79 protein-coding genes, 2 tRNA genes, 2 rRNA genes, 2 pseudogenes and 1 riboswitch are annotated in these 83,798 nt (G+C 35.5%); of the genes and pseudogenes, 22 read left to right on the top strand and 63 right to left on the bottom strand.

What is annotated here, in order from left to right:
* Nucleotides 1-223 precede the first annotated feature (223 nt).
* The 4 genes from RRB46_RS05130 to RRB46_RS05115 all read left to right on the top strand — a co-directional run bounded on the left by RRB46_RS05130 (nucleotide 224) and on the right by RRB46_RS05115 (nucleotide 8,972).
* Nucleotides 224-577 (top strand): SdpI family protein, encoded by a 354-nt coding sequence (locus tag RRB46_RS05130; protein WP_296127431.1) that lies wholly within the window; start codon nucleotides 224-226, stop codon nucleotides 575-577.
* A gap of 188 nt (nucleotides 578-765) precedes the next feature.
* A complete protein-coding gene (locus RRB46_RS05125; protein ID WP_311537739.1) occupies nucleotides 766-3,438 on the top strand; it encodes a cation-translocating P-type ATPase in 2,673 nt (890 codons plus the stop codon).
* 145 nt (nucleotides 3,439-3,583) lie between these two features.
* On the top strand, nucleotides 3,584-5,698 hold the full coding sequence (locus RRB46_RS05120; RefSeq protein ID WP_311537738.1) for a GH92 family glycosyl hydrolase: 2,115 nt from the start codon (nucleotides 3,584-3,586) through the stop codon (nucleotides 5,696-5,698).
* On the top strand, nucleotides 5,688-8,972 hold the full coding sequence (locus RRB46_RS05115) for a glycoside hydrolase family 2 TIM barrel-domain containing protein (RefSeq protein ID WP_311537737.1): 3,285 nt from the start codon (nucleotides 5,688-5,690) through the stop codon (nucleotides 8,970-8,972). The genes RRB46_RS05120 and RRB46_RS05115 overlap by 11 nt, the downstream gene beginning before the upstream one ends.
* Before the next feature lie 49 nt (nucleotides 8,973-9,021).
* Here the strand turns inward: RRB46_RS05115 and RRB46_RS05110 are convergent, their stop codons facing one another.
* Complete coding sequence (locus RRB46_RS05110; RefSeq protein WP_106461102.1) at nucleotides 9,022-9,582, bottom strand: chromate transporter; 561 nt, start codon at nucleotides 9,580-9,582, stop codon at nucleotides 9,022-9,024.
* Nucleotides 9,575-10,111 (bottom strand): chromate transporter, encoded by a 537-nt coding sequence (locus tag RRB46_RS05105; protein ID WP_311537736.1) that lies wholly within the window; start codon nucleotides 10,109-10,111, stop codon nucleotides 9,575-9,577. Before RRB46_RS05105 ends, RRB46_RS05110 begins: the two co-directional genes overlap by 8 nt.
* A 235-nt stretch (nucleotides 10,112-10,346) precedes the next feature.
* On the opposite strand from RRB46_RS05105, the gene RRB46_RS05100 reads away from it, so the two are divergent.
* From RRB46_RS05100 to RRB46_RS05090, 3 genes are all read left to right on the top strand, one after another.
* Nucleotides 10,347-11,183: a hypothetical protein gene (locus RRB46_RS05100; protein ID WP_296127419.1), complete on the top strand. Its 837-nt coding sequence runs from the start codon at nucleotides 10,347-10,349 to the stop codon at nucleotides 11,181-11,183.
* A 93-nt stretch (nucleotides 11,184-11,276) separates the two neighbouring features.
* Nucleotides 11,277-12,278 (top strand): thermonuclease family protein, encoded by a 1,002-nt coding sequence (locus RRB46_RS05095; protein WP_296127418.1) that lies wholly within the window; start codon nucleotides 11,277-11,279, stop codon nucleotides 12,276-12,278.
* An 8-nt stretch (nucleotides 12,279-12,286) separates the two neighbouring features.
* Nucleotides 12,287-12,946 carry an HAD family phosphatase gene (locus RRB46_RS05090; RefSeq protein WP_296127415.1) on the top strand — a complete coding sequence of 220 codons (660 nt, stop codon included), beginning with the start codon at nucleotides 12,287-12,289 and terminating at the stop codon, nucleotides 12,944-12,946.
* 47 nt (nucleotides 12,947-12,993) lie between these two features.
* Here the strand turns inward: RRB46_RS05090 and larA are convergent, their stop codons facing one another.
* Both larA and RRB46_RS05080 read right to left on the bottom strand, forming a co-directional pair.
* Nucleotides 12,994-14,271, bottom strand: coding sequence for a nickel-dependent lactate racemase (gene larA, locus RRB46_RS05085; RefSeq protein ID WP_296127413.1), 1,278 nt, complete (start codon nucleotides 14,269-14,271; stop codon nucleotides 12,994-12,996).
* A gap of 136 nt (nucleotides 14,272-14,407) precedes the next feature.
* Nucleotides 14,408-15,751, bottom strand: a complete 1,344-nt coding sequence (locus RRB46_RS05080) for an MATE family efflux transporter (RefSeq protein WP_296127412.1) — start codon at nucleotides 15,749-15,751, stop codon at nucleotides 14,408-14,410.
* A gap of 92 nt (nucleotides 15,752-15,843) precedes the next feature.
* Here RRB46_RS05080 and RRB46_RS05075 point away from each other — a divergent pair, with 92 nt between their 5' ends.
* The 7 genes from RRB46_RS05075 (at nucleotide 15,844) to RRB46_RS05045 (ending at nucleotide 23,739) form a co-directional block, all read left to right on the top strand.
* Nucleotides 15,844-16,440 carry a sugar O-acetyltransferase gene (locus RRB46_RS05075; protein ID WP_296127410.1) on the top strand — a complete coding sequence of 199 codons (597 nt, stop codon included), beginning with the start codon at nucleotides 15,844-15,846 and terminating at the stop codon, nucleotides 16,438-16,440.
* A gap of 300 nt (nucleotides 16,441-16,740) precedes the next feature.
* Nucleotides 16,741-18,291, top strand: a complete 1,551-nt coding sequence (locus RRB46_RS05070; protein WP_296127408.1) for an MFS transporter — start codon at nucleotides 16,741-16,743, stop codon at nucleotides 18,289-18,291.
* 214 nt (nucleotides 18,292-18,505) lie between these two features.
* A complete protein-coding gene (locus tag RRB46_RS05065; protein ID WP_296127407.1) occupies nucleotides 18,506-20,419 on the top strand; it encodes a transcription antiterminator in 1,914 nt (637 codons plus the stop codon).
* 3 nt (nucleotides 20,420-20,422) lie between these two features.
* The gene (locus RRB46_RS05060) at nucleotides 20,423-20,755 is read left to right on the top strand and encodes a PTS lactose/cellobiose transporter subunit IIA (protein ID WP_296127405.1); all 333 of its coding nucleotides are present in this window, start codon (nucleotides 20,423-20,425) and stop codon (nucleotides 20,753-20,755) included.
* Nucleotides 20,752-21,069: a PTS cellobiose transporter subunit IIB gene (locus RRB46_RS05055; protein WP_296127403.1), complete on the top strand. Its 318-nt coding sequence runs from the start codon at nucleotides 20,752-20,754 to the stop codon at nucleotides 21,067-21,069. Before RRB46_RS05060 ends, RRB46_RS05055 begins: the two co-directional genes overlap by 4 nt.
* 8 nt (nucleotides 21,070-21,077) lie before the next feature.
* Entirely contained in the window at nucleotides 21,078-22,433 is a 1,356-nt protein-coding gene (locus RRB46_RS05050; protein ID WP_296127400.1) for a glycoside hydrolase family 1 protein, read from the top strand.
* A complete protein-coding gene (locus tag RRB46_RS05045; RefSeq protein ID WP_296127398.1) occupies nucleotides 22,426-23,739 on the top strand; it encodes a PTS sugar transporter subunit IIC in 1,314 nt (437 codons plus the stop codon). Before RRB46_RS05050 ends, RRB46_RS05045 begins: the two co-directional genes overlap by 8 nt.
* A 119-nt stretch (nucleotides 23,740-23,858) precedes the next feature.
* Here the strand turns inward: RRB46_RS05045 and RRB46_RS05040 are convergent, their stop codons facing one another.
* Together RRB46_RS05040 and RRB46_RS05035 are read right to left on the bottom strand one after the other, a co-directional pair.
* Nucleotides 23,859-24,236 (bottom strand): glucose PTS transporter subunit EIIB, encoded by a 378-nt coding sequence (locus RRB46_RS05040; protein WP_296127396.1) that lies wholly within the window; start codon nucleotides 24,234-24,236, stop codon nucleotides 23,859-23,861.
* A 102-nt stretch (nucleotides 24,237-24,338) separates the two neighbouring features.
* A complete protein-coding gene (locus RRB46_RS05035) occupies nucleotides 24,339-24,899 on the bottom strand; it encodes a PTS transporter subunit EIIC (RefSeq protein WP_311537735.1) in 561 nt (186 codons plus the stop codon).
* A gap of 268 nt (nucleotides 24,900-25,167) precedes the next feature.
* Between RRB46_RS05035 and RRB46_RS10635 the strand changes: the two are divergent.
* A pseudogene (locus RRB46_RS10635) lies at nucleotides 25,168-25,327 on the top strand (family 1 glycosylhydrolase); the annotation flags it as partial.
* A gap of 60 nt (nucleotides 25,328-25,387) precedes the next feature.
* On the opposite strand, the gene RRB46_RS10630 reads toward RRB46_RS10635, so the two are convergent.
* From RRB46_RS10630 to RRB46_RS04985, 10 genes are all read right to left on the bottom strand, one after another.
* Complete coding sequence (locus RRB46_RS10630; RefSeq protein WP_366938110.1) at nucleotides 25,388-25,528, bottom strand: IS3 family transposase; 141 nt, start codon at nucleotides 25,526-25,528, stop codon at nucleotides 25,388-25,390.
* Complete coding sequence (locus RRB46_RS05025) at nucleotides 25,515-25,829, bottom strand: IS3 family transposase (protein ID WP_297689069.1); 315 nt, start codon at nucleotides 25,827-25,829, stop codon at nucleotides 25,515-25,517. Before RRB46_RS05025 ends, RRB46_RS10630 begins: the two co-directional genes overlap by 14 nt.
* A 128-nt stretch (nucleotides 25,830-25,957) precedes the next feature.
* The gene (locus tag RRB46_RS05020) at nucleotides 25,958-26,410 is read right to left on the bottom strand and encodes a helix-turn-helix domain-containing protein (protein ID WP_311537734.1); all 453 of its coding nucleotides are present in this window, start codon (nucleotides 26,408-26,410) and stop codon (nucleotides 25,958-25,960) included.
* A 254-nt stretch (nucleotides 26,411-26,664) separates the two neighbouring features.
* Entirely contained in the window at nucleotides 26,665-27,198 is a 534-nt protein-coding gene (locus RRB46_RS05015) for an SIS domain-containing protein (RefSeq protein ID WP_311537733.1), read from the bottom strand.
* A complete protein-coding gene (locus tag RRB46_RS05010) occupies nucleotides 27,191-27,853 on the bottom strand; it encodes a ribulose-phosphate 3-epimerase (RefSeq protein WP_311537732.1) in 663 nt (220 codons plus the stop codon). The genes RRB46_RS05015 and RRB46_RS05010 overlap by 8 nt, the downstream gene beginning before the upstream one ends.
* Nucleotides 27,846-28,367, bottom strand: a complete 522-nt coding sequence (locus RRB46_RS05005) for a YjbQ family protein (protein ID WP_311537731.1) — start codon at nucleotides 28,365-28,367, stop codon at nucleotides 27,846-27,848. The genes RRB46_RS05010 and RRB46_RS05005 overlap by 8 nt, the downstream gene beginning before the upstream one ends.
* Nucleotides 28,367-28,651 carry a PTS sugar transporter subunit IIB gene (locus tag RRB46_RS05000; protein ID WP_311537730.1) on the bottom strand — a complete coding sequence of 95 codons (285 nt, stop codon included), beginning with the start codon at nucleotides 28,649-28,651 and terminating at the stop codon, nucleotides 28,367-28,369. Before RRB46_RS05000 ends, RRB46_RS05005 begins: the two co-directional genes overlap by 1 nt.
* A gap of 25 nt (nucleotides 28,652-28,676) precedes the next feature.
* Nucleotides 28,677-30,017, bottom strand: a complete 1,341-nt coding sequence (locus RRB46_RS04995) for a PTS transporter subunit IIC (protein WP_311537729.1) — start codon at nucleotides 30,015-30,017, stop codon at nucleotides 28,677-28,679.
* Between the two features lie 25 nt (nucleotides 30,018-30,042).
* Entirely contained in the window at nucleotides 30,043-30,498 is a 456-nt protein-coding gene (locus RRB46_RS04990; RefSeq protein WP_311537728.1) for a PTS sugar transporter subunit IIA, read from the bottom strand.
* 7 nt (nucleotides 30,499-30,505) lie between these two features.
* The gene (locus tag RRB46_RS04985) at nucleotides 30,506-32,431 is read right to left on the bottom strand and encodes a PTS sugar transporter subunit IIA (protein WP_311537741.1); all 1,926 of its coding nucleotides are present in this window, start codon (nucleotides 32,429-32,431) and stop codon (nucleotides 30,506-30,508) included.
* A gap of 262 nt (nucleotides 32,432-32,693) precedes the next feature.
* Between RRB46_RS04985 and RRB46_RS04980 the strand changes: the two genes are divergently transcribed.
* The 5 genes from RRB46_RS04980 to RRB46_RS04960 all read left to right on the top strand — a co-directional run bounded on the left by RRB46_RS04980 (nucleotide 32,694) and on the right by RRB46_RS04960 (nucleotide 37,624).
* Nucleotides 32,694-33,857 carry an MFS transporter gene (locus RRB46_RS04980; protein WP_311537727.1) on the top strand — a complete coding sequence of 388 codons (1,164 nt, stop codon included), beginning with the start codon at nucleotides 32,694-32,696 and terminating at the stop codon, nucleotides 33,855-33,857.
* Complete coding sequence (locus tag RRB46_RS04975; RefSeq protein WP_311537726.1) at nucleotides 33,858-34,760, top strand: alpha/beta hydrolase; 903 nt, start codon at nucleotides 33,858-33,860, stop codon at nucleotides 34,758-34,760. It begins immediately after the preceding gene.
* Between the two features lie 8 nt (nucleotides 34,761-34,768).
* Nucleotides 34,769-35,365: a histidine phosphatase family protein gene (locus tag RRB46_RS04970; protein ID WP_311537725.1), complete on the top strand. Its 597-nt coding sequence runs from the start codon at nucleotides 34,769-34,771 to the stop codon at nucleotides 35,363-35,365.
* Between the two features lie 108 nt (nucleotides 35,366-35,473).
* Nucleotides 35,474-36,943, top strand: a complete 1,470-nt coding sequence (locus RRB46_RS04965) for a hypothetical protein (protein ID WP_311537724.1) — start codon at nucleotides 35,474-35,476, stop codon at nucleotides 36,941-36,943.
* 9 nt (nucleotides 36,944-36,952) lie between these two features.
* Entirely contained in the window at nucleotides 36,953-37,624 is a 672-nt protein-coding gene (locus RRB46_RS04960; RefSeq protein WP_311537723.1) for a DUF5710 domain-containing protein, read from the top strand.
* 30 nt (nucleotides 37,625-37,654) lie between these two features.
* Here RRB46_RS04960 and sdaAA read toward each other — a convergent pair whose 3' ends face one another.
* From sdaAA to RRB46_RS04895, 13 genes are all read right to left on the bottom strand, one after another.
* Nucleotides 37,655-38,566: an L-serine ammonia-lyase, iron-sulfur-dependent, subunit alpha gene (gene sdaAA / locus RRB46_RS04955; protein WP_297688960.1), complete on the bottom strand. Its 912-nt coding sequence runs from the start codon at nucleotides 38,564-38,566 to the stop codon at nucleotides 37,655-37,657.
* Nucleotides 38,567-38,575: 9 nt separating this feature from the next.
* Complete coding sequence (gene sdaAB / locus RRB46_RS04950; RefSeq protein WP_106461174.1) at nucleotides 38,576-39,235, bottom strand: L-serine ammonia-lyase, iron-sulfur-dependent subunit beta; 660 nt, start codon at nucleotides 39,233-39,235, stop codon at nucleotides 38,576-38,578.
* A 91-nt stretch (nucleotides 39,236-39,326) separates the two neighbouring features.
* Nucleotides 39,327-40,538, bottom strand: a complete 1,212-nt coding sequence (locus RRB46_RS04945) for a dicarboxylate/amino acid:cation symporter (protein ID WP_296127382.1) — start codon at nucleotides 40,536-40,538, stop codon at nucleotides 39,327-39,329.
* A 430-nt stretch (nucleotides 40,539-40,968) separates the two neighbouring features.
* Nucleotides 40,969-41,445, bottom strand: a complete 477-nt coding sequence (locus RRB46_RS04940) for a staygreen family protein (protein ID WP_296127380.1) — start codon at nucleotides 41,443-41,445, stop codon at nucleotides 40,969-40,971.
* Complete coding sequence (locus RRB46_RS04935) at nucleotides 41,442-41,969, bottom strand: hypothetical protein (protein WP_311537722.1); 528 nt, start codon at nucleotides 41,967-41,969, stop codon at nucleotides 41,442-41,444. Before RRB46_RS04935 ends, RRB46_RS04940 begins: the two co-directional genes overlap by 4 nt.
* 1 nt (nucleotide 41,970) lies before the next feature.
* Nucleotides 41,971-42,771 carry a radical SAM/SPASM domain-containing protein gene (locus tag RRB46_RS04930; protein WP_311537721.1) on the bottom strand — a complete coding sequence of 267 codons (801 nt, stop codon included), beginning with the start codon at nucleotides 42,769-42,771 and terminating at the stop codon, nucleotides 41,971-41,973.
* The gene (locus tag RRB46_RS04925; RefSeq protein ID WP_311537720.1) at nucleotides 42,761-42,955 is read right to left on the bottom strand and encodes a radical SAM protein; all 195 of its coding nucleotides are present in this window, start codon (nucleotides 42,953-42,955) and stop codon (nucleotides 42,761-42,763) included. The genes RRB46_RS04930 and RRB46_RS04925 overlap by 11 nt, the downstream gene beginning before the upstream one ends.
* Nucleotides 42,956-43,091: 136 nt before the next feature.
* Entirely contained in the window at nucleotides 43,092-43,535 is a 444-nt protein-coding gene (locus RRB46_RS04920) for a MaoC/PaaZ C-terminal domain-containing protein (RefSeq protein WP_311537719.1), read from the bottom strand.
* Nucleotides 43,525-44,679 carry a haloacid dehalogenase-like hydrolase gene (locus RRB46_RS04915; protein ID WP_311537718.1) on the bottom strand — a complete coding sequence of 385 codons (1,155 nt, stop codon included), beginning with the start codon at nucleotides 44,677-44,679 and terminating at the stop codon, nucleotides 43,525-43,527. The genes RRB46_RS04920 and RRB46_RS04915 overlap by 11 nt, the downstream gene beginning before the upstream one ends.
* Nucleotides 44,680-44,687: 8 nt before the next feature.
* On the bottom strand, nucleotides 44,688-45,923 hold the full coding sequence (locus tag RRB46_RS04910) for a class II fumarate hydratase (protein ID WP_311537740.1): 1,236 nt from the start codon (nucleotides 45,921-45,923) through the stop codon (nucleotides 44,688-44,690).
* Nucleotides 45,924-46,052, bottom strand: a complete 129-nt coding sequence (locus RRB46_RS04905) for a hypothetical protein (RefSeq protein WP_311537717.1) — start codon at nucleotides 46,050-46,052, stop codon at nucleotides 45,924-45,926.
* The gene (locus RRB46_RS04900) at nucleotides 46,052-47,470 is read right to left on the bottom strand and encodes an aspartate ammonia-lyase (RefSeq protein ID WP_311537716.1); all 1,419 of its coding nucleotides are present in this window, start codon (nucleotides 47,468-47,470) and stop codon (nucleotides 46,052-46,054) included. Before RRB46_RS04900 ends, RRB46_RS04905 begins: the two co-directional genes overlap by 1 nt.
* A 370-nt stretch (nucleotides 47,471-47,840) precedes the next feature.
* Complete coding sequence (locus RRB46_RS04895) at nucleotides 47,841-48,353, bottom strand: hypothetical protein (RefSeq protein ID WP_296127363.1); 513 nt, start codon at nucleotides 48,351-48,353, stop codon at nucleotides 47,841-47,843.
* A 311-nt stretch (nucleotides 48,354-48,664) separates the two neighbouring features.
* Nucleotides 48,665-48,751: riboswitch (SAM riboswitch) on the top strand.
* 68 nt (nucleotides 48,752-48,819) lie between these two features.
* Here RRB46_RS04895 and RRB46_RS04890 point away from each other — a divergent pair.
* A complete protein-coding gene (locus RRB46_RS04890) occupies nucleotides 48,820-49,122 on the top strand; it encodes a hypothetical protein (protein WP_296127361.1) in 303 nt (100 codons plus the stop codon).
* Between the two features lie 367 nt (nucleotides 49,123-49,489).
* On the opposite strand, the gene RRB46_RS04885 is transcribed toward RRB46_RS04890, so the two are convergent.
* The 12 genes from RRB46_RS04885 to RRB46_RS04830 all read right to left on the bottom strand — a co-directional run bounded on the left by RRB46_RS04885 (nucleotide 49,490) and on the right by RRB46_RS04830 (nucleotide 60,542).
* Nucleotides 49,490-50,632, bottom strand: coding sequence for a sortase (locus RRB46_RS04885; RefSeq protein ID WP_311537715.1), 1,143 nt, complete (start codon nucleotides 50,630-50,632; stop codon nucleotides 49,490-49,492).
* A 164-nt stretch (nucleotides 50,633-50,796) separates the two neighbouring features.
* Nucleotides 50,797-51,927: an N-acetylglucosamine-6-phosphate deacetylase gene (gene nagA, locus RRB46_RS04880; RefSeq protein ID WP_311537714.1), complete on the bottom strand. Its 1,131-nt coding sequence runs from the start codon at nucleotides 51,925-51,927 to the stop codon at nucleotides 50,797-50,799.
* 131 nt (nucleotides 51,928-52,058) lie between these two features.
* Complete coding sequence (locus tag RRB46_RS04875; RefSeq protein ID WP_297688943.1) at nucleotides 52,059-52,346, bottom strand: cupin domain-containing protein; 288 nt, start codon at nucleotides 52,344-52,346, stop codon at nucleotides 52,059-52,061.
* A 69-nt stretch (nucleotides 52,347-52,415) separates the two neighbouring features.
* A complete protein-coding gene (locus RRB46_RS04870; protein WP_297688942.1) occupies nucleotides 52,416-52,979 on the bottom strand; it encodes a uracil-DNA glycosylase family protein in 564 nt (187 codons plus the stop codon).
* A 195-nt stretch (nucleotides 52,980-53,174) separates the two neighbouring features.
* Nucleotides 53,175-53,990: a Cof-type HAD-IIB family hydrolase gene (locus tag RRB46_RS04865; RefSeq protein WP_297688940.1), complete on the bottom strand. Its 816-nt coding sequence runs from the start codon at nucleotides 53,988-53,990 to the stop codon at nucleotides 53,175-53,177.
* Nucleotides 53,991-54,004: 14 nt separating this feature from the next.
* Nucleotides 54,005-54,622 (bottom strand): dihydroxyacetone kinase subunit L, encoded by a 618-nt coding sequence (locus RRB46_RS04860; RefSeq protein WP_297688938.1) that lies wholly within the window; start codon nucleotides 54,620-54,622, stop codon nucleotides 54,005-54,007.
* A gap of 6 nt (nucleotides 54,623-54,628) precedes the next feature.
* Nucleotides 54,629-55,642, bottom strand: coding sequence for a dihydroxyacetone kinase subunit DhaK (locus RRB46_RS04855; protein ID WP_297688936.1), 1,014 nt, complete (start codon nucleotides 55,640-55,642; stop codon nucleotides 54,629-54,631).
* 5 nt (nucleotides 55,643-55,647) lie between these two features.
* On the bottom strand, nucleotides 55,648-56,310 hold the full coding sequence (locus RRB46_RS04850) for a class II aldolase/adducin family protein (protein ID WP_297688934.1): 663 nt from the start codon (nucleotides 56,308-56,310) through the stop codon (nucleotides 55,648-55,650).
* Nucleotides 56,311-56,319: 9 nt separating this feature from the next.
* A complete protein-coding gene (locus RRB46_RS04845) occupies nucleotides 56,320-57,672 on the bottom strand; it encodes a PTS galactitol transporter subunit IIC (RefSeq protein WP_297688932.1) in 1,353 nt (450 codons plus the stop codon).
* An 8-nt stretch (nucleotides 57,673-57,680) separates the two neighbouring features.
* The gene (locus RRB46_RS04840; RefSeq protein ID WP_297688931.1) at nucleotides 57,681-57,962 is read right to left on the bottom strand and encodes a PTS sugar transporter subunit IIB; all 282 of its coding nucleotides are present in this window, start codon (nucleotides 57,960-57,962) and stop codon (nucleotides 57,681-57,683) included.
* 3 nt (nucleotides 57,963-57,965) lie between these two features.
* Nucleotides 57,966-58,433 carry a PTS sugar transporter subunit IIA gene (locus tag RRB46_RS04835; RefSeq protein WP_106461192.1) on the bottom strand — a complete coding sequence of 156 codons (468 nt, stop codon included), beginning with the start codon at nucleotides 58,431-58,433 and terminating at the stop codon, nucleotides 57,966-57,968.
* A gap of 54 nt (nucleotides 58,434-58,487) precedes the next feature.
* A complete protein-coding gene (locus RRB46_RS04830) occupies nucleotides 58,488-60,542 on the bottom strand; it encodes a transcription antiterminator (protein ID WP_297688928.1) in 2,055 nt (684 codons plus the stop codon).
* Between the two features lie 329 nt (nucleotides 60,543-60,871).
* Between RRB46_RS04830 and RRB46_RS04825 the strand changes: the two are divergent.
* A pseudogene (locus tag RRB46_RS04825) lies at nucleotides 60,872-61,926 on the top strand (IS256 family transposase).
* 65 nt (nucleotides 61,927-61,991) lie between these two features.
* Here RRB46_RS04825 and RRB46_RS04820 read toward each other — a convergent pair.
* From RRB46_RS04820 to RRB46_RS04715, 22 genes are all read right to left on the bottom strand, one after another.
* Nucleotides 61,992-62,531 carry a uracil-DNA glycosylase family protein gene (locus RRB46_RS04820; protein ID WP_297688927.1) on the bottom strand — a complete coding sequence of 180 codons (540 nt, stop codon included), beginning with the start codon at nucleotides 62,529-62,531 and terminating at the stop codon, nucleotides 61,992-61,994.
* A gap of 27 nt (nucleotides 62,532-62,558) precedes the next feature.
* A complete protein-coding gene (locus RRB46_RS04815) occupies nucleotides 62,559-62,681 on the bottom strand; it encodes a hypothetical protein (protein ID WP_297688925.1) in 123 nt (40 codons plus the stop codon).
* Nucleotides 62,674-62,814 (bottom strand): hypothetical protein, encoded by a 141-nt coding sequence (locus RRB46_RS04810; RefSeq protein WP_297688924.1) that lies wholly within the window; start codon nucleotides 62,812-62,814, stop codon nucleotides 62,674-62,676. The genes RRB46_RS04815 and RRB46_RS04810 overlap by 8 nt, the downstream gene beginning before the upstream one ends.
* Before the next feature lie 84 nt (nucleotides 62,815-62,898).
* Nucleotides 62,899-63,882, bottom strand: a complete 984-nt coding sequence (locus tag RRB46_RS04805; protein ID WP_297688922.1) for a tagatose 1,6-diphosphate aldolase — start codon at nucleotides 63,880-63,882, stop codon at nucleotides 62,899-62,901.
* Nucleotides 63,883-63,885: 3 nt separating this feature from the next.
* The gene (locus RRB46_RS04800; RefSeq protein ID WP_311537713.1) at nucleotides 63,886-64,812 is read right to left on the bottom strand and encodes a hexose kinase; all 927 of its coding nucleotides are present in this window, start codon (nucleotides 64,810-64,812) and stop codon (nucleotides 63,886-63,888) included.
* A gap of 18 nt (nucleotides 64,813-64,830) precedes the next feature.
* Complete coding sequence (locus RRB46_RS04795) at nucleotides 64,831-65,580, bottom strand: DeoR/GlpR family DNA-binding transcription regulator (RefSeq protein WP_311537712.1); 750 nt, start codon at nucleotides 65,578-65,580, stop codon at nucleotides 64,831-64,833.
* A 34-nt stretch (nucleotides 65,581-65,614) separates the two neighbouring features.
* Entirely contained in the window at nucleotides 65,615-67,018 is a 1,404-nt protein-coding gene (gene lacG / locus RRB46_RS04790) for a 6-phospho-beta-galactosidase (protein ID WP_311537711.1), read from the bottom strand.
* Nucleotides 67,018-68,739: a lactose-specific PTS transporter subunit EIIC gene (locus tag RRB46_RS04785; protein WP_311537710.1), complete on the bottom strand. Its 1,722-nt coding sequence runs from the start codon at nucleotides 68,737-68,739 to the stop codon at nucleotides 67,018-67,020. The genes lacG and RRB46_RS04785 overlap by 1 nt, the downstream gene beginning before the upstream one ends.
* Before the next feature lie 12 nt (nucleotides 68,740-68,751).
* Nucleotides 68,752-69,078: a PTS lactose/cellobiose transporter subunit IIA gene (locus RRB46_RS04780; protein ID WP_311537709.1), complete on the bottom strand. Its 327-nt coding sequence runs from the start codon at nucleotides 69,076-69,078 to the stop codon at nucleotides 68,752-68,754.
* A 15-nt stretch (nucleotides 69,079-69,093) separates the two neighbouring features.
* Complete coding sequence (gene lacB, locus RRB46_RS04775) at nucleotides 69,094-69,624, bottom strand: galactose-6-phosphate isomerase subunit LacB (RefSeq protein WP_311537708.1); 531 nt, start codon at nucleotides 69,622-69,624, stop codon at nucleotides 69,094-69,096.
* 11 nt (nucleotides 69,625-69,635) lie between these two features.
* Nucleotides 69,636-70,088: an RpiB/LacA/LacB family sugar-phosphate isomerase gene (locus tag RRB46_RS04770; RefSeq protein ID WP_265238633.1), complete on the bottom strand. Its 453-nt coding sequence runs from the start codon at nucleotides 70,086-70,088 to the stop codon at nucleotides 69,636-69,638.
* A 480-nt stretch (nucleotides 70,089-70,568) separates the two neighbouring features.
* Nucleotides 70,569-71,483: a BadF/BadG/BcrA/BcrD ATPase family protein gene (locus RRB46_RS04765; protein ID WP_311537707.1), complete on the bottom strand. Its 915-nt coding sequence runs from the start codon at nucleotides 71,481-71,483 to the stop codon at nucleotides 70,569-70,571.
* 536 nt (nucleotides 71,484-72,019) lie between these two features.
* Nucleotides 72,020-72,095 (bottom strand) — tRNA-Gln (locus RRB46_RS04760).
* 80 nt (nucleotides 72,096-72,175) lie between these two features.
* Complete coding sequence (locus tag RRB46_RS04755) at nucleotides 72,176-72,892, bottom strand: hypothetical protein (protein ID WP_311537706.1); 717 nt, start codon at nucleotides 72,890-72,892, stop codon at nucleotides 72,176-72,178.
* A gap of 102 nt (nucleotides 72,893-72,994) precedes the next feature.
* Nucleotides 72,995-75,400 carry a DUF5633 domain-containing protein gene (locus RRB46_RS04750; protein WP_311537705.1) on the bottom strand — a complete coding sequence of 802 codons (2,406 nt, stop codon included), beginning with the start codon at nucleotides 75,398-75,400 and terminating at the stop codon, nucleotides 72,995-72,997.
* Between the two features lie 10 nt (nucleotides 75,401-75,410).
* Entirely contained in the window at nucleotides 75,411-76,205 is a 795-nt protein-coding gene (locus RRB46_RS04745) for a metal ABC transporter permease (protein ID WP_297688906.1), read from the bottom strand.
* A 6-nt stretch (nucleotides 76,206-76,211) separates the two neighbouring features.
* On the bottom strand, nucleotides 76,212-76,874 hold the full coding sequence (locus RRB46_RS04740) for a metal ABC transporter ATP-binding protein (RefSeq protein WP_297688904.1): 663 nt from the start codon (nucleotides 76,872-76,874) through the stop codon (nucleotides 76,212-76,214).
* Entirely contained in the window at nucleotides 76,867-77,808 is a 942-nt protein-coding gene (locus tag RRB46_RS04735) for a metal ABC transporter substrate-binding protein (RefSeq protein WP_297688903.1), read from the bottom strand. The genes RRB46_RS04740 and RRB46_RS04735 overlap by 8 nt, the downstream gene beginning before the upstream one ends.
* 172 nt (nucleotides 77,809-77,980) lie before the next feature.
* Nucleotides 77,981-78,514: a hypothetical protein gene (locus tag RRB46_RS04730; RefSeq protein WP_311537704.1), complete on the bottom strand. Its 534-nt coding sequence runs from the start codon at nucleotides 78,512-78,514 to the stop codon at nucleotides 77,981-77,983.
* Nucleotides 78,515-80,096: 1,582 nt separating this feature from the next.
* Nucleotides 80,097-80,213: ribosomal RNA gene (gene rrf, locus RRB46_RS04725) — 5S ribosomal RNA — on the bottom strand.
* Between the two features lie 113 nt (nucleotides 80,214-80,326).
* Nucleotides 80,327-83,434 (bottom strand): 23S ribosomal RNA (locus RRB46_RS04720).
* Between the two features lie 64 nt (nucleotides 83,435-83,498).
* Nucleotides 83,499-83,574: transfer RNA gene (locus RRB46_RS04715), tRNA-Ala, on the bottom strand.
* Nucleotides 83,575-83,798 lie beyond the last annotated feature (224 nt).

The following is an 83,798-nucleotide window of genomic DNA, read 5'->3' as shown; positions in this document are numbered from 1 at the left end:
ATGAGGGACCATGCGGAAGGTCCCTTGGGGCTCCCCCTTGAGACGAAGATTCAATTGTAAATGAATATAATTAAATAATTTATAAAGTTACGAAGAGAACAACTCCATAATAATATTATCTTGGATAATAAAACCCAAATAAGTAGTATACTAATAAAAGAAGTTCTTAGGGAGATGCTCCCTAAGCTAATTTAATTTATCAAGAATAAAAAGGAGTGATTTTTTGGGTCCAGTTATTGTTGGCGATTTGATGTTGCTTATTTTTTCAATATATATTGGCATATTTTTCATATTTTTTCATAGCAAGTTTCCTGATATGACTGTGGGTTTTCATGTGTGGGAGGCTTGTTATTCTAAGGATACATGGCGATTTGGAAATAAGTTTGCCGGGATTTTAGCTATTTGTCTAGGCGGGATTTTTTATGGAATTCTTATTCCTATTTTAATTTATTTAGAAATTGATAGAAATATTCTTTCTATAATTCTAATAATCTCCCTTATCTTTTACTTTTTGCTTTTATTTGCCCTTAGCAAATTTATTTTAAGAAAAAAGTTTAATCTTAAGGATAATGATTGATTTTTACTTGCATTTAATATATAATGTTAGTAGCAAAAGGGAGTAGCCCAATTATTTAATCGTCAAGACACGGATTATCCCGGTTAAATAAACCCTTGTGGTGGCAAGACGGAGCTGGTATATTTGATTTTCAAATTGCCACAGGCTCCGCTTTTTTTATACCTTTGCAATAATATTTAGGAGGAATTATGGACTACAAAGGCAGTATTAATGAAGTAGTTAAAAAACACGGTACTGATCCCAAACGTGGCTTAACTTCATCTGAAGCTTCTGCTAGACTTGAAAAATACGGCCCAAATATGATTGAGTCGTCTAATAAGAAGTCTATTTGGAAGAAAATTTTTGAACAAATCGCTGATCCTATGGTTTTATTACTTATAGCAGCAGCTATTGTTTCAGCTTTCACAGGTGATGCCATCGAGTGCGCGATTATCATTGCAATCGTTGTAATCAACGCAATTATGTCAATTATCCAAGAGGGTAAGGCTGAGGATTCTGTGGCAGCCCTACAAAAGATGAGTTCGCCTGAGGCAACTGTTATTCGTGATGGCAAAAGAGGCCATGTTAAGGCTGAGGACCTTGTCCCTGGCGATATAGTTGTCCTTGAAACAGGTGATATTATCCCTGCTGATATGAGACTTATTGAGACATCTAACCTTAAGATAGATGAATCTTCTCTAACAGGCGAATCAGTAGCAGTTGAAAAGGATGCAGATTTTACAACTAATGAAGATGTAGGCATTGGCGATAGGGAAAACTACGCCCATTCATCATCAATTGTTACCTATGGACACGGTATCGGTCTAGTTACAGGTACAGGATCAAATACAGAAATCGGTAAGATTGCAACAAGTTTGGATGAGGTTGAAGATAAGGATACACCTCTTCAAAACCAACTTAAAAAACTTTCAAAGGTCCTTGCTATCCTTGTTATCGTGGTATGTATAGCTGTATTTGCAGTTGGCTACCTAAGAGGTGGAGCAGACCTACTTGAAAACTTCATGATAGCAGTATCTCTTGCAGTTGCAGCTATTCCAGAAGGTCTAACAGCAGTTGTTACAATAGTTTTATCAATCGGTATGAATAGGATGGCAGAAAGAAAGGCCATTGTTAAAAACCTACTTTCTGTAGAGACTCTGGGCTCAACCACAGTTATCTGTTCTGATAAAACTGGTACCCTTACCCAAAACGAAATGACCATCACCAAAATCTATACCAATGACACAGAGTATGAGGTAGAAGGTTCTGGTTATAAGCCAGAAGGTGAAATCAGAGATGAAAACAAACAAGTCGTAGAAAGCGATGATCAAATAAAGCTTCTAATGACCATAGCATCTCTATGTAACGATGCTAACCTAATTCGTGATGGCGAGGAATACAAGATTACAGGCGATCCAACAGAAGGCGCCATGCTTAGCTTTGCTGAAAAATGGAACATCAACCAAGAAGACCTAAACGAAAAACACCCTAGAATCCAAGAGATACCTTTTGATTCTACTAGAAAAATGATGACAACCTTCCACGAACTTGACGGCAAATACTATGCCATGACCAAGGGTGCTCCAGATATCATCATGAAAAATTCATCAAATATCCTAATTGATGGCAATCTAATCGAATTTTCTGATGCAAAAAGAAAAGAACTTGCTGATGAAAATAACAACCTAGCCAGCCAAGCCCTAAGGGTAATGGCCTATGCCTTCAAGCCTCTAGAAAGTCTTGATACAGACCTTACAACAGAAAATATCGAACACGATATGGTATTTGTAGGTCTAACAGGTATGATTGACCCACCAAGACCAGAAGCAAGAGCAGCAGTCGCAGAATGTCACGCATCAGGAATTGATGTAATCATGATTACAGGCGATTACTTTGAAACAGCCCTTGCCATAGCCAAAGACCTAGGTATAGCAGATTCCCGTGACCAAGCTATGCAAGGATCAGAATTAAACGATAAGACCCACGAAGAAATTAGAGAAATTGTTAAAATAAAGAGAATTTTTGCCAGAGTTTCCCCAGAAAATAAGGTCCAACTCGTCAAGGCCCTAGAAGCCAATGACAATGTTGTAGCCATGACAGGGGACGGAGTAAACGATGCTCCAGCCATAAAGAATGCCGATATCGGTATATCAATGGGTATAACAGGAACAGACGTAGCCAAGGATGCTTCAGATATGATCCTAGTAGATGATAACTTCGCAACAATTGTAAATGCAGTAGAAGAAGGAAGAGTAATCTTCTCAAACATCAAAAAGTTTGTATCCTTCCTCTTATCATGTAACATTGCCGAAGTCCTAATAGTATTTATATCAATACTTCTAGGCCTTCCTAGCCCACTTACCCCTATCCAACTTCTATGGCTAAACCTAGTCACAGATGCCTTCCCAGCCCTAGCCCTAGGTGTTGAACCAGCAGAGCCAGGCCTTATGGAAGAGCCACCAAGAGATCCAAAAGAGTCAATCATCTCAGGCGAAGTAAAAACTAACCTTATAATGCAATCAATCTATATAACAATAGCAGTTCTAGCTGCTTATATAGTAGGACTAAAATGGATCTTCCCAGATTCTATAGAAGGTGCCCATACAATGGTATTTGCAACCCTAATCACATCAGAGTTATTAAGGGCCTTCTCAGTAAGAAGTACCAAATACACCCTCAAAGAATTAGGTTTTGCAACAAACCCTAACCTAATTAAGGCAGTACTCTTATCATTCTCATTACTTCTAGTAGTAATGTATGTACCAGTCCTAACAGAGCTCTTTGAAGTAGTATCCCTAACATGGGAATGGATCCCAGTTCTAATCCTATCCCTAATCCCACTAGTCTTAGGTGAAATAGGAAAAATCATAAGAAAAAAATAAGATAAATTTTTATACCAGTTTGGTTTTAAGCCAGGCTGGTATTTTTTTGCCCAAATAAAGATTTTTCCTTTACAAGGAAACCTTTTCTTGTTAGAATTATTATAAATAAGTAAGACTTTGACAGAAATATTTGAAAGGTAGCTTTATGAAAATAATTGATGAAATTTTAAAAGACATAAGATATACAGACACCAGGATAGGAAGTGCATCAACAAGGGAATTTTCAAGCGGCAACACCCTTCCCCTTTGTGGCATGCCTCATGGCAATAATTATTTGACCCTAATGACCAGAAATGACTCTAGCTTTTTCTTTCATCCTGATGATGAAAATCTTATCGCCCTTCGCCTAACCCACCAACCAAGTCCATGGATGGGAGATTTTTCGCATTTTCAAATAGCTCCTGTTTTCGATAAGGAAGAAACTCTTTATGACAAGAACAAGTCCATCTTCAGGCCAAATTTTCTAGAAATCTCTTACAAAAATAGCTCAAAGCTACGAGCATCTATAGATAATTCTTCTGGGATAATTAATTTTGAAAAAGTTTCTTCCTTTAAGATTTTTGCAGATGGCCTTGTCCTTGACAAATCTTCAGATTCTATAGAAGGCTATGTTATAAACTATGCTGGATGTGAGGATAAAAATCTTAAAATGTATATAAAAATCGGCCTTGATGTGGATTTTGATTTTAAAAAAGATGAAAACATCTACTATGTAAAGACAAGTAGTGAGGATTTTTCCTTAATTTTTGCAACTTCCTTTATTTCAGAAGGCCAAGCTCAATTAAATTATAAGCGATCTCCAAAAGACCTTGAAGGATTCCTAAAAAAATCAAAAATAGCTTGGGATAAGTATTTTGACAAATTTAGCCTAGTCCACAAAGATTATGAGGACAAGTTCTCAAAATTTACCCCTTATAAGAAAATAGACCAGGTGAAGTTTTTCTTCCACGCCGTCTACAGAGTCTTTCTCTTTCCTATGAAATTTTACGAGAAAGACATTGATTTAAATCCAATATATTATGATACCAAGTCCAAATCCGTGAAATCTGGCAAATTTTACACAAATATCGGCTTTTGGGATGGACAAAAGACCCTCTTTCCTCTCCTAAGCCTGGTTGCCGTGGATGATTTGGAAGAAATTCTCGAGGGGATTTTAAATTTCTACAGGGACACCGGATTTTTGCCTAAGTGGCTATCGCCAGATGAAAGGGGCCTCATGCCAGGGACTCTGGTTGATAATGTCATCGCTGATTGCCTAACAAAGGGCATAGGAAGCCATATGAAGGAAGACTTCCTAAAGGCTATGGTTGATGCAGCAGAAAAAGAATCAGCTGATGATAAGTACGGCCGTTTTAAAGCCAAGACCTATAGGAAGTACGGTTATGTCCCATCATCTTTTCATGAATCCGTCAACCAGAGCCTTGATAATTCTCTTGCAGATTATTCTATAGGAAGAGTGGCTGAGCTTTGTGGAAAAAACGACCTAGCAGAAAAATATTACAAATATTCTAGAAATTGGGAAAAGCTCTTTGATCCTGAGACCAAATTTTTAAGGGCCAAGGATGAAAATGGAAATTTCATAAAAGACTTTGACCCCCTTGCCTGGGGTTCTCCTTATACAGAAGGCTCTGCCTACCAAAACTCCTACAACACCTACCACGATTTTCCAAGACTAATAGAGCTTTTTGGCTCAAAAAAGGCCTTTGAAGAAAGACTCGATGAAATAGCCAATGCCGATTCGACCTACCATGTAGGCTCTTATGGCTACGACATCCACGAGATGGTTGAAATGCATGATGCCCACCTTGGCCAAATCGCTATTTCTAACCAACCATCCTTCCACTTGCCTTATCTTTATAATCTTATCGGCAAGTTCCACAAGACCGAGCTCATAGTCAAGACCCTGATTAGGGATTATTTTTCCTATAGCTTTGATGGCTTTCCTGGAGATGAGGACAATGGGTCAATGGCAGCCTGGTATATCCTCTCAGCCATGGGAATCTACCCACTTTGCCCTGGAACTGGGACTTACCAAATAGGTCTAGGGTTTTTTGATAAGATGAAGGTCAAACTTTCTAATGGAAATAGCTTAGAAATTGAAAGTAAGGAAAATTATCCCCACAAAAATTTCCTAGAAAGGCTTGAAATTGACGGAAAGCTAATTAAATCCAAAGAAATAAGCCACCAAGACTTGATTAAAGCAAAGAAAATAAGCTTTAAACTAAGTCTTTTGCCAAGCGAGGATGCTTATGCAGGCTAAGCACTATTCAGAAATAATCGATACCAATAGAAGGCTATATAAATTAAATAAAAATTGGCGCCATGCCTTAGGAGAATCTCCTGGCTTTTACAAGCCCTACTTTGATGATTCAAGTTGGGATTTGGTAGATATCCCCCACGACTATTCAATTGACAAAAAATATTCAAGGGCAGGCGAGGCCCAATCTGCCTACAAGCTTGGAGGAGTCGGCCTTTATAGGAAGTCTTTCTATATAAAAGATAAAAAACGAGTCCTAATCGCCGTTGATGGTATCTATTGCGACTGTGACATTTACCTAAATGGGAAATTTCTTGCCAGCCACCATCACGGCTATGCACCCTTTATGGTTGACCTTACCGATTTTCTCTATTACGATAGGGAAAATATCTTGGCCATAAGGGTTGATAATCCAATCCCTACCAGTCGCTGGTATTCAGGTTCTGGCATCTTTAGGGATGTGGACCTAATCCTTGCAGATGACATTTACTTTAAAGAAATAAAAATAAATGACATTGGTCTTGAGGAAAATAAGGCTGATGTCACTTTAAAAATCAAGGCCAGTCTAGAAAATAAAGGTAAAAACCAAGAAAAAATAAGGATAAGCCACAAACTTATTTACGATAATAAGGTCATCAAAACTTATGAGTCAGAGTATTTTACAATAAAGCCTGCAGAAGATTTAAATCTAGAAAATAGTTTCCAAATAAAATACCCAAGACTTTGGAGTCCGGACTCAGCAAATCTTTATAAAATTCAATCGACAATAGAAAAAAACGGAGAAGTCCTTGATATAGTCACAAATGACTATGGCTTTAGGTATTTATCTACATCTAGCCAAAACGGCCTAAAATTAAATGGCAAGCCTATTAAGCTTAAGGCAGTTTGCCTCCACCACGACCAAGGAGCCCTGGGTGCAGCCGACCACCATAGGGCAATTTTAAGACAGGTCCTCATAATGAAGGACATGGGAGCAAATGCCATAAGAGTCACCCACAATCCCGCCTCATCAAAGCTAATCGATATAGCCAACAGGTACGGCATCCTCCTAATAGAAGAAATCTTTGACGGCTGGATAATGGATAAAAACAACGACTACAATGATTATTCGAGATTTTTTGATAAAAAAATCGGCCCAAGTTATCTTTTAAATTCTAAAGAAGAAATGACCTGGGCTGAATATGACCTAAAGGAAACTCTAAGGAGGAATTACAACTCTCCTGCCATCATCGCCTATTCTCTGGGCAATGAGCTCATGTGTGGGACTAACCAAAGCAAGAGAAAAGAATATCTAAAAATTGCCAAAAATCTAATCACCTGGGCAAGAGAAATTGATCAGAAAAGATTTTTAACAATCGGAGACAACTCTCTAAGAGATGGCTATGACCCAATCCTTCTTGAAATCGAAGAAGAAATCACAAAAAGCAAGGGGCTTGTGGGACTAAATTATTGTTATGACGAAAAATATGAACAAATCCACAAGGATTACCCTAATTGGATTCTTTGGCAATCGGAATCAGCCTCATCCATCAACTCTAGGGCCTGCTACGACAGGCTGGGAGGAGATTTGAGGGAAGATTTTATGCTAACATCCTTTGATGATTCAAAGGTCGCCTGGGGCAATCTCGCAGCAGAAGCTTGGTATGATGTTATAAATCGTGATTTCCTAATGGGAGAGGCCATTTGGACAGGCTTTGACTACCTAGGAGAACCCACTCCCTACAATGCTATAGCAAGAGGCTTTCCTTATGGGGAAAATGCCCCAAGGTCATCATTTTTTGGCCTAGTCGATACGGCTGGCTTTGCCAAAGATTCCTATTATTTTTATAGGGCCCAGTGGAATGATAAGGATACAACCACCCACATCCTGCCTGCTCGGAATGAAAAAGAGCTTGGAGCTCTTGCAAAAAACGTCCCTCTTACAGTCTATACCAATGCCTGGGCTGTAGAGCTAATCTTTACAGACTCCAAAGGCAAGAGAAAATCTCTCGGCAAAAAATATATGGAGGAAGTAAAAACTCCAGCAGGTTTTGCCTACAAGAAACTAGAAGGAGAAAATGGCCACAAGGCCCTCTACATGACTTGGCACATGCCCTATGAAAAGGGAAAAATCGAGGCAATTTCCTATGATAAGGACGAGAAAATAATAGAAAACACAGTTGGCAGGTCAAAAATATGGACACCAGGAGATGAAACTTTCATAAAGCTACATGCCTTTTATCCTTATTTTTCATATTATAATGAAAAAATAAATTACATTACAATTGACCTTGTCGATAAAAATGGCCAAATAAAAACAGATGCAAGAGATGAAATATTTGTAGAAGTCTCTAAAAACGCAAGGCTTCTCGCCCTAGACTCAGGTCTACAAACAGACCATGAGCCCTTTAAAACCAATCACAAAAAGGCCTACGGAGGAAGGCTCCTTGCCATAATAGAAGCAATAGATGCAGGCCCTATTACAGTCAAAGCTTACGGGGTAAATTTACAAGAAGCTCAAATAGAAATAGAATCAAGAGGAGAATTTAAAAAATACCAAAACGTAGAATATGACAAGTATCTCCTGATATTTGATAAAAAATCTTATCCAGAAAAATTCACCAAGGATTCTAAAACTTGGAAACTAATAGAAATCAATAAAGACGATGATTTTGCAAGCTATGAGAGCTTTGATGAAAATATTCCTATAAATCTCTATATTAAGAATCTAAAAAAAGGTGCAAAGCTTATGACCTATGAGATGGGAATTTTTGAAGGCGAAGACCCAATCCTTCCCAAATCTATTCCCCTAATAGATGATGAGGGGGAAATTTACTACCACGGCAAGAAGCTAACATATGATAATTTTGATGAAGCTGATTTTATAAAAAACGGTTCCTGGCAAGTTAAAGTAAGCCTTAGCCTTTGTGGAAATACCTACAATGGAGAAGTTAAAATAAAAAAACTTCTAGAAAAATACAGACTAGATGCCTATATAGAAGACTTTGCCCTAAGGCAAGAGAGAAATGAAAACCAAGCCTTCTTTGCCTTTGACACCCAGCAGGTCTTTGGCCAAATAGAAATAATTTCAGCTAGTACTATAGAAGATATAAGCTTCCTGATTGGAGAAAGCGAGGATGAAGATAGTTTTAAAGTCATCATTCCAGAAAAAATCATAAAAGAAGCAGGTACTACCACCTATGATTTTGGCATCTTTGCCGCAACCTTCATAAAAATAAAGGGAAGTATAGAAAATATAGACAAAATCCGCCTAAGATCCCTAAGGATTAAGTTATAAAAAATCTCCATGTCAGGGATTTTTTGGTCATGGAAATTTTAAAAATTATTTAAAGGGCAAAGATTACCCCGCATAAGGCTCCGGCTCCTATTATCCATAGGGGGTGGAGTTTTTTGAATTTAAACATGATTCCTAAAAATATAGCAAAAAGGGCTATAGGTAGGGGCCTAATAAGGTCTGTTATATTTCCACTTTGCCTAAATAAGTCAAGGTCAAATAATGTTATGACAAGGACTGATGCCATAGCACCGAGGATTAAGCCAGCTGTGGCTGGTCTTAGGGTGGAAAAGGCATCTGCTACTAGTTTTGAATTTTTAAATTTACTCATCATCCTTGCAATTATTAAAATTATAATGATAGGTCCTGCGATTAAGGAAAGAGTTGCTAAAATTCCACCAAGAGGGCCGTAGGCCTTATTGCCAGCATAGGTTGCCATATTTATTCCGATGGCCCCTGGAGTTGATTCTGAAACTGCAATCATATCTAAAAGCTCTTCGCTTGTAAAATATCCGTACTTCTCTCCCATATCTTGGAGAAAAGGAATTGTCGCCATTCCCCCACCTACTGCAAAAAGTCCGGTCTTAAAAAATTCCCACATTAGTCTAAGCATTTTTCACCCTCCCAAGTCCTATACCAAGACCTGCCACGATTATTACAATAAGAATTGGCGATAGGTCAAAGACCCCAATTGCCAAAAAAGTAAGGATAAAGATCAAAAATTTCATGCTCGTATTGGCGTTTTTCTTCACCATATTTATTACAGAATACAAAACAAGGGCAGATACAGCTATGCGGATGCCGGAAAAAGCATGCTGGATCCAGGCAATATGGGAAAAATTCTTAAGAAAACCTGCTATAAGTGTAATTATAATGACAGATGGGCTGATAAAACCAAGACTTGCCATAAGGCCTCCCATGTCCCCTGCCATCTTATAACCACAAAAAGTCGATGTATTTATGGCAATAATCCCAGGTGTCGATTGACCGATGGCATAATAATCAAGGATTTCCTCGCTAGTGGCCCAAGATTTATTATCAACCAATTCCTTTTCAAGCAAGGGAAGCATAGCATAGCCCCCACCAAAGGTAAAAAGGCCGATTTTAAAAAAAGTTATGTATAAGTCTAAAAGTATGTTCATGACCATCTTCCTTTCAATTATTCTATGTATTTATCTTAATTTTATTATATAACAAGCCTGTAGTTTCTCAAGAATCTAATCTTATATTCGAATTTATTTTGTAATATTTGCCCCCTAATTCTAGGGCTTATCCGAGATTTTGTAATCTTTTTGTAAATATTTTGTAATTGTTTTGTTGACTTTTCCATAAAGATGGTATAGAATATAAACTATCGTATAGAGATTAGGAGAAAAAATGAAGAATTTTAAATATATATTAGCAGGAGCAATATTTTTTGCAAGCCTGACAAAACCTGCCTTTGCTGCAGAAGATGTAGAAGAATCTAAGCAAGATACAGTAGTTTATTACGACCAAGTTAGTCTTGATATTGATCAAATCAAGGAAGATGCTAGCAAGGGAGAAAAAAAATTAGAAAAAACTGAAATAAAACCTACCCTTTATAAGGGAGCAAACGATATGGAAGTTAAGGAAGAAGCAAAAAGCGATGACCATCCAGATAGGATTGAAATCACCGGTACAAGCAAGAATGCTACAGGTACTAAGGATGAGCCAGGTAAGGTTGCTTGGAGAGGTTACAAGCAGGGAGTTATTTCAAACTTTGATATCCGTACCAAAAACCCTGACCACATAAATGGAGACTACATAAATCGCTTCCTAGAAAAAAGAGGCCACTACACAGCTCTTAAGGGCTATGGAGATACAATCATGAAATATTCTCAAAAATATGGGATAAACGTGGGAATCTTCATGGGCCAAATCGCTAAGGAAACAACTTTTGGAATGGCAGCTGCAGGTGGTAAATACAATTTCGGATCAATCCGCTACACAAAGGGTGGTTATGGTTCAGAATATGGTTATGCTTACGCAGGTAAATCTAAATGGATTAACCCACCAACAGTTGATGCTGGAGTTGAAGTACTTTTCAAACTAATGCGTGAAGCTTATGCAGATAAGGGCTACACAACTTATAAGTCCTTTATAAATAAATATTCACCAGCCTTTGAAAATAACCACAGATCATTTGAACAATTAGCAGTCGGCACAATGAACGCCCTAGCTATACCATATTAAATTTTACAGTCTAAACGAAAGTTTAGGCTGTTTTTCATTGCCTTTATCTTAGAAATCATATAAAATATATATAAGAATAAAAAAGGAGATATTATGAAAAAATTATTATTAACCCTGGCCCTAAGCCTAAGTTTTGCTGCAAGTGCCTTTACCAGCCACGCCAGTCAAGTAGTCTATTATGATAATTATGATATGGATGTAGCTTGTGGCTTAAAATCAATAGATAAAGAATCTTCAAATCCAAAGCTCATCTCTGAAAATGAAGTAAAGAACGGCAAAAAAGCAAATACAAGCAAGAACAATACCGCAAATTTCGTCAAGGCACAAATAGTGCACGTATCTGATGGTGATACAGTTACAGCTCGCATAGGTAACAATAAGTACAAAATAAGGATGATAGGAGTGGATACACCAGATACAGTTCACCCATCAAAACCAGTAGGTTTTTACGGAAAAGAAGCCTCAAACTTCACAAAATCACAATTATCTGGCCGTGAAGTCTACCTAGAAAAGGACGTGTCAGATACAGATAGGTATTATAGGTCACTTAGGTACATCTGGCTAGAACTCCCAAAAAACCTTGCAAATCCAACATTTGAAGAGGCAAGAGATAAGATGTATAACGGCATCCTCCTAAGAGATGGTTACGGTGCCCTCGCAACCTTCCCACCAAATGTAAAATACCTAGATTATTTCAGAGAGATTGCTAAAACCGCAGCAAGAGAAGAAAGAGGCCTCTACAATAAGGCAGAAAGAGCTAAGTTTGAAGCATATGGCCCTAGTGAGAGTGAAGAAACAAGTAAGCCAAGCCAAGGCCAATCAAATTCTCAAGGATCAAGCTCTTCACAAAGCAAGGGCAAATACGTAGGCAATGGCGATATACCAATCGTTGACCAAAAGGTTGCCTATGTAACAAAAGGAAAATCCACCTACTTGGCAGATGTAACATATGGCCCAATAAAGGCTAACATGAATTCAGGCGTCTACCACAGACCTGGCCAAAGAGACTACAACAAAATTAAAGTTGAAAATGTAACCTGGTTTTCAAGCGCAGAAGCTGCAGAAAAAGCCGGCTATGATCCTGCCCAAAGATAGGAAAAATAATGAAAAAATTAATATTTGATGTAGACGGTACAATTTTAGACTCCATGCACATATGGATAGAGCCGCAAAATGAGCTTTTTTCAAAATATGGCTTTAGGCTAGAAGACCTCACAAAAGAAGAAAAGGGCAAAATAGAAGCCCTTTCCTTTGAGGCTATGTGCGTCTATATAGCCGATGAAATAGCCAAGGACATGACCGCTCAAGAAGTCATGGACCACTTTGACCACATAATTACAGATGGCTATAAAAATACCCTCATGCCAAAAAAAGGAGCTATTGAAATCCTAAAAAAACTCAAAGATGCTGGATTTTCCATGGCAGTAGCATCTTCTACTTCCTATCCTTACCTAAAAATGGCCCTTACAAGGCTAGGAATCTTTGATTATTTCGACTTTTTTGCCACACCTGACCTCTTGGATATGAAAAAATCAGACCCAGACTATTGGCACTATATAATCAAAAAACACGGAGCAAAACCATCCGAATGTATACTCTTTGACGATGCCCTCTATGCCATCAAGGCAGCAGGAAAGGAAGGAATAAGGACAGTAGGCCTTAAGGACTTCCCATGGAATGAAAATGAATGGGCAGATATAAAAAAAGAAGCCGACCAAGTAATGGATACCATAGCAGAAATAGATATAGAAAATCTCAAATAAAGAACAAAGACCGACTATTTTTTAGCCGGTCTTTTGCTTCTTATATTTTATTTTTGTTTATTAACAATTACAGATACCCCATCTGGTACGTAGGCTATGCGGGCATCTTCTCCCTTGATTTCTTTAGCTCTTGCTAGGGCTTGGTCAAGGTTTTCTGCATATTCCATATGCATATCTTCAATTAAAGATTTGTTTGATGGGTCAGTTACAAATATTACCTTGTGGCGAACTAGGATTCTTGCAAGGATTTGGATTTCCCATTGGTCTGCTATAGTTTCTTCCATTGGGATTTGGAGAACCCTGTCCTCTACTTCTTTTGGACTTTTAGCATCTCTAAAGGTCTCATAGAAGCTTTGACCACCGTGGCCGTCATTACATCTGGATATTTCAATAATTACTCCATCATCAGCTGCAGCCGCTTCTGCTGCTGTCATTGATTTGACTGATTGGTAGACATTTTGATCAAGTGGATAGCCGCCATTTGTTGTAATGGCAATATCTGCATTTACCCCTTCTACGGTTGAAAGTTTCCTTACAAATTCACAACCTGTAGCGTGGGCTGTGACCTTATCTCCTGCAAAGGCATTTATTATCTTCTTATCGGCATCTATAACGACATTTAAAATAAAGGCAAGGCCTGCCTTATTGGCTGCGTATTCCATGTCTTTGTGGATTGGGTTTTCCTTTAGGATTCCTGTTCTTGAGTAATCACTTGCTATAAATTTAGAGCAGTGGTTGGCAAATACAGTCTTTTGGCTAGCTACGCCAGGAAGTATTGACTTTCTTCCTCCAGAAAATCCTGCAAAGAAATGTGGCTCGATAAAGCCTTCTGATATAAGCAAATCACAATCAACAGCGACTTTATTAATAAGTAATTTTCCGCCAGATGGAAGGGTACCAAGGTCTACCATGTCCTCATCTTTTGAAGAGATATGGTTTACGATTTTTTCATTTTCGACAATCTCCTTGCCAAATTTAGAAATCATCTCTTCCTTAGTAGTTGGCCTATGGAAGCCTGTCGCTATAAGGATTGTAATATCAGCATCTGGGTTTCCCTTTCTGATTTCTTCCAAAAGAATTGGAAGGGTAATGGCTGATGGTACTGGCCTTGTATGGTCAGATGTAATAAGGGTAATCCTCTTCTTGCCCTTAGCTAAATCTCTTAATTTTTCTGAATCAATTGGGTTTTCTAGGGCATCCCTAACCAAGTCCTCCTGGCTTTTGGCAGCCTTATATGTATGAGCGGCACTCTCAAGTACAAAAACCTTGTCATCTACTTCTTTTTCTATAAATTCTTTGCCATAAGGCAATCTAATAGTTCTCACTTAGTCCTCCTTATAATTATGTATACTATTATAATATTACAAAAAACAAATTCTGTAAACCTTTTCTTTGTAGTAGATAATTTCTTTAAAAAATAAACCCCTCCATCCATATCTAGGATTTAGGGGTCATATTAATTTACTTATACAAGTATTTCTTAAGTTTTCTATAAATAAGGCTAGTCGCCAAAAGGCCCTTTACAATTGATGTAGCACTCATGGCAATCCACACTCCATAAACTCCTACTATAGGCATAAGGACAATGGCTATAGGGACCCTAAATATATTTGACAAGACCCCAAGGGCCGCCGGAGTCTTAGTATCACTCATTCCATTAAAACATCCTGCAAGGCCAATTTCTACAGACATGAAGACTTGAGAAAGACCTAGAATAAATAAATAAGCCGCACCAAGCTTAATTGCTTCCTTATCTCCAGGAGTAAAGATGCTAAAAAGTTTAAACCTAAAAATAATTAGGACAAGGCTTGCCACAAGGCCGATAAAGGCCACAAGTTTGAAGGATTCCTTTATAGAATCTCTCACCCTTTCCTTATTTTCTGCTCCATAGTTTTGTGCCACAAGGGCCTGGATTCCAACCTGGATACCCTCGGTTGTATTCCATGAAATAGACTCAAGTTGGGCCCCAATTGAAGCAACAGCAACAGGTTTTGGTCCAAAAGATGACATAAACCTATTAAGAACCATAGAAATAGTCGCATGGAAGGCTGAAAGAGTAGCAGCAGGAAGTCCCAGCTTAAAAATCTCTAGCTGCCAATTCTCCCTATAATCAATCTCCTTAAGGGCTGACTTAATTATGCCATCCTTAGAAAAAACCACAACTAAGTAAATAAAAACTACAATAAACTGGCTGAAAATCGTAGCAATTGCAGCTCCCTTAGCTCCAAGGCCAGGAATTGGCCCAAAGCCAAAGATAAGGACTGGGTCAAGGATAATATTAATCACAAGACCAACAGCATTGATCACAAAAGGAGTAAAGGAATCCCCCAAGGATGTGAAAGCCTGGGTAAGCATAGGTCCGATAAAAAATAAAATCATACCAAGGGCCACCACAAAGAAATAATCCTTGGCCGCAGCCTCAGCTAGGTCCCCAAGCTTATAAAATTCAATAAAAACATTCTTTACAAGCAAACAAAAAGTCGTAAAGACAAGCCCCATAATAAGAGCCTGTATAAAGCCATTATTAAGAATCCTAATCGTCTCATCTTCCCTCTCAGATCCATAGGCCTGGGAAGCATAAACCCCCATCCCTACCTTAGGAATAAGGACAATAGAATTGCCAATCCAAAAAATAAAGCCAGCAATCCCAACCCCTGCCACAGCATCAGTACCAAGTCTAGCAATCCAAATCGTATCTACAAAACCATAGGCAATCTGGATAAAGGCAGTAAGGGCAAGAGGCAAGGACAGGCGGAGAAGGGTAGGCCTGATATCCCCTGTCAATAAATTTACTTTCCTATTCATAAGTCAACCTTTCTATATATCTCATCTAATTTTATTATCATACTAATAAAAAAGCCAATTGTCATATTTTTTCTAAGATGTATATTGTAGATATGACAAACAGAAAAAAAATGCAGGCAGGAGACCTTTATAAGGTAGATAAAGACCTCCAAGAATCCCTATCAGCCTGCTGGGAAAAATTATTAAAATTCAATAAGTCAACATCCTACCAAGAAATGCAGGCTAATCTTAAAGATATCCTAGGCAAAATCGGTGAAGGCTCGCAAATCCTCCCACCCTTTAGGTGTAATTATGGAAAGCATATCGAAATAGGACAAAAGTCCTTCATAAACTTCGGCGTATCCATGATAGATGTAGGAAAAATAATAATAGGAGATCATGTTCTAATAGGACCAAACACCGGCATCTACACAGCTATCCACCCCATAGATCCAGAAATAAGGTCCAAAGGCGTCCAAAAGGCAAGACCAATAATAATAGAAGATAAGGCCTGGATAGGAGGATCTGTAACAATCCTTCCTGGAGTTAGAATCGGCTATGGAGCAATAGTAGGAGCAGGGGCAGTAGTCACAAAAGATGTCCCAGCCATGACCATAGTCGCTGGCAATCCTGCCAAAGCAATCAGGGAAATAAACGAAGAAGACAAGAAATATTGGAAGGACCAATACGAAAAATATTTAGAAGACTAGAATTTTGTAAAATATAATAACTTTATCTCTAGGGCAAGTAGGCATACTTGCTCTTTTTTTGCTTATCTTTTGTAAACTTTGATAGTATCTAAACTCTTATAGATTAAAAACGATAATATTCTCACCATTTTATGAAATCTTTATATAAAAAATAACTTTTTAAAAAAATTCCAGGAAAAGGCTTGACAGAGGTTTCAAAAGATAATATACTATAGGAGTAGTAAGCGGTTACATCATTCTAATTTTAGGATTTTAGCTATCATACATATACCAACCGCAAATATTTATTAAGGAGAAAAAATGGACGAGAAAAAATTATACGTCGACGGTCACGAAACCGAGACCTACCACACAGCCAAGATGTGGGAAATCGCACTATTTTCACTAAACAACAGTGCATCAAACTTTTACCTGTTCGCCTTTGGTTTCTTAGGCTTCTACGCAACAGGTGTTGCAGGCATGACAACAGTACTTATAGCAAGCGTACTTGGACTTGCCAGATTATTTGATGGACTTATTGACCCAGCTATAGGTACAGCAATCGATAATATCAACACAAGATGGGGACGTTACAGACCTATCATGCTATTATCAAACATCGGCCTTATCCTATCATTTGTATTCTTATTTAACATACATAGGATGCCAATTCCAACAGTAGTAGCCCTATTTATAGGCTTAATCTTCCACAAGATTGTCTATTCTTTCCAACAAACAGTAACAAAGGCTGCTCAAGCATCCCTAACAAACGACCCAGCTCAAAGACCACTATTTTCAGTCTTTGACTCAATTTTCAACCTAGTAGTATTTACAGGTGGACAATTATTTGTAACCAGATACCTATTTGCCCAAATAGGCGAATACAACATGGAATTCTACGGCAGATTCCTACCACTTTTATGTGCTGTATCCTTTGGTTTTACAGTGCTAGCCATGTTTGGTATCAGAAGAAAAGATAACGTTAAGTACTTCGGTCTTGGTGAAGAATCTGTAGAAAAACAATCATTCAAAGAATACTTCTCTGTACTTAAAGGCAACAAGCCATTAGCAGTCCTTGCCTTCTGTGGAGCCATGATCAAATTTGCAGCAACAATGGTAGGAGATCAAAACTTCCTAGCAATATTCTTTGGTATCCTTCTAGGTAACTACATGCTAGCAGGCGATGTATCAGCTTGGATAGTAGTGCCACAACTACTATTTGTATTTGGCCTAACAAGACTAGCTCAAAAGAAGGACCTCAAAACCTCCTACAAAACTGCAGTATCAATTGCTACAATTGGTCTTGCAGCAGTAATCGGACTTTTATTTGTAACACCAGATACAAGAGTCCTATCAAGCCTCCAAGGCATGTCACTAATCTTCATCGGCCTTTGGATAATAGCAACAATAGCCCTAAAATATCCAACATCAATAGTACTAACCATGTCAGCAGACATCACAGACTATGTAACAGCTAAGACAGGCAAATTTGCCCCAGGTCTAATAGGAACAATCTTCTCCCTAACAGACTCAATAGCCTCATCCCTAGCTCCAGTAGTAATAGGATGGGTAGTAGCAGGCATAGGCTACACAGACGGCTATCCACAACCAGGAGATGCCCTAACACCAGCAATCTATAAGGGCGGCCTAATAATCATGGGCATAATACTTGCGACCTTAGTAGTAACCATGATAGCCATCAGATTCTATCCATTAGATAGAAAAGAAATGGAACTTATAGCAGAAGACATAGCCGTAAGAAAAGAAATCAAAAAAGAAGGTCTAAGCGAAGAAGAACGTAACCAAATAAAAATCGAAGTAGAAGAAGGCGGCGTAAAAACCGAATTTAAAGAAGACGATTTAATAAAATAAGAGTTTATAAAGGGAAAGTCATAGGACTTTCCTTTTTTTGATGCCTATTTACCAAGATTTAATTTTAAAGATAATAAGCGATACCTTACTCATTCATAATCCAGACTAATTAATCTCTTAGTATTTTCCGTAAATTAATAAATATTTAATTACTAAAAAATCGAAACAAGAAACTTCCATAAGTATAAGGAAAATGTTTGAGTGGAGGTTTGTAATGATATTTTATATAATTATCATAAAGGGTGATGAAATGATTGAAACAAGAACTAAAGAAGTCTTCGATTTTCTAACTAGTGACTATAACTTTCACAGTTCGGAAGAGATAGGAGCCGCACTTGAATTAAGCTCTAAAACTGTTCAAAAAGAAATAGGAATTCTTAATTCATACATTAAAGAAAGGGGAGCGATAGTAGATTCAGAACCTGGAAAAGGATACCAATTCAGAATTTTAGATGAAGAAAAATTTAAAAACTTTTTAAAACACGATTGGTACAAATACGCCTACTTCCATCAAGAAAACCCAAACAAAGAATTTCGTATAGAAAGCATATTGAAGCTACTACTGTTTTCAAATTCTTTTATAAAACAACAGGAACTTGCTGATATTTTCTATGTGTCAGCATCACAGATTAATAAAGATATAAAAAAAGTTAGAAAATTACTAACTGCTTATAATATTAATCTAATCAGCAAACCATATTATGGTATGAAAATTAAAGGAAATGAAAAAGATATAAGGCGTGCAATAAGAAACGAAATAGGTGAAGATCCAAATATCTTTGGTAAAGATGCCGATAAAGAGCTTTTTATAAGAATACAAGCAATAATCGACGGTATAGATTTTCCTGAATCTTTTTATATGCCCTATGTAAATTTCAAAAATCTAGTAATCCACATATATATTTCTATACTTAGGATCAAAGATGGTAAATATATAGAAATATCTAATGAATTATCCAAACGAGTTGTATCATACGAAGAATTCAATATTGCAAATATTGTAGTAAAAGAGCTTTCAGAAAAATTAGAGATCAAATTTCCAAAAGATGAAATTTTATACTTAACTATGCATCTAATCAGCAAAAATACTGTTACAAATTATGAGAAAGTGTCCCCAGAAATTTCTGAACTATCGCAACAAATGATTGATACAATTTTTAAAGTAACTAAATACGACTTTAGATCAAATATCGATTTATTTTTTGCACTAGCCCTCCATCTTGGTCCACTCATAGAAAGATTAAGATATGGACTAACCATGAAAAATCCAATTCTTTCTGATATTAAAGAAAATCAAATAGCATTTATGCTAGCAAGTATTGCAATTGATCCAATAAATCAAAAATATAATACTAGCGTGTCAGATGATGAAATTGGCTATATCGCACTTCATATTGCTAGTGCTATGGAGAATAATAGCTTCCAACAAAGAAATATCCTAATAGTTTGTGGTTCAGGAAATGCCTCGGCGCAAATTATGAGAACGCAAATAGAGAGAAAATACAAAAATCAGATTTCAAACTTAAGTATAACCGACCTAAGTAAGCTGAATCTATATAATCTTGATAATTTTGATTTTATTGTATCGTCAGTTCCAATCAAAAAAAAGACTAATACACCAATTGTATATGTGGATATTATCTTTAAGGAACAAGACTTTATAAAAATAGATGATGCAATTAATATAAATGACTACAATGAACTGGATAACATATTTAATAACTCTATATTCTTAAAAGATATTGAACTTAAAGATATGAATCACGCTTTAGACATCCTGTCTAATCTTGTAGCTCAAAAAACTAAAATAGATGTTTCTTTTATTAAAGAACAATATCTAAGAAGAGAACAGCTAGCCTTTACTTCTTATGGTAATGTCGCCCTACCACATATTTTACAACAAGTAGAGGGAAAAAGTTTCTCTATAATATTAATTCCTAAAAGAAAAATCAAATGGAACGATGATAGAGTTAAGGTAATTTACTCTCTAATAATAGGAAATGATAGGAACGACCTAAGTTTATACTATGATAAGCTAGGAAATTATCTAAATAATAATAATTTAATAGAAAAATCATCAAAAGTTACTAACATAGATGAGTTTAAAAAAATATTTTTGGAGGGATAAATAATGGATAATGAAAAAATGTATGAAGTAGCATTTCAAATAATTGTCCACGCTGGAGAATCTAGATCACTTTCTAGTGAAGCTATGGATGCAGCAGAAAATTATGATTTTGAAAAAGCTGAAAACTTATTAAAAGAAGCTAAAAAGCAATTTCTTGAATGCCATAAAATTCAAACAGATATGTTAACTAGCGAAGCAAATGGTGAAAAAAACGAGATAAATGTAATATTTATCCATTCACAAGACCACTTAACCATGGCTACAATGGCTATGGAGAACACAAATAGAATGATAAAGCTTTATAAAAGACTACAAAAAATGGAGGAAGATAAATGAAAAAAGTTATGTTACTATGTAATGCTGGAATGAGCTCTTCAATGATGGCTAAAAAAGCTAGTGAATATCTAGAAAAAAACGGTTTTGATATTCATGTTGATTCTACCACCACAGCTGATGCAGAAGATGTATTCGAAAATCCTGAATATGATATGATTCTTGTAAGCCCACAAGTAAGGATGTTGTTTAATGAATATAGCAAAAAAGCTGAAGAAAAAGGGAAAGAAATAGCTCAAGTAGGATTTGATGCTTACTCCCCTACTTCTATGGGTGTTTCAAAGATGGCTAAGTTAATAACAGATAAGATTGGATAGGAAGTATAATGAATAAATTTTTATGGGGTAACTCTACATCTTCAATGCAGACAGAAGGAGCTTATAATGAGGGTGGCAAAGGGCCATCAGTATATGATATTAGAGAAGCTACAGAAAATACAAGTGACTGGAAGGTAGCTATAGACGAATATCATAGATATGAAGAAGATATAAAACTTATGGCAGAAATGGGAATGAATTGTTATAGGTTTCAGATTTCTTGGTCAAGGGTATTTCCAGAAGGAGAAGGAAAGGTAAACGAAGAAGGCCTAGCATTCTACGAAAAATTAATAGATAAGTTAATAGAATACAATATAGATCCAATGATATGCCTCTACCACTTTGATATGCCTCTAGCTTTATATGAGAAATATGATGGATTCTCTTCAAGACATGTTAAGGATGAATTTGTAAAATATGGTAAACTTCTTGTAGATAGATTTCATCAAAAAGTTAAATACTGGATAACTTTTAATGAACACAATCTATATACAATGGATATGGGCTTTAAAATTGCAGGAAGCAAAAAAGAACACACATTAGAAAATATTTATAATATTCAACACTATACATTGCTTGGACACGCTGAAATCGCTAACTACATTCACGACAATTATAAAGATTTACAAATTGGTGGTATGCTTGCTCATTCACCTTATTATCCTGCTAGCAGTAGACCAGAAGATGTTCTTATAGCCAATCAATATGATAGATTTTTAAGTAAGTTATATCTAGATGTTTTCAGTGGAAGAAATTATCCTAAATTTTTCATAAATTATCTAGAAAAAAACAAAATCAAAATCGATTACACAGAAGAAGATTCACTTGTATTTGACAAATTAAAATCTGACTTTATATCTTTCAGTTATTATCAATCAACAACTGTAAAAGCAAACTGTAAAGATTTCAACACTCTAAAAATGGATCAAGTAATTGATAATGAATTTGTAGATAGAAGCGAATGGAATTGGGAAATTGACCCTGTAGGTCTAAGAATATCTATGGAGAATATTTTTGCTGATTCAAACTTACCTGTTTTTATTATTGAAAACGGCTTGGGCCTAAGAGAAGAATTACCTGAAAATGAATTTATCGAAGATGATGAAAGAATTTCTTATCACGATAACCATATTAAAGAAATGAAAAAAGCTATGAAAGAAGGGGTTGAATGCATAGGATACCTTGGTTGGGGTCTCATAGATATACCTTCTTCATCAGGCGATATGGATAAGAGGTATGGAGCTGTCTATGTTAATAGAGATAACCACGACCTTAAAGATTTAAGAAGAATAAAAAAGAAAAGTTTTGAGTATTTTAAAACCATATTTAATCAAAATATATTAAAGGAGACAAAAAATGACTGAAAATAATAAAAGAAGCTTCATGGATAAATTTACAGAAGCCGCCATGAAATTTGGTGCACAAGTCCACCTTAGATCTCTTAGAGATGCTTTCGCTATAATGATGCCTTTGTTTATATTAGCAGGTCTTGCAGTATTAATAAACTCTGTAATATTTCCAAAAATTTTAAGTGAAAGTTCTTTACAAACCGCTGGGTATTGGGCAGTGTCTATAGCAAATGCTACATTAAATGTTTCCGGTCTAATTCTTTGCGGAATAATAGGATATACACTCTCAAGAAATAAAGGCTATAAGAGCCCTTATACATGTGTAATGATTGCAATAGCAGCTCTAATAGTAATGATGCCTCAAACATTAAAAATAGCTGCAGCTGACGGTACAGAAATTGAAGCTGGTGGAATTTTAACATACGGAAACCTAGGCACATCATCAATGTTTGCCGGAATAATAGTGGGACTATTGTCTACAGAGATTTACCTAAGACTCTCTAAAATAGACAAATTAAGAGTAAACATAGGCGGAGATGTTCCACCTCAAGTAAACGCATCTTTCAATAATATGATTCCAGCTATGTTAACAATTATAATTTTCTCTTTAGTTAGCTTTGGACTATACGCAGCATTTAAAACAGATCTTATAACATTGATAACAACAATGATACAAGAGCCTCTAAGAAAGATTAATACATCATTAATAGGTACTGTTCTTATATACAGTTTTGGTAACTTCTTATTCACATTTGGTATACACCAAACAGTAGTAAATGGTACAATACTTGAACCTCTATTACTCGTTAATATGAACGAAAATATGGCCGCTGCTGCTGCAGGAAAAGAAATACCTCATATAATAAACTCAACATTTGTACCAACTTTCGGTATGATGGGTGGAACAGGATCAACAATATGCTTATTAATCGCTGCTTTCATCTTTTTCAGAAAAAATCAACAATATAATGAATTAAGCAAATTGGCAGTTGCTCCTGGTATTTTTAATATCAATGAACCAGTAATATTTGGTTTCCCAATAGTATTCAACCTTCCAATGATGATTCCGTTTGTATTAACTCCTGCTATAGGAATCATAGTAGCCTACTTTGCGACAGCAATTGGATTTATGAATAAATGTACAGTTCTTGTTCCATGGACAACTCCTCCACTATTAAATGGTTTCTTAGCAACCGGTGGAGATTTCAGAGCTATTATAGTTCAATTAGTGATAATAGTCATAGGTGTGCTCTTATATCTACCATTCATGAAGATAAGTGAAAAAGTAAGTAGAGAACAAGCAGAAGCTATGAATAACTAAAAACTTCGAACAAGTAAATAGATTTTTTCAAAGTTAAAATTTAAAAATCAAAACCAGGCCAGTGTGATTAAAATTTACCAAATCACACAAGGCCTGGTTTTTTATGTTAGATTATTTAACTAATCATCTACGCCTAGGATATCATTTATCTCATTTTTATATAAGATGGCTTTGGCACCGTAGATTGCCTGTACACCTCCTGGCACGTCTAGGACTCCTGTTGCTCCTAATCTTTTTAGGGTTTCTCTGTCAACCTTGTCTACGTCGTTTAAGTTGATCCTTAGTCTTGTGATGCAGGCATCGACATCTTGGATGTTTTCTTTTCCGCCTAGGGCTTCTAATATTACTACCGCATCATCTCTAATTGATGATTTTGTTTCTACTTTTGTTTCTTCTGCTTCTTCATCGCCCCTACCTGGTGTTTTGATATCAAATTTAGTGATTAAAAACCTAAATGAGAAATAGTATAGGGCTGCTGCTGGCAAACCAAATATCATAGTTAAAAATCTTCCTGCAAAGAATCTTGTTCCTTCGGTATATAGACCGACATGGTTAGGGTCTGCAAGTTGGGCAAAAAATATCTTTTGCGCCCCTACAATTTATTCTCCAGCGCTTATAAGGGCTTGTTGGACTGGTGGCCAAACTATAAAGAAAAATACACCGACAAAGATAGCCACAAAGGATGTAATTATAGGAACAAACCTTGATCCACCAAAAAATCCTAAAAATTGTGGCAATTGGACCTTGTAGTATTTATTGTGAAGATAAACCGCAATAATTCCTACAACTAGGGCTCCAACTACACCAGTGTCGATAGCCTTGCCTTCTGGATCAAATATTGAAAGAAGGGTAGCTATTGTAGCATTCATAACCAAGAATCCTACAGCACCTGCTAGGGCGGCAACGCCCTTTTCCCTGTCAGCCAAGCCAACCATAATTCCTATACACAACAAGAGTGCTAAGTTGGCAAAGACAATATTTCCCGCACCTGCCATTACCTTGAAAATTGCTTGTAAAAAGTTATTGGCAAGGAATGGGTAAGCTTCAATTGTAGCTTGAGATGATAAGGCACCACCTATACCAAGCAACAAACCAGCTGCTGGCAATAAGGCTATAGGTAGCATAAAAGCCTTACCGACTTTTTGTAAATACTTAAACATAAGACCTCCTAATAATTTTAAATTCCATCAATAGTTTTTCTCTTGATGGAGGGCTCATCAGGCAAAGATTAAAAAGATATAAAATCTTATAAAAAAACGTTTTTAAACTCCTTTCCAATAGTAATTAATATGTGATTAATCTTGATAAAAAAATTATAAATCTAGCATATATTTCTACCCTAATAAGCCTATCTTAATAGTATTTATACCCATAAATATTATTTAAATTACTACTTTATCCAATTATCATTAAGAAAGTACTTGCAAAATCGACCTAGTATTAGCATGCACAGGTGAGATAAAAAAAGATACGGCTTCATCTACGTAGACCTTGATAACGAAGGAAAAGGCAGCCTTAAGAGATTTAAGAAAAAATCTTTTAATTGGTACAAAAAGTAATAGCTTCTAATGGTGAAGATTTAGAATAAAAATTACACCTCCACTAATTTTGACCTGAACCCGTAAACACGGAATAATTTAATAATATTTTAAGCGGAATGTAATCTGTACATAACAGGTGACATTCCGTTTAATTTTGTTTTAATCCTATCTTCACTGTACCATTTTATATATTTTTTAATCTCATTTCTCAAATGATCATAACTTTTAAAATCCTCACCATAAAACATTTCTTATTTTAGTATTCCAAAGAAGTTCTCCTATATCTGTTAGCCATAATTGATTTGGTTTATTTGCTTTAAATTCTCTATTTACGACATTGTCTGCTACTTTACCTATTTGTCCCTTGTATGATGAGTATTTTCTTGATCTACTTTTAAATTTAGAGCATAGCAAGGACTCTTCCCTCATTATCCTTAAAACTCTTTTATGGTTAACATTAAATCCTTTATTTTTCAATACCTGGGTCACCCTTCTATAGCCATATCTACCTTTTGATGCTTCTACTATGGTTGTTATTTCTTTTCTGATTTCTTTGTCCTTATCTATTGGTTGTTCTAATTTTATCTTCCATTCATAGTATGATGATTTTGGTAATTTAGCTATTTTTAGCCATTCGTTTACTTTGCTTTGAGGATTTTCTTTTAGAAGTTTGAGGATTATCTTTGTCTTTTCCTTGCTTCTGCTTCCTCTTCCAGGAGCAAGGCTTGTAGCTTTTTTTCGTAGATTATCTTCATTTTGAGAAGTCTATTTTCTTCTCTTAATCTTATTAATTCTTCTCTTTCACTTTCATTTATTGGAGTATTAAGTTTAAACTTTTTATTTGATTTAGTCATGTCGTTTTTAGGCCTTCCTCTGTTATCTTCTAGTCCAGATAAACCACGCTGTCTATATGCTCTCTCCCAATTACATATTATTGATCCATTGCTTATGTTAAAGTGCTCTGCGGTTTGTCTGAATGAGATATTATTGATTTGCCTATATTGTATTACAGATAGCTTAAATTCACTAGTGAATTTATCTGGATTTTGCTTTTTTGATAAGTTATCAAAGCCTCCTGATAAATATTCCGTTACTAGTTTAACTTTAAATTCTTTTGTGTATTTTGGCATACAGAAACCCCTCCATCCGTATTCCGGATTTTGGGGTTCAGGTCATTTATCGGTGGGGTGTTTTATTTGCACTTTTTAAATCAAAAGAGATACTTAATTAATACTAGTTTTAAAGAACTAAAAATAATAATCAGGTATCTCTTATTTATTTCACCATAGATAAAGTTATGTTAAATCGAATAATTTGTTTGATAAATTACTATAATTTATTAATCTTAAACAACGATATATTCTAGCACAAGATAAAATTTGTATCACTCCAAATTAGAATGTCTTTTCCTCATTGATTCAGATGTTTCTAAGTTTAGATTCATTAGAAACAAAATGAAAGCATCAGTCACAAGCAAAGCTGCTTGTTCAAATAAACTACCCATAGGCTGATTTGATTTATCAACATCCTTTAATACCAATGAATCTTCGCTAATTTGAAAAATTTTAGAATCTTTATTGGATGTTATACTTAATATTTTAGCTCCATCTTTTTTTGCCCTTTCTCCTATGGTATACAGTGAATTCGTATTTCCTGAATTAGATATAAGTAATACAACATCATCTTTTCTAGCTAAAGGAGTGCTAATCTCTCCTATTAAATGTGCAGAGTATCCTAAATGAACAAGTCTATTTACGAATCCTCTTGCTGCCATACTTGATCTTCCGACACCACCAACGAATATCCTTCTATCTTTCTTAAAATATTTAGATAATTCTTCAAAATTTAAGAGAGTATTTGATTTGCAAAATTCAATAATTTCGCTCTGTATTAATTCTAAGTAAGGCTGATTATCCATAGCTTTTTCCTATCTTTTTTAATATTTCAATGTTGTATAATATTTTTTCATTTTTAAAAATATATCCACCAGACACAACAGCCTCAGCACCGCTTTCTAGTATTGGTCCAAGTGTTTTATCATCAACTTTTCCATCTACCATAATCCTATATGAGTATTCTTTTATAATTTTTATATCATGTAATTCCTTAATTTTACCATACATTTCAGTAATTATATGAGAATTTGGGGTACCAGGCTTTATCGTTAAAACTAAAACTTGGTCTACAAAGGGTAAAATCGCTTCTATGCTGGATATTGATGTGTGAGGGCTAATAGCTATACCAACTTTTTTATTTTGTTCTTTTACTTTTTGAATAATATTCATAACATTAAAAGTGCTCTCAAAATTAAAAGTTATACTATCAGCTCCTGCTTCTATAAATTTTTCAATTTTTCTTTCAGGATCCATTACCATAAGATGTAAGTCTAATTTCAGATTTGTATGTTCTCTTATAGTTTTTACAAACTTTGGCCCAAACGCCATATCTTCGACAAAATTTCCATCCATTATATCTATATGGATCTCTTTTATCTCGCTTTTATTTAGAGTATTTAATGTTTCTTTAATATTCCAAAAATCACTATTTAAAATTGAAGGTAGTATATCAACCATTTTTTTCACCTAATAATAAGATGCTTATATTTCTATTTCTTTCTCGCAACTGGTCCCAATCAATAAAAAATACTTTGCCTAGTTTCCCTAGCAAAATTTTTTTATCTTTTATTATAAGAGTCATCGAATTGCTGCCAAATAGTGAAGATTTTAGATGAGCATCCGTATTAAGCATAGTCCATTTTTCTGGTGGAAATTCCGAATCACCTAGATTTAATCCAAACTCTATATGTTTTTCTCCAGGGCTATGGTAATCGCCCTCTGACCTCATTGGTGGGGCGATTTTCTCCATCATTTCAGCTATATCAACATGTAAAAAGTCATCACCAAAATAATTCCTATCATGCATATCCTCATCAAAAAACAACGAACAAGTAGTATGAGAGCTTGATATAACAATTATTCCGTCTGTTATAGAATTTTGATCTACTATATCTTTAATATTATCTGTTATATCATGGAAGGATGGCCTTCCTGCAACTGTTTCTAGTTTAATAGAATCATGTATTATCATTATTTTTCCAATTCTTTACGTATTTGTTCAAACACCTTATCCCTACCTACACCAGTTAATAAAGCAACACCATTAATTACTTTTTCTTTTACTGAATCTGGAACAACTGTTGTACTTACAACGACATCATAATCATCAAATTTATTTAATTCATCAGCTATTTTTGATTGATAAATTTTTGCATCAGAAGCCAAATTGTTATCTTCTAACCACTTCTCTATTTTAGAAACAGCTATTGTTGATGTTGCATGACCGGCTCCACAAATTACTAATATTTTTTTCATTTTTATCTCCTTTAAATTTTATATTCTATTGAAAATAAGAAATTTTCTTAACCCTGTTGATGTAATACATTATTAGTATTACTAATATTCCTATTATTACGACTCCAAATATTCCTAAATATTTTAAAGCTAATACATATAAAACAACTGGCCATAAAGCTGCGAGTAGCATTGTAACCAATCCTGCTGTTCCAACGTCGAAACTAGCTAAATTAAATACATCTGTCATTACTGGAGCTAACCATGTTGATAAATATAGACAAGCTACAACATATATAGCACTTCCTAGTACAGTTCTAATAACGTTTCCTTTAAAGAAAGGAACCATCATCGCTATAGCAAATGCGAAAAATGCTAAATCTCCAAAAGGTAAAACTTGATTACCCGGTAATACTAATGCAAGAGCCAAAGAAATTGGAACTAGTAATATTGATGTAGACATAACTGCAGAGTGTCCTACTACTAGTGCAGCATCCATTCCTATATTAACTTGTCTACCACCTAATTTATTATTAGCAAAATCTGAAGCAGCTTCTGCTATTGGTCCAAGGCCTTCCATAAACATCGCAACCATTTTAGGCATTATTTTCATTACCGCCGCTGTAGATATAGCAAGATTTCCGATCTTAGCTGCATCATATTTAGCAAAAATACCAACTATTGCACCTATAACTAATCCTATAAAAACAGTATCTCCCAATATCCCAAATCTTTTAGTTAAAGATTCGGCGTCAAGATCAATTTTATTTAGACCAGGTATTCTATCAAAAACCCAATTTAAAGGACGTGCAATTATTGCACCAGAATTAACCATCATGTGGCTTATGGCTATACCAGGATATCCAAAAAATTCACTAGTTTTTTTCTGATTTATATCTGCAAGTAACCATTGAATCATTACTGCAACAGTTCCACCTACTAGACCAAACGCAAAATTACCTGTAATTGATTGAGTAATCATTCCCATAAATATTGGAAACCAAAAATTCCAAATATCTACATTCAAAGTTCTAGTTAAACCCAAAAATACGAACAATATATTAACTACAAGTGAAATAGGTATCATCATCAAGCCTAAAGATGTAGAGAAAGCTAAAGGCCCTCCAACTCCCACACCTATATCTAATATATTAAGAGAACTACCATAATGATTTCCCATTTCTTGAATTGCACTTCCTAAACTACCTGACAACAAATTCAATACTAGTCCAAGACCAATCGAACCAATTCCTACTGTTATGCCTGACATTATGGCCTTTCCTGGTTTTAAACCAAAAATAATTCCTAAAATAAAGATTATTATTGGTAAAAAAACATTTGATCCAAGACCTATGAACCATTGAAACGAATTAATTAAAACTGACATTAAATCCTCCTTATTAAACTATATTTTAGTCAATTCCATTTTCTTTTAAAATATTTAGAATTTCATCCTTATTATCTGATTTTAGAAGAAAATTTATAACTTCCTCATTAGCAAATAATTCCATTAATTTTTGTAAAGTTTTTATTTGATCACCAGGTTCCTTCATAGCAAGCATAAATACTAAATTTACAGGGAATTTATTATTAACATCTGTCATGTCCGCAAAATCAATTGGTTTTTTTAAAGATGCAAAACAAATTTGTGACTCCAAAACATGTTTTGAATCAGTATGTGGTATAGCAAATCCAACATTTCCTATTTGTATTCCTGTTGGGTACTCAGATTCTCTACTTACTATTCCATCATAAAAAGAATCTTTTACACATCCGCTATTACTTAAACAATCTGACATAAATTTAAATAGCTCATCCTGACTATTGACGCTTACAAAAGTATTTATTAACTTCTTATTAAAATACATATTCACCTCATATACTTCTAATTTCTTCTATTAATTCCTTAGGGCTATAACATCCTACCAATTTATTGACTTTCTCTTTCGAGTTTATCTTTTTATATATTTTATCTACTATATAGCGAATATTTTCTTCTTCATCATCTTCAAAATTCATGAAAATAACTAATGATATCGGGACCCCGTCCCAGTCGATAGGACTCTTTAGAGTACATATTGCTATATGTGTTTTATTAACTGTTTTTGGGCTTGCATGAGGTAAAGCTACCCCATATTCTAATGCTGTAATTCCTATAGCTTCTCTAGCAAAGATAGACTTCAAGTAAGAATCATCAACAAATTTATTTTTCTTTAATGAATGGCCAACATATTCGATTAATTTTTCTTTATTCTCAAATTCTTTACTCAGAAATATAGTTTCTAAAGATATTAACTGAGCAATGTCTATATTATTTATATTTTCACTACTTATCTTGTCTTTCCTTATTTGATGTCCCTTACTAAATATTTTTGTATATTCAGATATTATTTTAATATAGTCATCATTATTAATTACAGGATTAACAAAAACATAAGGTATATCTAAATTTAAATAGTCCAAATTTATAGATGAAATAATAAAATCTACATCACTTAAATCACTTTTACTCAAATCATCCAATGTTTTTACTGATAAATTATCTTTTTCTGGAAGAAATCCTTTTACTTTGTTATATATAAGCTGAGCACACGAAACTCCATATTGGCATACTACTAAAATATTATTAGACTTATTCGAGGCTTCTATCTGGATTTGAAAATATATTAAAATCAGAGATACTTCATCATCATTCATCTTTATCTTAAAGAAATCTTCCAATATATTAGCTGAATACCAAATTATACTAAATAAGGTTTTATACTCTTGACGCAAACTTTTTAAAAGAGGATTTTGTATATGAATACCTAGTTTTAATCTCTCAACCATAGCTGATATATGATATGAAAGCGCCTTAACCAACTCTTTATTATTACTAAAATCGACTCCTTCAATCTTGCTAACCTTTCCAATAAATTTATTTACTATAAAAGAATTATCAGTTCTATCTCCTATTTGTTTATCTACCAACCTATGGGCATAAAGTTGTTTTTTAAGATATGTGATATCTTTAGTCTCTAAATTAAGTTTTAATTCATCTTTTAAGAAATTAACAAAACTTTTGACTGTCTCTGATTCACTATCCTCAAACTCAGGATTATTATAGTTAAAATCATCTTCAATATGACATCCTATCTTAACTCTAGAACATAAGGTAAATACAGATGTCAGGAATGATTGAATATAGTAATCAGGGAGATTTTCTATCAAACCTTTACTATTAAGAAACAATTCTTCGTATATGCTATTAACTATATTTTCATCAAAAAATGCTAACTGGGCTTTATTTATGGAACTTAAGCATGAAATCTTGTCTGAATAATGAAATATTATCTCTATTAAAGAGCGTTGAATATTTAGCTCGTCTCCGATTAACTCAATTCCTGATGTATTTGAAACTATTTTTGATCCATATCCTTCTACTACTTTATTAATAACCTTTATATCATTATAAATTGAAGTTTTACTTACAAGATATTCTTCAGATAAACTCTCTAAGGTTAGATTGTTATTCGTTAAAAAAAGCTGCTTGATAATGTAAACTCTCCTATTATCGACAGAGTAATTATCACTATCTATTCTTCCTTTAATCTTTTTCTCTAAATTTATAATATTTTCAGTATCATTTGTTTTAAGCAAGATTCCCTTCGAAGGAATATTAACAATATCTATATTGTATCTATTTGCTATTGTTCTCAAACTATCGATGTCTTTAAAAACCGTTCTCCTAGACACTTGCAAGTAATCACTTAATCTTCTAGATGAAATAGGTTCATTATGATTAGATAGAATTTTTAGTATCTTGTATTGTCTTTCGATTATATCACCTCCCTAAGATTAAATAATAGATCATCTATTTGACCCAATTATATAATAGGTTGAAACTATGGTCAATTACACTTATTTCTACATTCATTGTTAACGTTTGTTAAAATAACCATGGATAGTTACAAAATTTTATTTAATAGATAATATTAAATTACATGGTTTAGCTGTGGAGGTTTTAATTACTCTTTAAAAATGTAAAATACTAATAAGACTAAAGAAAGGAATCCTATATGTAATGGAAAAAATAAGTAGAAGGGATTGGGCGACCTTATTTCTAGCTCTTTATCACGTATCTCCAATAGCTATAAACCAGTTTGCTCCAAATATTGTAGATAAACTTGGCATATCTATAAGCTCAGTAGAGCTCATGCTTAGTTTAAATGCCATAACTGGGACTATATTTTTAGTGATGTCTGGCAATATCAGCGAAAAATTTGGTATAAGAAAGACAACTATTTGGGGCCTAAGCCTTATAATTGTTAGTGGTCTTATCCCTGTCTTGTTTAAAAACCAAGTCTCTCTTATCCTTAATAGGCTAATTTTAGGGGCTGGCATTGGGATTTATGCTGCAAATTCATCTACCTATATAAGCTTCTTTAATTCAGGCAAGAAGAAGGCCAAGTTACTGGGTTTTAGGGGTGCCTTTGAGATGATTGGCATTATCCTTACTATTTTCATCGCTGGAATCTTTGGTAGTAATAATTTTTACTACTCCTTTGCAGTTTATATATTAGCCCTCTTTCCACTTATATTTTTCTTAACATCAGTCCCAGAGATTGAAATCTCAAGTAAGAATGATAAGTCGAAATTTAGGGCCAATGGAGTTTACAAATATTACATAGGCCTATCCCTAGCAATTATCATGTCAATTAATGCTATGAACCTCAGATTTCCAACAGTCCTTGCAGCTAACGGAGTCCTTGGCAAGTCTATTAGTTTTTACACTATGGCTATCATGTTTATTGGCATGGTTGGCGGACTTGCCTTTGGTAAATTTTTTGAGATTTTTAAAGAAAAGACCCTAAGGCTAGCGACCTTGATGGTGATTATTGGGAGTCTGATAATTTCGATTACAGATAAATCTATAATTTTATTGGTCCTAGGGGTTGGAATCGCTACATTTTTCCAATCGATTTGTATTTCATTTTTGGTGGGAGATCTTGAAAACCATATGGCAAGCAAGCACCTGGCCAAGGCCACCGGGATCTTGTTTGCTGCCAATAACCTGGGCATGCTCATCGCCCCTCTTTGCCTTATGGCTATTAAGAAAATCACAGGATTTACTAGCCTAACCGGAGTATTTGTTGGTATAGGGGCTATCTTGTCGGTATTTCTATTATATGAAATATTTTTCTTAAAGGATGATAAAATTAATGCAAATGAAAGGAAGAATTACTAAATGACCGAAGACCTCTACCCAAACCACAGCTTAGAAGAAATCATAAATGACATGGATACAAATGACAGAAAGCGACTTGCTAAGCAGAATTATCCCACAGATGGGGTGATAGTTAAATCTGATCTTGCTTATATAGATGATGGGAATGATTTTCACCTTTTTGATATTTATTATAATGAAGAAAATTATGGCAAGGACCTGCCTACCATCATAAATATCCACGGCGGTGGCCTTGTTTATGGGAGAAAAGAGCTAGATAAGAATATGAACATCGACTTTGCCAGAGCTGATTTTAATGTCGCAGGACTTAATTATAGGTTGATTCCTCAAGTGAGTCTTAAGGAGCAAATCTCTGATATTATAAATGGTATTTCTTTTATTTATGAAAATCACGAGAAATTTGACCTAAGTTTGGATAAGCTTTTTATAAGCGCTGATTCAGCAGGGGCCTATTTGGCTATGGCTGCCTTTGCAATCATAAATAGTGGCGAACTTCAAGATTTATTTGGGATTTTCTCCCCAAAGATTGAAATTGACGGCATGGTCTTTATCTCCCCTATGACTAGGCTTGCAGATGACGGATCATTTTCTACAATCAATGACTTTGTAATAGATGGTTTAGACCATGATGAATTAAAAACTTATGCCAAAAACATGATTAAAATTTTTGATAAGGTAAGTCCTTGCCCAATTTTTATCCAAACTAGCAAGGAAGATTTTATCAGGGACCATTCATATGAACTTAGGGATTATCTAGACAATAGAGGCGCCTTTTATGAATTTGCTGACTTTGGGAAAGGAATAGACCAGGCTCTCGGTCACGTCTTTCCCGTTTGCTATCCAAAATTTCCAGAGTCTATTATGGCTATTGGCCAAATGATTTTGTTTTTGAAAAATTTATAGGAGGAGTTATGAGAAAATTATATATAGTTAGACACGGACAAACACTTTTTAATCTCAAGGGCATGACCCAAGGATGGTGTGATTCGCCACTTACAGACCTTGGTATCCGACAAGCTCAAAAGGTTGGGGAGTATTTTAAGGAAAACAATATAAAATTTGATGAGGCTTACTCATCTACCCAGGAGCGAGCTTGTGATACACTTGAGCTTATAACAAACATCCCTTACAAAAGAGTCAAGGGGCTTAAAGAGTGGAATTTTGGCATGATGGAAGGTGAAGCTGAAATCCTCCAAAAAGTACCAAGACGCCCTGACCAAATGACCCACGAAGATTTCTTCGTGCCTTGGGGTGGCGAAAACGATAAGGAAGTTGCATCTAGAATGAGTAGGACAATCAAAGAAATCCTTGAAAAGTCTTCTGCCAAGACCATCCTTATGGTAAGCCACGCTGGTGCCATGTGGACTCACGTCCTTTCAACCTTGGATAATCCGCAAAGGGACAAACCAGGTCACCTAGGAAATTGTGCTATACTTGAATATGATGTGGACGATGCTAACAAACTTAAATTTGTCACAATCCACGAACCTGCCAAGGATGTAAAATAATCTTTATTTCTTACATGTCTTGCCTTTCCTTCGATTGTATCATAAATTTTTAATAAATAAGCTAAAAAACGGGTAAAAATATTAAAAGATACTTATGAGGAGGGACCTATGGCTAATAAAATTTCAACTAGAAAAGATTTAAAATTTCAGGATTTTAAGAAGGGGGACTTGGCTCGTCGTTTTGCCCGTATGGCTAGGATTTGTTCCAATCTTGATATTCCAATGCTTATTATTGTAGATGGTTGGGAATCTTCTGGTAGGGGCTATGTGATTAAAGAGCTTGTCAGCGAGCTTGCCGCCAAAAATTATGATGTAGAAGTCTTTGACAAGGAAGAAGCCTTAGATGATACTTATCCATTTATAAGGAAATTTTGGATAAACATTCCTAAAAAAGGCCATATCAAGGTCTTCGACAGATCTTTTTATTACAAAATTTTTGAAAATCTAGACTTATCTGGTAAGGAAATTCAAAAAAGGATAGATTCTATCAAAAAAGTGGAGAAGGCACTTTTCGATGATCAGACAATAATTCTTAAATTTTTCCTAAATGTAGATGAAAAAGAACAGAAAAAAAGGATAAAAATCCTTAAAGAATCAGTCAAAAAGGATTTTTATATAGATGGTTTGGACCAGGCCCAGCAGAAAAATTATGGCAAGTACGAAGACCACTTTGCAAGGCTTTTGGAGAAGACTAGCTTTTCTTATTCTCCATGGGATATTATAGATTCAAATGACAAGAAAGCTGCCGCCAAGGAGGTCTTAGGCCTAGGTGTAGAAAGGCTTAGCCAGGGTCTTGAGAGAGTTATCAGGCAAAGAGAGGATAGCAAAAATACCCAAAGGTCTTATCAAGAAACTGAGTCGATTCTAAAAAATCTTGACCTAAACAAGATTATTAGTGATGAAGAATATGATAAAATCAAGGATGATCTCCAGGAAGAGGCTGCCAAACTCATGTATAAATATTACGAAAAGGGTATTTCAACAGTCCTTGTCTTTGAAGGAGTCGATGCTGCTGGCAAGGATGGGGCTATTGAAAGGCTTATAAAAGAAGTAGACCCAAGACTTTATACAGTCCATGGTATATCCGCCCCAAGCAAGGAAGAACTAGATCACAACTATCTCTGGCGTTTTTATAAAAAGCTCCCCCAAGATGGCTATGTAGGAATATTTTCTAGGTCTTGGTATGGAAGGGTTATGGTTGAACGAGTTGAAGGCTTTGCTAAGACCAATGAATGGGACAGGGCCTATGGAGAAATGCTCGATATGGAAAAGGAAATCTATGATCATGGCAGCTTAATTATTAAATTTTTCGTTGTGATTGATAAGAACGAGCAGCTAAATCGCTTTGAAGCCAGGGAAAAGGACCCTGATAAAAATTACAAGATAACCGATGAAGATTGGAGAAATAGGGATAAGTGGGATGCCTATATTTCTGCCATGGATGAGATGCTAAAAAGAACAAATGCAGCCTATGCCCCATGGATAATTGTAGAGGGCAAGCAAAAGAAATACGCAAGGATTAAGGTCCTTAGAGAATATATAAGACTAGCCAAAGCCCACCTTAAAGAATTAGATTAGGAAAATATTATGCTTTATTTAAATGTATCTTATGAAGATAAAGACAAGGCAAAAGCCTTAGGGGCTAAATGGAATCCTAATGTAAAAAAATGGTATGTAAAAGATAGAAAAGATTACCCTAAGTTTATGGAATTTATGGGAGATGATAATATCCTAGTTTTAGATAATCTATACCTAATCCAAGGATTTCAGGAATGCTTTCGATGCCATAAACAGACCAGAGTAATAGGTTTTGGTCTTGATAAATATCTAGCCATGTATAAGTATCTAGAAGATGATAATTATAAATATGACAGGCAAAAATTTGCAAGAGATATAAAGTTATGTGAAAAAAATAATTTTGACATGCATATAGTTGGTCCCATAGACCCTATTCCATCAAAACTTTATAAACTAATCAGACAAAAATACAATTATAAAAATAGATATTCCAAAACAACTCACACTTCATCAATAAGCAATTGCTGCGATTATTGTGATGTTCTACAGGGTGACTTCTACTTATTTTATGAGGTTGATAGTCCTTTTTGGATTGACTCTGAAGAAAAATTAGAAAAACTTAAAATTTATAAATTTAACCTATCTAGAGATATACTAGTGAGCGCAAATGACGGGTGGTCGTCTTTTGACGAACTCTTTAAAAAGCATTGTAGGATAAAGGAATTTAATATAGAAATCTAAAAACCAGAAGCATATAGCTTCTGGCTTTTTTTAGTGTTTAGCTTCGTTTTCTACTGTTTGGCCCTTTTCTGGGTTGTCTATATATTTATCTCTTAGTTTTAGGGCTGATGGGCAAACTGCTATACCGCCTTCGCCTGTTTCTCTAAGTCTTTCTGGTAGGGAATCTCCTACTCTCTTCATGGCTTCTACAGCTTCATCGAAGCTTACAAACATTGCCACGCCTGCCATTGCCATGTCGGCACTTGCTAGGGCGTTCATTATACCGTTAGCATTTCTAAGGTTGCATGGGAATTCTACCATGCCGCCTATTGGGTCACAGATTAAGCCCATGATATTTAGTAGGCTTGCTGTTGCGGCATTTTCTTGGGTTTGGATGTCATAACCTCTAAGGTAGCATACTGCAGCTGCTGCCATAGCACTTGCTGATCCTGTTTCTGCTTGGCAACCACCTTCTGCACCTGCAAAGGTCGCATTGTCAAATATTACCTGGCCTATTTGGGTTGCTACTAGGAGGGCTTCTTTTAGTTTCCTGTCGTCATAGCCATATTTTTTGTACATGGTCATCATGGTAGCTGGGATTATTCCAGAGCTGCCTGCTGTTGGTGCTGCTACTATCCTTCCCATGGCTGCGTTAACTTCTGATGTTGATAGGGCCATGGCCATGGCTATGGATGGGGTATCTCCTAGGACACTTTCTCCGCCTAGAAAGTATTCGTTCATCTTCTTAGCATTACCGCCTGTCATGCCTGTCACGCTTCTTACGTCTTCTTCTAAGGCACGCTGTGCAGATGCCTTCATAACATCTAAGGTCTTTTGAAGTCTAGCAAATATTTCTTCTTCAGTCTTGCCTGTGTTTTCTATTTCATCTTTTATAGCTAATTGCCAAAGATTGAGATTTTCATTCTCGCATCTTTCTTTTAGTAATTTCATTGTTGTAAGCATATTTCTATCCTATTCTATATATTTTAAGAAGGTGAAGTCTTTGCCTGCTCTGATTTCCTCTAGAACCCCTTCTTTGAGTGGTTCATCAAGCTCGCAAACTAACATTACATTGTCACCATCTTTGATTGTCTTCATCATGTGAATGTTATAACCATACTCAAATAGCACGCCTGATACAAAGGCTATTACTCCCTTTTGCTCGCCATAAGACATAAAGAGGGTTGGCTTTGTGGCGTTGTATTCGATAGGATTGCCATTTACCTTGGTTATTACTATTGATCCACCACCTATAGAAGAACCTTGGACTTCTAGTGGGCTTCTGTCTGGATATTTGAAGACTATTTTTACTGTATTAGGATGTACATCGCCTAGGTCTGTTTCTAAGAAGTTGTATTTGATTCCAGCTTGATCTGCATAGTCAAATGAATTTATTATCCTATCATCATCTGGCTCATAGCCTAAAACTCCACCTACTAAAGCTCTGTTTGTGCCATGTCCCTTATAGGTTTTGGCAAAAGAACCGTGTAGATAAAAGTCTACTTCATTGAAATTTCTATCGACCATTCTTCTGGCTATATTGCCTATCCTGCAAGCTCCTGCTGTATGAGAGCTTGATGGTCCGACCATGACTGGTCCCATTATCTCAAAAATTGAAGCATTTACTGCCATAATTTCTCCTTTTCCTTAAATTATAAAGGGGAGTTAACCCAATAGATATTTCGTTAACATCCCCTTATCTTGCAAAATTTTACTAATCTTATTATTTAACTGGGTCTGCTTTCCAGTTTTTGTCTCCTAGGATATTTCTGTGATAGAATTTATCCACTGCTACTGCTAGAGCTGTATCACCAGAGATATTTGCTGCTGTACCAAATGAGTCTTGGGTTAGGTATAGAGAAATAGCTAATGTTGCCATTGCTGACTCTGGGCTGATTCCTACTATTGGTAGGAATGGAAGTGCTGACATTATTGCTCCACCTGGTGCACCTGGTGCTGCTACCATTGCTATACCAAGGATAGCTATAAGTTGGATCATAAGGCCGTATGAGTGGTCCATGTTGTACATTGTAAGTATTGTAAATACACAACCTGTAATTGTAATCATAGATCCTGGCATATGAACTGTAGCTCCTAATGGAATTACGAAGTCTCTGATTGGTTGAGATACGCCGTTTGCCTCAGCACATTCTAGGTTAACTGGAATTGTTGCTGCTGAAGATTGGGTACCTACTGCTGTAAAGTAGCCCCTAAGTTGGTTTTTAAGCATAGCAAATGGATTTTTGCCTGTATATGAACCTGCTGCCACAAATAATATTGTGATATAGATTAAATGTAGGGCTATGATGCAGATAAATATCTTCCAGAAAATTGAAAGAACTGCAAATACAGAACCTGTAAAGGCCATCTTAGCGAAGTTACCCATAATAAAGAATGGAAGTATTGGAACTATAGCTACTGCCAATACTTGGGTGATGATTTGGTTAAATTCATCAACTGCTCCGTATAGGTATTGTCCTGAACCTTTTTTTCTTAACCATGAAATACAGATACCAAGCATAAAGGCGAATATAATACCACTTGTAACTGTAAAGAATGGTGCAATCTCAACGCTAAAGTATGGGTCAAGTTTGATTTCATCTGCTGCTTGGATAGCTGCTACTTGACTTTCGTTGATAAAGTTAGGGAAGATTGCCCTTGACATAAAGTATGATGCAGAACCACCAATAAGGGTAGATGCATAAGCTAGGGCTACTGTGATACCTAAAAGCTTACCAGCACCTTCTCCTAGGTCTGCTATACCCTTAGTAACGAAAGCTAAAATCATAAGTGGAATTATGAAGTTTAGGAAGTTACCAAAGATAGATGAAAATGTCACAAAAATTCTTACTATTGATTCTGGTAAATAAGATCCTATCAAGATACCTAGGATAATACCACAAATCATTCTTGGAATTAAACCAATTTTTTTCATTTTTCTCTCCTTGTTTTATGTAATATGTAAACCTTTGCAATCGATAAGAAGCAAAAAAGTAGATTTTTTCTAAAATATATCTGGGTCGCCTTATCCCAAAATCATTACTAAACATTTATCAAAAATCTATACCAATTTGTATTTCCTATCTGAATAAATTATATATGATAAAAACGTTTATGTCAACACTTCGAGGGAATATTTGCCAAAAAATATCAATGATTTTCTTTGTTTGAAAATTATCAAGTTGATGTTACAGGCGATGTTAGCCCTTACATTTTTTATAAAAATTTTAAAAATTTTTCTTAATTTTACTCGAAAAATATCCCTTATCGGAAATCATTTGTAAGATTACCTACAGACAATTTCTAAGAAGATCATAAGCCTTATATTTTTAAAATAATTAAAAAGGCTTAAAGAAAAATCCTTCTTAGCCTTTTTTATATCCTAGTAAAGCCTTATAATCAAATCCCTTCTCATAGTCTACAAATTTACCATTTTCATATATGAAATCATAGAGATTTTTATTTTTTATTGTTTTGTTAAATTTCGGGTCATTAGATTTATAAATCTCTATTAAAGATACTTTCAAATCTTCTTCTTTTAATTTTCTCTCTGCCTTAAGCATAGTCAATACCGAATTTCTCAAATGACCTTTAAAAATTAAATACCTACCCTCTGTCGTGTAGGAACTTTTGTCATTATCAAGCAAGCAAGAAAATACAAAATCATCATCTTTCCAATATCCGAAAACCTCATCTAGATGATCTGATAGCTTGTAATCTTTAAAATCAGCCAGTATATGGACATACAAATCCCCAGTATCATCATGGGCAAGGATGTATTTTCTATCCTTAAGGTCTAAATTTTTAGCCCTATTATCTTCTATTACTTCTGTTTTTCTCACGCTATAGCCATCCTTTTAGAAAAGACTCTGGCTGTATATTTGCTTGCTCCAAGACCTACAAAATAGATTATTATGCTAATTATTAGGGTTGGTATTAAACCTGCCTGGACAAATCTTGAATTTGGTACAAACTTTGTAACTATAAAGTATGATGTCCAAACTGATAAAGTTGATTTGATCGGTACTGCATAAACTATATTTTCAATCTTGTCATAGTTTTTAAATATTAATATGATTACAAGATCACAAAGTATTCCTGAAAGCACTCCAGCTGCTGCCCCAAATATTGAAAATCTAAGCATATACAAGCCATAGGCTAGGGATATAAAGCTAACTGTTCCTATTCTTCTTGTCTGCATAGATGTGGCTGTGTAGATAAAGGCAAATACTGGTGCTGTAACTAAAACTCTTGATGATGGGATTGGTAAGGTTAGACTTATAGTGTAAAGCATTCTTCCTACCACTATCATCATGGCTAAGGAAAGAGCCATTAAGACCCAATCTTTTAAGGTAAATTTCTTCATTTTAATCTCCTAGTGAACAATAATTATCAAATTCTAAGTAGTCTCCTGTATTAGCAAAGGCTCTAGCCCTACATCCTCCACAGACTTCGTTATAGGAACAAGCTCCACATGCTCCTTTGTAATTATCATAGTCTCTTAGTTTTTCAAAAACTTCAGACTTATTCCATATATCAAGGAAGCTCTCCTCTCTTAGATTGCCAGCAGTAACTTCTGCATAAGGGCATATATTTACCCTTCCATCATAGACTACCGAGCAATATGACATACCAGCTATGCATGCCTTCTTAACCTTAGGATCAAGACCCAGTTCTCTAGCTATAACTGTAGACTGTGGGGCACAAGTTGGCTTTATAAATAGGTCTGATTCGTATTTAAGAACTTCCTTTATAGCTTTTAGGTACTCTTCCTTACTTAGGTAGACTCCCCCTAAATCTTTACCCCTACCAGTCATTACCAAAAATAATACGTGTACTGAGCTGGCTCCTAGAGAGCTTGCAAAATCTAAAAGCTCGTGGATTTCATCTTTATTCATTCTTGATATAGTTGTATTTATTTGAACCTTTACACCATTTTCCTTTAAAAGTTCTATGCCTTCTAGGGTCTTATCAAAGGCACCCTCATAGCCCCTAAAGTCATCATGAGATTTTTTGTCAGTTGAGTCTATTGACACCGCAACTGATCTTATGTATTTTTTAATTTCTCCTATGTTATCTTCACTAATCAAGGTTCCATTTGACCCCAAGCAAGTATATAGTCCCAAGTTTTGAGCATATTCTGCAAGCTCGAATATATCATCTCTCATAAGGGGGTTCACCACCACTTAGTTTGATCATATTAAAGCCAGCTTCTTTCATATCCCTAAAAAGTGCCTTGCACTCATCTGTGCTAAGCTCTCCAGAGGTATCTACATCCTCGAAAGAATTCCTATAGCAATGTTTACAATAAAGATTGCAAGCTCTGGTTGTGTTTAGCGAAACGATTTTCAAGTATATCCTCCCCAATCTTTAATAAAAAAACTTGCCTAGTTCAGGCAAGCCTTTACTTTAATAATCTAATTATAACAGATATCTCGTATTTCTCCAAAAAACCCTACACTTCTCTTTAGACTTTTGCTCAAATATCTTATTTCGGTCTAAATCTTACAAGGCCTGTGCAGCAATATTCACTTACTACTTCTCCCTCAGGATTTGTCGCTGTCATTAGATAGGTGACTGCACCATTTATCCCTTCTTTTCTGACTTTTTTATCTACAATTTCGACTTTTATATCATAAAGAGTGTCGGGATAGACTGGCCTTAGCCATTTGCCATATTCTATAGACATACCAGCTATGATGCCAGGCTTATCTATATCTGTCTTTACCCATTGGCCCCAAAAGGCCATGTTTGAATAAGAACCTGGGGAAATTATCCTTCCAAAAGAGCTTGCCGCTGCCTTTTCTTTATCAGTGTGGATTGCCCTTGGGTCGTATTTTTCTCCAGCCCAAATCAATTCTTCTTCGCTAAATTTAATTGGCTCTATTTCCTTGTCAAATATCATTCCTATTTCATAATCTTCAAAATACATTCTTAAGCTCCTTAGATCTTTTTTCTTTTATAAAGGTCTTAGCTCTGACATCCCTTGCTTGAAGGTGGTATTTATTATCTCCATCTAGGGCAAGAGCCTTAAGGTCATTTATCTTTCCTCCTATGTTCCTGTCAATTATAAGGCCTAGGTCGGTTTGGTCAAAGCTTATAAGCATGGCATAATCACCATCGCTATCGCCCCCGACCATGATTGGCCCGTAATTGTTCTGACTTTTTATATGGTCATTTATAGTTTGGACCTTGCCTTCCTTAAGGGTCGGAGGGTAGGCTGGGTCAAGATTTGGAATAATTTTACCACCACCATCTTTTTCTAGCCTCAGGCCAAGGACCTTGTCCTTGTCAAAACCATAAGCATTAGCCCCTGATGTGGCAAAGGCCCTTACTATATCTATAAAGGAAGCTGATACTATATAAACGTCAATTCCATTTGCTTCTAAAGTCTTATAGAGCTTTGCCATTTCATCTATATCACCCAAGCCCACAAAGATTGATATCTCAACTCTTCCTGCAGAAGATTCTATATCTGGAGATATAAATTTCTCCCTTCTGGGTGTCTCTTTTTTGACATAGGCAAAGGCCTCTTGGCAGAGATTATAAAGCTCTTCTGTGGTGTAATTTGTAAGCAAAAATGACATCCAACAATAGTCTTCCCTTGCATCAGACCTTGCCCTTATAGCCTTGTACCTATAAAACATCTTAGCCGTAAATTCCTTATAGACATTGGTATCTACCAAATCCTCTAGGTCTATATCCCCGCCAAGGCTCTTAGCTGTCCCGTAGAGTTTGCCATAGGCCTCTCTGATATCACTAGCAAGGAGGTCTATATTTACAGGATTTCCATCTAGATTATTAAATTTTTCCTCAAGATTATCGCTAGGTACGTTTTTCTTAATTACTTCTATAAGCTCTTCTGGATCCATCTTAAAAGCCAAATGTGTGATTATATAATATAAAAGCGACTCTTCTACATCGCCTATGATTGAGGTATTATCCCAATCAAAGACTGCAAAAGGCTTCTTATCTGCCCTGTAGGCTTCATTCTCACTGCCATGTCTTGCGAGCAAATTCTCTATGGCCTTTTGAAGGCTATCGTTGAAATTAGTATTTTTAATTGACTTGTTCATTCTCCCTCTCAGATCATCTTTCTTGGGTCTACGATTTTTATAAATTCTTCGTCAGATACATAAGCTAGCTCTTTGTTAGCTGTTCTTAAACTTATACCCTTTTTGTGGGCAAATTTAGCAAGGTCTGCCGCTTTTTCGTAGCCAATGAACGGAGATAGGCTTGTAACTAGCATTAGGGACTTATCTAGATTTTCTTTGATTTTTTCTTCATTTGCCACTAGGCCCTGGACTAGGTGGATATTAAAGGAATGGATGCCCCCAGCTAAAATATCAATTGATTCTAAAGTTTTTGAGATTATTAGTGGCATATAGGCGTTTAATTCAAGCTGGCCAAGGGAGTTGGCCATGGTGATTGCCTGGTCATTTGCCATCACTTCTAGGCAAATCATGCTTAGCATCTCTACCTGGGTTGGATTTACCTTGCCTGGCATTATTGATGATCCTGGCTCATTGGCTGGGATTATAAGTTCGCCAATGCCCGTCCTTGGACCAGATGATAAAAATCTGATGTCCTCGGCAATTTTTAAGAGGTTGCTGGCTAAGATTTTTATGGCTCCATGGGTCCTTGCAAGTCCATCTTTAGATGATAATTGCAAGAATTTATTAGGGTCAGCTTCAAGGTCTAGGCCAGTAAATTTTGATAAAAGTCTGGCCATTTCCCTATCATAGCCTTCTTTGGTGTTTAATCCTGTACCTACTGCAGTGCCCCCTATGGCAAGTTTCTCTAAAGCTTTGGCACTTTCTTTGATGTAAGCCTCATCTCTAAGTATAAGATCTGCGTAGGTCTTTATTTCATCGGAAAGAGCAAGGGGTGTGGCATCTTGAAGATGAGTCCTGCCTGTTTTAATTACCCCCTCAAATTCCTTTGCCTTTTTCTTAAAGGCTTCCCCAAGATTTTCTATTTCTGGCAAGAGCCTATCTCTTATGGCAAGCAGGCTTGCTATGTGCATAGCTGTAGGAAAGGAGTCATTTGTAGATTGGCTCATATTTACATGGTCATTTGGATGGATTAAATCTTCTCCCAAGATCTCATTGGCAAGGTGGGCTATAACTTCATTGACATTCATATTTGTCTGAGTCCCTGACCCTGTCTGATAGACTGTAAGTGGGAAATGGTCCTCATAACCACCAGCTAGAAGCCTATCACAAGCCCTAACTATGGCTTCCTTTCGCTTATTATCAAGCTTCCCCTGGCTTTCATTTACTATAGCCGCCGCCTTTTTTACAAGGATTAGGGCATGGATTTAATCTTTTGGCATCAATTTTAAACCTTGGGGGAAATTTTCAAAAGACCTCTGGGTCTGAGCTCCCCAAAGCCTGTCGCAAGCGATCTCTATCTCGCCCATGGAATCGTGTTCTATGCGCTTTTTCATCAATTTTTCTCCATATGTTCTTCATCAAGGATACCTGGTCTGGTCATCCTCTTGTAATCAAGAATCTTGTCGATTTCAACTTCATCCATAAGGCCCTTTTCAAGGATTAACTCCCTTACGGACTTATCTGATTTCATTGATTCCTTAGCGATGGCACTTGCAGCATCATAGCCAATATGTGGGGCAAATGGAGTAATTATTGCCACAGAATTTTCAACCTTGCGTCTTAATTTTTCCTTATTGGCTGTAATTCCTTCAACACAATTTACGGTAAGAGTTGAAATTGCACCCTTAAGAGCAGTTATTGACTCAATTAGGCTATAGAAAATTACTGGCTCAAAGGCATTTAGCTCTAGCTGTCCAGCTTCAACTGCCATTGTCACTGTCATATCATTGCCTATTACCAAGAAGGCAACCTGGTTTACAACCTCTGGAATTACTGGATTTACCTTGCCCGGCATGATAGATGAGCCTGCCTGCTTGGCTGGTAGTTTAAAATCTGAAATCCCTGTGGTTGGTCCTGATGAAAGAAGCCTTAGGTCATTGGCAACCTTTGATAGGCTTGCTGCAAAAGTTTTTAAAACTGAAGATGTAAATAAAAAACTATCCAAGTTTTGGGTTGCATCTATAAGGTCATTGGCTTGATTTAGGTCAAGACCTGTGATGTCGTTTAAGGTTGACACTATATTTTCCACAAAATAATAGTCCGCATTAAGGCCCGTACCAATGGCTGTTCCTCCAAGATTGACATAGGAAAGCTCCTTCTTTGCAGCCTTAAATCTCTTTAGCCCTCTTTTTACAACACGTCTGTAGGCGTTAAATTCCTGGCCAAGAGTAATAGGAACTGCATCTTGCAGCTGGGTGCGTCCCATTTTTATATATTCATCAAATTCTTTGGACTTCTTATCAAAGGCATCGACAAGTTTTTCCACCTCTTCATATAAATCATCCATATATCGGATTATGGCAACCTTGCCCGCTGTTGGGATAACGTCATTTGTAGATTGGCCTAAGTTTACATGGTCATTTGGATGGATGTGCTCATAATGGCCCAAGCTTCCACCAAGGCTTAGGTTGGCTATATTTGCTATAACCTCATTGGCATTCATGTTAAAGGAAGTCCCAGCCCCGCCCTGGATAGGGTCAACTATGAATTGATCAAGGTACTTGCCTGCCAAGATTTCATCGCAGGCATCAACTATAGCCTGCATCTTCCTATCAGAAAGGATTCCAACCTTGTTATTAAGGATGGCGCAAGCCTTCTTCACCTCAACTATAGCCTTAATAAAATAAGGGTCCATGGCCTTGTCAGTAATCTTAAAATTCTCATATGCCCTATAAGAATTTGCCCCATAATATGCATCCTTTGGTATATTTAGCTCTCCCAAAGAATCTCTCTCTAGCCTAAAATCACTCATATTTTCCTCCTATATAGATATTTTTCAAATAATTTAAAAATCTTTCCCTATCCTAATTATAAACCAAGAAAACGATTTTACCAAATAAATATGCAGGAATTTTTTATAAAATATGCCAATAGACTCATAAACATTTTAAAATTCATAATCTTTGTCATTCTGACAACGAAATGGGGAATAATACTATAAATAAGGAATTTCACTATCATTAACCAATAATAATTTGTTTTATTTAAATTCTAAGAAGTCTAATGAAATCTATTAACTTTTTGTTAATATATAGATTGAAATATAAAATTTAAAAAATGTATTCTTCCAATTTTTAAAATCTTCTATACTATAAGCACCTACTTCTATAGATGCTAGAAATTTATATTAATAAAATAGGATCTGAGCCATACCAAGTCTCTACATCTCTATCATGCTCATCATTATTTATAGGATCTTCATATCCTACATCATCAATCCATGAGACTGCAAAATAATACTTTTCTGCTTTAGTTTCTTTTAATACCAAATAAGATAGACCATTAGATTTATATTCTATATCGTAATCATTACTTGTTTCCATTAATCTATTTCCTACGTATCCCCAACTTTCTCCATAGGCTCCAATGGATAGCTTTACCCTTTCTTCCCCATAAAAGCTTATGCATTCTAGCATCTCCCCAGTTTCTATTTCAGATTTTAGGGATTGATTTTTTATAATTTCACAAGAAATGCTATATTCTTCACCAGTTGGTTTAGATATTATTTCTATTAAGTACCTGCCTAATAAATTAGGACAAGTTCTATCATTAGCACACTTTTTATATTCGTAGCTTATTTCTTCGTCATTGATTTTAATAGATATATCTCCAAATGGAGTATTTAACCTTTTCATATAATCCTCCTATTGTTATTATACCAAATTCAGAATACTGTTATCCCCATATCATCATAGCCGATTCACTTGTATCATTACCACACCTTATAGCCCTATCAAGTGCCATAATTGTAGCAATAACTCCCTATTTTTTTCTGTAGATTTTTCTTTGTTTCTATTAGAGGCAGATAATCTCATAAGTTGGTTTTTTAAGTAGTTAATTACATTATCCATAGATGATAGTATACTATTTGGATTGTGACAAAATTATAAGAGATGAAATCCCCTAAAATTATTTGTTTCTAGGCTTTTTATATGATAAAATTAAATTACCATAAAGAGAAGGCGAGAGACAAGCTCATCGACCCTTCAGCAACCTACCAAAAGGAAAGGTGCTAATGCTTGTATGATGGATACATATTAAACTTGCATCCATCTATCGATGGGTGTTTTTTTCTTCTCTAAAATTTGAAAGGAGAGAAAAATGTTACAAGAAGTTTATTACAAAAACTATAAGGAAAATCGTAATGGAGATTACAGGAAAGAACCAAGATCCATCCCTTACCTTGTTACAGAAAAAGATCGTGATATAATGGAATCATTTCACGACTTTCTTATAGACGAAGGTTTTGAATGTGTAGCCTGGAACTACTCATATCACACAGTACTAGTAAATACCGAACTAAGACGTTTTGGTATGATACATCTACCAACTTACTTCGAGTGTGTAGATTCTAGGAGATACACAATTAAAGAATTCATAGACGAAGTATATTATGCTAATTAGAATTTTTAAATCTATCACCAGATTTAGCATGAATCTTAGATTGACAAAAATTACAAAGAATCATAAGATTGTCTTAATCATTAGTTCCGATACGAAAAAGAAAAAGTTATAAAAATATGAATATCCATCATTTGATGAAATCTCATCGAGCTCTCATTAGCAACTAAATTATAATATTTTTATTAGAACTTCCTCAAATAATTTAGGACAATTTATTCATTATGCAAAGAAGTAGTTTATTTCTTTACTCCATTCAACATAATTACTTAAGTAATCATAAAAATTGGCACAAAGTATAATTACTTTGTGCCGATATATTTAAAGAGAATAGTTTACTGACTATAAGCCCATAGAACTTTAACTTTTATTATTTTCTTTTCTTGCTTGCAAATAGAGCAGTTGAGCTTGCTCCAAAGCCTAGGATAGCTAAAAGTGATGAGCCCACGCCTGTCTTTACATTTTTGGATGAGGCTTTTACATCTTGTTTTCCTTCTTGCTTAGGTTCTTCTTTTTTATCCTTTTTTGTAGCTTCACTTGTTTGATCTACTTTTTGAGATTTTTTATAATCTTTATTTAATTCTTTCTTTTCTTCAAATTTTTTAGTAGCTCCACTTTTTTCATCTACTTTATCTGAATTTGAAGACTTGGCTGATGAATTTTCGTTTTTGACATAGACTAGATCACCATTTTCAAAATATGTTCCATCAGCAAATTTAACTAGGGCTATAGGTTTGATGAATTTCGCATCTGCTGGTAGTTTGGTGATTTCTATTTCATAGCCATCTTCTACTTCCCTTATTATGTAATCATCTTTAGGGAGTTCTTGTTTCTTATATTTTGGTGTTGCAGCTGATACTCCATCTAGCTTCATTGCCTGATAATCAGCTTCTGTAACATAGTTTAACTTTATAAATTTATTCTTGCTTTCTCCAGATTTCTTTAGGCCCTTAAAGCTTGATTTTATTTTAATTTTATTATGATTAAGTCCTACATAGGCTTTATTGTTGTGAGGATTCTTATTTGATCTTTCACCCTCTACTTGGAAATTCACTAAAGCCTTATGGGTATAGTCTCTAAATAAACCTTGTTTCTTACCATCGACTTTTTTAAATGGGATTTTTTCGATTTCTTCCAATTTTGCTTGGTCAATTTCCTCATCATTTAAAAGCTCTTTTGCTCTTGCTATAGAATTTTTGATATCTTCCTTAGTTTGGCCTTCGTAGGCTATAGATGGATTGTCTACAGATTCTTCATCCATTGAGTCTAAGTATTTTTTAAGATCTTCCTTAGCCTTAGCAACTTTTTCTTCAAAAGCCTTTGTTTCATCATCTTTCTCATCCAAGATTTCCAAATCACTTACAGGCATAGGTGCTTCAGTTTCTTTTTGTTCACTGACTGGGTCGTTATTGAATATATCTTCATCAACCTGGCTGGCATCTACTCTTCCAGGAACTATATTAATCGCCAATAATAAGGCTAGGGCTAAGCTTGCTTTATGTTTTACTTTCATAAATCCTCCAAATTTATATAATAATTATCTTAAGCTCCTTAAAGCTTCATGTTAGTTATTTAATTAACCTCTATAATTATAATAAAAATTCAAAGACTTGTCAATAACGATTATCATTATTCTTTAATTAAAAAGCTCCCCATCTCTGAGAAGCTTTATACTTATTATTTACTATATACTAATTTTCCATCTAAGAATGTTTTTTCTAGGTTCATGTCATAATCAAGAACTATAAAGTCAGCAGCGTAGCCTTCCTTAAGTTTGCCGCAGACATCATCTATACCGACAGACTTGGCTGGCACTAAGCTTGCCATTTGAACAGCCTCAAATACATCTGCTATATCCCAGTCAACTACATTTTTGATGGCATCCTTTAATTTTAGGATTGACCCTGCAAGAGACCCGCTATCCTTTAGCCTTGCTGTTCCCTTCTCAACCTTAACAGGGAAATCTCCTAGCATATAGTCCCCATCAGCCATGCCGCCTGCGGACATACAGTCTGTAATTAGGGCAATGTGGTCCCTACCCTTGGCATTCATTAAAACATTAGCAGCATGAGGATTCACATGGTGGCCATCGCAAATCAGCTCTGAAATAGCATCGGTATTCATGGCTGCCCCAACCATACCTGGTTCCCTGTGATGGAGACCGCTCATGCCATTATAAGTGTGGACAAAGATATTTGCCCCAGCATCAACTGCTTCTACAGCCTGATCATAAGATGCATCAGAATGGCCAAGGGCAACCCTTACGCCCATGGCATTTGCTTCTTTGATAAAGTCAATTGCCCCATCCCTTTCAGGAGCTATGGCAATCTTATTTACTAGACCATCAGATAAGTCCTTCCACTCTTTTAGATACTCTATTTTGGGATCAGACATGTAGGCAGGGTTTTGGGCACCCTTGTACTTTTCTGTAAAGAAAGGTCCTTCTAGGAAAATCCCCCTAATCTTAGCCCCTTCAACATCTTTATATTCTTCGCCAACCACCTTACAAGCCGCATCAGTCCTCTCCTTAGAATCTGTAAGTGTAGTAGGTAAAAAGCTAGTAACCCCACACTCCAAAAGCCCCTTAGAAATCACATTTAGGGCGCCCCTTTCAGCATTCATAATGTCCTTGCCATGGTAGCCGTGGATGTGGGTATCAACAAGACCAGGAGCCACAATCTCCCCAAGGTCCTCATAAGAATCAGGTTCTTTTTTAGAAAATCCCACAATCTTCCCATCAGCAACTTCCATAAAATAATCTTCCAAAATCCTATCTTCTAGGATAAAATATTCTGCCTTATAAAACATAAATCCTCCGTTTGTTTTCCAAATAAAAAGTCATCTTACTTATAATAATACCCAAAATATGTTCTAAAGTGTATGAGCAGATAAAAAAACAGGTGAATAAAATATCCACCCGTCTGATATATAATATTTACTTAGATCCTCGCCTTAATAACCATCAGGTCGCTATCTTCTATGGCTTCTAGAGCGTGCATTTCATTTGGATCCATTGTGATGATGTCACCTGGGCTTATTATTTCGCTTCCATTTTCTCCCTTAAAATCTACCTTTCCCTTATATATTACAACTACTACATTTTTATCTGATTTGTGGCTTGGTACTTCTTCGCCTTTTTTAATCTGTAGGTGGGTGATTTGTAAATTGTCCTTATCTACTAAATGTTCAAACTTGCCATCTAAGATATTTGCACTTATTTTTTTCATATTTCCTCCTTTTTGATATTTATTATCACTAAGCTTATTATACTACGCACTTTTATAATTAATAATTTATCATATGTTTTTTACAATATTCTTTAGTTCAGGTAAGACTTCCTCTTTGAAAAAGGGATTTTTTGCCATCCACCTATTATTTAGTGGGCTTGGATGAACTAGGGGAAAATATTTTGGTAAATAGGCCTTATAGTTTCTTACTGTTTCTGTGAAATTTTTCTTAAATTTTTTTCCAAGATAGTATTTTTGGGCATAGGACCCTATAAGGATTGTCAGCCTTACATTATCTAATTGACTTAAAACTAGAGGATGGTATTCCTCTGCTATGAATTTCCTAGGTGGCTTATCGTCTGATTTTGCCTTGCCTGGATAATAAAAATCCATCGGTATTATTGAATAATCTTTGCTATGAAGGTCTTCCATGCTTATGCCTAGCCAATCTACTAGGTTTTCGCCGCTCTTATCTGCAAATAAGATCCCGCTTTCCTCGACCTTTTTTCCTGGTGCTTGGCCTATTATTAGGATTTTTGAATCCTTATTTAATTGAAAAATGGGACCTATGCCTCTTTCTGTATAGGACTCATTTCTAGGATCTTTTTTTAGTTTTCCGATTATTTCTTCCATAATATTTCCTTAAATTTAAACTATTTTCTTATTTATTGCCTTTTTATAAGAATACCCAAAATTTGAATAAAATAAAAGCTCCGACTTAATCAGAGCTTCTAATATTTTATTCTTCGATTTTTTCAAATACGGAATCGGCTGTTTGTTAGCTTTACTGTTGAGATATTTTGTCCTTTTTGAAGATAAGCAGGAATCCTAATTCATTAATTCAAAGTAATCTATTAAAAACCTTGCTACACCATCTTCTGAATTAGGTTTTGCTATATAGTCAGCCTTGGATCTAAGAACGTCTTTTCCATTTCCCATAGCAACAGAAACACCAGCGTATTCTATCATTTCAATGTCATTGACGTTATCCCCAAATGCCATTATTTGATTTCTATCAATATTTAAATATCCACTTAGAAATTCTAAGCCCTTTCCTTTACTTGAGTGTCTATTTAATATCTCGTAACTAAATGTTTCATTCCTCATTGTGGAATATTTCTTCTCAAGAGTATTCAAGGTCGCTTTTTGAAAATTATCTAGTAAATCTTTTGGTCCCATTACATTTATTCTACATATGGGTTCATTTTTGTAAGAACCAATATTTTTGCTAGCCATCCTCAAGATATCCTTGTCATGAATAAATGCTTCGTTAGGGCGGGGCTCATCAATGTATAAATAATCATCAGTATAAAATGCTACTTGGAGTTCATCATAGTTTTCAGTTAGATTCTTTATGAATAAATAGTCATTTAAATTCATAGCATTTAATTTAATATTACCTTCATCAATATTTTCTCTTATAATAGAGCCAGTATTTGTTATTGAATAGTTATCTTTACCTAATGTACCTAACTTTGCTAAAAACCTACTGAATCCAGCATAGGGCCTACCTGTAGCTATAACTATTTTTATATCTTTTTTTAATAACTCTTTTATAGCTCTTATATTATATTCTGATAATTCTCTATTTTCGTTTAATAAGGTCCCGTCCAAGTCAAAAGCTATCAATTTAATATTTTTCATCTTATCTTTATATCTTACTTATTGTAATATTTATCTAGAGCTTCGAATAAAAGTTTACCTACGTAAGCACCACCATCCATATGGCCTAGAGTTTTTTCACCATGGTAGGATGCTCTTCCATGTTTACTTATCATATTTTTAGTTTCTTCAGCACCCTTATCAGCCTCTTTGGCCATAACTGCAGCTAGTTTTTCAATACCTTCAGATTTTACACCCTCTGTATTTTCTACCGCTGGAATTAGTGAGTCTAGTATAGTTTTTTCACCTGCTTTAGAACCTGTTTTGCTTACTATATTATCAACTCCTGCTTTGATGGCGTCATAAAGTTCATCGCTTGATAAGTTTTCCTTACCTTTTGTCGCTTTAGCTATACCAATCATTCCAAAAGATAGAATTGTTCCTAATGAAGAAGGAGCGCTTTCATTAAAGTCCCTTCCCATCTTGATAAAAACTTTTCCTAAATCACTTTCATCACTACTAAAGTTTTCAAGAAGTCCTCTAAATCCTTGACACATTGAGATACCAAGATCTCCATCTCCAAACAACTGGTCTAAACTTATTAGGTAATCTTTATTTTCAATCATCAGTTGTTCAATTATCTCATTTATTTTAAAAACGTCTTTTGTATCCATATTCACCTACCTGTTATAATTTGTATAGAATGGAGTGTTTGAAACTTCTAATAATAATTCCTTTAACTCCTCATCTAATTTAAACAATGTTATTGAAAGCCCAGCCATCTCCATAGAAGTTGCAAAGTTACCTATGTGTGGTTGGATTATATTTATATTTTTCTCTTTTAATGAATCGTATAATCGGTTGTATACAATATACATTTCATCTAATGGTGTTGATCCTAATCCGTTTATCATAACAGATATCTCATCATTATCTTCAAGCTTAACTTCTGTCAAAAGCTTTTCTAAAAGCAAGTCTGCTACTTCATCGGCTGTTATCATCTTTTTCACTTCAATTCCAGCCTCACCATGGATTCCCATTCCTATTTCGATTTCATCTTCATTTATAGAAAATGTTGCTTTTCCAGCTTCAGGAACAACGCAAGGGCTTAGAGCCACGCCCATTGTTCTTATATTTTCTAAGGCTTTATTTGTAATAGATGCTACTTTTTCTAAATCATAACCTTTATCAGCTGCAGCTCCTGCTATTTTATAAGCATATACTATTCCAGCTACACCTCTTCTTGTGTCTCTTTTTTCATAAGGAGCGCTAGCAATATCATCCTTAACAGCAATTTTAACAGTCTCAATGTCATCAAAATCTGTCATTTCGGTAGCCATATTAAAGTTCATATTATCTCCGCCATAGTTACCATAGAGACATAGGACACCTTTGCCAAAATCACATTCTCTAATTAAATCTTCCATCTTAGAGGCAGCAGGAGATGCAAAAACATTTCCTACCGCACAGCCATCAAGCATTTTTTCTCCAACATAACCTAAGAATAATGGAAGGTGTCCACTACCACCAGCTGTTACAATGCCTACCTTGTCCTTTTTTGGATTATTCTTGCGTATAAGCATTCTAAAGTCATCATTTAATAAAGCATATTTATCGGAGTGAGCTTTAATAATGCCATCCATAAACTCTTTTGTATAATTTTCTGGTTTATTGATTATTTTCTTCATTTTCATTAGTATTAACCCTCTAAATCTAATTTTTCTGGATATTTCCAAATGTCAAAGTCTTCTTGTTTAAACGAATCTGGTTCTTTTCCATTATTTATCATTAGTACATTAAAATAGATATGAGCAATATCCTCTAAATATTGCATATTGATGTATGCTTTTTCCAAATCCTCACCTATACCTACTGCGCCATGCTTTTCCATCAAAAATGCATTTGATATCTTGCATGACTCTATAACTGTTCTTGCTAATTCTGGTGTTCCTGGTGTTGCAAATGGAGCAACTGGAATCCTTGCTTCTTTAAGTCCCATAGCAGCCAATTCATAAACTATTGCTGGAATTTCTTTTCCAAGCACTGCAAAGCTTGTCGCATATTTTGAGTGAGTATGAGCTACACCATTGATATCATCCCTTGTTTTATAAATTTGTAGATGCATCATTGTCTCACTTGAAGGTCTTCTATCATTTTTAGCTTCTATTATATTTCCATCTAAATCAACAACTACAATATCGTCAGTTGTGAGTTTCATCCTATCTACTGTTGCTGGTGTTACAACTACATATCCTGTTTCTTTATCTTTTTCACTAAAGTTTCCTGATCCTGGTTGACATAGTCCCTTTAATTGTGCGTCTTTAGATATTCTTATTATATTATTTTTTAATTCTTCTAACATTATAAACTCCTAGTTATTCTCAACTTCAACTTGTTTTCTATTCAGTGCTTTTTTAACATATATTATAAAAAGTCCAACAAATGCTACAAAGGCTACAATTCCTACCACATTAAAGGCAAAAGCTTCTGATATTGCCCATCTAAAAATTGGAGCTTCTACACCAAAGTATGTGATAAATTGGCCTGAAGGTATATCAATAGTACCAACTTGTTTAGCAAGAGCTGTTACTGCTTCAGCAAATCTACTTGAAACTAATAAATATGTTGGGGTGAAAAGGATAGATAAAATTATCATTTTAATTATATCTCCATTAGTTACTATTAATGCTGGTACAACTACAATAACATTTACAATTCCAGCTAATGGTAATACTGATGACCATCCAATCTTAGCAAATAGAAAAGCTAACGCTATTTCAAGTGGTACAAGTATGATAGAAACTACCCATATTTCTGATCTTCCTGCCATAAATGGCCAGTCTAGACCAATTTGAATCTCTCTATCCTTATATTTGTCTTTCATATAGGTACTTGCATAGTCAGATATAGGTTGTAGAGCTTGCATAAATAGCTTAGCAACCATTGGAAATAAAACTAATGATGCAGAAACTTTAATTCCAACATTCAAGGTTTCAGATATACTATAACCAGCAATTATAGCTAATAATATTCCAACTAAAAGACCCATTACACTATTTTCCCCAAATATTCCTATTCTATCTTTAAGCCTGTCAGAGTCAAAAGATCTTCCACCGAGTCCAGGTATTTTATCTAAGAATCTGTTTACTGGAGCCATTAAAGCACACTGGAATGTCATATAGTGGGTACAAGTTACGCCAGGTATTCCTGTGATTTTTTGTATTCTTTCATGATTTGCATCAGCCATCTTTAATTCAAACACTATTTGAATTATTGCAGCAACAAATCCAAACACTAAATTTCCAGATATAGCATTTACCATTGTAGCAGTGAAAATTTTTCCCCAAACGTTCCACATATCTACGTTTAATGTATCTGTCCATTTAAAACCTATAAGTAATAAATTCACCACTATTTGGATAGGGAACATTAATAGTGCATATGGCCATGCCCAAGCAATAGCACTCATTGGTGTCCAGCCAACATCCACAGCATTTAGTTGAAGTCCTGTTCTTTCTACCAGTGCTTGTGCAACAGGGCTTATTGTTCCAAACATAAAATCTAATATCAAGCTCATACCTGTAAAGGCTACACCAAGTGTGATACCTGATATTATAGCTCTTTTAGCAGGCATCTTAAATATCAAACCAATAATAATCATAATTATTGGTAAAAATATTGCTGCTCCTAAATTTAAAATATAATTAATTATTTGCCCTAACATGATAACTCCTAGCTATTAATATATCCTTTTAATTTTTCATATTCTTCATCCATACCCATACCAGTTAAGAAAGCTATCCCATTAATCTTTGGTACATTTTCATAAGTTTTTCCGCCTGGCATGATTGATACATATACATCAACACTATCTATAATATTTTCAAGTGATTTTATATCTACAGCTTCTACAGTTGCTCTGATTCCATCATCTTCTAACATATGATTAATTTTAGAAGCTACTGTTTGACTTGTTGCTACTCCTGAACCACATGCTACTACAATTTTTTTCATTTTTTACTCCTTTATTAATTTTTCAAGAATTTGTTTAATTTCTTGTTTTGTTTTTGAATCTTTTATTTTTTTCAATAGTTCTTTATCACTAAATACACCCATCAATTTAACAAGCAAAGGTACTTGAGCTTCAGGGTTTGCTACCGCTAACATAAATACTAGATCTACATCAATATTTTGATTAGGATCTTCCATATTTTTAAATTCCACACTCTTTTTTAGTGTTGCAACTGAAATTCCTGCTGAATTGACATGAACTGGATCTGTATGAGGAATTGCGACTTTAATATCTCCTGTATTCAAACCAGTTGGGTATATCAATTCTCTTTCAAGCACAGCATTACAATAAGTTTCTTTTACTTTTCCAGCATTCATCATTTGATCAGACATATATTTGATTAATTCTTCCCTGCTATTGCAATCTAAATCAATAAATATTAAATCTTCTCTTACTTCAATTTGACTTTCCATAATTACCTCCTTTCTTATTTTATTTATTACATTGTTTACTTAAATCCATTTTTACTAATTAAAAATTCTATTATATTTTATTATTTGATTCCTGACTTCTTCGCTTGTTCTAGCCAATTCTAAAGCTCTTTTAAATCCATCTATTTTTAATAAATTAATTAACTCAAACAAAGCCTTTAAGTGGTCTTTATTTTCATCCACTGCAAGAATGCAAACAAACTTAATCGGATCAAAAACCGGAGAACCAAAGTTAACAGGATTCCTTAATCTAGCTAAGGACATACTAGTCTTATTAACTTTAGAAGAAATTTTTCCATGCGGCAAAGCAAAATTTTCACTAACTACTACATATGGTCCAAATTCTTCTATATTTTCAATCATTTCACTTACATACTCTTCACTAATAAACTTTTTATCTAATAAAACTTCTGAAGCCATTTTTATCGATTCTTTCCAATCAGATACTTCAATATCCAACACGATATTATCCTCAACAAGAAAGTCTTCCAAACTATTACCTTCTTCTGAATTCATTTTTTCTAAAAATAAATCTTTCTTTTCGTTATTTTGTTTCTTTGATTTATTTTCAGTAAAATCTAAATCGTAATTTTTAATCATAGACCTAGATTTTTCATATATATAATCAGATATTTTCTTATAATCATATGCATTTATTAAAGGAGATACTTTTATATACTCTTTATTAATGTTGTATAGATCAACCGTTGTGATTATGATATCAATATCATCTAAATCCATATTTCTTAATTGATGGCTTGTTGTGCTTCCTACTATTTTAAACTTAAACAATTCTTCCAATTTATGATTTAATAACTGACTAGTACCTATACCTGAATTGCATACAACTATTGATTTCAACCTTCTGCATGCTCTATCAATCATTCTTTCGAGTGATGCGTAAACGTATATAACAATATATGATATCTCAATATCGTATATTTCTCTGTTAAAGTAACTAGATAATACTTCGGAATGCTTTTTAATTTTTTTAAATAAATCTTTATTCTCTTTAGCAATTAGTTTAAGTTCGGGATAGTTAACGATATCTTCTATTTTATATAGTTTCATTCTTTCTATATGTAGTGAAAGACTTTCAAATAATTTGTAGTCTAAGAATAAAGGAATTGATAATTCTCGTGATAATGAATCAATTAATTCTCTAGTTATAAAATTTATACTGATTGAATCATCATCATTTGCACCTACTAATCTGAACTGGAGGTTTGATATTAGTTTAGAAAGATATATACATTCATCTATATCGTAATGATGTTCAAAATGTTCAATCAGCTGTTTGTATAAGCTATATGCTATATTTTTATCTAAATTATCTGATATGAAGTCAGATTCATCTATACTTTCATGATCGTAATCGGTACTTAATGATAAGACCAATAAATAGTTTGATAAGATTTCAAAAGACTTTTCAGAGAATATAACACTATTCCTATATTCAGATTCTCCAATAATATTAAATATAGTTTTTTTATTTTCTTCGATTTTAAAAGCTATATTTTCATTTAAATTATTTACAGAGTTTATGAACATATTTATCAAATAACAATTGTCATAAACAAAATCTATTAGAGCTTCTCTTTTATTCCTGTGTGACCCGTCAATAAACAATCCTTTTCCTGGCTTTGTAACTAGTGACATGTTCTTTTTCTTGATAAAAGTTACTAAGCCATCAATATCGGAAGTTACAGTGGATCGAGATGCAAACATAATGTCGGCCAATTCTTTTTTGGTTACATACTCTTTTGATATAAGCAAAATTAGGGTCTCTACATTTAGCCTTTCAGTTTTGTTGAGAGTGTAGTCGTAAAAGTTTAATCCAGATAAAAAGCTTTTAACCGATTTCTTATCTTCTAACTTTGTTTCACTATCTCTAACATTAATGCTAATGCCAGAATACTTTAGAAGATAATTATTTATTATCTTTACATCTTCATTTATAGTTCTAAGACTTACTTTAAATATTTTTTTCAAATGCTCTAAAGGTACAAAATCATTCTCATTTAATAAAATACATAAAATTTCATATCTTCTCTTATTTATATTAACCCTCCTTTCAATTAAATAGTACAATATAAATAGATTTACAACAAGTCCAAATGTTTTCCTAAGTGTGAAAAGAAATGTACCATCCTAATAATTAGCAGCCTTTATAAATTCTTAATTCTATAGGATAAATTTTCCTACATACATAGTTTTGAAAATATATATAATATTTAGGAAATAATACAAATGCTTTTAGTCGATAATTATACATGATAATTTATATTTATAGAAAGATAGTCTTATATAAAAAGGAGCAAAGTTTTGATAGAGTCCGTATAATTGTGTAAAAATAAAAGGTCATTTGAAACCTAAACTAGTACAATGTTTTTAACCCCAAAAATAACTAGGAGGGACAAATGACCCGATTGCATTTTACATTAAACATAGAAGATATTCAAAATTTAATCAATGCTAAATTTAAAAATGATATGGCAAGAACTATTCTAATCAAAATATTTAACGAGCTTATGGAAAAAGAAAGAGATGAATACTTAGAAAATACATCCTATCAAAGAAATGAAAAAGCACTACTTGCAACAACGCTAGAAATGTATGTACAGGGAGTACAAGTAAGAAAAGTATCCAAGGTAATAGAAAATATGTGTAGTAAAACATATTCTAAATCCTTTGTATCATCACTAACTAAATAGCTTGACGAATAAGTAAAGCTATTGAGAAATAGTGATCTAAGTACGATAAAATATCCCTATATAATTGTAGATGTAGCATACATAAAAGTAAGGGAAAACAATCGAGTAGTATCAAAAGCATGTCATATTGCAATAGGAATAACTGAAAAAGGAAATAGAGAAATCATAGGCTTAGACCTAAGTGCTAGCGAAAGTGAATACTCATGGTCAAACTTCTTTGAATATTTAAAAGCTAGAGGACTAGCTGGAATTAAAATGATAATATCAGATGCCCACAAAGGCCTAGCAAAAGCAATAAAAGAAACATTCGTAATTGTAATATGGCAAAGATGTCAGGTTCATTCTCTAAGAAATATCCTATCGAAATTACCAAAGAAAAACACTGAAGAATTTAGAACTGATGTCAAGACACTTTTTAAAATACAAGATATAGACTTAGCAAGAAAAATGAAAGATGAAATATTCTTAAAATATGAAAATGAAAAGAAATTTTACAACTCTTTAAATACCTTAGATGAAGGATTTGAAGATGCCTTTGCATATTTAGCTAATGATGTAATCCATAGCAGACTTAGATCAACAAATTGCTCAGAAAGATTAAACCAAGAAGTTAGAAGACGTGAAAAAGTAGTTAGGACATTTCCTGACGAAGATTCAGCGATTAGATTAATAACTAGCCCGTCGGCTTTAGGAGACCAATCCTCATTGATATCAATGAGGATTGGATCACATCTTCTAAATTGTATATTAGAATGAAATAGTAAATATTATACTAGTAAAATTTACACAATATTATGGACTTGACATATCTCTCGAATAATTTCTTTTATTTTGGCAAAACTTCCTCTTTAAAAAATGGATTTTTTGCCATCCACCTATTATTTAGTGGGCTTGGATGAACTAGGGGAAAATATTTTGGTAAATAGGCCTTATAGTTTCTTACTGTTTCTGTGAAATTTTTCTTAAATTTTTTTCCAAGATAGTATTTTTGGGCATAGGACCCTATAAGGATTGTCAGCCTTACATTATCTAATTGACTTAAAACTAGAGGATGGTATTCCTCTGCTATGAATTTCCTAGGTGGCTTATCGTCTGATTTTGCCTTGCCTGGATAATAAAAATCCATCGGTATTATTGAATAATCTTTGCTATGAAGGTCTTCCATGCTTATGCCTAGCCAATCTACTAGGTTTTCTCCGCTCTTATCTGCAAATAAAATCCCGCTTTCCTCGACCTTTTTGCCTGGTGCTTGGCCTATTATTAGGAATTTTGAATCCTTATTTAATTGAAAAATGGAACCCATGCCTCTTTCTGTATATGCTTTATTTCTAGGATCTTTTCTTAGTTTTTCGATTATTTCTTCCATAATATTTCCTTAAATTTAAACTATTTATTAAAGCTTATCTATTTTCTCATTAATTGCTTTTAACAATCTCTTGACCCTCACTATGCCTACTATGAGCATAGCTCCCCAAGCTAGAGATAATATTCCGTATAATATTTTAGTCCTATTCATTTTTATCTCCTAGTTTTCCTTCTAATTTACTGTTAATTTTTACCAGGGCAAAGTAGATTATATTGACTGGGACTGCTAGTAAAAACAGGGCTTTGGATAGGTCTCTTAGGATATCTTCTAGGCTATTTAGCATTTCTTTCTCCTTTTTATCTTTTTATAAGAATACCCAAAATTTGCATAAAATAAAAGCTCCGACTTAATCAGAGCTTCTAATATTTTATTCTTCGATTTTTTCAAATACGCTGTGAGCTGTTTCTTTTAGTACTTGATTTAGGGTTTGGATGTTTTCTTTTCCTTTTGTTTCTAACCATTCTTTGGCTTCTTTTTCCTCTTTACCAAAGATTGCTACTGAGTCTTTCCATGTAGCTCTACCACATAGGACTCCGTTGAAGTTTGATCCTGCTTCTTTGGCTAGTCTTAGGGTTTCTTGGAAAAGTTCTGCTGTGATTCCGCCTGATAGGAAGATGAATGGTAGGTCTGTTGATTCAGCTTGGTCTTTGAAGTGTTTGATGGCTTCTTCTCTGCTGTATACGGCTTCTTCCTTGCCTAGACCTTCTACAAAGTTCATGTTTGTTGGAGTTTCTACCTTTAATACGTCTACCTTGTATCTTGGGTCTGAGAATTCTTTCATGGCGCTATTTACCTTGTGTGGTCTTACCTTTGCATATTCAGCACCTTTTTCTGAATCCATATTTCTATCATAGGTGATTATTTCTAAGAAGTGTGGTAGGCCTAGACCTTCACATTCGTAACCAACCCTTTCTACCCAAGCTTTTTTGATGTCGTTTGTCTTTTCTTCGTCATCACAATCGTAGTATAGGAGGGTTTTTATTGCATTTGCTCCCATTTCTTTAGCTCTTAATACGCTCATGAAGTCTATTAATCTTGGAAGTCTGCCCTCATCGTATTCATCATAGCCTGTTTGCTCGTAGGATAGGATGAGTCCTGCATTTGCATCCTTGGCCTTGATTCCCTTTTGGCCATAGATTGGGTCTAGAAGGATTGATGATGCAAAAGGTGTAAGCTCTTTTGATACTAATTCCTTATAGGCACCTATTCCTTCTACGTTGTTTAGACTAGGGTTTGCTGCTTCCATCATTTTTTCCATTGATCCTCTTTGGTCAATGGCTAGGGCTGCGATAGCTCCATCTTCATTTAATAATTTTTTTAGATTCGCTAATTTTTCTTGTGAAATTTTCATTTCTTATATTTCCTCCACTTTGATTTGCTCGTAATATTCGTCGAATTTTTCTATTTCTATGTGGGCTATTTCTTCTGTTAAGACATTTAAAAGGCCGCATGTCATCGATGTTTTGATGACTTCTTCTGGGCTTTTATCCTTGTCTATGGCATAAATTGCCCCTGCAAGGGATGAGTCCCCACTTCCTACTGGATTTATGGCAGTAACTTCTGGCACACTTGCCTTAAATATCTTATCTCCTGCCTTTACGACTGCCCCATCCTTTCCTAAGGATACTATGACATAGTCAATATCTGCAAGAGGAGCTTTTTTAAGAGCTTCTTTGATATTATCCTTGGTAATTTCCTCACCAAGTAAATCTGCCACTTCTGTTTCATTTGGCTTTATTAGGTCTGGCTTGATTTTTGCATTTACTAAATCTTTTAGAGTTTGTCCTGATGTATCTACTGCCACAAAAATCCCCTTGTTCTTTGCATAGGCAATTATCTCTTCATAAAAGCTTGAATCAAGTCCTTTTGGAAGGGATCCTGACATGGAAATCACCTTGCAGCCTGCACTTATTTCATCAAGCTTTTTTATAAATTCTTCCCTTTCAGCCTGGCTTATAGTTGGGCCTGCTTCAAGGATTTCCGCTTGCTTGCCTTCGTGAAGGATGGCTAGGCAATTTCTTGTTGGCTCCTTGATTTTTACGAATCTAGCCTCATGGCCTCTTTCCTTTAGGCCCTCTTCGATAAATTCTCCAAGCTTACCGCCTACAAAGCCAGAATGAACAACTTCATCTCCTAATTCACCTAGAACATAGCCTACGTGGATTCCCTTGCCACCAGCATGCTTTATTACCCTATCAGTCCTTGTCACACCATCTATATTAAATGTTTCTAACTGGTAGGACATGTCCACAGAAGGGTTTGCTGTGATTGTTAAAATCATCTATTCTCCTTTATGGAATTACTTTATTATCTCTGTATATTTCTCAATTTCTAGGACCTGTTTTGGACTTATTTCATGATCTGTAATAAATTTTGCATCTTCAATATTATAAAAATGATACAAGTCCTCATAGCCAAGCTTAGAGGAATCTGCCACAAGGAAGCTTTCAAAGGAATTGTCAAGAATCATCTTTTGCAAAATTCCTTCTTCTGGGCTATAGGTATAGGCCTTGCCCTTATTTATCCCATTTACACCTATAAAGGCCTGGTTAAACCTCATCTTTGTGACAAGTTCAAGACTAAGGGCGCCCACAAAAGCACCCGTAACCTTCCTAAATTCTCCTCCAATTAGCTTAATATTAATATTGTCAAGAAAGACTAATTTATTAAAAAGATAAAGGGAGTTGGTAAAAACATTTAGCTTCTTATCGCCCAAAAATTCGCTCACATATTCTATAGTTGAGCCTGCACCTAGGAAAATATTCTGATCTTCCATCAAAAGGTCGCTAATTTTCCTGGCAATCTCTATCTTAAGGTCTTTGTTCTTAAGAAGTTTCTCCTCATTAGAAAATCCCCTAGGACGAGCCTTTTCAATCTTGCTAGCTCCCCCATGAATCCTCACAAGAAGCTTTTTATCCTCAAGCTCCTTAAGATCACGCCTAATAGTCATATCTGTAACATCCAAAAGGTCAGTCATCTGAGAAACCTGGATAATATCATTTTCATTTAACTTATCTAGAATTATCTTTTGTCTTTCTTCTTTTAACATTCGCTTTTCCATTCTAGAAGCTTATGTCAAGAGATTACTTAAGCTCCTTTGTTTCTGCTAGATCCTTATACCAATAGGCTGATTTCTTTGGATATCTTTCTTGGCTGTCAAAGTCTACATAGAATAGACCATATCTCTTTTCATAGCCATTTGACCATGAAAATACATCCATAAGTGACCATAAGAAATATCCCTTGACAATCGCACCATCATCTATGGCATCGCAAATTGCTTCAAAGTGCTTTTTGATATAGTCAATCCTAGCATCGTCATATACTGTATTATCTACAAATTCGTCCTTGTAGCCTAGACCATTTTCTGTGATATAAATCTTTTTGTAATTTGGATAATATCTTTTTACCCTCATTATTTGATCATAAAGACCCTTTGGATATATCATCCAGTCCCAATCTGTTCTTGGTACATCTACATCAAACCTTCTTTGGCCGACTCCCTTGATTTGATAAACAGAGCCGCCCTTATCACCCTTACCATTGTGAGTAATTTGAGTTTCTCCATCAAAGTGAGCCATCCAATCGCTCATGTAATAGTTGATGCCCAAAAAATCGTTTAGGTCTTTGGCTTTTGTTAATATTTTAATATCTTCATCCCTAATGTCAAGGCTTCCACCATTTACATCTAGTATATGGTTAACCCCTTCCATTGTCTCTTTAGAATAATCACCTAAATAAGTTGCATCTAGGATGAATTTGTTGTGGATAATATCTTCTAGCTCTGCCGCCCTTACATCCCTTTCATCTGTTGGGTCGAAAGGATACTTGGTTGGTAGGGCGTGAACTATACCTATTTCCCCATCATAGCCCTTTTCCTTATAGGCAAGTATAGCTTTTGCATGGGCTAACATCATATTGTGATGAGATTGGAAAACTTTAGCAAGGTCATATTTAATCCCTGGTGGGAATTTGCCTACTAGATATTGTCCATCTCCTATTGGCCCTATCTCGTTGAAGGTTGTCCAGTAATTTACTTCCTTAAATTCTTCAAAGCAGAATTTGGCATAATCTACAAAGTGGTCGATATTTTCTCTATTTAGGAAGTCCCCCTTTGAATGAAGGGCTTCTGGAGTATCAAAGTGGTGAAGGGTTACGAAAGGCTCAACCCCTCTTTTATGGCATTCTGCAAAAACTCTATGGTAGAAGTCAACGCCTTTTTGGTTGACTTCCCCATAGCCTTGCGGAAATATTCTAGACCAAGCTATAGAAATTCTTATTCCATTTACCCCAAATTCCTCTGCAAGTTTGAGGTCTACTGGATATTTGTGATAAAAATCACTGGCTGGTTCTGCTGTATACCAGTAGTTTTCTTCTAGGTATTTATCCCAAGCTACTGGTCCCTTGCCATCAGTTTTGGTTGCTCCTTCACATTGGTAGGCCGCTGTAGCTCCTCCAAATATAAAGTCATTAGGTAATTTTCTCATTATCTCATACTTTCTTTTACAAAATCAAGTGAAGCCTTGCCGTCTCTAGAAAGTCCGATGTATTGAGCTCCTTGAGTCTTGACAAGCTTGATTCCTAGTGGGTCTGTTTCTTTTTTCATATCTTCATAGTTTGAAGCAACTTGTGGAGCTAAAACTACTAGGTCAAAGTCTTTTAGAATATCCCTGTGAGCTCCGTAGGAATCTGCTACAGCTGATATATTTTCTCCGTACTCTTCTGCCGCTTCATTTAAGGCGTTTGCTAATAGTCCGCTTGTACCGCCGCCTGCACATAAAACAAGGACGTTAATTTCTTGGGCATTAGCTTTTGACTTAGCAGTTGCTCTTTGTGTTTTTTCTTCTTTTATGTTTTCTTCTAAGATTTTGTCAGCTTTTTCTGTGTTGAAATTAGCCCTTACTTTCTCTTGTAATTCGCTAGATCCATCAGCCTTGCCTGATTTTTCTTCTTCTAGGATTTGCTCGTCATATACCCTAAAGAATGGGTAATAGATAATTGTGTCTACTATAAGTAGGACAAAGATTAGGATGATTGCCTTAACTTGGAAGTTAAGTCCTAAAAGCATGCCAAGAGGTGCTGGTGTTGTCCAAGGTAGGTTAGCTGTAAAGCTGTTCATGCCAAGTGTGTCAACAAAGAACTTAAAGATCCATACGTTAACAATTGGAGCTAGGATAAATGGTACAAAGAAAATTGGGTTTAATACTAATGGAGCACCAAATAGGATTGGCTCATTTACACCAAAGAAGGTTGGCACTACTGACACTCTTCCTACTACCTTATTTCTCTTTGATTTTGCTAAAAGCATAAACATAAATGGTACTACAAGGGTTGCACCTGTACCACCTAGGGTTACGATAAACATCTGTGTACCAGCTGTGATTACCTTATCTGCGTGTTGACCTGCTTGCATTAAGCTTAGGTTTAAGTCTGCATTTGAATATAAAATAGCTGCTATAGCTGGTTCTACAATTGATGGACCGTGGATACCTATAAACCAGAAGAAGGCATAGGCACCAAAAATTAAGGTTAGACCAAGATATCCATCTGCTGCTTGGAAAAGTGGAGCAAGTCCTAAACTTATTGACTCAGCAACGCTGTTTCCTGTGAAATTTCTTACAAGGATATCTACTATATATAAGATTACAACTGCTAGAGAAAATGGTATTAAATCTGTAAATACCCTAGAAATATTTGGAGGTACTTCCTTTGGCATTTTGATTGTCACATCATTTCTCATACATACCTTGTATATGTTAACTGTTGTGAAGGCTGCTATAAAGGCTGTAATAAGGCCCTTAGTTCCCATAAATCCGCTTAGGAATCCACCTTCTTCAGCAGGGTCTGCTGAAAGAATCAAAAATCCAATCATAGCCGCAAGCATAGTAGACATGAAGTTGATTTGTTTTCTCTTATCCATAGTCCTATTTACCATGTCTGTAAAAGACTTGGCTGTTGTACCTGCTACTAAAAATCCTAAGATTCCCATTGAGTAATTGTATGGTTTCATAAGCATTTCTACAGTCTTATCTGACCAAACTATACCAAAAGCATTTGGTACGAAGGCTATAAGGATGAAGATAGATGAAAATAGTACCACTGGCATACCAGCTATAAAGCCATCCCTAATTGATCTTAGATAAATATTTCTTGATAATTTTTCAAAGAAAGGTTTAAACTTTTCTATTCTTTCTACTAATTTATTCATTTTTTACCTCTTTTATTTTTTATAAATTTCACAAATATCGTAAACAATATCCTTAAGAAGCATAGTAGTCATTAGGTGATCTTGAGCGTGAATCATGATAAATCCAATCTCAAGTTCCTTACCTTGTGCATCTAGGGCAAGCATTTCTGTTTGCTTAGCGTGGGCAATATTTAGGTTTTCTTGAGCATCTCTCACAAGACCGTCAATTTTTTCAAATTCACCTTTTTTAGCACATTTAATTGCTTCAAGTAGTGAGCTTCTCGCATCTCCAGCATAGGCAACTATTTCAAAGCCTATCATACCAATATCTTGCCTACTTAAGTTTTTTTCGCTTGTCATTTTTTATCCCCCTAATTAATCGTGATATTCGCCTCTGTCCCATTTTTCTATGAATTCTGTAAAGAACCCATCGTTTGCTACTTGTTTTTCCTTATCTTCTTTGTAATTTTCTTCGATAGCCATGATTTTTTCGATTATTTTTTCTCTTTCTGGACTTGCTTCATATTCTGTATTTAAGAATCCATCTACTATTTCTAAAGCTAGGTCCTTGCCGACTATCATTCCGCCAAAGCCTATTACGTTGGCATTTAGTTCTCTTTTTGCGGCTCTTGCTGTTTCTACATCTCTTACTAGGGCACATCTGGTGCCGAATGCCTTGTTTACTGCAGTTGTGATGCCTACTCCTGTTCCACAAAGGACGACTCCTAGGTCGCATTTACCACTTCCTACTAGTTCTCCGACCTTTTTGCCGTAGATTGGGTAGTGGGTTCTGGTGTTGTCGTAGCAGCCAACATCATAAACCTCGTGGCCTAAACTTTTGAGATGATCTGATACTTGCATCTTTAAGCTTGTTACTATATGATCGCATCCTAATGCTATTTTCATTTTAGACCTCCTTAAAGCATTTTGTTTAACATGTCTATTCTTATTTGATGACGACCTCCGTCATAGCCGTGTGATAAGAATGATCTTAAACATGATTTTGCTAGTTCTTCGCCTACTATGGCTGATCCCATGACTAGGATTCTTGCTCCGTTGTGTCTTTTTGTCATTAGGGCTGATCTTTCTTCACTTACTTCTGCTGCTATCATTCCCTTATGCTTTGAACAAGCCATGTAGGAGCCTGCCCCATACTTGTCGATCACCACTCCTACCGATTGGTCATCTGAGCCTGATGTAAGCATCCCATCTACTTCTAGGAGTTTCTTACATACTGCCTCTGAGCTATCTACTAGGTCGAACCCTTCTTGAGTTAGGTCTTCATAGTCATAGCCCAGTCTCTTTACTTCTTCGACTAAAGCATCCTTTAGCCCTTTTCCATCCATATCGGATGCTAGAAATACCTTCATACTACCTCCTTTTTATATTTCCGCATGATAATCTAAAATGATTTCAATGTCAGTTTCAAATTTGATGAGTTTGAAATTTTTGTTTGATAGTGTTTTCTTTTTTTTGTTTTTGTTCGATTTCAGTATACAGGAAATTGATTTCTTTGTCAAGCGTTTTCTTAAAATTTTTTAATATTTTTTATTTTAGCTTTTGCCTATAATTAGAGGCTTGCATAAAAATATGTATAATTATCTTCTATGTTTATTTTTTAATCCGGTATTATTTTAGAAAAATCTCTTAGGCCTTGATATTAACTAAGACTAGGAGTTTACTTATAATTCCTATCTTTTAGTTACTTTTAAATTTTATTAGGTTTTATGTTTGTTTTTATTTTTATTATTTTAATATCGATAAAATATACCATATAAATCTCTTCTTAAACAAATAAAAAGACTCTTTCTATAATTTTTAAATTACAAAAAAAGTCTTAACTTATTTTTTTATTTATTTTCTTCCCAATACTTCTTAGATAATATTAATGCCCCCTTGGTCGGATCTGCGTATGGTGCTACTAATTTAATATTTTCATCTAGGTATTTTTCTATAGAATCTGTCAATACATTTCCAAGATTAAAGACTCCTCCAGAGTATGATGCTAATATTCCCCCATCAAAACTGAGCTTTTCACCTAGGGTGTTAATTGTAAGGGCAGCTTCATAGGCTATCTTATCTAATAGTTCTAGAGCACACTTATCATCATTTTCTATTAGTTTTGAAAATATCTTACCAATTCCTGCTAGCTCATCTCTTGTCATGCCATCTGTTAAAGGGATTATTTCAAAATCATCATCTATATTTAATTCTTTTTTTATTTCATCATAGAGTAGGCTTTTGGGGATTCTACCGTCACTTTGTTTGGTAAAATAATTGACTAATCTCTTCCCGATATAGTAACCACTTGACTCATCTCCTATGAGTGGGCCCCAACCGCCACATCTCATGCTTTCTCCCTTGTCATCTAGACCAAAACCTATTGATCCTGTACCTAAGATTAGGTTGATGCCTGGTTTGGCATTTAGGGATCCTGCCCATGCATTTAGACAGTCGTTACCTACCTTAAAATTATCCGATCCTAGAAGTTCTCTTAAGCTTTCGTCTATGAAGGCCTCATCATCAGGATATTGGCCATAGCCTGGAACAGATACAAAGGTGTAGGCTATATCTTCTTTGCTTATGTTAGCTTCTTTGGTCAATATATCAAGAGCATTTTTAATTCTTTTCTTAAATTCATCTCTAGATACCTGACTTAAATGGATGGTTCCTTCCTTGTGGTAAAACTCATTCCCATCCCTCTCTAGGATAAATGCTGTCTTTGTTCCTCCGCCATCTACTCCCAAAAATGCTTTTTTAGTCATTTTATCTCCTCTTCGTTTATTTATGTTTGTTTTTGTTTGCTTATAGTGTATTTTAAGAAAACGATTTTGTCAAGTGCGGCGCTTTATTATTTTTTTGAACCAGATAAAATTAATCTATAAAAGTATACAATTAAAAAAAGACTTCTCTAAAAAGAGAAATCTAAGTGGCTGGAATGACAGGACTCGAACCTGTGCTCTCCAGAGTCAGAAGTCCTCTACGAGACGTACGGGCTTCTCGCTTCGCTCGACCATTCCATGGAGGGTCCTCCTTGAGCCGGACGGGCTTGTCTTGTGCCTTACCAACTTGGCTACGATAAAAGCCCCTTTATAGATTTGTCCTGACGAATCGAAGATGAGTCATGGAAAATCTTATGCAGAGCTATAGACTTATCCCAGTGAGCTATAGCGAACTGAGGAAAGTCTTATGCGATGCTATTTGGGGCGCTCTCGGCCGCTAAGGCAAAACTTATCCCGAGAATTAGGTGCGGGAGCACCGATAAGCTTCGAAGAAGCGAATTCTCGTTTCCATTAAATTTTGGCTGGAATAGTAGGACTCGAACCTACGCTCTCCAGAGTCAGAATCTGGTGCCTTACCAACTTGGCTATATTCCAAAAATAAAATAACATTTATTACTATTATAAATTACCTCTTTCAAAGATTTTGTCAACGGCAAATTTCAGTAAATACAGGTCTACTTTTGCTTGCCAGTAATACAAAGATTCATCTCGTATCCCGCCCTTATGGCGGTATTGATGGACTTGGTGTGGGAAAATTGTGTTGCGGTGATTGGGCTTATACTTGGATTTTCTTGTCTAATTATCAAGGATAGGCTCCTTAAGATAGATGCAGCTAGGCCCTGGTATTTAGGTTCTTTAGAAAATTTCTCTAGACCTATATCCCAAAGGTATTTGCCAGAAACTGAGGCTCCAGCAAGGGCTATGAGATTTTTGCCATCATAAAAACTGAGGCCTATCCTATCATCCTCATCAAAAGCAAAGGCCATTTTGGTTTTGCCTTTGAAATTTTCTATATCATTTCTCTCTATCCTTGTAAATGCAAAGTCTTTTACCAAGATCTTCCTGTCAGAAAAGCTCATCAAGGGGAAGAAGTTGTCAATTTCTATACCAAATTCTCCTAAAATTTTATCTAAAATCCTAATATTAGCTATTTCGGCAAACCAAGCTCCTGGATATTCTTTGAAATTTTTCTTTAATTTGTTTATTAATTCGTGATTGTCTGATCTCATAAAGACCTTTCCTCCTGTGCAAAGCGCAGAAAAAGGAGCCTTGTTATAGAAAAGAAAACTTTCATCTTCCTTATTTACCGTAAAAATATTATTTTTATCCTTAAAATCATCAGAACTTATTGAAAAATCATTCATTATTTGCTTCTTAAAATTTATATCCATGAGATTCCCTTTCAAATTTATTATCATGACTATACTGTTTATTATGAATTCTTGCTAAAGCAAAAAGCACCTAAGCTCTTGGGCCTAAGTGCTTTTTTACTTTTAGCTTACTATTAAATTATAGAACCATCTGCCATTTGGACCTTGGAAAAGATCATAAGAGTCTTTTGCGAAGTCGCTTTCTAAGGCTTTTTTAGCTGCCTTTTCTGCTTCTTCTCTACTTTCATAACCATCTTGGGCTTTTTCTAAGTTTTCCTTTTTCTCCTCTGGATCAATCTCTTTCTTTTCTACTTGAGGCTTGGTTTCCTTTTCTTCTTTATTTTCAGGAGTCTTGTCAGATTCTTTTTCTTCTTCAGAAGGTTTTTCTTCTTTTTTCATTTCTGGAAGCTTACCTTTTTTATATACTAACTTGCCATCTTTTTCTTCAAAATCACTGATATGGAAGGTTAAATCGCTTGATCCATAGATGTAGAAGTTTAATTCTATGTTGCTTACATCTGCATCTGGATATTGTTTTTTGAGCATTTGAATTATCTTATCTCTTAGGATTTCTGATTTTTCGTCGTCATAGTCTTTGCCTATTTCTACGTCTGGATTTTCCATCTTGTATTTTAGGGTTGCTACTATGTCTTTGGCTGTGAAATCTCCTAGTTCTCCGGCTTTTTCCATCTTTACTAGGTCTTTTATACTTAGATAATGATAGTGGTCTCCGTGAAGCCAATAGAATACTTCTCCGCCCTTATATGTGCCGCCTGGACCATAAGCTGGTTTACCATCTGTTATTTTTCCAAAGCTTTTCATTTCGTTGAATCTTTTGTCAAATATTTTTTCTATTCCTTCAACTTTTTTTCCTTCTATGCTATCATAGCTAAAAAGGTCACCCTTGTTTACTTCTACGTGTGAATAGTCTTTTGACTCATCTATATATTCTACGTTTGGATAGTGGCTCTTTGGATTTTCTGCTACCACTCCTACTTCCTGATCGCCCTTGTAGAGGTGCCAATGGTCGCCATGGTCTATTATTTTTGTGATACCTTCAGGCCAGGTGATTTTATCTTTGTCTTTATCTTTGTTCTTGTCTTTATTTTTTTCTTTGTTCTTATCTTCTTTATTTTTATCATTATCTGTGTGGCTTCCTTCATATTGTCCGAAGTTTGCCTTTGGATAGATATTTTGAGGATTTTCGTAGGTTATACCTTCCCTACCTTCTGAGTCATAAATATGGTAGTGATCCTCATGTTTTAAGATTTTAACTATATCGTAACGATTGACCTTATCTTTGCCAAGAATATTGACGATTTTTAATTTTTCTATTCTCGCTTTTCTTTCTTCTTCTGAATCTATCTTTGGATCTTTGCTTTTATTTTCCTTTTCTTTTTCACCCTGCTTTTGGTCTATTTCTTTTTCCTGGCTTTGACCTTTATTTTCGCCTTGTTTTTCAACTTTTGATGTAGATTGACTTTCGCTATTGTCTTTGCCTTTATTTTCTTTTTCATTGCCATGGCTGCCTACATATGTTCCTATAGGCACATCTGGGTAAAGACTTGATGGGTCGCTATAGCTTATATATTCTCCTCCATCTGCTGTATAGATATGGTAGTGATCGCCGTGTTTTAGGATTTTTACTACATTGTGCTTTTTCTTATTTTCTTCTACTTTTACGAGCTTATCAGCTCCTACTAGTTTGTCAGAGTTTTCTTTTGTATCTTCTATGCCGGCTGATTTTTTCTTCGCTTGTCTTTCTTTTTCTTCTTTAAGGATTTTACCTATCATTTCTTTTCTATCGCCATGGCTACCCTCATAGATGCCGTAAGATGCGTTTGGATAGAGACTTCTTGGGTCTTCGTAGGTCACAAATTCGTTGCCCTTTGATGTGTAGATATGATAATGGTCGCCGTGTTTTAGGATTTTTATTACTCTTTCATCATCTTTTTCTAGTTTTTCTTTTACTTTTTTATTTTCAGCTACTTTTTCTGCCTTGGTCTTATTGGATTTTTGTGAGCCGTGGCTGCCTACATAGGTTCCTATTTTTATGTTTGGAAATAGGGATGATGGGTCTTCGTAGGTTAGGTATTCTGTCCCATCTGCTAAGTAGACGTGGTAGTGGTCTCCGTGTTTTTTGATTGCTACTACGTTTTTATTTTTTAGCTGGCCCTTGCCTACTACGCTTACCATTTCAAAGTTGCTAGTATTTTGCATCTGGCTTGGGTCGGTGTAGGTTATCTTTTCCCTACCATCTTTGGTGAAAACATGCCAGTGGTCTCCGTGTTTTACGACCTTTACTATGTCTTCTTTTTTGATTTCAGCATCTACTAGGACTTCTGTTGTCTTATCCTTTTTGATGGTTGATTTCTTGGCCACGTATTTTGATTTTTGACTTGTCTTTACTGGCTGTTTTACAAGTGTTTTTGCTTCTTTGTTATTATTAAATAGGGAGCAGGCGCTAAGGCTTGTCGCAAATAGGCAAGCAAGTAGGACTGCCCTTCCTAGTTTTTTCTTATTTTTCATTGTTTCTCCTTTATTTTTTCTTTATAAAAAGACTTATTATTAGCCATACTACAGATATCAATACTATGACAGAGCCTGGTTTTAAATCTAGATAATAGGATATTATTAGTCCTGAAAATACAAAAATTATTGAAAATCCTATTGATAATAATAAGGTCGCCTTATAGGTCTTAGTATATTGCATTGCACAAATGCTTGGTATAACTAGGATTGATGATACTATCAAGGACCCTATTGTCTTAGCTGAAATTGATACTGCTATGGCTGTTAAAAAGGTTATAAATATATTTATTAGTCTGACATTAATACCCATAATCCTAGCCGCTTGAGGGTCAAAAATCGTAAGATAAAGGCTTTTGTACAAGCTTATATAGGCTAATAGAACAAATATTGCCACACCTATTACCAAATAAAATTCCTGGTCTGAGATAGTTACTATAGACCCAAATAGGTAGGAAGAGATAGCGTTGGTATTTTTGACCATTGATGAAAATATTCCTGCTAGGCCAATTGATGCCGCAAGGATAATTACCGTGGATATTTCCTGGTAGGCCTTTAATTTATTTCTAATAAGCTCTATGGATAGGCCCGCCACAAGACAGGAAATAATTGCCGCAAGGATTGGACTAAAGCCAAAGGCAAGGCCAATGGTTAGACCTGCAAGGGATGAGTGGGATAGGGTATCCCCAATCATAGACAATCTCTTAAGTAGGACCAATTGGCCCATGCAAGGTAAAATCAGGGCCAAGAGTCCACCAACAATAAAGGCCCTTTGCATAAATTCATATTCTAATATATCTGGCATACTTCCTCACAAACTAAGCTCATCTTTGCTTATTCTCGCTATTTTCCCCTTCTTAATCCTAAGGGCATAATCTACATAGGCCCCTGCCATATCTAGCTGGTGGGTGATTATCAAAATTGTCTTATCACTTTCCTTAAGGCCTATGAGATCCTTAAAAAATTCATTAGCAAAGTCTTCATCAATGCCTGTTGTAGGCTCGTCTAAAAGGATTAGGCTTGCATCCTTTATAAGGGCAAGGCTTATGGCAAATCTTTGAATTTGGCCACCTGATAAGTCGCTTAGAGCCTTTTTTCTATGGTCCCAAAGACCTAACTTTTCCATCAAATCTTTAGGCTTAATATTCTTTTTTAGGTAGGAAATGTGGATTTTGATGGCTTCTTCAATTGTTGTTGGGAAATTTCTATAGGAAGCAACGGCATTTTGAGAAATATAAGCTAGGTCCCTGTAGTGATTATCCTTTCTTATATCATCAGAAAATATTTCTATATGGCCTTCTTTAGCCTTTAACTCCCCTAAGATTAGCTTGAGGAGAGTCGATTTTCCAACACCATTTGCCCCAACAAGGGCTAAGAAATCTCCCTCTTTGACTTCAAAATTGATATCGTCAAGAATTAGGTCCTTGTCATAGGCAAAGCTAAGATCCTTTACCCTTAAAATTGTCTTATTCATTGAAAGATTCTACCAAGGCCTTAAGATTTTCTTCCATAAGACCCACATAGCCCTTTCCTACCATATCATCGTCAAGATTTTCCATGGTGTAGAGGGTAGATGTCTTTGTGCCCGTATTTTTTGCTAATGTTTCAGCAACCTTAGGAGTAGCCTTGCCCTCAAAAAAGATTGTCTTGATATTTTTCTCCTTCACAAAGTCAGCAATGGTCTTAAGGTCCTTGGCTGATGGCTCTTCTTCTGGAGAAATACCAGTGACAGCCACTTGTTTAAGGCCATAATCATCAGCCAGATAATTGAAAGCCGCATGGGAAACCACAAAATATTTATCTTGAGATTTAACCTTTGATAGCTCATCTTCAAACTTCTTATCAAGGTCATCAAACTTGGCAAGGGCCTTATCAAGATTCTCCTTATAATAGGCTTCATTATCAGGATCCATTGCTGATAACTTCCTATAAATATTATCCACCATGACCTTGGCATTTTTTATAGAAAGCCAGGTGTGAGGATTGATAGAAGTCATATCAGATCCTTCCTTAGATGAATCAAGCAAGTTAAGGCCTGCAGAAAGGTCCAAAAACTTGTCATCATCCTTAAAATTTCCCTTCAAATCATCAATAAAAGATTCCATTCCGGCACCATTATAAGCAATAAGATCAGCCCCATCAAGGTTCTTCATAGCTTGGCTAGTAAGCTCAAAAGAATGAGGCTCCTCATTAGTCTGAATAATAGTTTTTACTTCAAACTTATCCCCTGCAATCATCTTTACAAACTCAGCCACAGGGAAGAAGCTAGCATAAATAGTCTTTTTTCCTTCAGCACTTTTCTCTTCAGTAGCTGTATTTTCAATATTTTTCTCTTCCTTGCCACAAGAAGTCATACAAACTAGGGCAAGGAGAAATATAACAAATAAATTTTTAAAATTCTTTTTCATATATCCTCCTATATGCAAGTGGTTTGCGATAATTATTATCATACACCTAGTGCAAATCATTTGCAATAGTCTTTTAAATTTTTTTTAATTAGAAATATAAAAAGAAAAACGCCAACAAGCTCTTATTCAAACAGCTTAGTTGACGTCATGAAAAATAAGTTTATCAAATTTTCTAATCAGCTTCCAATTCTAGGACTCCATCTAACACAGATTCCTTACCCACATACTCAATCCTAGTTGTAAGCTTATCCTTAGCCTTGCTAGCTTTAAAAGAGTCGTCAGTTTCCTTAATAAGATAGGCTCCTTCCTCTAGATTTTTAATCTTAATCACATCCTTGACCTTTTCCTTATTTTTTGCAAAGATTTCATCACTAATTTCATCATATTCCTTTCCATCTAAATTTAATTTAGACTTTTCAGAATATTTAGCTTCCTTGCCCATTTTTTTGTTTAGCTCTTCTATTGTCATTTTATCAGAATCTTTAGCTAAACGCATAGTATCCCAAGGCCCCATATTCTTATCATCCATCCTCCAATAGGCAAGCTGCCTCTTGCTAGCAGTTTTTCCTAGCTGACTTTTATCTAAAATAAGATCAAGCTCGTATCCATTAGCTTGGCTAAAAGAATACTTACCTAAGAAAATCACACCAGCTATTGCAAGTATACCGATTAGTAAAAAGTGATATTTGTTAATAGTTTTCTTCATAAAACCTCCTACTCATCTATTCTAACACAAGCGGTATAAATTTTTGATAAATAAACCGCCTCAATCAAGCTAAGAAGATTAATAAAAAAGCATTTCTTTTTTCCCTCAAGTCAATCTTAAAAAACTATAAATCCAAACGAAATAAAATTAAACCATTAAAATACCCATAGATGTCCTGGAGAAAATTAAGAAAAATGGACACAAAAAAATCGACCTTGAAATTTCTTTACACTCCAAAGTCGATTATTTTACTCCTCCAGTACAGGATTCTGATTTAGGTTCAATCACTCTTTATCATCCTTCCTATAATTCTTGATTTAACGAAATTTATTTGTACCATGTCTTCTAATATTTACCAACAAACAACAATTCGATTTACACTTTTTATCTAATCCTATCTATATAAAATAGAAAAATGTCAGATGGCTCTACTTTTACACTTATCTTCCACCACTTTTTCTATGAAATCTTACTCAACATACTCTTCTTTACTCATATATCACTACTGTAAGGGCACATATATAAAACTTCTCTACTAGTAAGTCTCAGATCAAAATATTATAAATCATCATATTCAATTTTCTTAAACTACCTGTACCGGAGGAGCCAGGATAGTTTATCTATCTTGTTATTAATAATATACCCCGGCTTTTTATTTCTAAACATAAATTTCAAAAATTTTATTGAGAAAAATTGGCTTTGTGAAAATATAAAGCTAAAAAACTAATGTTTTATGATAAAAAAGACCTATTATCGTAGATCTTTGTTAGTTTGGTAAATTCCTATCCTTCATAAAGGTCGTCAGCCTCTACTATCATAATTTGATGATTGTTTAATATGATTTATTTTTATTTTTATATAACAAAAAAAGACTCATTTCTGAGTTTCCTCCAGGAGCCGGACGGGGTCTCTAAAAGGCGACGGCCTAGATTTCTCGCTTCGCTCGACCATTCTGCCTCTGCACCAGGCCTACTTCCCATTTCTTTCAGAAATGGAGTTAGGGCTTCACATGGAGGGTCCTCTTCTACGCATCAAGCCTACCAACCATTTGCTTCACAAATGGGGTTAGGCATAGACACGAGCCGGACGGGCTTGTCTCCATGAGCCGAACGGGCTTGCTTTTTGTTTGGCGACTTCCTACTCTGGTAAATATGCCTTGATTTGGCATTTTTACCCCGAAAAATAGTGCGGTAGCACGGAGAGCTTCTTTAGAAGCGATTTTCGTACACCCAGTTGCCCAGGCTCTACTATCATAGTTTGAGGATTGTTATATTTTTAATTACATTATATTTTATGCATAAAAAAAGACTCATATTTGAGCCTTACTTTTGTTTGGCAACTTTCTTTCTATAATCCAGTTGCTCAGTCTCTACTATCATAGTTTGAGACTTGTTGTAACTTAATTTCTATTTATTTTTTATGTACAAAAAAGACTCGTATTGCTACGAGCCTATCTTTGTTTGGCGACTTCCTATCTTTAATCCAGTTGGACAGTCTCTACTATCATAGTTTGAGGATTGTTTAATATAATTTCTTTTTATTTTTATGTAACAAAAAAAGACTCATTTCTGAGTCTATCTTTGTTTGGCGACTTCCTACTCTACCACCCAGTTGCCCAGGCAGTACCATCGGCGTTATGAGGCTTAACTTCTGTGTTCGGTATGGGAACAGGTGTATCTCTCATGCAATCATCACCATATTTTTTTGAACCTTTAAACTTTTTAAACAAGCTTTGTTTTCTCGCTTCGCTGCGACCATTTCATGGAGAGTCCTCCACGAGCCGGACAGGCTTGTTCATAGCAAACAATATTTCCAGTCAAGATATAAAGTATTAGTATCCATTAGCTTAATACATTACTGCACTTACACCTTGGACCTATCAAACGTATTTTCTTTACGTACTCTGAGAAATCTTATCTTGAGGTCTGTTTCGTACTTAGATGCTTTCAGTACTTATCGATTCCATACGTAGCTACCCAGCTATGCTCCTGGCGGAACAACTGGTAGACCATTGGTATGTCCATCCCGGTCCTCTCGTACTAGGGACAGATCCTCTCAAATTTCTTACGCCCACGCTGGATAGGGACCGAACTGTCTCACGACGTTCTGAACCCAGCTCGCGTGCCTCTTTAATGGGCGAACAGCCCAACCCTTGGGACCTACTTCAGCCCCAGGATGAGACGAGCCGACATCGAGGTGCCAAACCTCCCCGTCGATGTGGACTCTTGGGGGAGATAAGCCTGTTATCCCCGGGGTAGCTTTTATCCGTTGAGCGATGGCCCTTCCATGCGGTACCACCGGATCACTAAGTCCGTATTTCTACTCTGCGCAACTTGTAGGTTTTGCAGTTAAGCTCGCTTATGCCTTTGTACTCTACGAATGGTTTCCGTCCATTCTGAGCGAACCTTTGAACGCCTCCGTTACTTTTTAGGAGGCGACCGCCCCAGTCAAACTGCCCAACTGACAATGTCCGATACCCTGATTCAAGGGTTATCGTTAGAACTTTAATATTAGAAGGTTGGTATCCCAAGGGTGACTCCTCACACACTGGCGTGCATGGTTCTTAGTCTCCCAACTATCCTGTACATCTAATCTCAAAGTCCAATATCAGCCTACAGTAAAGCTCCACGGGGTCTTTCCGTCCTAGCGTGGGTAAGTCGCATCTTCACGACTACTACAATTTCACCGGATCCTTTGTTGAGACAGTGCCCAAATCGTTACACCTTTCGTGCGGGTCGGAACTTACCCGACAAGGAATTTCGCTACCTTAGGACCGTTATAGTTACGGCCGCCGTTTACTGGGGCTTAAGTTCGAGCCTTCGCTTGCGCTAAGCCTTCGCCTTAACCTTCCAGCACCGGGCAGGTGTCAGCTCCTATACTTCATCTTACGATTTTGCAGAAACTTGTGTTTTTGGTAAACAGTCGCTTGGGCCTGGTTTCTGTGGCCTGATCGCTCAGGCTCCCCTTCTCCCGAAGTTACGGGGACATTTTGCCGAGTTCCTTAACAAAGGTTCTTCCGCGCGTCTTGGTATTCTCTACCTCCCTACCTGTGTCGGTTTCGGGTACGGGCGCTTTGGTCTGGATAGTGACTTTTCTTGGCAATTTGAAATCGGCTACTTCTCTACTCATGTTTTCGATACCCATCACAGCCTGATTTTAACAATGTGCGGATTTGCCTACACATTAATCTCACTGCTTGGACTGACTTCCATCTGTCAGCTTAGCTTATCCTCTTGCGTCATCACTTCTCTCTTAACGACTTTAAGCGGTACAGGAATCTAAACCTGTTGTCCATCGCCTACGCCTTTCGGCCTTGGCTTAGGTCCCGACTTACCCTGAGGGGACGAGCCTTGCTCAGGAATCCTTAGGGTTTCGACGGGAGAGATTCTCACTCTCCTTCTCGCTACTCATGCCAGCATTCTCACTTGTATTAAGTCCACCTTTGCTTTCGCTTCTGCTTCTTCCCTAATACAACGCTCCTCTACCACTGATAGAGGTATTAAGTATGCTTGTAAGATAGATTTTACTTGACGTTTAATATTTACAGTTACCAGTTAATTTTTATTGTAGTTTGACTTACGCTTAGGTTTTTTGACCTACCGTTTATCCTTTTTAGGATTTTGGGTGATTTTTGAATCTTTTCTGATTTTTCTTAGTGAGCGTATGTTAGTTTTGATTTTCTACTCTTTTGTTAACTCTGTTATCTTTTAATATTTCCTTTCAAGTTATATACCTTACTTGTATACTTAATTCCTCTATCAATCCGAAGCTTCGGTACTGGATTTGAGCCCCGTTCATTTTCGGCGCAACCCCACTTGACCAGTGAGCTATTACGCATTCTTTAAATGCATGGCTGCTTCTAAGCCAACGTCCTGGTTGTCTTAGTAGGATCACATCCTTTTCCACTTAATCCAGATTTTGGGACCTTAGCTGTCGGTCTGGGCTGTTTCCCTTTCGACTTAGAAGCTTATCCCTCTAAGTCTGACTCCTTGACTTGATTTTTTGGCATTCGGAGTTTGATAGGTTTTGGTACGGTAAACCGCCCTAGACCATTCAGTGCTCTACCTCCTTAAATCTTTCGTCAAAGGCTAGCCCTAAAGCTATTTCGAGGAGAACCAGCTATATCCGAGTTCGTTTGGCTTTTCACCCCTAACCACAACTCATCCGATACGTTTTAAACCGTACCCGGTTCGAGCCTCCAGTGAATTTTACTTCACCTTCACTCTGGTCATGGATAGATCACCCGGTTTCGGGTCTATTCTAATCTACTTTTCGCCCTATTCAGACTCGCTTTCGCTTCGACTTCTGATCTTAAATCATTAATCTTGCAGCTTAGAATAACTCGCTGGCCCATTCTACAAAAGGTACGACATCAGGCTGTTGCCCTCTGTCTGCTTGTAGGCGCTAGGTTTCAGGTTCTATTTCACTCCCCTTTCGGGGTTCTTTTCACCTTTCCCTCACGGTACTTGTTCACTATCGGTCACATGTTAGTATTTAGCCTTAGGGGATGGGCCCCCTGTCTTCACAACGGATTCCTCGTGTCCGGTGCTACTTTCCCTCTGTCCATATTTAACTGTCGCGTACAAGACTGTCACTTTCTTTGGTTCATCTTCCCAAATGATTCTGCTAATTAAATATGATCCTTAATGAGTTAGGCTCTTTTCTTTTCGCTCGCCGCTACTAGGAAAATCGAGTTTTCTTTCTTTTCCTCCTGTTACTTAGATGTTTCAGTTCACAGGGTCTTGCTTCATTAAGCTATGTATTCACTTAATGATGACTGTGTCTTCCACAGCCGGGTTTCCCCATTCGGAGACCTAGGGGTCAGTGCTTTTTGTGAGCTTACCCTAGTTTTCGTTCACTTACGTCCTTCTTCGCCTTCATGTGCCAAGGCATCCACCTTGCGCCCTTTCTTTCTTGACTGGAAATATTGTTTGCTATTTAGTTTTTATGGTTCTTTTTTTGCAAATTCGCTTGCGAATTTGCATGGTGGAGATAAAGAGATTCGAACTCTTGACCCCCTGCGTGCAAGGCAGGTGCTCTCCCAGCTGAGCTATATCCCCATATTTTATTTGGCTTTGAACCAAATTGTATATCAATGGTTTTTGTTTTCTCTGTGCCCTACTCATTGGTGAATTTCACTTAGCTGATAGCGTCCTAGCTTACGATTGCTTCGCAATCTGTTCGCTAGGATGAAAAATAGCTTCGCTATTTTCCACCCACGAGCGGGGCTTCCTTAGAAAGGAGGTGATCCAGCCGCACCTTCCGATACGGCTACCTTGTTACG

The sequence above is a fragment of the uncultured Anaerococcus sp. genome, assembly GCF_963512375.1.
Classification (GTDB): Bacteria; Bacillota; Clostridia; order Tissierellales; family Peptoniphilaceae; genus Anaerococcus.
The sequence above is the reverse complement of the archived record's forward strand: the minus strand, read 5'-3'. Positions and strand labels throughout refer to the sequence as shown.

Coding starts and splice junctions, on each gene's coding strand:
- RRB46_RS05035 (WP_311537735.1), bottom strand. CDS start 24,899: ATGTTTAAGTATTTACAAAAAGTCGGTAAGGCTTTTATGCTACCTATA.
- RRB46_RS04810 (WP_297688924.1), bottom strand. CDS start 62,814: ATGCTAAATAGCCTAGAAGATATCCTAAGAGACCTATCCAAAGCCCTG.
- RRB46_RS05065 (WP_296127407.1), top strand. CDS start 18,506: ATGATATTTTATATAATTATCATAAAGGGTGATGAAATGATTGAAACA.
- RRB46_RS04815 (WP_297688925.1), bottom strand. CDS start 62,681: ATGAATAGGACTAAAATATTATACGGAATATTATCTCTAGCTTGGGGA.
- RRB46_RS04785 (WP_311537710.1), bottom strand. CDS start 68,739: ATGAATAAATTAGTAGAAAGAATAGAAAAGTTTAAACCTTTCTTTGAA.
- RRB46_RS05125 (WP_311537739.1), top strand. CDS start 766: ATGGACTACAAAGGCAGTATTAATGAAGTAGTTAAAAAACACGGTACT.
- RRB46_RS04965 (WP_311537724.1), top strand. CDS start 35,474: ATGGCTAATAAAATTTCAACTAGAAAAGATTTAAAATTTCAGGATTTT.
- RRB46_RS05020 (WP_311537734.1), bottom strand. CDS start 26,410: ATGCCAAAATACACAAAAGAATTTAAAGTTAAACTAGTAACGGAATAT.
- RRB46_RS04820 (WP_297688927.1), bottom strand. CDS start 62,531: ATGGAAGAAATAATCGAAAAACTAAGAAAAGATCCTAGAAATAAAGCA.
- RRB46_RS05120 (WP_311537738.1), top strand. CDS start 3,584: ATGAAAATAATTGATGAAATTTTAAAAGACATAAGATATACAGACACC.
- RRB46_RS04890 (WP_296127361.1), top strand. CDS start 48,820: ATGTTACAAGAAGTTTATTACAAAAACTATAAGGAAAATCGTAATGGA.
- RRB46_RS10630 (WP_366938110.1), bottom strand. CDS start 25,528: ATGTTTTATGGTGAGGATTTTAAAAGTTATGATCATTTGAGAAATGAG.
- RRB46_RS05010 (WP_311537732.1), bottom strand. CDS start 27,853: ATGGTTGATATACTACCTTCAATTTTAAATAGTGATTTTTGGAATATT.
- RRB46_RS05105 (WP_311537736.1), bottom strand. CDS start 10,111: ATGAACATACTTTTAGACTTATACATAACTTTTTTTAAAATCGGCCTT.
- RRB46_RS04855 (WP_297688936.1), bottom strand. CDS start 55,642: ATGAAAATGAAGAAAATAATCAATAAACCAGAAAATTATACAAAAGAG.
- RRB46_RS04980 (WP_311537727.1), top strand. CDS start 32,694: ATGGAAAAAATAAGTAGAAGGGATTGGGCGACCTTATTTCTAGCTCTT.
- RRB46_RS04875 (WP_297688943.1), bottom strand. CDS start 52,346: ATGAAAAAAATAAGTGCAAATATCTTAGATGGCAAGTTTGAACATTTA.
- RRB46_RS04970 (WP_311537725.1), top strand. CDS start 34,769: ATGAGAAAATTATATATAGTTAGACACGGACAAACACTTTTTAATCTC.
- sdaAA (WP_297688960.1), bottom strand. CDS start 38,566: ATGCTTACAACAATGAAATTACTAAAAGAAAGATGCGAGAATGAAAAT.
- RRB46_RS04840 (WP_297688931.1), bottom strand. CDS start 57,962: ATGAAAAAAATTGTAGTAGCATGTGGTTCAGGAGTAGCAACAAGTCAA.
- nagA (WP_311537714.1), bottom strand. CDS start 51,927: ATGTTTTATAAGGCAGAATATTTTATCCTAGAAGATAGGATTTTGGAA.
- RRB46_RS05115 (WP_311537737.1), top strand. CDS start 5,688: ATGCAGGCTAAGCACTATTCAGAAATAATCGATACCAATAGAAGGCTA.
- RRB46_RS04735 (WP_297688903.1), bottom strand. CDS start 77,808: ATGAAAAAGAATTTTAAAAATTTATTTGTTATATTTCTCCTTGCCCTA.
- RRB46_RS04930 (WP_311537721.1), bottom strand. CDS start 42,771: ATGAGAGATGATATATTCGAGCTTGCAGAATATGCTCAAAACTTGGGA.
- RRB46_RS04805 (WP_297688922.1), bottom strand. CDS start 63,882: ATGAAAATTTCACAAGAAAAATTAGCGAATCTAAAAAAATTATTAAAT.
- RRB46_RS04755 (WP_311537706.1), bottom strand. CDS start 72,892: ATGGATATAAATTTTAAGAAGCAAATAATGAATGATTTTTCAATAAGT.
- RRB46_RS04835 (WP_106461192.1), bottom strand. CDS start 58,433: ATGGAAAGTCAAATTGAAGTAAGAGAAGATTTAATATTTATTGATTTA.
- sdaAB (WP_106461174.1), bottom strand. CDS start 39,235: ATGGCAGTAAATGCTTCAATTTTTGAGATAATGGGACCAGTCATGGTC.
- RRB46_RS05095 (WP_296127418.1), top strand. CDS start 11,277: ATGAAAAAATTATTATTAACCCTGGCCCTAAGCCTAAGTTTTGCTGCA.
- RRB46_RS04945 (WP_296127382.1), bottom strand. CDS start 40,538: ATGAAAAAAATTGGTTTAATTCCAAGAATGATTTGTGGTATTATCCTA.
- RRB46_RS05045 (WP_296127398.1), top strand. CDS start 22,426: ATGACTGAAAATAATAAAAGAAGCTTCATGGATAAATTTACAGAAGCC.
- RRB46_RS04990 (WP_311537728.1), bottom strand. CDS start 30,498: ATGTATTTTAATAAGAAGTTAATAAATACTTTTGTAAGCGTCAATAGT.
- RRB46_RS04920 (WP_311537719.1), bottom strand. CDS start 43,535: ATGTATTTTGAAGATTATGAAATAGGAATGATATTTGACAAGGAAATA.
- RRB46_RS04795 (WP_311537712.1), bottom strand. CDS start 65,580: ATGTTAAAAGAAGAAAGACAAAAGATAATTCTAGATAAGTTAAATGAA.
- RRB46_RS04745 (WP_297688906.1), bottom strand. CDS start 76,205: ATGCCAGATATATTAGAATATGAATTTATGCAAAGGGCCTTTATTGTT.
- RRB46_RS05090 (WP_296127415.1), top strand. CDS start 12,287: ATGAAAAAATTAATATTTGATGTAGACGGTACAATTTTAGACTCCATG.
- RRB46_RS04800 (WP_311537713.1), bottom strand. CDS start 64,812: ATGATTTTAACAATCACAGCAAACCCTTCTGTGGACATGTCCTACCAG.
- RRB46_RS04995 (WP_311537729.1), bottom strand. CDS start 30,017: ATGTCAGTTTTAATTAATTCGTTTCAATGGTTCATAGGTCTTGGATCA.
- RRB46_RS04865 (WP_297688940.1), bottom strand. CDS start 53,990: ATGAAAAATATTAAATTGATAGCTTTTGACTTGGACGGGACCTTATTA.
- RRB46_RS05000 (WP_311537730.1), bottom strand. CDS start 28,651: ATGAAAAAAATATTAGTAATTTGTGGAGCCGGTCATGCAACATCAACA.
- RRB46_RS05110 (WP_106461102.1), bottom strand. CDS start 9,582: ATGCTTAGACTAATGTGGGAATTTTTTAAGACCGGACTTTTTGCAGTA.
- RRB46_RS05080 (WP_296127412.1), bottom strand. CDS start 15,751: ATGAATAGGAAAGTAAATTTATTGACAGGGGATATCAGGCCTACCCTT.
- RRB46_RS04975 (WP_311537726.1), top strand. CDS start 33,858: ATGACCGAAGACCTCTACCCAAACCACAGCTTAGAAGAAATCATAAAT.
- RRB46_RS04845 (WP_297688932.1), bottom strand. CDS start 57,672: ATGTTAGGGCAAATAATTAATTATATTTTAAATTTAGGAGCAGCAATA.
- RRB46_RS04750 (WP_311537705.1), bottom strand. CDS start 75,400: ATGAAAAATAAGAAAAAACTAGGAAGGGCAGTCCTACTTGCTTGCCTA.
- lacB (WP_311537708.1), bottom strand. CDS start 69,624: ATGAAAATAGCATTAGGATGCGATCATATAGTAACAAGCTTAAAGATG.
- RRB46_RS04895 (WP_296127363.1), bottom strand. CDS start 48,353: ATGAAAAGGTTAAATACTCCATTTGGAGATATATCTATTAAAATCAAT.
- RRB46_RS05075 (WP_296127410.1), top strand. CDS start 15,844: ATGACAAACAGAAAAAAAATGCAGGCAGGAGACCTTTATAAGGTAGAT.
- RRB46_RS04730 (WP_311537704.1), bottom strand. CDS start 78,514: ATGAAGAAAACTATTAACAAATATCACTTTTTACTAATCGGTATACTT.
- RRB46_RS04960 (WP_311537723.1), top strand. CDS start 36,953: ATGCTTTATTTAAATGTATCTTATGAAGATAAAGACAAGGCAAAAGCC.
- RRB46_RS05070 (WP_296127408.1), top strand. CDS start 16,741: ATGGACGAGAAAAAATTATACGTCGACGGTCACGAAACCGAGACCTAC.
- RRB46_RS04870 (WP_297688942.1), bottom strand. CDS start 52,979: ATGGAAGAAATAATCGGAAAACTAAAAAAAGATCCTAGAAATGAGTCC.
- RRB46_RS05055 (WP_296127403.1), top strand. CDS start 20,752: ATGAAAAAAGTTATGTTACTATGTAATGCTGGAATGAGCTCTTCAATG.
- RRB46_RS05015 (WP_311537733.1), bottom strand. CDS start 27,198: ATGGATAATCAGCCTTACTTAGAATTAATACAGAGCGAAATTATTGAA.
- RRB46_RS04915 (WP_311537718.1), bottom strand. CDS start 44,679: ATGAACAAGTCAATTAAAAATACTAATTTCAACGATAGCCTTCAAAAG.
- RRB46_RS04900 (WP_311537716.1), bottom strand. CDS start 47,470: ATGAGTGATTTTAGGCTAGAGAGAGATTCTTTGGGAGAGCTAAATATA.
- RRB46_RS05100 (WP_296127419.1), top strand. CDS start 10,347: ATGAAGAATTTTAAATATATATTAGCAGGAGCAATATTTTTTGCAAGC.
- RRB46_RS04905 (WP_311537717.1), bottom strand. CDS start 46,052: ATGAAAAAGCGCATAGAACACGATTCCATGGGCGAGATAGAGATCGCT.
- RRB46_RS04765 (WP_311537707.1), bottom strand. CDS start 71,483: ATGACTAAAAAAGCATTTTTGGGAGTAGATGGCGGAGGAACAAAGACA.
- RRB46_RS05050 (WP_296127400.1), top strand. CDS start 21,078: ATGAATAAATTTTTATGGGGTAACTCTACATCTTCAATGCAGACAGAA.
- RRB46_RS05060 (WP_296127405.1), top strand. CDS start 20,423: ATGGATAATGAAAAAATGTATGAAGTAGCATTTCAAATAATTGTCCAC.
- RRB46_RS04885 (WP_311537715.1), bottom strand. CDS start 50,632: ATGAAAGTAAAACATAAAGCAAGCTTAGCCCTAGCCTTATTATTGGCG.
- RRB46_RS04740 (WP_297688904.1), bottom strand. CDS start 76,874: ATGAATAAGACAATTTTAAGGGTAAAGGATCTTAGCTTTGCCTATGAC.
- RRB46_RS05040 (WP_296127396.1), bottom strand. CDS start 24,236: ATGATATTTGGTTTGCCAGCAGCAGCCCTATACTATTTCTCATTTAGG.
- RRB46_RS04780 (WP_311537709.1), bottom strand. CDS start 69,078: ATGACAAGCGAAAAAAACTTAAGTAGGCAAGATATTGGTATGATAGGC.
- RRB46_RS04770 (WP_265238633.1), bottom strand. CDS start 70,088: ATGAAGGTATTTCTAGCATCCGATATGGATGGAAAAGGGCTAAAGGAT.
- RRB46_RS05005 (WP_311537731.1), bottom strand. CDS start 28,367: ATGATAATACATGATTCTATTAAACTAGAAACAGTTGCAGGAAGGCCA.
- lacG (WP_311537711.1), bottom strand. CDS start 67,018: ATGAGAAAATTACCTAATGACTTTATATTTGGAGGAGCTACAGCGGCC.
- RRB46_RS04860 (WP_297688938.1), bottom strand. CDS start 54,622: ATGGATACAAAAGACGTTTTTAAAATAAATGAGATAATTGAACAACTG.
- RRB46_RS04935 (WP_311537722.1), bottom strand. CDS start 41,969: ATGAAGAAATTTACCTTAAAAGATTGGGTCTTAATGGCTCTTTCCTTA.
- RRB46_RS04850 (WP_297688934.1), bottom strand. CDS start 56,310: ATGTTAGAAGAATTAAAAAATAATATAATAAGAATATCTAAAGACGCA.